Origin of the sequence: Arthrobacter zhaoxinii (assembly GCF_024385505.1) — a bacterium.
Lineage (GTDB): Bacteria > Actinomycetota > Actinomycetes > Actinomycetales > Micrococcaceae > Arthrobacter_B > Arthrobacter_B zhaoxinii.
On the sequence record NZ_JANFLT010000006.1, the window covers coordinates 629718 to 742993 of the forward strand.

At 66.9% G+C, this 113276-nt stretch carries 111 protein-coding genes, 3 tRNA genes and 1 riboswitch (2 of these 115 cut by a window edge); of the genes, 91 read left to right on the forward strand and 23 right to left on the reverse strand.

The genetic code is table 11. The features are described from left to right. Positions 1 to 262 carry the beginning of a type IV toxin-antitoxin system AbiEi family antitoxin domain-containing protein gene (locus tag NNX37_RS14265; RefSeq protein WP_255793380.1) on the reverse strand. Its footprint begins 443 nt before the window's first position, so 262 of the gene's 705 nt are visible here — the first part of the coding sequence; its start codon is at positions 260 to 262; its stop codon lies off the left edge, out of view. Between the two features lie 337 nt (positions 263 to 599). After that, positions 600 to 1250, reverse strand: a complete 651-nt coding sequence (locus NNX37_RS14270; protein WP_255793381.1) for a VOC family protein — start codon at positions 1248 to 1250, stop codon at positions 600 to 602. A gap of 160 nt (positions 1251 to 1410) precedes the next feature. Beyond that, positions 1411 to 1527, forward strand: a riboswitch (SAM riboswitch). Between the two features lie 77 nt (positions 1528 to 1604). On the opposite strand from NNX37_RS14270, the gene NNX37_RS14275 reads away from it, so the two are divergent. Further along, positions 1605 to 2921: a bifunctional o-acetylhomoserine/o-acetylserine sulfhydrylase gene (locus NNX37_RS14275; protein WP_255793382.1), complete on the forward strand. Its 1317-nt coding sequence runs from the start codon at positions 1605 to 1607 to the stop codon at positions 2919 to 2921. A gap of 5 nt (positions 2922 to 2926) precedes the next feature. Continuing rightward, positions 2927 to 4069, forward strand: coding sequence for a homoserine O-acetyltransferase MetX (gene metX, locus NNX37_RS14280; protein WP_407079962.1), 1143 nt, complete (start codon positions 2927 to 2929; stop codon positions 4067 to 4069). A gap of 5 nt (positions 4070 to 4074) precedes the next feature. On the opposite strand, the gene NNX37_RS14285 is transcribed toward metX, so the two are convergent. Further along, positions 4075 to 4854 (reverse strand): VOC family protein, encoded by a 780-nt coding sequence (locus NNX37_RS14285; RefSeq protein ID WP_255793383.1) that lies wholly within the window; start codon positions 4852 to 4854, stop codon positions 4075 to 4077. A gap of 119 nt (positions 4855 to 4973) precedes the next feature. Between NNX37_RS14285 and NNX37_RS14290 the strand changes: the two genes are divergently transcribed. Together NNX37_RS14290 and NNX37_RS14295 are read left to right on the forward strand one after the other, a co-directional pair. Next, on the forward strand, positions 4974 to 5414 hold the full coding sequence (locus NNX37_RS14290) for an SRPBCC domain-containing protein (RefSeq protein WP_255793384.1): 441 nt from the start codon (positions 4974 to 4976) through the stop codon (positions 5412 to 5414). Between the two features lie 32 nt (positions 5415 to 5446). Further along, complete coding sequence (locus NNX37_RS14295) at positions 5447 to 5767, forward strand: hypothetical protein (RefSeq protein ID WP_255793385.1); 321 nt, start codon at positions 5447 to 5449, stop codon at positions 5765 to 5767. An 11-nt stretch (positions 5768 to 5778) separates the two neighbouring features. Here the strand turns inward: NNX37_RS14295 and NNX37_RS14300 are convergent, their stop codons facing one another. Next, positions 5779 to 6636, reverse strand: coding sequence for an SGNH/GDSL hydrolase family protein (locus NNX37_RS14300; protein WP_407079963.1), 858 nt, complete (start codon positions 6634 to 6636; stop codon positions 5779 to 5781). Between the two features lie 66 nt (positions 6637 to 6702). On the opposite strand from NNX37_RS14300, the gene NNX37_RS14305 reads away from it, so the two are divergent. Continuing rightward, positions 6703 to 7365, forward strand: coding sequence for an alpha/beta hydrolase (locus tag NNX37_RS14305; RefSeq protein ID WP_255793386.1), 663 nt, complete (start codon positions 6703 to 6705; stop codon positions 7363 to 7365). Here the strand turns inward: NNX37_RS14305 and NNX37_RS14310 are convergent. Beyond that, positions 7362 to 7592: an RNA-binding S4 domain-containing protein gene (locus NNX37_RS14310; RefSeq protein ID WP_255793387.1), complete on the reverse strand. Its 231-nt coding sequence runs from the start codon at positions 7590 to 7592 to the stop codon at positions 7362 to 7364. The two genes, NNX37_RS14305 and NNX37_RS14310, sit on opposite strands and share 4 nt — an antisense overlap. A gap of 76 nt (positions 7593 to 7668) precedes the next feature. On the opposite strand from NNX37_RS14310, the gene NNX37_RS14315 reads away from it, so the two are divergent. The 3 genes from NNX37_RS14315 to NNX37_RS14325 all read left to right on the forward strand — a co-directional run bounded on the left by NNX37_RS14315 (position 7669) and on the right by NNX37_RS14325 (position 11164). After that, on the forward strand, positions 7669 to 8682 hold the full coding sequence (locus NNX37_RS14315) for a DMT family transporter (protein ID WP_407079964.1): 1014 nt from the start codon (positions 7669 to 7671) through the stop codon (positions 8680 to 8682). A gap of 188 nt (positions 8683 to 8870) precedes the next feature. Continuing rightward, positions 8871 to 10259 (forward strand): glycine--tRNA ligase, encoded by a 1389-nt coding sequence (locus tag NNX37_RS14320; RefSeq protein WP_255793388.1) that lies wholly within the window; start codon positions 8871 to 8873, stop codon positions 10257 to 10259. After that, positions 10259 to 11164 (forward strand): GNAT family N-acetyltransferase, encoded by a 906-nt coding sequence (locus tag NNX37_RS14325; RefSeq protein WP_255793389.1) that lies wholly within the window; start codon positions 10259 to 10261, stop codon positions 11162 to 11164. The genes NNX37_RS14320 and NNX37_RS14325 overlap by 1 nt, the downstream gene beginning before the upstream one ends. A gap of 76 nt (positions 11165 to 11240) precedes the next feature. On the opposite strand, the gene NNX37_RS14330 is transcribed toward NNX37_RS14325, so the two are convergent. Further along, positions 11241 to 11825, reverse strand: coding sequence for a TetR/AcrR family transcriptional regulator (locus NNX37_RS14330; protein WP_255793390.1), 585 nt, complete (start codon positions 11823 to 11825; stop codon positions 11241 to 11243). A gap of 127 nt (positions 11826 to 11952) precedes the next feature. On the opposite strand from NNX37_RS14330, the gene dusB reads away from it, so the two are divergent. From dusB to NNX37_RS14355, 5 genes are all read left to right on the forward strand, one after another. Next, a complete protein-coding gene (gene dusB, locus NNX37_RS14335) occupies positions 11953 to 13125 on the forward strand; it encodes a tRNA dihydrouridine synthase DusB (protein WP_255793391.1) in 1173 nt (390 codons plus the stop codon). A gap of 8 nt (positions 13126 to 13133) precedes the next feature. Then, entirely contained in the window at positions 13134 to 14417 is a 1284-nt protein-coding gene (locus NNX37_RS14340; RefSeq protein ID WP_255793392.1) for a deoxyguanosinetriphosphate triphosphohydrolase, read from the forward strand. A 124-nt stretch (positions 14418 to 14541) separates the two neighbouring features. Continuing rightward, positions 14542 to 17613, forward strand: coding sequence for a thioester domain-containing protein (locus NNX37_RS14345; RefSeq protein ID WP_255793393.1), 3072 nt, complete (start codon positions 14542 to 14544; stop codon positions 17611 to 17613). Positions 17614 to 17730: 117 nt separating this feature from the next. Continuing rightward, complete coding sequence (gene dnaG / locus NNX37_RS14350) at positions 17731 to 19764, forward strand: DNA primase (RefSeq protein ID WP_255793394.1); 2034 nt, start codon at positions 17731 to 17733, stop codon at positions 19762 to 19764. 73 nt (positions 19765 to 19837) lie between these two features. Further along, a tRNA-Asn gene (locus NNX37_RS14355) sits at positions 19838 to 19910 on the forward strand. A 45-nt stretch (positions 19911 to 19955) separates the two neighbouring features. On the opposite strand, the gene NNX37_RS14360 is transcribed toward NNX37_RS14355, so the two are convergent. Then, positions 19956 to 20411 (reverse strand): NUDIX domain-containing protein, encoded by a 456-nt coding sequence (locus tag NNX37_RS14360; RefSeq protein ID WP_255793395.1) that lies wholly within the window; start codon positions 20409 to 20411, stop codon positions 19956 to 19958. A 112-nt stretch (positions 20412 to 20523) separates the two neighbouring features. Between NNX37_RS14360 and NNX37_RS14365 the strand changes: the two genes are divergently transcribed. The 8 genes from NNX37_RS14365 to NNX37_RS14400 all read left to right on the forward strand — a co-directional run bounded on the left by NNX37_RS14365 (position 20524) and on the right by NNX37_RS14400 (position 27777). Continuing rightward, positions 20524 to 20596 (forward strand) — tRNA-Asn (locus NNX37_RS14365). Positions 20597 to 21039: 443 nt separating this feature from the next. After that, the gene (locus NNX37_RS14370; RefSeq protein WP_255793396.1) at positions 21040 to 22476 is read left to right on the forward strand and encodes a sugar porter family MFS transporter; all 1437 of its coding nucleotides are present in this window, start codon (positions 21040 to 21042) and stop codon (positions 22474 to 22476) included. A gap of 101 nt (positions 22477 to 22577) precedes the next feature. Continuing rightward, positions 22578 to 23366: a phage holin family protein gene (locus tag NNX37_RS14375; protein WP_255793397.1), complete on the forward strand. Its 789-nt coding sequence runs from the start codon at positions 22578 to 22580 to the stop codon at positions 23364 to 23366. Positions 23367 to 23402: 36 nt separating this feature from the next. After that, on the forward strand, positions 23403 to 24044 hold the full coding sequence (locus NNX37_RS14380) for a CDP-alcohol phosphatidyltransferase family protein (protein ID WP_255793398.1): 642 nt from the start codon (positions 23403 to 23405) through the stop codon (positions 24042 to 24044). Between the two features lie 48 nt (positions 24045 to 24092). Next, a complete protein-coding gene (locus tag NNX37_RS14385) occupies positions 24093 to 25025 on the forward strand; it encodes a DMT family transporter (protein ID WP_255793556.1) in 933 nt (310 codons plus the stop codon). Then, complete coding sequence (locus NNX37_RS14390) at positions 25022 to 26221, forward strand: glycosyltransferase (protein ID WP_255793399.1); 1200 nt, start codon at positions 25022 to 25024, stop codon at positions 26219 to 26221. Before NNX37_RS14385 ends, NNX37_RS14390 begins: the two co-directional genes overlap by 4 nt. A gap of 71 nt (positions 26222 to 26292) precedes the next feature. Then, positions 26293 to 26366, forward strand: a tRNA-Ile gene (locus NNX37_RS14395). Positions 26367 to 26592: 226 nt separating this feature from the next. Beyond that, on the forward strand, positions 26593 to 27777 hold the full coding sequence (locus NNX37_RS14400) for an acyl-CoA dehydrogenase family protein (RefSeq protein WP_255793400.1): 1185 nt from the start codon (positions 26593 to 26595) through the stop codon (positions 27775 to 27777). 46 nt (positions 27778 to 27823) lie between these two features. On the opposite strand, the gene NNX37_RS14405 is transcribed toward NNX37_RS14400, so the two are convergent. Further along, entirely contained in the window at positions 27824 to 28585 is a 762-nt protein-coding gene (locus tag NNX37_RS14405) for a M23 family metallopeptidase (protein WP_308206331.1), read from the reverse strand. Between the two features lie 284 nt (positions 28586 to 28869). Here NNX37_RS14405 and rpsB point away from each other — a divergent pair, with 284 nt between their 5' ends. The 6 genes from rpsB (at position 28870) to NNX37_RS14435 (ending at position 34311) form a co-directional block, all read left to right on the forward strand. Further along, positions 28870 to 29763: a 30S ribosomal protein S2 gene (rpsB, locus tag NNX37_RS14410; RefSeq protein WP_255793402.1), complete on the forward strand. Its 894-nt coding sequence runs from the start codon at positions 28870 to 28872 to the stop codon at positions 29761 to 29763. Between the two features lie 128 nt (positions 29764 to 29891). Then, positions 29892 to 30731, forward strand: a complete 840-nt coding sequence (gene tsf / locus NNX37_RS14415; RefSeq protein ID WP_255793403.1) for a translation elongation factor Ts — start codon at positions 29892 to 29894, stop codon at positions 30729 to 30731. A 140-nt stretch (positions 30732 to 30871) separates the two neighbouring features. Then, on the forward strand, positions 30872 to 31603 hold the full coding sequence (gene pyrH, locus NNX37_RS14420; RefSeq protein ID WP_255793404.1) for a UMP kinase: 732 nt from the start codon (positions 30872 to 30874) through the stop codon (positions 31601 to 31603). A gap of 415 nt (positions 31604 to 32018) precedes the next feature. After that, positions 32019 to 32576, forward strand: a complete 558-nt coding sequence (gene frr / locus NNX37_RS14425) for a ribosome recycling factor (protein ID WP_255793405.1) — start codon at positions 32019 to 32021, stop codon at positions 32574 to 32576. A gap of 77 nt (positions 32577 to 32653) precedes the next feature. Further along, a complete protein-coding gene (locus NNX37_RS14430; RefSeq protein ID WP_255793406.1) occupies positions 32654 to 33541 on the forward strand; it encodes a phosphatidate cytidylyltransferase in 888 nt (295 codons plus the stop codon). Positions 33542 to 33732: 191 nt separating this feature from the next. Further along, positions 33733 to 34311 (forward strand): DivIVA domain-containing protein, encoded by a 579-nt coding sequence (locus NNX37_RS14435; RefSeq protein ID WP_255793407.1) that lies wholly within the window; start codon positions 33733 to 33735, stop codon positions 34309 to 34311. Here the strand turns inward: NNX37_RS14435 and NNX37_RS14440 are convergent. From NNX37_RS14440 to NNX37_RS14455, 4 genes are read right to left on the reverse strand one after another with little or no spacing between them, the layout of a single operon-like run. Next, positions 34308 to 35825 (reverse strand): sodium/solute symporter, encoded by a 1518-nt coding sequence (locus tag NNX37_RS14440; RefSeq protein ID WP_255793408.1) that lies wholly within the window; start codon positions 35823 to 35825, stop codon positions 34308 to 34310. The two genes, NNX37_RS14435 and NNX37_RS14440, sit on opposite strands and share 4 nt — an antisense overlap. 27 nt (positions 35826 to 35852) lie before the next feature. Continuing rightward, entirely contained in the window at positions 35853 to 36233 is a 381-nt protein-coding gene (locus NNX37_RS14445; protein WP_255793409.1) for a DUF485 domain-containing protein, read from the reverse strand. Then, positions 36230 to 36970 (reverse strand): LytR/AlgR family response regulator transcription factor, encoded by a 741-nt coding sequence (locus NNX37_RS14450; protein WP_255793410.1) that lies wholly within the window; start codon positions 36968 to 36970, stop codon positions 36230 to 36232. Before NNX37_RS14450 ends, NNX37_RS14445 begins: the two co-directional genes overlap by 4 nt. A 9-nt stretch (positions 36971 to 36979) precedes the next feature. Then, on the reverse strand, positions 36980 to 38191 hold the full coding sequence (locus NNX37_RS14455; RefSeq protein WP_255793411.1) for a sensor histidine kinase: 1212 nt from the start codon (positions 38189 to 38191) through the stop codon (positions 36980 to 36982). A 235-nt stretch (positions 38192 to 38426) separates the two neighbouring features. On the opposite strand from NNX37_RS14455, the gene NNX37_RS14460 reads away from it, so the two are divergent. Together NNX37_RS14460 and NNX37_RS14465 are read left to right on the forward strand one after the other, a co-directional pair. Further along, entirely contained in the window at positions 38427 to 38798 is a 372-nt protein-coding gene (locus NNX37_RS14460; protein ID WP_255793412.1) for a DUF485 domain-containing protein, read from the forward strand. Positions 38799 to 38866: 68 nt separating this feature from the next. Then, the gene (locus NNX37_RS14465; protein ID WP_255793557.1) at positions 38867 to 40423 is read left to right on the forward strand and encodes a solute symporter family protein; all 1557 of its coding nucleotides are present in this window, start codon (positions 38867 to 38869) and stop codon (positions 40421 to 40423) included. A gap of 32 nt (positions 40424 to 40455) precedes the next feature. Here NNX37_RS14465 and NNX37_RS14470 read toward each other — a convergent pair whose 3' ends face one another. Beyond that, on the reverse strand, positions 40456 to 40995 hold the full coding sequence (locus NNX37_RS14470) for an Lrp/AsnC family transcriptional regulator (protein WP_255793413.1): 540 nt from the start codon (positions 40993 to 40995) through the stop codon (positions 40456 to 40458). Positions 40996 to 41168: 173 nt separating this feature from the next. Here NNX37_RS14470 and pdhA point away from each other — a divergent pair, with 173 nt between their 5' ends. The 4 genes from pdhA (at position 41169) to NNX37_RS14490 (ending at position 45221) form a co-directional block, all read left to right on the forward strand. Then, positions 41169 to 42299 (forward strand): pyruvate dehydrogenase (acetyl-transferring) E1 component subunit alpha, encoded by a 1131-nt coding sequence (gene pdhA / locus NNX37_RS14475; RefSeq protein ID WP_407079965.1) that lies wholly within the window; start codon positions 41169 to 41171, stop codon positions 42297 to 42299. Further along, complete coding sequence (locus tag NNX37_RS14480; protein WP_255793414.1) at positions 42299 to 43318, forward strand: alpha-ketoacid dehydrogenase subunit beta; 1020 nt, start codon at positions 42299 to 42301, stop codon at positions 43316 to 43318. The genes pdhA and NNX37_RS14480 overlap by 1 nt, the downstream gene beginning before the upstream one ends. Next, complete coding sequence (locus NNX37_RS14485; protein ID WP_255793415.1) at positions 43318 to 44688, forward strand: dihydrolipoamide acetyltransferase family protein; 1371 nt, start codon at positions 43318 to 43320, stop codon at positions 44686 to 44688. The genes NNX37_RS14480 and NNX37_RS14485 overlap by 1 nt, the downstream gene beginning before the upstream one ends. A 137-nt stretch (positions 44689 to 44825) precedes the next feature. Beyond that, on the forward strand, positions 44826 to 45221 hold the full coding sequence (locus NNX37_RS14490; protein WP_255793416.1) for a hypothetical protein: 396 nt from the start codon (positions 44826 to 44828) through the stop codon (positions 45219 to 45221). 76 nt (positions 45222 to 45297) lie between these two features. Here NNX37_RS14490 and NNX37_RS14495 read toward each other — a convergent pair whose 3' ends face one another. Both NNX37_RS14495 and NNX37_RS14500 read right to left on the reverse strand, forming a co-directional pair. Further along, positions 45298 to 45765 (reverse strand): GNAT family N-acetyltransferase, encoded by a 468-nt coding sequence (locus tag NNX37_RS14495; RefSeq protein WP_255793417.1) that lies wholly within the window; start codon positions 45763 to 45765, stop codon positions 45298 to 45300. Between the two features lie 62 nt (positions 45766 to 45827). Further along, complete coding sequence (locus tag NNX37_RS14500; protein WP_255793418.1) at positions 45828 to 46457, reverse strand: TetR/AcrR family transcriptional regulator; 630 nt, start codon at positions 46455 to 46457, stop codon at positions 45828 to 45830. A gap of 144 nt (positions 46458 to 46601) precedes the next feature. On the opposite strand from NNX37_RS14500, the gene NNX37_RS14505 reads away from it, so the two are divergent. From NNX37_RS14505 to NNX37_RS14605, 21 genes are all read left to right on the forward strand, one after another. Beyond that, positions 46602 to 48206 carry a carboxyl transferase domain-containing protein gene (locus NNX37_RS14505; protein WP_255793419.1) on the forward strand — a complete coding sequence of 535 codons (1605 nt, stop codon included), beginning with the start codon at positions 46602 to 46604 and terminating at the stop codon, positions 48204 to 48206. A gap of 6 nt (positions 48207 to 48212) precedes the next feature. Continuing rightward, entirely contained in the window at positions 48213 to 50375 is a 2163-nt protein-coding gene (locus NNX37_RS14510; protein WP_255793420.1) for an acetyl/propionyl/methylcrotonyl-CoA carboxylase subunit alpha, read from the forward strand. Further along, positions 50362 to 51525: an acyl-CoA dehydrogenase family protein gene (locus NNX37_RS14515; RefSeq protein WP_255793421.1), complete on the forward strand. Its 1164-nt coding sequence runs from the start codon at positions 50362 to 50364 to the stop codon at positions 51523 to 51525. The genes NNX37_RS14510 and NNX37_RS14515 overlap by 14 nt, the downstream gene beginning before the upstream one ends. A gap of 44 nt (positions 51526 to 51569) precedes the next feature. Then, positions 51570 to 52355, forward strand: coding sequence for a CoA transferase subunit A (locus NNX37_RS14520; RefSeq protein ID WP_255793422.1), 786 nt, complete (start codon positions 51570 to 51572; stop codon positions 52353 to 52355). A 1-nt stretch (position 52356) separates the two neighbouring features. Continuing rightward, on the forward strand, positions 52357 to 52998 hold the full coding sequence (locus NNX37_RS14525) for a CoA transferase subunit B (RefSeq protein WP_255793423.1): 642 nt from the start codon (positions 52357 to 52359) through the stop codon (positions 52996 to 52998). A 31-nt stretch (positions 52999 to 53029) separates the two neighbouring features. Beyond that, positions 53030 to 53536, forward strand: a complete 507-nt coding sequence (locus NNX37_RS14530; protein ID WP_255793559.1) for a MaoC family dehydratase — start codon at positions 53030 to 53032, stop codon at positions 53534 to 53536. A 43-nt stretch (positions 53537 to 53579) separates the two neighbouring features. Next, the gene (locus NNX37_RS14535; RefSeq protein WP_255793424.1) at positions 53580 to 54389 is read left to right on the forward strand and encodes an HpcH/HpaI aldolase/citrate lyase family protein; all 810 of its coding nucleotides are present in this window, start codon (positions 53580 to 53582) and stop codon (positions 54387 to 54389) included. A 65-nt stretch (positions 54390 to 54454) separates the two neighbouring features. Next, on the forward strand, positions 54455 to 55132 hold the full coding sequence (locus tag NNX37_RS14540) for an NAD(P)H-binding protein (protein ID WP_255793425.1): 678 nt from the start codon (positions 54455 to 54457) through the stop codon (positions 55130 to 55132). A gap of 61 nt (positions 55133 to 55193) precedes the next feature. Continuing rightward, positions 55194 to 56435 carry a 1-deoxy-D-xylulose-5-phosphate reductoisomerase gene (dxr, locus tag NNX37_RS14545; protein ID WP_255793426.1) on the forward strand — a complete coding sequence of 414 codons (1242 nt, stop codon included), beginning with the start codon at positions 55194 to 55196 and terminating at the stop codon, positions 56433 to 56435. A gap of 37 nt (positions 56436 to 56472) precedes the next feature. Further along, complete coding sequence (locus NNX37_RS14550; RefSeq protein WP_255793427.1) at positions 56473 to 57816, forward strand: M50 family metallopeptidase; 1344 nt, start codon at positions 56473 to 56475, stop codon at positions 57814 to 57816. 564 nt (positions 57817 to 58380) lie between these two features. After that, entirely contained in the window at positions 58381 to 58803 is a 423-nt protein-coding gene (locus NNX37_RS14555; RefSeq protein ID WP_255793428.1) for a hypothetical protein, read from the forward strand. Between the two features lie 444 nt (positions 58804 to 59247). Next, complete coding sequence (locus tag NNX37_RS14560; RefSeq protein WP_255793429.1) at positions 59248 to 59874, forward strand: MarR family transcriptional regulator; 627 nt, start codon at positions 59248 to 59250, stop codon at positions 59872 to 59874. Continuing rightward, positions 59875 to 60228: a hypothetical protein gene (locus NNX37_RS14565; RefSeq protein WP_255793430.1), complete on the forward strand. Its 354-nt coding sequence runs from the start codon at positions 59875 to 59877 to the stop codon at positions 60226 to 60228. Between the two features lie 59 nt (positions 60229 to 60287). Beyond that, entirely contained in the window at positions 60288 to 60578 is a 291-nt protein-coding gene (locus tag NNX37_RS14570) for a YciI family protein (protein ID WP_255793431.1), read from the forward strand. Between the two features lie 139 nt (positions 60579 to 60717). Continuing rightward, positions 60718 to 61884, forward strand: coding sequence for a flavodoxin-dependent (E)-4-hydroxy-3-methylbut-2-enyl-diphosphate synthase (gene ispG, locus NNX37_RS14575; RefSeq protein WP_229953274.1), 1167 nt, complete (start codon positions 60718 to 60720; stop codon positions 61882 to 61884). Then, the gene (locus NNX37_RS14580; protein WP_308206332.1) at positions 61859 to 62743 is read left to right on the forward strand and encodes a GNAT family N-acetyltransferase; all 885 of its coding nucleotides are present in this window, start codon (positions 61859 to 61861) and stop codon (positions 62741 to 62743) included. Before ispG ends, NNX37_RS14580 begins: the two co-directional genes overlap by 26 nt. A gap of 218 nt (positions 62744 to 62961) precedes the next feature. After that, positions 62962 to 63849, forward strand: a complete 888-nt coding sequence (locus NNX37_RS14585; RefSeq protein ID WP_255793432.1) for a hypothetical protein — start codon at positions 62962 to 62964, stop codon at positions 63847 to 63849. A 142-nt stretch (positions 63850 to 63991) separates the two neighbouring features. After that, a complete protein-coding gene (locus tag NNX37_RS14590; RefSeq protein ID WP_255793433.1) occupies positions 63992 to 64675 on the forward strand; it encodes a hypothetical protein in 684 nt (227 codons plus the stop codon). 200 nt (positions 64676 to 64875) lie between these two features. Next, entirely contained in the window at positions 64876 to 65595 is a 720-nt protein-coding gene (locus NNX37_RS14595; RefSeq protein WP_255793434.1) for a hypothetical protein, read from the forward strand. Between the two features lie 166 nt (positions 65596 to 65761). Further along, positions 65762 to 67561 (forward strand): proline--tRNA ligase, encoded by a 1800-nt coding sequence (locus NNX37_RS14600; RefSeq protein ID WP_255793561.1) that lies wholly within the window; start codon positions 65762 to 65764, stop codon positions 67559 to 67561. A 5-nt stretch (positions 67562 to 67566) separates the two neighbouring features. After that, positions 67567 to 68364 (forward strand): sulfite exporter TauE/SafE family protein, encoded by a 798-nt coding sequence (locus NNX37_RS14605; protein ID WP_255793435.1) that lies wholly within the window; start codon positions 67567 to 67569, stop codon positions 68362 to 68364. Here NNX37_RS14605 and NNX37_RS14610 read toward each other — a convergent pair. Then, positions 68361 to 69347, reverse strand: coding sequence for an aminoglycoside phosphotransferase family protein (locus NNX37_RS14610; RefSeq protein WP_255793436.1), 987 nt, complete (start codon positions 69345 to 69347; stop codon positions 68361 to 68363). The genes NNX37_RS14605 and NNX37_RS14610 overlap by 4 nt on opposite strands. Before the next feature lie 77 nt (positions 69348 to 69424). Further along, positions 69425 to 70714: a DUF4439 domain-containing protein gene (locus NNX37_RS16575; RefSeq protein ID WP_255793437.1), complete on the reverse strand. Its 1290-nt coding sequence runs from the start codon at positions 70712 to 70714 to the stop codon at positions 69425 to 69427. A gap of 85 nt (positions 70715 to 70799) precedes the next feature. Between NNX37_RS16575 and NNX37_RS14620 the strand changes: the two genes are divergently transcribed. From NNX37_RS14620 to rbfA, 5 genes are all read left to right on the forward strand, one after another. Then, complete coding sequence (locus NNX37_RS14620) at positions 70800 to 71426, forward strand: ribosome maturation factor RimP (protein ID WP_255793438.1); 627 nt, start codon at positions 70800 to 70802, stop codon at positions 71424 to 71426. Further along, on the forward strand, positions 71427 to 72398 hold the full coding sequence (gene nusA / locus NNX37_RS14625) for a transcription termination factor NusA (protein WP_255793439.1): 972 nt from the start codon (positions 71427 to 71429) through the stop codon (positions 72396 to 72398). 49 nt (positions 72399 to 72447) lie between these two features. Continuing rightward, the gene (locus NNX37_RS14630) at positions 72448 to 72837 is read left to right on the forward strand and encodes a YlxR family protein (protein ID WP_255793440.1); all 390 of its coding nucleotides are present in this window, start codon (positions 72448 to 72450) and stop codon (positions 72835 to 72837) included. Positions 72838 to 72969: 132 nt separating this feature from the next. Then, positions 72970 to 75882, forward strand: a complete 2913-nt coding sequence (gene infB / locus NNX37_RS14635; protein ID WP_255793441.1) for a translation initiation factor IF-2 — start codon at positions 72970 to 72972, stop codon at positions 75880 to 75882. 74 nt (positions 75883 to 75956) lie between these two features. Next, positions 75957 to 76430 (forward strand): 30S ribosome-binding factor RbfA, encoded by a 474-nt coding sequence (gene rbfA / locus NNX37_RS14640; protein WP_255793442.1) that lies wholly within the window; start codon positions 75957 to 75959, stop codon positions 76428 to 76430. Positions 76431 to 76498: 68 nt separating this feature from the next. Here rbfA and NNX37_RS14645 read toward each other — a convergent pair whose 3' ends face one another. Next, positions 76499 to 77656 carry a pyridoxal phosphate-dependent aminotransferase gene (locus NNX37_RS14645; protein WP_255793443.1) on the reverse strand — a complete coding sequence of 386 codons (1158 nt, stop codon included), beginning with the start codon at positions 77654 to 77656 and terminating at the stop codon, positions 76499 to 76501. Between the two features lie 75 nt (positions 77657 to 77731). On the opposite strand from NNX37_RS14645, the gene truB reads away from it, so the two are divergent. The 8 genes from truB (at position 77732) to NNX37_RS14685 (ending at position 85677) form a co-directional block, all read left to right on the forward strand. Further along, positions 77732 to 78640 (forward strand): tRNA pseudouridine(55) synthase TruB, encoded by a 909-nt coding sequence (gene truB, locus NNX37_RS14650; RefSeq protein ID WP_255793444.1) that lies wholly within the window; start codon positions 77732 to 77734, stop codon positions 78638 to 78640. Continuing rightward, complete coding sequence (locus tag NNX37_RS14655) at positions 78641 to 79015, forward strand: hypothetical protein (protein ID WP_255793445.1); 375 nt, start codon at positions 78641 to 78643, stop codon at positions 79013 to 79015. It abuts the gene before it with no gap. Continuing rightward, entirely contained in the window at positions 79012 to 79455 is a 444-nt protein-coding gene (locus NNX37_RS14660; protein ID WP_255793446.1) for a hypothetical protein, read from the forward strand. Before NNX37_RS14655 ends, NNX37_RS14660 begins: the two co-directional genes overlap by 4 nt. Positions 79456 to 79538: 83 nt before the next feature. Continuing rightward, complete coding sequence (locus tag NNX37_RS14665) at positions 79539 to 80207, forward strand: DUF4345 domain-containing protein (RefSeq protein WP_255793447.1); 669 nt, start codon at positions 79539 to 79541, stop codon at positions 80205 to 80207. 106 nt (positions 80208 to 80313) lie between these two features. Continuing rightward, positions 80314 to 81297, forward strand: a complete 984-nt coding sequence (locus NNX37_RS14670) for a bifunctional riboflavin kinase/FAD synthetase (RefSeq protein ID WP_255793448.1) — start codon at positions 80314 to 80316, stop codon at positions 81295 to 81297. A gap of 146 nt (positions 81298 to 81443) precedes the next feature. Then, on the forward strand, positions 81444 to 81713 hold the full coding sequence (rpsO, locus tag NNX37_RS14675; RefSeq protein ID WP_227904415.1) for a 30S ribosomal protein S15: 270 nt from the start codon (positions 81444 to 81446) through the stop codon (positions 81711 to 81713). Positions 81714 to 82050: 337 nt separating this feature from the next. Beyond that, the gene (locus NNX37_RS14680) at positions 82051 to 84276 is read left to right on the forward strand and encodes a polyribonucleotide nucleotidyltransferase (RefSeq protein WP_255793449.1); all 2226 of its coding nucleotides are present in this window, start codon (positions 82051 to 82053) and stop codon (positions 84274 to 84276) included. Then, positions 84277 to 85677, forward strand: coding sequence for a M16 family metallopeptidase (locus NNX37_RS14685; RefSeq protein ID WP_407079966.1), 1401 nt, complete (start codon positions 84277 to 84279; stop codon positions 85675 to 85677). It begins immediately after the preceding gene. Between the two features lie 70 nt (positions 85678 to 85747). Here the strand turns inward: NNX37_RS14685 and NNX37_RS14690 are convergent, their stop codons facing one another. Continuing rightward, positions 85748 to 86008, reverse strand: coding sequence for a MoaD/ThiS family protein (locus NNX37_RS14690; protein ID WP_255793450.1), 261 nt, complete (start codon positions 86006 to 86008; stop codon positions 85748 to 85750). Then, positions 86009 to 87172, reverse strand: coding sequence for a GTP 3',8-cyclase MoaA (moaA, locus tag NNX37_RS14695; RefSeq protein WP_407079967.1), 1164 nt, complete (start codon positions 87170 to 87172; stop codon positions 86009 to 86011). A gap of 38 nt (positions 87173 to 87210) precedes the next feature. Here moaA and modA point away from each other — a divergent pair, with 38 nt between their 5' ends. From modA to NNX37_RS14740, 9 genes are all read left to right on the forward strand, one after another. Then, on the forward strand, positions 87211 to 88050 hold the full coding sequence (gene modA / locus NNX37_RS14700) for a molybdate ABC transporter substrate-binding protein (protein WP_255793452.1): 840 nt from the start codon (positions 87211 to 87213) through the stop codon (positions 88048 to 88050). Positions 88051 to 88096: 46 nt separating this feature from the next. Further along, positions 88097 to 88897, forward strand: a complete 801-nt coding sequence (locus NNX37_RS14705) for a molybdate ABC transporter permease subunit (RefSeq protein WP_255793453.1) — start codon at positions 88097 to 88099, stop codon at positions 88895 to 88897. After that, the gene (locus NNX37_RS14710; protein WP_255793454.1) at positions 88894 to 90465 is read left to right on the forward strand and encodes a molybdopterin-dependent oxidoreductase; all 1572 of its coding nucleotides are present in this window, start codon (positions 88894 to 88896) and stop codon (positions 90463 to 90465) included. Before NNX37_RS14705 ends, NNX37_RS14710 begins: the two co-directional genes overlap by 4 nt. A gap of 47 nt (positions 90466 to 90512) precedes the next feature. After that, the gene (locus tag NNX37_RS14715) at positions 90513 to 91838 is read left to right on the forward strand and encodes a molybdopterin molybdotransferase MoeA (protein WP_255793455.1); all 1326 of its coding nucleotides are present in this window, start codon (positions 90513 to 90515) and stop codon (positions 91836 to 91838) included. 115 nt (positions 91839 to 91953) lie between these two features. Continuing rightward, positions 91954 to 92379, forward strand: coding sequence for a cyclic pyranopterin monophosphate synthase MoaC (gene moaC, locus NNX37_RS14720; protein WP_260653740.1), 426 nt, complete (start codon positions 91954 to 91956; stop codon positions 92377 to 92379). Continuing rightward, the gene (locus tag NNX37_RS14725) at positions 92376 to 92867 is read left to right on the forward strand and encodes a MogA/MoaB family molybdenum cofactor biosynthesis protein (RefSeq protein ID WP_255793457.1); all 492 of its coding nucleotides are present in this window, start codon (positions 92376 to 92378) and stop codon (positions 92865 to 92867) included. The genes moaC and NNX37_RS14725 overlap by 4 nt, the downstream gene beginning before the upstream one ends. Further along, positions 92857 to 93294: a molybdenum cofactor biosynthesis protein MoaE gene (locus NNX37_RS14730; protein ID WP_255793458.1), complete on the forward strand. Its 438-nt coding sequence runs from the start codon at positions 92857 to 92859 to the stop codon at positions 93292 to 93294. The genes NNX37_RS14725 and NNX37_RS14730 overlap by 11 nt, the downstream gene beginning before the upstream one ends. Before the next feature lie 17 nt (positions 93295 to 93311). After that, positions 93312 to 94070: a 4-hydroxy-tetrahydrodipicolinate reductase gene (gene dapB, locus NNX37_RS14735; RefSeq protein WP_255793459.1), complete on the forward strand. Its 759-nt coding sequence runs from the start codon at positions 93312 to 93314 to the stop codon at positions 94068 to 94070. A gap of 8 nt (positions 94071 to 94078) precedes the next feature. Further along, entirely contained in the window at positions 94079 to 94573 is a 495-nt protein-coding gene (locus NNX37_RS14740; RefSeq protein ID WP_255793460.1) for a hypothetical protein, read from the forward strand. Here the strand turns inward: NNX37_RS14740 and NNX37_RS14745 are convergent. After that, on the reverse strand, positions 94570 to 95757 hold the full coding sequence (locus tag NNX37_RS14745; protein ID WP_255793461.1) for a heparan-alpha-glucosaminide N-acetyltransferase domain-containing protein: 1188 nt from the start codon (positions 95755 to 95757) through the stop codon (positions 94570 to 94572). The genes NNX37_RS14740 and NNX37_RS14745 overlap by 4 nt on opposite strands. Before the next feature lie 129 nt (positions 95758 to 95886). Between NNX37_RS14745 and dapA the strand changes: the two genes are divergently transcribed. From dapA to NNX37_RS14775, 6 genes are all read left to right on the forward strand, one after another. Further along, positions 95887 to 96804, forward strand: coding sequence for a 4-hydroxy-tetrahydrodipicolinate synthase (gene dapA / locus NNX37_RS14750; RefSeq protein WP_255793462.1), 918 nt, complete (start codon positions 95887 to 95889; stop codon positions 96802 to 96804). 6 nt (positions 96805 to 96810) lie between these two features. Continuing rightward, positions 96811 to 98502 carry a ribonuclease J gene (locus NNX37_RS14755; protein WP_255793463.1) on the forward strand — a complete coding sequence of 564 codons (1692 nt, stop codon included), beginning with the start codon at positions 96811 to 96813 and terminating at the stop codon, positions 98500 to 98502. A gap of 96 nt (positions 98503 to 98598) precedes the next feature. Then, positions 98599 to 101490 carry an FtsK/SpoIIIE family DNA translocase gene (locus NNX37_RS14760; RefSeq protein ID WP_255793464.1) on the forward strand — a complete coding sequence of 964 codons (2892 nt, stop codon included), beginning with the start codon at positions 98599 to 98601 and terminating at the stop codon, positions 101488 to 101490. 20 nt (positions 101491 to 101510) lie between these two features. Then, the gene (gene pgsA / locus NNX37_RS14765) at positions 101511 to 102101 is read left to right on the forward strand and encodes a CDP-diacylglycerol--glycerol-3-phosphate 3-phosphatidyltransferase (RefSeq protein ID WP_255793465.1); all 591 of its coding nucleotides are present in this window, start codon (positions 101511 to 101513) and stop codon (positions 102099 to 102101) included. Next, the gene (locus tag NNX37_RS14770; RefSeq protein WP_255793466.1) at positions 102098 to 102586 is read left to right on the forward strand and encodes a CinA family protein; all 489 of its coding nucleotides are present in this window, start codon (positions 102098 to 102100) and stop codon (positions 102584 to 102586) included. Before pgsA ends, NNX37_RS14770 begins: the two co-directional genes overlap by 4 nt. Positions 102587 to 102739: 153 nt before the next feature. Then, positions 102740 to 103165, forward strand: coding sequence for a helix-turn-helix domain-containing protein (locus NNX37_RS14775; protein WP_304659435.1), 426 nt, complete (start codon positions 102740 to 102742; stop codon positions 103163 to 103165). Positions 103166 to 103335: 170 nt separating this feature from the next. Here the strand turns inward: NNX37_RS14775 and NNX37_RS14780 are convergent, their stop codons facing one another. Then, positions 103336 to 103845: a MarR family winged helix-turn-helix transcriptional regulator gene (locus tag NNX37_RS14780; RefSeq protein WP_255793468.1), complete on the reverse strand. Its 510-nt coding sequence runs from the start codon at positions 103843 to 103845 to the stop codon at positions 103336 to 103338. 240 nt (positions 103846 to 104085) lie between these two features. Between NNX37_RS14780 and NNX37_RS14785 the strand changes: the two genes are divergently transcribed. From NNX37_RS14785 to dapF, 8 genes are all read left to right on the forward strand, one after another. Continuing rightward, a complete protein-coding gene (locus tag NNX37_RS14785; protein ID WP_255793469.1) occupies positions 104086 to 104310 on the forward strand; it encodes a DUF3046 domain-containing protein in 225 nt (74 codons plus the stop codon). Between the two features lie 234 nt (positions 104311 to 104544). After that, positions 104545 to 105597, forward strand: a complete 1053-nt coding sequence (recA, locus tag NNX37_RS14790; RefSeq protein WP_227924507.1) for a recombinase RecA — start codon at positions 104545 to 104547, stop codon at positions 105595 to 105597. 509 nt (positions 105598 to 106106) lie between these two features. Then, positions 106107 to 106616 (forward strand): regulatory protein RecX, encoded by a 510-nt coding sequence (locus NNX37_RS16645; protein ID WP_255793563.1) that lies wholly within the window; start codon positions 106107 to 106109, stop codon positions 106614 to 106616. A gap of 108 nt (positions 106617 to 106724) precedes the next feature. Then, entirely contained in the window at positions 106725 to 108077 is a 1353-nt protein-coding gene (locus NNX37_RS14800; RefSeq protein ID WP_255793470.1) for an aggregation-promoting factor C-terminal-like domain-containing protein, read from the forward strand. An 89-nt stretch (positions 108078 to 108166) separates the two neighbouring features. Further along, positions 108167 to 108940 carry an aggregation-promoting factor C-terminal-like domain-containing protein gene (locus NNX37_RS14805; RefSeq protein WP_255793471.1) on the forward strand — a complete coding sequence of 258 codons (774 nt, stop codon included), beginning with the start codon at positions 108167 to 108169 and terminating at the stop codon, positions 108938 to 108940. A gap of 55 nt (positions 108941 to 108995) precedes the next feature. Next, on the forward strand, positions 108996 to 110516 hold the full coding sequence (gene miaB, locus NNX37_RS14810; protein WP_255793472.1) for a tRNA (N6-isopentenyl adenosine(37)-C2)-methylthiotransferase MiaB: 1521 nt from the start codon (positions 108996 to 108998) through the stop codon (positions 110514 to 110516). 55 nt (positions 110517 to 110571) lie between these two features. Beyond that, on the forward strand, positions 110572 to 111519 hold the full coding sequence (gene miaA, locus NNX37_RS14815) for a tRNA (adenosine(37)-N6)-dimethylallyltransferase MiaA (protein WP_255793473.1): 948 nt from the start codon (positions 110572 to 110574) through the stop codon (positions 111517 to 111519). Then, a complete protein-coding gene (gene dapF, locus NNX37_RS14820; protein WP_255793474.1) occupies positions 111516 to 112475 on the forward strand; it encodes a diaminopimelate epimerase in 960 nt (319 codons plus the stop codon). The genes miaA and dapF overlap by 4 nt, the downstream gene beginning before the upstream one ends. On the opposite strand, the gene NNX37_RS14825 is transcribed toward dapF, so the two are convergent. Beyond that, a complete protein-coding gene (locus tag NNX37_RS14825) occupies positions 112472 to 113083 on the reverse strand; it encodes a class I SAM-dependent methyltransferase (RefSeq protein WP_255793475.1) in 612 nt (203 codons plus the stop codon). The two genes, dapF and NNX37_RS14825, sit on opposite strands and share 4 nt — an antisense overlap. A 167-nt stretch (positions 113084 to 113250) precedes the next feature. Here NNX37_RS14825 and hflX point away from each other — a divergent pair, with 167 nt between their 5' ends. After that, positions 113251 to 113276 carry the 5' end (the start) of a GTPase HflX gene (gene hflX, locus NNX37_RS14830; RefSeq protein ID WP_255793476.1) on the forward strand. Its footprint extends 1546 nt past the window's final position, so the window shows 26 of its 1572 coding nt (coding positions 1-26); it begins with the start codon at positions 113251 to 113253; its stop codon lies beyond the right edge, outside the window.

Sequence of the window (113276 nt, forward strand, 5' to 3'; positions counted from 1 at the left end):
CAGAGTTACCAATGACGGGCAGCCCCCACATGACGGCAGCAGATTGCTGGATAAGGATGCGCTGACCGTGCCCCTGTTCCACGGCTGCCCGGATCCGGAGCCGTTGCTGGTCCCAGGGAGAAAGGCTTTGCCACTCATCCGCCTGCATATAGACGCCGCGGCGGAGGCGGATCAACTGACCGGACCGGCAGCTCGAGGCCAAGGCACGGCGGTCAGTACCGTGGGCCTCAGCATCGGCTGTGAAAATGAGCTCCGGATCCATGGACTCAAAGGTGGATGGGTAACAGCGGACCCGCGAGGGTATGCCTCCCGATTGTGGACAACCCTCCGGTGCCTCGGCTTGGAAAAGCCCTGCGGTTTGTCGCAATCCCCGCAGTTTGTGACAATTCCTGCGCCGCGCGGTGCAGGAATCCGGACATATCGCGGGGGTCCGGACATGGTTTGGGGACATGCCGCGGGGTCCGGACATCGTGTGGGGACATATCGCAGGAATCCGGACATGCCGCGGGGGTCCGGACACACTGCGGGGACATGCCGCAGGAATCCGGACATACCGCAGGAATCCGGGCGAAGCCCCGGCCCCGGCCCCGGCCCCGGAACTAGATCTCGACCGGACCGTTCGCGGTGTCGAAGGTGACGGACATGATGCCCGGAGTGCCGGCGGGCGCAATCCACGTGACATCCACGTTCTCCAGCGGCTTCTCCACCGGATGGCCCAGCCAATCCGTGACCCGCGCTGCGGACCCGGCGATGGTCAGGGACTTGAGCTTGACTGATCCGGGCATGCCGGGAAGCGCGTTGGAAGGGTGCAGTTCCTCCGTGCCGTCGTCCCAGCGCAGCAGGTAGGGCACCTGCGGGTCTGCGATCAGTCCGTTGATGCCGATCTGCCGCCAGGTCAGCTCCTGGCCGTCGGGGAATTTGCGGTTGCCCGGCACGGATGCCCGGCCGAGCCGTTCCTCAAAGGGGGTGAGGTCATCCACGGCAACGCACCAGCCCATCCAGCCGCCGCCGCATTCCGAGCGCTGGCGCACGGCCTGGCCGAACGGCGCCTTGTCCGACGCCGGGTGGTTCAGGACCTCCACCACCTCGACGTACTGGTTGTTGGCCAGGGGCAGGATCATATTGCGGGTACCGAATCGGGGGTGGACTCCACCCTTCACGAAATCGGCGCCGAGAGCAGCAGCAATCCTCTCGGTAGTGGCCAAAAGACCGTCGGATTCACAGGCATAAGAAACATGGTCCAAGCGCATGCGGCCCATTGTGGCACGTTGTGATACCCGTCTCGACCAAGGGCGGCCTAAGTGCGGAAACTTCCGCGGCGCAGCCCCGGTCCGGCGCCACAACACTCCGTATTTTCATGGAGCGTCATAGAGGTTGCGCGACGGCCGCATATCGGTTTCCATAGGTGCAGGTCATGAGTGCCAGCAGATAGCCCCGGCTTGCTGGCCGGCAACCCTCCAACCGCGGTGGGGTGCCCCGGGTGAAGACCTGGCCGTACGCCAAACGGGCGTCCGGCAAGCGCGGGTCCCACGACCCCACCGGACATCCGGCGTACCCGGGTGCACCCCGGCGGCGTTGTGCGGCCCCTGGTTTGAGGGAGCATCATGAGTGCAGATTGGTCATTTGAAACCCGCCAGATCCACGTAGGCCAGGAGCCCGACGCCGTCACCGGTGCACGTGCCCTGCCGATCTACCAGACCACGTCCTTCGTTTTTCCGAGTGCAGAGGCCGCCGCGAACCGGTTTGCCCTGGCCGAACTGGAACCGATCTACACCAGGATCGGCAACCCCACCCAGGAAGCGGTGGAAAACCGGATCGCCTCCCTCGAGGGCGGCGTCGGCGCCCTGCTGCTGGCATCCGGACAGGCGGCCGAAACCTTCGCGCTGCTGAACCTGGCGCAGGCCGGCGACCACGTGGTCGCCAGCCCCAGCCTCTACGGGGGGACCTACAACCTCCTGAAGCACACCCTGAAACGGTTCGGCATTGAGACCACGTTCGTGCAGGACCCGGACAACCTTGACCACTGGCGCGACGCCGTCCGGCCCAACACCAAGGCCTTCTTCGGCGAGGTGGTTTCCAACCCCCGCCAGGATGTCCTGGACCTGGAAGGCATCAGCGCCGTGGCCCATGAGGCAGGTGTACCGCTGATCGTGGACAACACCCTGTCGACGCCGTACCTCATCCGTCCCATCGAATGGGGAGCCGACATCGTGGTCCACTCGGCCACGAAATACCTCGGCGGGCACGGGACGGCCATTGCCGGCGTCATCGTCGACTCGGGCAACTTCGACTTCGCCGCGGATCCGGAGAAGTTCCCCGGGTTCAACACCCCGGACGAAAGCTACAACGGTCTCGTCTACGCGAGGGACCTGGGCGTCAACGGGTCCCTCGGGGCCAACCTGGCGTTCATCCTCAAGGCCCGGGTCCAGCTGCTGCGGGACCTCGGGTCCGCGGTATCGCCGTTCAACGCGTTCCTGATCGCCCAGGGACTGGAAACGCTGAGCCTGCGGCTGGAGCGGCACGTATCCAACGCCGTCGCCGTAGCGAACTGGCTGGAAGGCCACGACGACGTCGTGTCGGTGGCGTACGCGGGCCTGGAGTCCAGTCCGTGGTTTGAGCGCGGCCGCAAATACGGGCCGCGCGGCACCGGCGCCATTGTCTCCTTCGAGATCGAGGGCGGCATCGATGCCGGTAAACGCTTCGTGGACGGCCTGGAACTGCATTCCCATGTGGCGAATGTCGGCGATGTGCGTTCCCTGGTGATCCATCCGGCGTCGACCACCCACAGCCAGCTTGGTGCCGAAGCGCAGCTGGCCGCGGGGGTCAGCCCGGGGCTGGTCCGGCTCTCGGTGGGCATCGAGCACATCGATGACATCCTCGCGGACCTCGACGCAGGGTTCCGGGCTGCCAAGGGAGCATAGCCTCCGTGACCCGGCGCCCGGCATCCCGGCATGAGCCGCTGACGGTGTCCCCGCTGCAGCACCCCGCCGACGGGGTGCTGCAGTACGCCTCCATCGGCGGACTGGAACTGGAAACGGGCGGGTACCTGCCCGACGTCGTCTTGGCCTACGAGACGTGGGGGCAATTGGACCCGGATGCCGGCAACGCGGTGCTGGTCCCGCATGCGCTGACCGGCAGCAGCCATGTGGCCCGGGGCAGCAGCACCGAACCGGGCTGGTGGGAGGAACTGGTGGGCCCGGGCCGGACCGTGGACACTAACCGGTACTTCGTGGTCTCGGCCAACATGCTCGGCGGCTGCTACGGTTCCACCGGACCTGCCTCCGCCGATCCGGACGGACTGGCCTGGGGATCCCGGTTTCCGTTCGTCACCGTCCGGGATTCCGTCCGGGCGGAGGCGCGGCTGGCTGACCAACTGGGCGTTACGCGCTGGCATGCCGTGCTGGGCGGCTCGCTCGGGGGAGCGCGGGCGCTGGAATGGGCGGTCACCGAGCCGGACCGGGTGCTGCACTGCGGGGTGATCGCGGCGACCGCAGCCAGCACGGCGGAACAGATCGCGTTTGCCCAGGCGCAGCTGGCCGCTATCCGGCTGGATCCGGATTTCAGCGGAGGGGACTATTACAACGGCACGCCTCCGCTGGCCGGGCTCGGCCTCGCCCGCCGGATTGCGCACATCACCTACCGGTCCGAGCCGGAACTGGAATACCGGTTCGGGCGCACCCCGCAGGGAGCCGAAGATCCGTTTGGCGCCATGCTGCCGGCCGGGCGGGGCCGGTACTCCGTGGAGAGCTACCTGGACCACCAGGCCCGGAAGCTGGCCGGAAGATTCGACGCCAACAGCTATCTGGTCCTGACCGAGGCGCTGGTCAGCCACGACGTCGCCCGGGGCCGGGGATCCCTGCGTGCGGCGCTCGCAGGCACGGCGGCGGACTTCTTTATTGCCGCGGTGGAATCGGACCGGCTCTACTTTCCCCGTCAGTCGGCGGACCTGGCGGCAGCCCTGCCCCGGGAAACCTCCGTCCACCACATCCGGGCACCCATCGGGCATGACGGGTTCCTGACCAGCGTCCGGGAGATTTCCGGCACTTTGAAGCGGGAGGTGTTCGGGTAGGACGCTCAAGCGTCCGGGGCCTCCATCAGCCAAAAAGCTGCTCCGGTAGGGTCGGCCAGCTGGACCATCCGCCCGTAGTCGGAATCCTCCGGCACGCTCAATACCGATCCACCCAGCTGCTCCGCCTGCTCGGCCGCGGCGTCAATATCCGCATGGCCGAAGTAGATCTCCCAGTGGGAGGGGATGTCCTCCGGCAGTTCCCCGGCGGCATCCATCACCCCGGCCACCGGACGGCCGTTGCTCCGCAGCGTCGAATAGCGGAACTCGCTGGTGTCTGAGAGGACCGCCGTTTCCCAGCCGAACACGTTCCGGTAAAACTCCAGGGCCGCCGGATAGTTATTGGTCATGAGCTCGTACCAGACCGGTGCCCGGGTCTCATTGATCCGCGCGAATCCCCGGAGGGTATCCGGCTGCCAGACACCGATGGCCGCTCCGGTGGGGTCGCCGAGCACCGCCACCGTGCCCTGGTCCAGGGCGCGCGCCGGGTCCAGCAGCACCTGCCCTCCGGCGGCGGCAGCGGAATCGGCTGTGGCACCGGCGTCGTCGGAGGCAAGGTACACGGTCCAGAAATCCGGGAACGTGGTCTCCGGCGGGTTCTGCATCATGCCGGCCACCACGTCCCCGTTGTGCCGGAAATGGAGGTAATGACCGGATTCCCTGCCCAGGTCCACGGTGTCCCAGCCGAGCAGACCGGCATAGAACTCCCGGGCCCGGGCAGGATCGGAGGAGGTCAGATCCGCCCAGCAGGGGGAACCTGCAGGAAAGCGGTCGGGTGCAGCAGGCATGAGGGCCACCTCTTTCGGAGGAACTGCAGCGGGATATCCGCAGTTATACCAAGCCCGTTCGGCGGACGACAGGGGTCTACCCCTTGCCCGCCGCGGCAATTCATGGGAGAACATTCCCCATGGCAGATCGGATCTCCCTCTCCGGCCGGGCGCAGTGCACCCCGGAGGTACTCTGGCACGTACTCGTGGATAACCGGGCGTCCTGGTGGCCGGACATGGACTTCGCCCCGCACCCGGGGGCACCCCTGAAAGAGCGGTGGAGCGAGGACGGGGTGGAGCACACCGCCACCGGCACGGTGCTGGCCGTCGCCCCGGGCAGGTTGCTCTCCTTCCGCTGGACCGCACCCGAATGGGGCGCCCACACAGTGGTCAGTTTCGAACTGACCGATGAGATAGATACCACCGGGATAGCAGTGACCGAGAGCGGCTTTGCGGCGCTCGACGCCGGTGTCGGCGCGGAGCTTTCGGCAGCCCACCGCGAAGGGTGGGCCTTCCATCTGGCGAACCTGATTGAGCAGGCCGAGAAAACCGACCAGGCGCAGCAGGCCGGCGGGTCCTGACCAAGCGCGGCGGAGTACGCTAGCGTGGCGCCATGAGCGAGGAACGAGGTTCCAGCCGGCGGGTACGGCTTCTTGCTGCCGTTGCCGTGCCCGTGATCGCAGCGGCACTGATTGTCACCGGCATCGTGCTGGCAGTAGCTACTCCCGGGCCGAAATCCTTTGGCTGGTTTGCTTACGGCCCGCTGCCGGAAGGCACCGGAGGGCTGGGAAGCCCGATACTGGTCACCGGAACCATGCAGCTCGGCTTCCTCCTTGCCGTCCTCGGACTGCTGACGGCGGCTTTCTGGGCAGGACTTCGGATCGGCAGGAGCCGGGCCGGGCGCCGGAGCCCGCACCGGGCCGGCAGTGCCTGAGAAGCGGTTTCCTAGTCGGCAGATCCCTGCGGCATCCGCCGGCCGAACATCGGGCCGGCCTCGGGGCGCTTGGCGGAGATCCCGTCACCAGAGGACTGGTGCCGCACCCGGCGGACCACCCAGGGGAACAGGAACTCGCGGGCCCAGACCATGTCTTCGGAGCGGGCCGTGCGCCATTTCTTGGCAGGCAGCGGCTTGGTTTCCAGCGGCTGCAGCGAATGCGGCACCTGCAGGGTGTCCAGCACCATGGCGGCAATGGTGTGGTGTCCCAGCGGAGAGAAGTGCAGTCGGTCCGGAGCCCACATCTGCGGATCATTCAGCTCACGCAGCGCCCACATGTCGGCAATGATTGCGCCATGCCGTTGCGCCACGGTCCGCAGGTTTTCGTTGTAGATTGCCGCCCGTCCGCGGACACTGCCCAGCACGGGAGTGCTCCCGAGGTCCGGTCCGGTGAACAGCACAACCCCGGCACCGGTTCCGCGCAGCCGGGCAACGGCACTGTCCATACGTTCGGCAAGGCGGTCCGGGTCGCCGCCGGGGCGGATCACGTCATTGCCGCCGGCGCAGATGGTGACCAGATCCGGTTTCAGGGCCAGGGCCGGTTCCAGCTGCTCGTCGATGATCTGGTTCAGCAGCCGCCCGCGGATGGCCAGGTTAGCGTAGGCAAAATCGGGCTGTCCGGACGCCAGTTCCTCCGCCACCCGGTCCGCCCAGCCCCGGTTGCCGCCTGGACTGTCCGGGTTGGGATCGCCAATGCCTTCGGTGAAGGAATCCCCCATGGCCACGAACCGGGACCAGAGGTGCAGCGGAGGCTGGACCTGCTGGGATACGGGAGAAGGAGCGGCTTCGGGGAGGGAATTTGTACTCACCGGTCAATACTTGCAAACGGGCCCTTGGCTACGCGACCGTAGGTTCCCGCATGCCAGAATAAAACCATGACAAACCCCGCATGGAATCCCGTTGTCCTCTGGTCAAAACCCGAAGCTGAGCGGGCAGGAACGCCGCTGCTGGTGCTCTTTCACGGGTATCTGGCCAATGAGGAGGACCTCATGGGACTGGCGGACCACCTGCCCGAAGACTTCACAATCGCCTCGGTCCGGGCACCGCAGGCCTCCGGCCCGGGCTACACCTGGTTCCCGCTGATGAGCGACGCGGACTACTCGGTGGACGCCGTCGTGGAGTCCGTGGCGGACGTCGCCGCATGGCTCGACACCGTTCGGGACAATCACACCAGTGTGAGCCTGCTGGGCTTTTCGATGGGCATGGCCGTGGCCACCACCCTGCTGCGGCACCGCCCGCGGGACTTTGCCGCCGTCGTCGGGCTCTCCGGTTTCGTGGTCCCGTCGCAGGACAACCCGTTCTTCCACGACGACGAACTCAAGCCGGGCGGCATGCAGTTCTTCTGGGGCCGGGACCAGGCGGACCCGGTCATCGACGCACCGCGGATCGAGTATACGCACGCCTGGCTCAATGCCCACACCGCGCTGACCAAGATCCTCTACTCGAACATGGGCCACGGCATCAATATGCAGGAGCTGGGCCACGTGAAGGAGTTCCTGACGCACACGGTGCTGCGCGCCGGAACCCGGACGAGCTAGCCTTCGCGGGTAATCCGCACGGTCTCGCCGTTGACGGAGACCAGGTCGCCGGCGTGCAGCTGGCGGCCGCGGCGCTCTTCAATGTCGCCGTTGACCTGGACCAGGCCGTCTTCGATCAGCTGTTTGGCCTGGATCCCGTCCTCGGCCAGGTTGGCAAGCTTGAGCAGCTGGCCCAGGCGGATCATGTCGTTGCGGATGGGAAGGTCTTGGGCATCGGAGGAACTCATGCCTCCATTCTGCCCGACTTTCCGGCCCCGTCCCCGCCCTGCCGGTCCCTGCTGCCCGGAGCGGTAGGGTAGTCGGGTGCCAAACGCTGTGCGGATGTCCCCGCTGATCGGTCTGCCCCTGTCCCTGCTTGCCGGAGTTGCCATCCCGTCCCAGGCCCGCGTCAACGGGGCCCTGGGGGAGCGGCTCGATGACGGCCTGGCCGCCGCGCTGGTCAGCTTCCTGGTGGGGCTGGCGGTCATGACCGCCATCAGCCTGGCGCTGCCCCGCGGCCGCGCCGGTGCCGGGCAGCTGATTCCCTCGCTGCGGGAGCGGCGGTTCCCGCGCTACTACGTCCTGGCCGGCATGATCGGCGGCTACTTCGTGCTCTCCCAGACCCTCACCGTGGCAGTCCTGGGCGTGGCGGTGTTTACCGTTGCCGCCGTCGCCGGACAGACCCTCACCGGGCTGGTGGTGGACCGGCTCGGCATTGGCCCGGCCGGCAAGAAGGCGCTGACCGTGATGCGTGTGGTGGGCGCGGTGCTGACCATCGCCGCCGTCGCCTGGGCCGTCAGTCCGAAGCTCGGTGCCGGGGGAGAGCCGTCCGAATGGCTCCTGCCGGTGCTGCTGCCCCTGACCGCCGGCATGCTGATGAGTTTCCAGCAGGCCATGAACGGCACCACGGGCATGCACTACGGCACGCCGATCACCGCCACACTGGTGAACTTCATCTCCGGCACCGTCCTGCTGGCCGTGATGTGGGGGATCAAGGTTGCCGTCTCGGGCCCGGGCAATCCGCTGCCCGGCGAATGGTGGCTGTACCTCGGCGGGCCGCTGGGCTGCATCTTCATCGGCGTCGGCGCCCTGCTGGTCCGCAGCCTGGGCGTCCTGCTGACCAGCCTCGGGCTGATCGGCGGGCAGCTGATCGGCTCGCTGCTGCTGGACATTGTCTTCCCCGCACCGGGCAGCGTTGTAGTGGCGGCAACCGTGCTCGGTACCCTGCTCACCCTGCTCGCCATTGTGCTGGCCACGCTGCCGTGGAACATGCCCGGCGGTGGCCCGTTCCGCCGTCGTCGTCCCGGAAAGCCCCGGACGCAGAGCACCCTGCGCTGACCCGAAACGCCGCAGCCCGGCGGTCCGGTAGGTGAGCGGGGCGTCCCCGCCTTAAGCTGGTAGTTGTAGCTTTGCCCGGCGGCGGACTCCCGCGCACCCAATCGGCGGTGGTGCAGAATGCCCAAGGGACCACAAGAGGACCGCACCCAGCGGCCCTCTAGACACGAAAAGAACGGCGGTACCATTCCATGGCTTCGACCAAATCCAAGCTGGATCCCATCATCTCCCTCGCCAAGCGCAGGGGGTTTGTCTTCCAGTCGGGAGAGATTTACGGCGGGTCCCGGTCCGCATGGGATTACGGCCCCCTGGGTGTCGAACTCAAGGAAAACATCAAGAAGCAGTGGTGGCAGCACATGGTCCGCGGACGCGACGACGTCGTGGGGCTGGATTCCGCCGTCATCCTGCCGCGCCAGGTCTGGGAGGCCTCCGGCCACGTGGAGGTGTTCTCGGATCCGCTGGTGGAATGCCTGAGCTGCCACAAGCGCTACCGTGCCGACCACCTCGAAGAGGCCTACGAGGAAAAGAAGGGCCACGCCCCCGAAAACGGGCTGGCCGACATTGCCTGCGCCAACTGCGGCACCAAGGGCCAGTGGACCGAGCCGCAGGAATTCTCCGGCCTGCTCAAGACCTTCCTCGGCCCGGTGGCCAACGAAGAAGGCATGCACTACCTGCGCCCCGAAACGGCGCAGGGCATCTTCGTGAACTTCAACAACGTGCTGACCACCTCGCGGAAGAAGCCGCCGTTCGGCATCGGCCAGATCGGCAAGAGCTTCCGCAACGAAATCACGCCGGGCAACTTCATTTTCCGTACGCGTGAGTTCGAGCAGATGGAAATGGAATTCTTCGTCGAGCCGGGCACGGATGAGGAATGGCACAAGTACTGGATCGAAAACCGGTTCAACTGGTACACCGAACTGGGCATCAACCCGGAGAACCTGCGCCTGTTCGAGCACCCGCTGGAGAAGCTCAGCCACTACTCCAAGGGCACCACCGACGTCGAATACCGCTTCGGTTTCGCCGGCTCCGAGTGGGGCGAGCTTGAGGGCATCGCCAACCGCACCGATTTCGACCTCGGCACGCACTCCAAGCACTCCGGCACGGACCTGAGCTACTTCAACCAGGCCACGAACGAGCGCTTCACCCCGTACGTGATCGAGCCCGCCGCCGGCCTGACCCGTTCCTTCATGGCGTTCCTGGTGGATTCCTACACCGAGGACGAGGCACCCAATGCGAAGGGCGGCGTCGACAAGCGCACCGTCCTGAAGCTGGATCCGCGCCTGGCCCCGGTCAAGGCCGCCGTGCTGCCGCTGAGCCGCAACGAGGACCTTTCGCCCAAGGCCAAGGACCTCGCCGCGCAGCTGCGCCGCAACTGGAACATCGACTTTGACGACGCCGGCGCCATTGGCCGCCGGTACCGCCGCCAGGACGAAATCGGCACCCCGTTCTGCATCACCGTCGACTTCGACACGCTCGAGGATCAGGCGGTGACCGTGCGCGAGCGCGACACCATGGCGCAGGAGCGCGTGAGCCTGGACAAGGTCCAGGGCTACCTGGCTGAACGGCTGATCGGCGCGTAATGGCACTTTCATTCCGCGAATGGCGTGAAGATGATGACCTCAAGCTGAACCAGCTCTGGGGCGATCCGGAGAGCACGCAGGCCGGACAGTTCCGTGCCGTACTGCGTCCCTCCTCCAACGAGCCGTGGAGCCGCTGCATCGTGGCCGAAGACGACGGCATTCCGGTGGCCGCCGGCGTCGTCTACGAGACGAGCCTGCATCCGGACCGCCTGTGGGCCTACGTTGAGGTGGCCCGGGAAAACCGGCGTACCGGACTCGGCACCACCCTGCTGGACATGCTGCGCAAGGAAGCCGAGTCGGCGCCGTCGGGCGTGACCAAGCTCCGCGCGAAGGTCGAGCCGGGCACCCCGGGCGCCGCGTTCGCCGAAGCCGCCGGGCTCACCCCCATCCAGCGCTCCTGCGTGGTGCTGGTGGAACCGGGCAAGCTGAAGCTGCCCGTGTTCACCGACGACGGACCCCAGCTGGACGAGGCAGCCACCGGCTCGGTGGAGCTCACGCAGGCAGTCACGCAGTTCTACAACGCCGTGCATGAGTGGGACCGCGCCGAGATGACCCTCGGCAAGGCCCAGCAGATGCTGCTGAACGACGCCACCGGAGCCTCCGGTGCCGTCGTCCTGCGGGACAGGCCGAAGAAGGACGGCGGGAAGATCGCCGCCTTCGCCGTGAGCTACACGCAGGAACGCACCGACGAACCCGCTGATGTGCTGGTGGGGTACGACACCACCCTGGATCTCGACGAGGCGCAGGCCGCGGTGGAGTCCCTGGTGGCCATGCTTGCCTACCAGTACCCGGTGCAGTTGGAAGTGGACGAGTCCATGACCGCCGTGGTCCGGGCGCTGGAACCGCTGATCAAGGCGGGCGTGGCCCGGCAGGTCGGCAGCGAAACGCTGATCCTCAGCGACTAGCCTTTCGAACGAAAAGAGGCGGTCCCCGCGCACTGCGGGGGCCGCCTCTTTTGTGCGTGGCGTCAGGAGTTCTGCGTCAGGAGTTCAGCCGGCCGGACAGCGCGTAGAGCACGGATCCCGCGACGTCCTCGACGGAACGCTCCGGATTGAACACGAGCCAGTCCAGCGCCCCCATCAGGGTGGCACCGAAAACGCTGCCGGCAATCAGCGTGAGGCGGTCCGGGCTGCCGTCCGGCAGATCCGACGCTCCGCCTGTCTGCCGGATGGGTTCCACGAACTCGGCCAGTGCTTCCTGGCGAAGTAAGTGGAGGGAGTGCTGCCAGGAGCGGTCCGTGCGGAGGATTTCCGCGGCCATTAGCTTGGCCAGGTCCCGGTTCTCGGACAGCAGCTCCAGCAGGGCGCGGACCATCGACTCGATGGCGTTCCAGCCGGTGAGGCCGCTGCGTGCCGTCCGCAGGCACTCCGTCAGGGTGCCTACGCCCTCCAGCAGCAGCTTCTCGAAAAGCTTGTCCTTGGAGGAGAAGTTGTAGTACAGGCTGCCCTTGGCCACGCCGGCCTGTTCCGCCACGTCATCCATGGTGGTCCCGGAGATGCCGTTGGCGGCGGCAAGTTCCAGGGCGGCGTCGAGGATGGCGCGCTTGGTGCCGGATTCGCGTGGCATGGGGAAATGGATCCTTAGGCGGAAGGGAACTGCTGTCCCTTCGATCTTAGATGCCGAGGGGACGGCGCCGGGCCCGCGGCCGGGGGCACACTGCACAGGATTTGCATCGGCTTGCGAGAATGGTGGGGTGACTGTTTTATCTCCGGAACTCAAGCTAGAGCTTCCCCCGCTGCAATTAGGCCCGATCACCGTGGACACCCCGGTGATCCTGGCACCCATGGCCGGCATCACCAACAAGGCCTTCCGCCGGCTCTGCCGTGAATACGGGGGAGGGCTGTACGTGACTGAAATGGTCACCTCCCGGGCCCTCGTGGAACGCTCGCCGGAATCCATGCGGATCATCAAGCACGACGACGACGAAAAGGTCCGCTCCGTCCAGCTCTACGGCGTCGATCCCAAGACTGTCGGTGCGGCCGTCCGCCTCCTGGTCGAGGAGGACCGCGCCGACCACATTGACCTGAACTTCGGCTGCCCGGTCCCCAAGGTCACCCGCAAGGGTGGAGGTTCGGCCCTGCCGTGGAAGCTGGACCTGTTCACCGCCATCGTCCAGACGGCGGTGAAGGAAGCTTCCCGGGGCAACGTGCCGCTGACCATCAAGATGCGCAAGGGCATCGACGAGGACCACCTGACCTTCCTCGACGCCGGGAAGATCGCCCGTGACTCCGGCGTGGCAGCCGTGACGCTGCACGGACGCACGGCGTCGCAGTTCTACTCGGGCAAGGCCGACTGGTCCGCCATCGCGGAACTGCGCGAAGCCCTGCCGGACATGAACGTCCTGGGCAACGGGGACATCTGGTCCGCCGAGGACGCCATCCGCATGGTGCGCGAGACCGGCGTGGACGGCGTCGTCATCGGACGCGGCTGCCAGGGCCGCCCGTGGCTCTTCGGTGACCTGGAAGCGGCTTTCGAGGGAAGCACCGAGCGGCACCGGCCCGGTTTGAAGCAGGTTTCCGAAAGTGTGTACCGGCATGCCGAACTGCTGGTGGAGACCTTCGGCGACGAAGTGATTGCCCTGCGCGACATCCGCAAGCACATGGCCTGGTACTTCAAGGGCTACGTAGTCGGGGGAGACCTCCGCGCTAAACTGGCGACGGTACCGTCCCTGGCGGTCCTCCGTGAACTGCTGGACCAGCTGGACCCCGACGCACCCTACCCCGGCACAGACGCCGAGGGCCCGCGCGGACGGGCCGGAACACCCAAAAAGACAGCGCTGCCGGAAGGCTGGCTGGACGGGCGGGAACTCAACGCCGCCCAGAAGTCCATCATTTCGGCAGCCGAACTCGACGTATCAGGCGGCTAAAGCACCCCATGACCTTCCCGCAGGCAGTCTCCACCGCAGGCTATACCGAAGTCGATCTGGCCCGATGGGTTACGGAACCGGCGAAAAACACCAACCGAACGCAGTTCGGACGTGACCGCGCGCGGGTGCTCCATTCCTCCGCGCTGCGCCGGCTGGGTGCCAAGACCCAGGTGGTCGCCCCGGACACGGACGACTTTGTCCGCACCCGCCTGACGCACAGCCTCGAAGTGGCCCAGGTGGGCCGGGAGCTGGGCAACGCGCTCGGCTGCGACCCCGACGTCGTCGACGCCGCCTGCCTCTCCCATGACCTGGGGCACCCGCCCTTCGGCCACAACGGCGAGACCGCGCTGAACGACATTGCCCATGCCATCGGCGGCTTCGAGGGCAACGCCCAGACGCTGCGGCTGCTGACCCGCCTCGAGCCGAAGATCATTGCCCCCGACGGCACGCCCGCGGGCCTGAACCTCACCCGCGCCAGCCTGGATGCCGCCACCAAGTACCCGTGGTCCATTGCCAATGCTCCGCTGGTGAACGGGCATCGCACCACCAAGTTCGGTGTGTACGAGGATGACCTGCCCGTCTTCACCTGGCTGCGTGACGGCGCGCCGGAGGGACGCTCCTGCCTGGAAGCGCAGGTGATGGACCTGGCGGACGACATTTCCTACTCCGTGCACGACGTTGAGGACGCGATTGTGGCCGGCCATGTCCAGCTCAAGTGGCTGGACAACCCGGACCAGCGTGCCCGGGTGGTCGGCTACACCCAGCAGTGGTACCTGCCCGGTGCGGAACCTGCCGCCATCGATGCGGCGCTTGCCCGGCTGGAAGCCACCAAGGTGTGGGTCCGCGAATCGGACGGCAGCCGACGCGCCATGGCCGCCCTGAAGGACATGACCAGCCAGCTGATCGGCCGGTTCTGCAACAGTGCACTGGAAGCCACGCGCGGCATTTACGGCACCGATCCGCTGACCCGGTACCACGCCGAAATGGTGGTCCCCGAGGAGACCCAGCTGGAAATTGCCGTCATGAAGGGCCTGGCCACCACGTTCGTCATGACCACCGACCAGCGCCAGCCGCTCTACGAACGCCAGCGCGAAGTGCTCACCGCCCTCGTCGCCCAGCTGGCAGCTACCGGGGACAAGCACCTGGACCCGATGTTCGCCGCCGACTGGCGGGACGCCCCCGACGACGGCGCCCGGCTGCGCGTCGTCGTCGACCAGGTGGCCTCGCTGACGGACGGTTCAGCACTGGCTCTGCACGAGCGGCTGGTAGGCCCGGTTCCGGCGCTCTGGTAGGAGTTGCGGCCGGCTCTCTGGTGAACGGGCGGCTGCACCGTTAGCCTCTGGCGCGGGGTGGTTCAGCGTCTGGCGATTCACCATCGCCGGGCGGTCGGCCCGACACGCGCACCCGAGGACCGCTATGAGCACCCAGCAGACAACCCGTTCCCGCAAGCTACGCCGCGTCAGGGACAGAAGCCGAAGGTTCCGCTCTCGGAGCCTCCTGATTTTCCTGCTGGGCCTGGCGATGCTGCCGCTGGGGCTGCCCGCGCAGGCCGCCCCTGATCCCGGGCCTATTCTGGGTGCGCCTCCTGCCAGCAACGCGAACACGGACATCGTGGTCACGTCGCTCGGCGCCGGGACAAGGGTGTCGGGAGGGTTGCCGCCCCTGGGGCAAACCTGGCCCATTGACGCCTATCCCGCCGGTGTTCCGGCCGGGTACCAGACGGAAAACGTCAGCTTTGCCGGCATCATCAACACCCAGGACGCCAGCGGCACCACCACGGCCGAGATGTACTGCATTGACCTGCGCACCTCCACGAGGGTGAGCATCGGTTACGAAAACGGCAGCTGGGATGAGTCCAACGTCCCGAATATCGGATACGTCAACCGGATCCTGAATACGTACTATCCGAGTACCAACCTGCCGGCGGGCAACGTCAACAACAAAGCCGCCGCTGTGCAGGCTGCCATCTGGTTCTTCACGGACGGGTTTGTCCTCAATCGGCAAAGCAATCTCTATTCGACCGTCGCCGGGATAGTGAACGACACCATCGCAGCCGGTCCCCTGGAGGAGCCGGACCCACCGGCGATCGCCATCACTCCGCCCACTACCGGAGCACCTGTGACGGGAGTCGCTGGACCGCACACGGTGACGTCAGAAGCGGACGAGATTGAAGTGACGATCGATGAAGGATATAGCCTCTACGCCGACGCCGACGGGACCGTTCCGTTGAACAGCCCCGTGGCCAGCGGAACGCAGTTCTGGGTGCGCAGCGATACGGGTGCTACGGGACCGGCAAACATTACGGCCCGGGCCGCGGTCACCGTACCGACGGGCAACGTCTACCTGTACGACGCGGCAACACCGGGTGTGGACAACGCGCAGAAGCTGATCCTGGCGGTTACGCGGGAGCTTAGCTCCAATGCGACGGCGGCCGCCGCCTTTACCGAAGTGGGCTCGCTGACCGTCACCAAGTCCATTGCCGGTCCTGCCGCCGGTAACCAAGGTGCCGTGGTCATCACTATCGACTGCGGCGCAGACAACCAGTTCACCTTCAACGTGGACGCCGGTGCCACCGGAACGCAGTCGCAGACGTTCAACGACATCCCGGCAGGTTCCACCTGCACCGTCGCCGAACCGACGGACGGGTCCAATGAAAGCGTCGCCGTCAGCACCATCCTCCCCGGCGCCGTCACCATTGTTTCCGGCACGACGGCGTCGGCCACGGTCACTGACACTTATACCTTTGCCCCCGGGACGCTGGTGGTGACCAAGACCAACACCGGCGAAGCAGCCGGAGCCCAGGACGAAGTGACGATCTCCGTGGTCTGCACCCTGGGCGGCACCACGGTCCTGGACACCACGGAGACTATTCCGGCAGGGACCACGGACCCGACGTCGTTCGAGTTCCCCAACCTGGAGGCCAACACCAGCTGCACCGTGACTGAAACGGTGACCGGGGAAACCACCAGGGTGAACGTCACGGTCACCGGGGAAGGGGCGGTGACGGTGCCTGTGGGCAGCAGCGTCACCGCGGCACTGACCAACGACTACACCTTTGCTCCGGGAACCCTCGCCGTCCGGAAGGACATCGCCGGGCCCGGAGCCGGCCGGCAGGGTGTCGTTACGCTGCAGGTTACCTGTACCGCCGGAGGAGCGACGGTCCTCAACACGACAGTCACCGTTGCGGCCGGCACCACTGAGCCGACCACGCAGGAGTTTGCGGTAGCGGCAGGGTCCGACTGCACGGTCACCGAGACCGCGAACGGCGCCACCACCGAGGTCAGCGTGGAAACCGTGGTCGAACCGGCAACGGGTACCGTCACCATTCCCGCCGGCGACGGCGTGGAGATCACCGTGACGGATACGTACACGGTGAACCCCGGTGCCCTGACCGTGGACAAGGTGATCGCCGGTCCGGCGGCTCGTGAACAGGGTCCAATCACGGTCGAGGTCATCTGCACCGCAGACGACGGAGAAGAGGTGATCCGCCAGGACCTCATCATTGAAGCAGGCGCCGGAGGCACCATTCCCGGCACGGTCAGCGGAATCCCGGAAGGTGCGAGCTGCAGCGTCACCGAACCCGGAACGGGTGAAACGCCCGCGGTGGGTGTCACCGTGGAGCTGCCCGAAGACGTGACCATAGCCGCCGGTGTAACTGCGGAAGCTGCCGTCATCAACACTTACGAGGTGAATCCCGGCTCCTTGACCGTCACCAAAGCTATTACCGGCCAGGCGGCAGGAAACCAGGATTCCGTGGAGGTCGATGTCCTGTGCACCCTGGACGGGGTGACGGTATTCGAGGAGGTTTCCCAGGTTCCGGCCGGGACCACCGAAGACGTGGGCGCGGTGTTCTCGAATATCCCGGCAGGTGCCTCCTGCTCCATTACGGAACCGGTGACCGGGGCCACCGCCGCAGTCACCGTGACCACCGAATTGCCCGGCGACGTCGAAATTCTGGCCGGCGATACCGTCGACACCATGGTGACGAACACCTACAGCCCGGTTCCGGGGGACCTCGTGGTCACCAAGGTCATCACCGGGGCTGCCGCGGGCGAACAGGGTGAGATCGTCCTCGAGGTCCGCTGCGGTACCGACGGCTCCGCGCTGGATGAAACGGTGACCATCCCGGCCGGCGCCACGGGAGAGCTGACCGCCGAATTCGACGGACTCCCCGCCGGAACCGAATGCACGGTGACGGAAACCAGTACCGGCGCCACCTCTGCCGTGCGGGTGGAATCCGAGCTGCCCGGCCCGGTCACCATCCCGGCCAGCGGTACGGCCACTGCCGTCGTGAACAACACCTACGCCTTCGTGGAGTCGCCGGCTCCGGCTCCGGCGCCTGAACCCCGCCCGGAGCAGCCGGACTGGTCAGGGCTTCCGAGCACCGGCCTGGAGGTATCCGCCAGCACCTATCTGGCCCTCGGAGCCGGTCTGTGCCTGATGGGTGGTCTGGGTATCTATGCCGCCCGGCGCCGGACGGAGGACTGAGCCAACAGGCCCGGACACCGGACGTCTTCAGCGCCCGGGGCTGCGGTCCCGGGCGCTGAGTGCGTCCACCGTCTGGTCCCCGGCGCCGGTTTGGCGGGGAAGAATAGACTGGATGCTATGGCCGGACTGATCAAGCGTGAAGACATCGATGAAGTGCGGCTGCGTACCGACATCAAAGCAGTGATCGACGGATACGTAACCCTGAAATCTGCAGGCATCGGTTCCTTCAAGGGTCTGTGCCCGTTCCACGACGAACGCTCGCCGTCCTTCCACGTCCGTCCGCAGGTGGGCACGTACCACTGCTTCGGCTGCGGCGAGAGCGGCGACGTGATCTCCTTTGTGCAGAAGATGGACCACGGCACCTTCTCCGAAACGGTGGAGAAACTCGCGGCCCGGCTCGGCTACGAACTGCACTACGAAGACGGCGGCACGGGCCCGCGCCGCGAAGACGTCGGCAAGCGGCAGCGCCTGCTGGATGCGCACAAGGTGGCCGCGGAATTCTTCCGCAGCCAGCTCGGCACGCAGGGTGCCGCCGCAGCCCGGAACTTCCTGCAGGAGCGTGGCTTCGACCCGGCTGCGGCGGAGCATTTCGGTGTCGGCTACGCACCGCAGGGCTGGGACTCCTTGCTCAAGCACCTCACGTCCAAGGGCTTCACCCGCGAGGAACTGGCCGAGACCGGGATGTTCTCCACCGGCTCGGACGCCTCTCGGTTCTACGACCGCTTCCGCGGCCGCTTGATCTGGCCCATCCGCGACCTCACCGGTGCCGTGATCGGCTTCGGCGCACGCAAGCTTTACGAGGACGACCAGGGCCCCAAGTACCTGAACACCCCCGAAACCCCGCTCTACAAGAAGTCCCAGGTCCTGTACGGCATCGACCTCGCCAAGCGGGACATCGCCAAGACCCGGCAGCTCGTCGTCGTCGAGGGTTATACCGATGTGATGGCCTGCCATCTGGCGGGCATCACCACCGCCGTGGCCACCTGCGGAACGGCGTTCGGTACCGACCACATCAAGATCGCCCGCCGCCTGCTGTCCGACGACGGCACCGGGGGAGAGGTTATCTTCACCTTTGACGGCGACGCCGCTGGGCAGAAGGCGGCCCTGCGCGCCTTCGAGGAGGACCAGCGGTTCACCGCGCAGACCTACGTGGCCGTGGATCCCAACGGCATGGACCCCTGCGATATCCGCCAGACGCACGGCGACTCCGCCGTGGCTGAGTTGATCTCTTCCCGCCGCCCGCTGTTCGAGTTCGCGATCCGCTCCACGCTGCGCAAGTTCGATCTGAATACCGTGGAGGGCCGCGTCTCGGCACTGCGTGCTGCGGCACCGGTGGTGGCGGACATCCGTGACCCGGCCATGCGCCCGGCGTACGCCAGGGAGCTGGCCGGTTGGCTGGGGACCGACGTCGACGACGTCAGCCGAGCGGTCAACGCCGCAACCAAACGGGGGAAGGCAGCCCCCGGCGCAGACACTGCCGGGCAGACCGTACCAGCCGGACGCAGCCCGGAAGGGCAGCAGGGCCGGCAGCAATACGGTCAGCGCGGGAGTCAGCAGCGCGGGAGCCAGCAGCAGTACGGACGGCGCGATGAGCAGCCGCGGCAGTGGCAGGGCCAGAACCAGACGTACGGCCGGGAGCGGAGCCAGCCGCAGGAACCGGAGCCTTCATCCGCGTTCAGCCGTCCCAACCTGAGTGATCCTGCTGCCCGGATGGAACGCCAGGCGCTGGAAGTCGCACTTCAGCAGCCGGGAATGCTCGACGCGGGGCAGTGGGAACGCTTCAAAGCGGTCCGGTTCACAGTCCCGGCCTATGTTGCCGTCCATGATGCGATCCGTGCCGCGGGCGATGCCGGAACCGCCCCGGCGGCCTGGGTGGAACGGGTCCGCGAGGAACTGCCGGAGCCGCTGCGCGGTTTCGTCAGCGAGCTGGCTGTGACGCCGCTGCCTGCCCGTGACGCCGATGCGCTGGCCATGTACTGCCGGGACATCCTCAACCGGCTCTTTGAGCTGCAGGTGACGCACCTGAAGGCAGAGAAGCTGGGCCAGCTGCAGCGGCTGGACCCCAACGCCGACCAGGAGTTGTTCCACCAGCTCAACCGCGAACTCATGGAGCTGGAAATGCAGCGCCGGGCCCTGCGGGGAGACCAGTAAGGGTCCGGGTTCCTCCGGCGGGGCGCCGATTTCGTTTCGGCGCGGAATCTCTGTAAAGTAAAACCTGCCGCTTTCCCCCGTAGCTCAATTGGCAGAGCATTCGACTGTTAATCGAAGGGTTACTGGTTCGAGTCCAGTCGGGGGAGCAAACAAGATCCCTGACCTGCAGCTATGCAGGTCAGGGATCTTTTTTATGTGCTCGGGAGTACGGGTGGACTCTCCGCCAGATCCCCTAGCCTGGCGCCCAGTCCGCCGGCAAGGACATGTGCCTGGGGGAGCGGCATCCACCAGCAGGTCCACGAGACCGGTGAGCCGCCGCCCTCCGGATCCGGTTCTCCCGCCACCCAGCGGGCGGAGACGCTGCTGGCCGGAACCTCCAGCTGGAAGAAGTGCCGGGTTGCTGTCTCGGGCCGCAGAGGCCGCAGGTCGTAAACGGATTCGCCGAGGTACCTCCGCACCTTTCCGGCCATCCCGGTCTCTTCATACAGTTCGCGGACCGCCGCATCGGCCGGCTCTTCGCCCGGCCGGACCGTTCCCGCCGGGACCTGCACACCCGTGATTTCCATCGATACTGCGTTATGGGTGAAGACAAGCAAGTGATCCTGCTGCACCGCGTAGCAGACGACTTTCCGGACCGGTTTAATCATGGGCAACTGTCTCACAGGCCGGCAACGCGGCGTCGGAACTACCAACGGCGGAGTCCCGGGCGGACTGGTTCGGAAGGACCGGCAATTTACTGTATAGTTGAGGACGCCGCTTTCCCCCGTAGCTCAATTGGCAGAGCATTCGACTGTTAATCGAAGGGTTACTGGTTCGAGTCCAGTCGGGGGAGCAACGCAAAAGGGTCTGTGACCGGGTTTACCCGTGTTGCAGGCCCTTTTTCGTGGGAAATTCACCGATCCTCCCGCGGTCTGTCCGGATCCCTGCACTCTGTCCGGTTTCCTGCGGTGCGTGGAGCAGGGATCTGTACAAAACGTAGGGATCTGAACCCGCAGCGACTTTCCGGTGCCCTGAACCTGTGAGGTAAGCGACATCGGGCAGGTTCTCCTCACCTAGTTCCGATTCCCCGACAGGACGGCCGGCCCCGGCGCCCGGGCCGGAATTCCGGTGCAGCGGCCTTTCAACACCACGGCGGGTTGTCCCGTGTTTCTGCTGTTGGAGCCGCGCTTCGGCTACCGTGCATGAACAAGCATGCTTAGTGTTATGCGTAGGCTTAAGTGTTTTGACACCAGTCACGTGTACGCAGCTAGTTGAGTAGAAAACGAGGAACGGTCGATGGGCGCGACTCAGCCAGGACCTAACAACGGCAAATCCGAACGGGTGGCCCACCCCGGCAGGGTGATTGGTGTCACCGTTGCCGCAGCAGTGGGCGGATTGCTTTTCGGGTTCGATACCGCAGTAATCAACGGCGCGGTCGATGCCATCGGCGAGGAATTCACCCTCAGCCCGGGCATCCTCGGCTTCACCGTGGCCATCACGCTGCTGGGCTGTGCCGCCGGCGCCTGGTTCGCCGGCCAGCTGGCCGACAAGCTTGGACGCAAGCTGGTCATGGTCGGTGCCGCCGTACTCTTTGCAGCCAACTCCGTGGGATCCGCACTGGCATTCAGCGAATGGGACCTGATGCTCTGGCGGCTGGTCGGAGGTTTGGCCATCGGCACCGCATCCGTCATCGCCCCCGGCTACATTGCCGAGGTTGCCCCAGCAAAATGGCGCGGCGCGCTGGGCTCCGTCCAGCAGCTGGCCATCACCATCGGTATTTTTGCCGCACTGCTTTCCGACGCCTTCCTGGCCAATACGGCCGGCAGCGCGCTGGGCGAACTTTGGTGGGGCCTGCCGGCCTGGCGCTGGATGCTGCTGGTCGGGGTCCTGCCCGCCATCGTCTACGGTGTCCTGGCACTCACCATTCCGGAATCCCCGCAGTACCTCGTCCGGAAGAACCGCGACGCGGAAGCCGCCAAGGTCCTCACCACCATCTCCGGCGTGACGGACACGGACCGCAAGATCGCCGACATCCGCGACAGCTTCAAGAGCCCGCAGCCGACCTTCCGGGACCTGCGCGGGCCCAAGTTCGGACTGCAGCCCATTCTCTGGGTCGGCATGGCAATCGCCGCGTTCCAGCAGCTGGTCGGCATCAACGCGATCTTCTACTACTCCACCACCCTGTGGAAGTCCGTAGGCTTCAGTGAGAGCGACTCCTTCACGACGTCGGTGATCACTTCGATCGTGAACGTGCTGATGACACTGGTCGCCATTGTGTTCGTGGACCGCATCGGCCGACGCAAGCTGCTGATGATCGGTTCGGCCGGTATGTTCGTAGGCCTGCTGGCAGCCACCGTTTCGTTCTTCCAGGCCGTGGACGTAGACGGTGAAGTCTCCCTGCCCGGCATCTGGGGCCCGGTTGCCCTGGTGGGCGCGAACCTCTTCGTGGTCTTCTTTGCGGCAACCTGGGGACCGGTCATGTGGGTTACCCTGGGCGAGGTCTTCCCGAACAACATCCGTTCCCTGGCCCTGGGCCTGGGCGCCATGGTCAACTGGATCTTCAATTTCATCGTTACCCTTGCCTTCCCGTGGGTCAGCGATAACTTCGGAGTCTGGATCATGTACGCCATCTTTACCGCGTTCGCGGTGCTGTCCTTCTGGTTCGTGAAGACCAAACTTCCCGAGCTGTCCGGCCGCGAACTCGAGGACCGCGAGGGCCTCGAAACGTCCTGACGTGCCATTGGTGCGGATGGGCAGACTGATAACGCTGAGGAGAATGGTAATTTGGGGTTATGGCAACGGTGAATACTGAACAGGGGACGGAGGCTGGGCGCATGAACCGCTCCGCTAGCACTCGGACACAGCGAACGGCGGGGAGCTCGTCGCTGGTGGGGCTGGCGAAAGTCATGGCCCGCCTGACGCCGCGCCAGCTGAATGACGAGTTCGCCCTCGCCACAGCCGAAATGAAGCAGAAGGGCATCAAAGCCGGCATTGCCGCGGCCTTCATGGTGGTGGCGCTGCTGATGGTTGCGGCTTTGGCCATCTCGCTTCTTGTTGCCGGCATCATGGCGCTGTCACTGATCATGGCGCCCTGGCTGGCTGCGCTGCTGGTCGCCGCCCTGTTCCTGGTGATCGCGGGTATTGCCGGATTCATCGGCTACAGCCGCTTCAAGAAGGCGCTGCCGCTGCTTCCCGAGGAGGCCATCCGCGGCGTGCGTTACGACCTCGGCGTGCTGAAGGAAGGCCGCAGCTTCGACCCGGCTACCCTGGATAAGCCCAAGGAGCCGAAGGAAAAGAAGGACAAGAAGGCTGAGAAGGCGGACAAGCCTGAAGGCCCGAAGCCGCCCACCCCCGAGGAGCTGCGCACCCGTGCACGCCAGCGCCGCGAGCATATTGCCGCAGTCCGGGACGGACTGGGCGAGAAAGTGGACGTCAAAGCCCGCATCCAGGAGCTGAAGTCCCGCCGTGCTGCCGCAGCCCGCACCAACGAAGAAAGCGCTGCCGGTCCTTCGGCGGCCGACGACGTGCTGGCACTGATCAAGGAACGCTGGCAGCCGCTTTCGGTCATGGTCGCCTCGCTGCTGGCGCTGCTCATCATGTCCCGCCGGCTCGCGCGAAAGTAAGCTGTACTCGTACATCTTTGACGAGGGGAACGGACCGTGATCAGATTCGTCGGTGCCGGAGCGCGTCCCGATACGGAACTCACCGTATTGGAACGGTTCTGGACCCTACCGAATCTGGTCACGGTCCTTCGTTTTCTGGGCATCCCCCTGTTTGTGCTGTTCGTCAGCGAGGACCGCTACGGGAGTGCGTTCCTCACGCTGGTAGCGGTGGGCAGCACCGACTGGATCGACGGCTATCTGGCCCGCCGGCTGAACCAGGTCTCAACCACCGGACAGTGGCTGGACCCGGTAGCGGACCGGCTCGCGCTGATCATCGTGGCCGCCACCTTCGTGGTGGATGGCATCGCACCTGTGTGGCTGATCCTCAGCATCGCCGTTCCGGACGCCGTCCTGATCGTCAACTCCCTGCTGCTCTTCCACGGCAATCCGGACCTGCCGGTCAGTCTCGTCGGAAAAATCCGGACAGCACTTCTGCTTCTGGGTGCACCCCTGCTGCTGCTGGGCCGGGTGGACGGGTATGACTACCAGTGGCTCTCCTCCGCCGGTTCCGCCGTGCTGGCACTGGGCTGCATCGGCCATGTGGCGGCAGCCGCCGGGTACCTGGCAGCCGCGTGGCGCAAATACCTGCACCAGCGGGATTCCGTTTCCGCCGGAACCGGAACCGGCTATGCACCCTAGGCCGGCTTCCGGCCGCCCGCGCCGCGGATTCCAGCCCGGGCCGTGCCGATGGTAGGCGTCGCCGTCGCCTGCGCCCTCGCAAGTGCCTTCTTCCTGGCTTTCGGCGCTCAGCGCCAAGGCAGCGCGGTGAAGGCCGACACGGGCGGCCTGGCCCTGAATACCTCCCAGATCAGCCGGCTGCTGCGCAACCCCCGGTGGCTTCTTGGCCTCCTGCTGCTGGGCACCGGCATGGCCCTGAACGTGGCGGCACTGTCGATGGCGCCCCTGACCGTGGTGCAGCCGATCGGTTCCATTGCGCTGGTGATTACCACCGTGGTGAATTCACGGGATCAGGGCCTGCACATGAACCGCATTACCGTCGCGGCCATTACCGCGTGCGTGGCGGGCAGCATGCTGTTCGTGTCCCTGGCCATCATGGTCACCCGCACCGAGCAGGTAGTGGAGCCGCGGCAGGAAGTGACGATTGTCCTCATCCTCGCCGTCGTCGTGGTCTTCTTCGGTGGCCTGAACCTGGTCTTCGGCAAGCGGCTCCGTGCAATCGCGCACATTCTGGGTGCCGGCATCCTGTTCGGGTTCGTGGCCGTCCTGACGAAGGTTATTGCCGGTGACCTGCTCAACCCCAACGGCCGGTTCCTGCTGAACGTGCCCTGGTACACCATCGTGGCGATTGCAGCCGCCGGCGCACTGGGGTCCTGGTTTGTGCAGAACGCCTATTCCAGCGGGCCGCCGGACCTGGTGATCGCAGGACTGACCGTCATTGACCCCATGGTGGGGATAGCCATCGGCATCGGCGTCCTGCACGAACTGCGGCCGGATGTTCCGGCCGTCGCCGCGGTGGCCATGTCCGTGGCGGCCTTGATTGCTATTGTTGGGGTCGTTGCCCTCTCGCGGTATCACCCTGACGTTATCCAGCGTCGGAATGAAGAGCGGAGGCGGCAAAAGCCGGCCTCAAAAAACCCGAAAGCAGGACCACCAACGTGACCGACGCCCCGGTAGACCAACCGCTGACTGTCCTCATTGCCTGTGACACCTATCCTCCCCACCTGAACGGTGCCGCGCAGTTCGGCTACCGGCTGGCCCGGGGGATGCACGGGCGCGGGCACAACGTCCATGTCCTGGCACCGAATGACGTCAACGGCGGGAGCCGCAGCGATCTCGGGGGTGAGTGGCCGGTGCACCGGCTCCGTTCCCACGGGGTTCCCACACACGAGTACTGGCGGATCTGCCTGCCCTGGGAGATTAAAAAAGAAATCGCACTGCTCTTCGACCGGGTGCAGCCCGACGTCGTGCACATCCAGTGCCACTACATGGTGGGGGAGTACACCCTCTACGAGGCCCGCAGGCGCGGGATCCGCGTCATTGCGACCAACCACTTCATGCCGGCCAACCTGGATCCGTTCCTGCCCTTCCCCAAGTGGCTGAAACGGATCGTCGCGACCAACTCCTGGAAGGACATGGGCAAGGTGATGGGCCAGGCGCAGGTGGTCACCACCCCCACACCGCTGGCCGCCGAGGCCATGTACCGCCATGCCTTCCTGCATGACGTGATGGCGTTGTCCAACGGCATTGACGCATCGGTGTATGAACTGCATCCGGGGGAGAAGATTCCCCCGCACGAGGCGCCCACGGTCCTGTTCGTCGGCCGGCTGGCCGAGGAAAAACACGTGGACGTCCTCATCGACGCCGTAGCCAAAACCCCGGCCCATCTCGGTGTGCGGGCGGAGATTGTCGGCGGCGGCGAGGTCCGCACCGCACTCGAAGCCCAGGTGCAGCGGCTGGGACTGCAGGACCGGGTGGTGTTCCGCGGGCTGATCTCAGACGCCGAACTGCGCGAGGCCTATCTGAAGGCCGATCTGTTCTGCATGCCCGGCACCGCCGAGCTGCAGTCCCTGGTGACGCTGGAGGCAATGTCGGCGTCCAAGCCGGTCCTGCTCGCCGATGCCATGGCCCTGCCGCACCTCGTGGAGAAGGGGCGCAACGGCTACCTCTTTACGCCCGGCGACAGCGACGAGTTGTCCGGCCGCATCACGGAGATCCTTGAACTCTCCCCGGAAGACCGGCAGAAGATGGGCAGGACGAGCCGCGACATGGTGGACCGGCACAGCCTGGAAGCCACGCTGTCCACCTTTGAAGATCTCTATCGGGGCGATCCCGGGAGACCGGTGCCTGCGGCCTGATTGGTTGTCCGGTCCCCGGACACACTAGGATGGCATCGTTGCCTTTGGGCACCGATGCCTTTCCGGCACCGGGGGCTGTAGCTCAGCTGGTCAGAGCAGCGGACTCATAATCCGTGGGTCGTGGGTTCAAGCCCCACCAGCCCTACAAGATTCCGGGCCTTCCAAGAGATTGGGAGGCCCGGATTTTTCTTTGGTCAGGTGCCCGGCGATGCGCTTCCGGCCGGCGCCAGCATTGGCCTCAGCATTCCTTGCCGCCCGAATAATTCCCGCGGCACGTTGTGATCGTTGTTACTGGTGGGTAACATAGGCTCAGCCGGTTCCCGGACGGGCACCAGTGGATCACCGATGATCAGCAGCGAAGGACATTTTCCATGGGAATTATCGACGTCGACAACCTTCCGTACCCGGACGGCGACTTCTACGCATTCGAGGACCTGCTCAGCGACAAGGAGCGCGACCGCCTGCACGAGATCCGTGCCTGGCTCACCGCCGAGGTCAAGCCGCATGCAGCCGACTGGTGGAACGCCGGGGAATTCCCGCACCACATGATCCCCAAGATCGCCGAACTGGATGTCATGAGCCCGGTGTACCGCCAGGGTTACTCCAACCTCTTCGCGGGCCTTTGCCACGCCGAGGTGACGCGTGCCGACACGTCCTTCGCCACCTTCCTCGGTGTCCACGACGGGCTCTTCACGGGCTCCATTGAGGCCTTGGCCTCCGAGGAGCAGAAGGCCGCCTGGCTCCCGGACATCTACGCCATGAAGAAGATCGGCGCCTTCGGCCTGACCGAACCGCTGGGCGGATCCGACGTCGCCGGCGGTACCCGCACCACCGCCCGCCGTGAAGGAGATAACTGGATCCTCAACGGCGAAAAGCGCTGGATCGGCAACGCGACCTTCTCCGACTGGGTGGTCATTTACGCCCGCGACCTCGAAGATAACCAGGTCAAGGGTTTCATGGTGGATACCAAGACGCCGGGCTACACGGCCACAAAGATTGAAAACAAGATTGCGCTGCGCACGGTTCAGAACGCCGACATCGTCCTGGACAACGTGGTGATCAGCGACGACTTCCACCTCAAGGGCGCCAACAGCTTCCGCGACACCAACAAGGTCCTGAAGGTTACCCGCCTCGCGGTTGCCTGGCAGGCTGTGGGCCAGCAGATGGCTGCCTTCGACGTCGCCCGGAAGTACGCCGTGGAGCGCAAGCAGTTCGGCAAGCCGCTGGCATCCTTCCAGCTGGTGCAGGAACAGCTGGTGAAAATCCTGGGCAACACCGTCAGCTCTCTGGGCATGATGGTGCGTCTGGCACAGCTCGAGGACCTGGGCCAGGCCAAGGATGAGCAGTCCGCCCTGGCAAAGGCGTTCACCACGGCGCGCATGCGCGAATCGGTGGCCCTGGGCCGCAGCATCCTGGGTGGAAACGGCATCGTCACCGACTACGGGATGGCCAAGATCTTTGCCGATGCGGAGGCCATCTACTCGTATGAAGGCACCTACGAGATCAATACCCTGGTCACCGGACGCGCCATCACCGGAGTTGCCGCGTTCGTCTAAACCTGTGACGTAACCGGGACCAGCAAAGAACCCCGGCCGGATCCTGTCAAAGGGTCCGGCCGGGATGGTTTAACGTCCGGCCGGGCGGGACAACACCGGTAGGGGCCGACGGCGGCGGACGCTGTGCGGGAGGGTAGGCTGCCGGAAGAAGCACTGAAGGCCGGCGGTCAGACACGTAACGAAGCGGATCCTTGTAGTCGCCGTCGAGGCGGACGCCCCAGTGTAGGCATCCCGGACTGCAGTGCGACCCGGATCCCACCGACCCCACCGCTGTTCCCTTTGACACTTCCGTGCCCGCCGGCACGGAAGTCTCCAGGGGCTCGAAACTGCTCTTCAATCCTCCTCCGTGGTCAATAGTGAGGACCCTCCGGTCTACCACCCAGCCGGCAAAGACAACGCGCCCTCCCGCCGGAGCTTTTATCTCCGCACCGGCGGGCGCCGCGAGGTCCACGCCCCGATGCCCCGCCAGCCACCGCTGCGCCGGCGGATCAAAGCTGCGGATGAGGGCAGGCACCGGGTCCAGCGGCCAGGTCCAGGGCGGAGAATAAACCGCAGCCGCTGCGGGTACGGGGTCTGTTGCCGCGGGCGCTGCAGGGGCGCCCGCGGCCAATACCGCCGCCGCAAGCACCGAAAACGCGCGTGTTCTTTTCATGCGGCAACAGTGCACCCGCGCCGGCGACGAACTCCGGTTCACCGGATCGGCTGTGGACCGGAGGGGAAGGCGGGCCGGGTGGGGAGGAGGAGCTCCGGCGGGGACGGCAGGACCCCGGCGCTGTAGTACACTTGACGGAGCAGCTTGCTGTGCCATGGGACCTGCCCGGACGCTCTGTCCGGACCCGGTCCCGGGTCTGGCCTTTCCGGTCACGACCAGCAGGTACGGAAGCTGACTACGCGTGTCCCAATTATCCCCGTCAAGGGGGTGCGTCTCCAGCGGTCCGGCACTGCCGGCAGGGGAAGCACGTCGAAGCTCCTTCAAGGGCAACGGCTGATGGACACCAGGAGCTTCGCCCGACCGGGCGTACAGCTAAAACCGTCAATTGGCAGTAGGACCAGTGCGCCGTGCGCACGGCTGCTGCCGGAAGGAGTGACGACATGCCCGTCGTTACAATGCGCCAGCTGCTCGACAGCGGCGTTCACTTTGGTCACCAGACCCGCCGTTGGAACCCGAAGATGAAGCGTTTCATCTTCACCGAGCGCAACGGCATCTACATCATTGACCTGCAGCAGTCGCTGTCCTACATCGACCGCGCGTTCGAGTTCGTCAAGGCCACTGTGGCCCACGGCGGAACCGTCCTGTTCGTCGGTACCAAGAAGCAGGCGCAGGAAGCCATTGCAGAGCAGGCCACCCGTGTTGGCCAGCCCTACGTCAACCAGCGCTGGCTCGGTGGCATGCTCACCAACTTCCAGACTGTCGCCAAGCGGATCCAGCGCATGAAGGAACTCGAAGAGATCAACTTCGACGACGTTGCTTCCTCCGGCCACACGAAGAAGGAGCTCCTGCTTCTCCGTCGCGAACTGACGAAGCTCGAAACCAACCTCGGCGGCATCCGCAACCTGACCAAGGCTCCGTCCCTGCTCTGGATTGTCGACACGCAGAAGGAACACCTCGCCATTGACGAGGCCAAGAAGCTGAACATCCCCGTTGTTGCCATCCTGGACAGCAACTGCGATCCGGACGACGTCGACTTCCCGATCCCGGGCAACGACGACGCCATCCGCTCCGTCAACCTGCTGACCCGCGTTATTGCCGACGCCGTGGCCGAGGGCCTGATCGTCCGCCACAACAAGTCCGGCAACAACACGGAAGCCCCGGCCGAGCCGCTGGCCGAGTGGGAGCGCGAACTCCTCGAAGGTGCTGCTGAGACCCCGGCCGCTGACGCCGCTGCTGAAGCTCCCGCTGCCGAAGCTGCTCCGGCCGCCGAAGCTCCCGCCGCTGACGTTGACGCCATCGTCGACGCGCCGGCAGCTGAAGTAACCGAGAAGTAAAGAACGTATTTCCTTAGTCCGGGGGATCGATTCCCCCGGACCCGGGCTGTGGTGCGGCTGGCCGGTTATCCGGCCAGCCGTACTGGCAGAACCGCACCAATACTTATTACGGGAGGACTGGAGTCCAAATGGCGAACTACACTGCTGCTGACATCAAGGCACTGCGCGAGCGTACCGGCGCAGGCATGATGGATGTAAAGAAGGCTCTGGACGAGGCCAACGGCGATGCCGACAAGGCCATGGAGCTCATCCGCATCAAGGGCCTCAAGGGCGCGACCAAGCGTGAAGGCCGTTCCACCGCTGAGGGCCTGGTTGCCGCCAAGGTTATCGACGGCACTGTCGGCGTTATGGTCGAGCTCAACTGCGAGACCGACTTCGTTGCCAAGTCCCCGAAGTTCATTGAACTGGCGGACAAGGTCCTGGCCGCTGCTGTTGAGTCCGCTGCTGCCGACGCCGAAACCCTCCTCGCCTACAACGTTGACGGCAAGCCGCTGTCCGAGGTTGTTGTCGAAGAAGGCGCAATCCTGGGCGAGAAGGTCGTTGTCCGCCGCGTGGCACGCATCGAAGGCAAGACCGTTGACGCGTACCTGCACAAGACCTCCAAGGATCTTCCGGCACAGGTCGGCGTGCTGTTCGCCGTTGACGGCGAAGGTGCAGAAGCTGCCACCGCCGCCCACGACGTCGCCGTGCACACCGCTGCATACGCTCCGACCTACCTGACCCGCGACGAAGTTCCGGCAGAGACGGTCGAGAATGAACGCCGCATCGCTGACGAGACGGCACGCGCAGAGGGCAAGCCCGAAGGCGCACTGCCCAAGATCGTAGAAGGCCGCCTGACCGGTTTCTTCAAGGAAATCGTCCTGCTGGACCAGCCGTTCGCCAAGGACGCCAAGAAGACCGTGGGCAAGGTTCTCGAAGAAGCCGGTGTTGCACCGGCAGGCTTCGCCCGCTTCCGTGTAGGCGCCTAATTATTTAGGCAGCAACGGTTTCGACGGAAACGTCATCATGACAGAGGGGGTGGTCACCATGGGTGGCCACCCCTTTTGCCTGTCCAGAACAGCTCACTAGTCTTTAAGAGCAGCACCAGCACCTATGCCCGGGAGGCACCATGGCCCACGTATTGAAAGAAACCGACTCTCCGCGACGACGCGTCCTGCTGAAGCTCTCAGGGGAGGTCTTCGGCGGCGGCAAGCTCGGAGTGGACCCCGAAACCGTGCGGGCAGTTGCCAAGCAGATCGCTGCGACAGTGGGCGAGGTCGAGGTGGCCATCGTCGTCGGCGGCGGGAATTTCTTCCGCGGCGCGGAGCTCTCCCAGAGCGGCATGGACCGCTCCCGCGCGGACTACATGGGAATGCTCGGCACCGTGATGAACTGCCTCGCCCTGCAGGATTTCCTGGAGCAGGCCGGAGTCGAAACCCGGGTGCAGAGCGCCATCACGATGGGACAGGTTGCTGAGGCGTATATCCCGCGGCGCGCCATCCGCCACCTGGAAAAGGGCCGCGTGGTCATCTTCGGTGCCGGTGCAGGCCTGCCCTACTTCTCGACCGACACGGTCGCTGCCCAGCGGGCGCTCGAGGTGCACGCAGACGAGGTGCTGATGGCCAAGAGCGGCGTGGACGGGGTCTACACCTCCGACCCCAACAAGGACTCCACCGCCGTGCGGCTGGAAACCCTGACCTACGACGACGCGCTGCGCCAGGACATCCGCGTTATGGACCAGACGGCCATGACCATGTGCAAGGACAATGACCTGAACATGGTGGTGTTCGGCATGGAGGGTGAAGGCAACGTCACCCGCGCCATCCGCGGCGAGAAGATCGGCACCATCGTTTCTAACTAACCGGTCCGCTGGGCGGTCCCTGCGGGACCTGGAACGGCGGCAACGAAATCCCCTCGGCCGCAGGCGGCCTCCGGGATTTAAAGCCGCCTTCCTCCAGGTCCTTCCGGGACCGGACCGCAGGCTCACGCACGTCGAAACGAATTACCTTGTTCTCCGCAGCGGGACGGTTGCCGTTCAACCTCCAACTCTGAGGTGGGGGCTCGGTGCAGGGAACCCGGACCCTTTTGCGCCGAAAGGGTTTCCCTACACCTCGCAGGCTCGGTGCAGGGAACCCGGACCCTTTTGCGCCGAAAGGGTTTCCCTACACCTCGCAGGCTCGGTGCAGGGAACCCGGACCCTTTTGGCTTAGGATGATATTAGAGTCCGGCCACATAGCGGGTAGCGCTGTGTGGACACTGTTTTATGAGGAGAGACCGTGATCGAAGACACCTTGAAAGAGGCCGCCGAAAAGATGGACAAGGCGGTGGAAGTTGCTAAGGAGGACTTCTCCTCCGTCCGTACGGGCCGCGCCAACCCGGCGCTGTTCAACCGGGTGCTGGTGGATTACTACGGTTCCCCGACACAGCTGCAGCAGCTGGCGTCCTTCGCCACCCCGGATGCCCGCACGCTGCTCATCACCCCTTACGATGTCAGCGCCCTGCGCGCCATCGAGCGGGCCCTGAGCGATTCCGAGGTAGGCGCAAATCCGTCCAACGACGGCAAGGTCATCCGGGTTATTATGCCCGAACTGACGCAGGACCGCCGTAAGGAATACGTCAAGATCGTCCGCGGCAAGGCCGAGGATGCCAAGGTTTCCGTCCGTAACATCCGCCGCAAGGCCAAGGACGGCATTGACCGCCTGGTCAAGGACAGCGAGGTGGGGGAGGACGACGGCGCCCGCGCTGAAAAGGATCTGGACGCCCTGACGAAGGCGCACACGGATTCCATCGACGAGCTCCTCAAGCGCAAGGAAGCCGAGCTTCTCGAGGTCTGATGAGTGACGCCCAGCCTCCAACCCAGGCTGGCGGTTCACCGTCCGTCGAGACTATTCCCGCAGCGAAGGCCAACGAAATGAGCGCAGCTGATTCCGGACAGGTCCGGGGCCGCGGCGCCCGGGAGCGCCGCGGTGCCGGGAAGCCTGCAAAGGTCTCGCGTGCCGGACGCAACCTGCCTGCTGCCATAGCCGTCGGCGTGATCCTGCTGGGGTCGCTGCTGCTCGGCCTGCTCTTTTTCCCGTTCGCCATTGTGATTATCGCGGTGGGTTTCGCCGCTGTCGGCGTGTGGGAAGTCAACCGCGCCCTCGAGGTCCGCGGAATGAAGGTTCCCCAGGTGCCCGTCCTGGTCGGATCCGTGGGGCTGCCGTTCGCGGCGTACTTCGGCGGCACGGAGGCGCTGGCCTTCGCCATGGTTGCGACGGCCGTGGCCATCCTGCTGTGGCGGAGCATCGACACAGCCGCCGAAGCGATCCAAAGCATCTTGGCCGGCATCTTCGTTGTCCTCTGGGTGCCGTTCCTGCTGAGCTTTGCACTGTTGCTGCTGCGCGAGCCGAACGGACAGGTCCAAGTGGCCGTACTGCTCCTGCTCGTGGTCTCCAATGACACCTTCGGCTATCTGGTTGGCGCCTTCTTCGGCAAGCACCCGATGGCCCCCAAGATCAGCCCGAAAAAGTCCTGGGAGGGCTTTGCCGGATCCGCTGCCGGGGCAGCAATCGTGGGTGTCGGAGCGGCGGTCCTGTTCCTGGACCAGCCCTGGTGGTTCGGCGTGGTGCTGGCAGTGGCGACCGTGGCCGCGGCAACCGCCGGCGACTTCTCCGAATCCATGGTGAAGCGGGAACTGGGCGTGAAGGATATGTCCAACCTGCTCCCGGGACACGGCGGAGTGATGGACCGGCTGGACTCGGTGGTCTTCGCGTCCCCTGTGGTGTTCCTGCTTTCGGTGCTGCTTTCCACCGTTTCGTAGCGGCGTCCGGAACCGGAACCGAACCGTAACGGTCCGGCAACGGCCGGTGCGCCGGAACACGAACCTCCGGTGCCGGCATCGTACGATGTTTCAGAGTTTTTCAGACGATGCCGGTAGGAGCCTTGGAAAAACACCGGGGTTCCGGCGGTAGCAGTTCCGCAAGGAAATGACCACAGAGGAACAATTTATTCATGGATGATGCGCGGCAGGCCAGTGCCCCTTTTGAGCGGGTGGGACGACGGGACTACGGCTACAACATCCGCCAGGTTGATGAGTTCCTGACCAGGGCCCGGGACTACTACAACTCGGACTCCACCTCCGCCCATCCGGTAACCAGCGCCGATGTCCGCTCCATGGCCTTCGACCCGGCGAAGGGTGGCTACGAACCGCAGGCGGTGGACGCCGCCCTGGACCGCCTGGAGGATGTTTTTGCCCAGCGGGAACGCGACCGCCTGATCGCGGACCGCGGCGAAGAGGCGTGGCTGCTGCAGATCGGACGGATGTCCGCGGTTCTGCGGGCCCGGCTGCACCGCAAACCGGGGGAGCGGTTCCGCCGCCCCGGAAAGAAGCGTGTCACCAGTTACAACATCGAGGACGTTGACGCCCTGTGCAACGAGCTCCTCGGCTACTTTGAACATGACCGCCCGCTCAGCGTTGACGTGGTGCGCCGAGCCGTCTTCCGTGAGGCCAAGGGCGAGCAGGGTTACGAGGAAAGCCAAGTGGATGCCTTCCTGGACCGCGTCGTCGAACTGATGGCCTCCATCGACTAAACGGGCTTACTGCCCCCGGATCCGGCACCCGCACCCGGTCGTGCCAGGTCCAGCGGCTCCGGCGTGTGTAGCCGGGCCAGGAACTTTGCCGCCCCGCCCGGCGCCGATCCGGCAGTCAGCCGGGACACCAGAACGGTCACCGCGAACGCGGCGGGAACGGTCCAGGCCGCAGGCTGCTCGATCCAGGCCGGGATTCCCGCACCGACCCGCGGCAGGACGGCCGCGGCAATCATCGCTCCGCCGCACAGCAGTGCACCGGTCAGCATTCCGGCTCCCGCCCCGGACGCCGTCAGCCGGCGCCACCAGATGCCCAGGACCAGCAGCGGGCAGAGGGTGGAGGCGGTGAATGCAAACACCGTGCCGATACTCCCGGCCAGCGCCGAGGACTCAGTCAGCAGTGCAATGGCCAGCGGCACGACGGCGGCCAGTACAGCGGAGACCCGGAACCCGGCAACGCTGCCGCGGAAGAATTCCTGGCTGATCACCCCCGCCAGAGACACCGTGAGCCCGCTGCTCGTGGAGAGGAAGGCGGCAAAGGCTCCCGCCGTGACCAGTGCCGCGAGCAGGTCCCCGGAGGCGCCGTCGAACACGCGGCCGGGCAGCAGCAGTACCGTGGCGTCCGAAGCGCCGCCGTCTGCCAGATCGGGGGCATAAATCCTGCCCAGTACGCCGTAGGTGATCGGGAAGATGTAGAAGAGCGAGAGCAGGCCCAGGACAATCAGCGTGGTCCGCCGGGCCGAGGCGCCGTCGGGATTGGTGTAGAAGCGCACCAGCACGTGCGGCAGGCCCAGCGTGCCGCAGAGCAGCGCGATGCTGAGGGAAATGTTGCGGTACAGCGGTGCGTGGGTTTCCGGGTTCAGGGCTTCCGTGAGCAGCTGGCCGCCGTCGGGGCCGGGAGGGCCGTCGCCGGCGAGGCGGAAGAGGATGAACAGCACCGGCACGGCAATCGCCGCCAGTTTCAGCCAGTACTGGAAAGCCTGGACAAAGGTGATGGAACGCATGCCGCCGGTCACCACGCTCAGGCAGACGACGCCGGTCACGACCAGGCAGCCGATCTCTGCGGGCAGCCCGGTGGTGATGCGCATGGTGAGGGCCGCTCCGTGCAGCTGCGGCACAATGTAGAGCCAGCCGATGGCGATCACCAGCAGGCTGGTCAGGCGCCGCACCGGGAGGGACTCCAGCCGGGCGTGCGCGAAATCCGGCACCGTATAGGCTCCGGACCGGCGCAGCGGCGCCGCGACGAAGAGCAGCAGCATCAGGTAGCCGGCCGTATAGCCGATGGGGAACCAGAGTGCGTCCACCCCGGAGGCGACAATCAGGCCGGCCACGCCCAGGAAGCTGGCCGCAGAGAGATACTCGCCGCCGATGGCCGAAGCATTCCACCAGGGTTTCACCGTCCGGGACGCCACGTAGAAGTCGCTGGTGGTCCGCGAAATCCGCAGCCCGTAAAAACCGATCAGCAGCGTGGCCGCGGAAACCAGTGCCAGCGCGGTGTATCCGATGCCGGGGCTCATGCCCGCGACCGCATCCCCGGTCACCGGCTACCGCCCGTCCACCAGGTCGCGGTAGCGGGTTTCGTTCCGCTGGGCACTGTGCACGTACAGCAGTCCGCAGCCGATGACCAGCGGATAGACACCGACGCCGAGCAGAATCCACGGCGCCGGAACGCCGAAGACGGTCAGCTCGGCAATCACCGGCAGGAAGGCAAGCAGCACCGGGACGCTGAGCAGGATCAGCAGGAAGCCGCCGCCCACCACCAGGGCCAGCCGGAGCTGGCTGCGGATCAGCGAACCGATAATCAGCTCGCCCACTTCGGACTGCTCGTCCAGTTCCCGGGAGACGGGGAACGGCGCTGCACCCGTGCCGGGAGCAGTGACCCGAACCCGCGGGGGTACCTGGCTGTGGAGCGGGTCGCCGGTCACGACGTCGGCCGGACCCGGCCGGCGTCAAGCGTTCCGCGGACAGCCGGCAGGTGCCGCCGGCTGACCGGAAGATCCACCTCGCCCAGCTGCACGCTTGCCCGCCCGCCGGTCAGCCGGACCTGGCGGATGTGGTTCCGGGCCACCAGATAGGAACGGTGGATGCGGACAAAACCGGCGCCGGCCCACTGCTCTTCCAGATCCGCCAGGGGAACCCGGATCAGGTAGCTGGCGTCGGCAGTGTGCAGCCGGGCATAGTCGCCCTGCGCCTGGACGTAGCGGATGTCGCCGCGGGGGATGATCCTCGTCGTCGCGCCCTGGACCACGGTCACGACGTCGGCGTCCTGGGGCTCGGCGTCGGCCGTGAGTTCACAGATGCGGCGCACCGATTCGGACAACCGCTCCGGCCGCACCGGCTTGAGCAGGTAGTCCAGGGCTGCCAGGTCAAAGGCCCGGAGCGCCTGGTCCTCATCCGCCGTCACGAAGACGACGGCGGGCGGCCGCTCCCGGCGGTTCAGGGCCTTGGCAATGTCGAGTCCCGAGAGGGCCGGCATGTGGATGTCCAGGAAGACGGCGTCGATGTTGCGGGTCTCGATCTCGTGCAGCGCCTGGGCGCCGTTGGCGGCACGGTGCACGGTGCCGATCCGGGCATCAAGGCCCAGCAGGTAGGCGAGTTCCTCGACAGCAGGAGCTTCGTCGTCGGCAACGACAACAGTGAGCGGCCGGAGAGGTTTACGCATGGAAAAAGATTACGCGCCCGTGGGGCTGTTTTCCGGCTGCGACTTGGGGACACGCATGGTGATCAAGGTGCCGGCGCCGGGAGCAGTGTCGATCACCAGCCCGTGGTTCGGCCCGTAGACCTGGCGCAGCCGCACATCGACGTTGCGCAGGCCCACATGGTCGCCGTCCGCATGCCCGGCCAGGACGGAGCGCAGGTGCTCGGGGTCCATACCCACCCCGTTGTCCTCGATCGTGATCACCGCGTCCGCACCGGCGTCGACGGCGGCAATGCTGATCCGCCCCTGCCCGTCCTTGGTTTCCAGGCCGTGCCGGACGGAATTCTCCACCAGGGGCTGCAGGGACAGGAACGGAATGACGGTGCCCAGGACCTCGGGGGCGATCTGCAGGGCCACCTTCAGCCGCTCCCCGAAGCGTGCCCGTTCCAGCAGGAGGTACCGGTCCACCGATTCCAGTTCCTGGGCGATGGTGGTGAAGTTGCCGTGGCGGCGGAACGAATAGCGGGTGAAGTCGGCGAACTCGACCACCAGCTCCCGGGCGCGTGCCGGGTCGGTGTTGATGTAGGACGCAATCGCGTTCAGGGAGTTGTAGATGAAGTGGGGGCTGATCTGCGCCCGGAGCGCCCGGACTTCGGCCTCCATCAGCTGCGCGCGGGAGGCATCCAATTCCGCCAGCTCCACCTGCGTGGCGAGCCAGGCAGCCACCTCATTGGCCGCACGGACCAGCCCGGCGCGGACCTCGGGGGCGAACACCGCCACCGTGCCGACGGTCTCGCCGTTGACCGGCAGGGGGCAGATCAACAGTTCGCAGCCGCACTCCTGCAGGCCCAATGCCCGCAGTGCGGCGCCGCGGAAGACCCGCGTCCGGCCGGATTCGAGCACCAGCGCTGCTGCGGACAACAGCCGTTCGCGGCGGAACGGCGTGTCATTGACCGTCCCGTCCCATGCCAGCACGGCGGAGGCATCGGTGATCACCAGGGTGTCGCAGTCCAGCAGATCACGCAGGTGGCGGCTGGCCTTGCGGGCGCCGGCCGGCGTCAGGCCGGCCCGCAGATGCGCCGAGGCGAGCGACGCCGTGTGCAGCGTGGCGTAGGTGGCCTGCTCGGCGTCGGACCCCAGGTCCCGCTGCGAGCGGCTGAGCCGGAAGCCGAGCGCACCCACCGCTGCGACGGTCAGGACGGCGACGGCGCAGATCAGGGCGATATCGACGGCGGGACTGAGCATGCACCCACCCTAGCTGCCCGGCCGCCGTCCCCGCCGTTCGACGCCGTTCGACGCCGTTCGGCGCCGTCGGGCACCGTTCACCGCAGAGAACCGACCGTTCACCGACGCCCGGGTGCGCCTGGCACCTCACGGCGGCCGACTGGGGGAAAGTGATAAGCGTCACAGCTTGCACAGCGTCGTGTCCTGACCTCCACAGGTGGATGCCGCGCGGCGGGCCCCACCTAGAGGAGGAACAATGGCTGAAGAGCAGCCGGTTTCACACGCTGCGCACCCGGAACAGGTGGACTTCCGGGACGTCCAGAGCTCGCCTGAGTTCCAGGAACTGCGCAAGCGCCAGCGCAGCTTTATTTTCCCCATGGCAGTGGTTTTCCTGGTCTGGTACTTCGCGTACGTCCTGCTGGCCGACTACGCCCACGAATTTATGTCGACTCCGGTGATCGGGAACATCAACATGGGCCTGATCCTCGGCCTGCTGCAGTTTGTGAGCACGTTCGGCATCACCATGTGGTACGTCAGCTACGCCAACCGCAAGATGGACCCCCTTGCGGCGGATCTCCGCCGTGACCTTGAGGCCCACGGAGTAAGCCGCCCGGAGGAGACGAAGTGAACAGCCTGCACATTTCCGCCGCCACTGATGTTACGGCCGAGTCCATTAAGGATACCGGCCTGCTCAACATGATCATTTTCGGTGTCTTCGTGGCAGTCACCCTCGTGGTGGTGCTCCGCGCGAGCCGCAACAACAAGACGGCGGCCGACTACTACGCCGCCGGCCGGTCCTTCACCGGGCCGCAGAACGGCACCGCCATTGCCGGCGACTACCTCTCCGCGGCGTCCTTCCTCGGCATTGTCGGGGCCATCGCCGTGAACGGCTATGACGGCTTCCTGTACTCCATTGGCTTCCTCGTTGCCTGGCTCGTCGCCCTGCTGCTGGTTGCTGAAATGCTCCGCAACACCGGCAAGTTCACCATGGCCGATGTGCTCTCCTTCCGGCTCAAGCAGCGTCCGGTCCGCATTGCGGCAGCCATCACCACCCTGGCGGTCTGCTTCTTCTACCTCCTGGCGCAGATGGCCGGCGCAGGTGGACTGGTCTCCCTGCTGATGGGTATCGACAGCAAGATCGGGCAGTCCCTGGTGATTACCGTCGTCGGCGCCCTGATGATCATTTATGTATTGATCGGCGGCATGAAGGGCACCACCTGGGTGCAGATCATCAAGGCCTTCCTGCTGATTGCAGGCGCGGCCATCATGACCGTCTGGGTCCTGGCCCTGCACAACTTCAACCTCTCGGACCTGCTGGGGGCAGCCGTCGAGACCACCGGCAATCCCGCCATCCTGGATCCGGGGCTGCAGTACGGCAAGTCGGACACCTCCAAGCTGGACTTCGTCTCCCTCGGACTGGCTTTGGTGCTGGGCACCGCCGCCCTGCCGCACGTGCTGATGCGTTTCTACACGGTTCCCACCGCCAAGGAAGCCCGCCGGTCCGTTGTCTGGGCCATCTGGCTGATCGGCATCTTCTACCTGTTCACCCTGGTCCTGGGCTACGGCGCCGCGGCACTGATCGGTTCCGAAGCCATCGCCAGCGCTCCCGGCGGAGTGAACTCGGCAGCACCGCTGCTCGCCTTCGCACTGGGCGGACCGGTGCTGCTGGGACTGATTTCCGCCGTCGCCTTCGCCACCATCCTCGCGGTGGTCGCAGGCCTGACCATCACGGCAGCGGCGTCCTTCGCCCACGACATCTACGCCAACGTCATCCGTAAGGGTGAGGTGGACGCAGACGGAGAAGTGAAGGTAGCCCGCACCACGGTGGTGGTGATCGGCATCATCTCGATCCTGGGCGGCATCGGCGCACAGGGGCAGAACGTGGCCTTCCTGGTGGCCCTCGCCTTCGCAGTGGCAGCCAGTGCCAACCTGCCCACGATCGTGTACTCGCTCTACTGGAGGAAGTTCTCCACACAGGGTGCACTGTGGAGCATGTACGGCGGCCTCGCGTCGGCAATCCTGCTCATTGCGTTCTCGCCGGTGGTTTCCGGTGCGGAAACCTCGATGATCTCCGGGGTGGACTTCCACTGGTTCCCGCTCAACAACCCGGGCATCGTGTCCATCCCGCTGGCCTTCTTCCTGGGCTGGCTGGGCACCGTGCTGGATAAGAACACCGAATCCGCCATCAAGCAGGCAGAGATGGAAGTCCGGTCCCTGACCGGCGTCGGCGCCGAAAAGGCCGTCGACCACTAAAGGGCAGCAGTCTCAGCCAAGGCAGGTTCCGCTCAGGCGGAGCCTGCCTTTGCTGTTGCCGGGGTCCGGTCCGGGCGCAAAGGGTCCGGCGACGACGGCGGGGGCAGCCCCGCACCCCGGCGCAGCAGGGGAGCGGCACGCAGGGGAATGAGTTCGCCCATGGCCAGGTTGGTGTCACAGCGCTCCACCCCCGCGATGGCGAGGATCTGCTTGTTGATACGGAACAGGTCTTCGGCGTCTGCAGCCACCACACGCAGCAGGATGTCGGCGTCTCCGGTGAGGCCGTGGGCTTCGACAACCTCGGGCAGCCCGGCCAGGTCTTCGGTGATCCGCGCCAGGCTCGGCTGGTGGACATGGACATGCACAAACGCCATCAGGGGGTAGCCCAGGGCGGCAGCGCTGATCCGGCGCTCGAACGGCAGAAAAGCCCCCTTGCGTTCCAGACCGGCCAGCCGCGCCTGAACCGTATTGCGGGAGAGGCCGAGTGCCGCGGCCAGGGCCACCGCCGTACGGGTGGAATCCTCCGCCAGGGCAAGCAGGAGGCGAAGGTCGGTGGCGTCGAGGGGCTGCATAGTGCGCAACGCTAGCACGGCGTTAGAACCGTTTATAGGGCAGGATGCTCGGTCTTTGGAGGAATGGTTGTGCCAAGTGTTAAGTGTGAGTAGGGTCACATGTACCCGGGCAATGGAGCCCGGAGTCGGCCCCGCCACCCCTGGGGCCCAAACACGGAAGGATGCGTATCCAAGTGTCCCTGCATACCCCGGTGCGGCACCCGGAAAACTCCGGCAGTTTCCCCACCGACCCGTACGTACAGCTCGTCACTCCCGACGGCATCCGCACCCCCGACCCCCTGTATGACCGCTGGATCGAGGACATCGACGGAGCCCGGCTGCAGGAGCTCTACATCGACATGGCTGTCATCCGCCGCATCGATACCGAAGCAACGGCCCTGCAGCGCCAGGGCGAGCTGGGGCTGTGGCCTCCGCTGCTCGGCCAGGAAGCCGCACAGATCGGCTCCGTGCGTTCCCTGCGTTCCTCCGACTTCGTTTTTCCCAGCTACCGGGAGAATGGCGTGGCCTACTGCCGCGGAGTGGAGCCCGGGGACCTGATGAAGGTCTGGCGCGGCAACGCCGGCGCCGGCTGGGACCCGTATCAGGTGAACATGGCACCCACCCAGGTCATTATCGGCGCCCAGGCCCTGCATGCCGCCGGGTACGCCATGGGCATCACCCGCGACGGTACCGACGACGCCGTGATCAGCTACTTCGGCGACGGCGCCACCAGCCAGGGCGATGTCAACGAGGCCATGGTGTTTGCCGCGAGCTTCAACTCCCCGGTGGTTTTCTTCTGCACGAACAACCAGTGGGCCATCTCCGAACCGGTGACCCTGCAGGCGCAGGTACCCATCGCCAACCGCGCCCCGGGCTTCGGCATTCCGTCCATCCGCGTGGACGGCAACGACGTACTTGCGGTCATGGCCGCCACCCGGGAGGCCCTGGACCGGGCCCGCTCCGGCAACGGACCGACCTTCATTGAAGCGGTCACCTACCGGATGGGTCCGCACACCACAGCCGATGACCCAACGCGCTACCGGGACTCCGCCGAACTGGAACGGTGGCGGTTAAAGGATCCGCTGACCCGGCTTCAGGCACTGCTGGTCTCCATGGATCTGTTCACCGAGGAGTTCGCCGCCGAAGCCGCCCGCCGCGCCGACGACGTGGCTGCCGAGCTGCGCGCCGCGTGCCTCGGGATGCCGGACCCGCTGCCTGCGGATGTTTTTGCCCATGTCTATTCCGAGCCCCACTCCTGGCTGGACCGCCAGCAGGAGCAGTACTCGCGCTATCTCAGCGGTTTCGCTGGCGAGGAGAACCGTTAATGACCAGCATGACTTTCGGGCGGGCAATCAATGCCGGCCTGCGCCGGGCGATGGAGCAGGATCCCCGCGTCCTCATTATGGGTGAGGACGTCGGCAAGCTCGGCGGCGTTTTCCGGATCACCGACGGACTCCAGAAGGACTTCGGTCCGCTGCGGGTGGTAGACACCCCGCTCGCCGAGTCCGGGATCATGGGCACAGCCGTGGGACTGGCGTTCCGCGGCTACCGCCCCGTAGTGGAAATCCAGTTCGACGGCTTCATCTACCCGGCATTCGACCAGATCGTGTCCCAGGTGGCGAAGATGCACTACCGGTCCCGCGGAACGGTGAAGCTGCCGCTGACCATCAGGGTGCCCTTCGGCGGCGGCATCGGTTCCCCTGAACACCACTCCGAATCGCCCGAGGCATACTTCACCCACACCTCGGGGCTGCGCGTGATCAGCGTGTCCAACCCGCAGGACGCCTACACCATGATCCAGCAGGCCATTGCCTCCGACGATCCGGTGCTCTACTTCGAACCGAAGCGCCGCTACCACGTCAAGGGCGAGGTGGACGAAGCAGCGGCACCGCAGCTTCCCATGGGCTCCGCGCGGGTGGTCAGCGAGGGGACCGACGTGACCCTGGTGGCGTACGGACCGCTGGTTCCCACCGCACGCGACGCCGCCGTGGCTGCCTCGGATGAAGGCGTGTCCGTGGAAGTCATTGACCTGCGCTCCCTGGCACCGATCGACTTCGCCACGGTGGAGGGCTCCGTGCGGAAGACCGGCCGGCTGGTGATCACGCATGAAGCTGCCCAGTCCGGCGGCGTGGGAGCCGAGATCGCCGCGAGCATCACCGAACGCTGCTTCGAGTACCTGGAGCATGCACCGGTCCGGGTGACCGGCTTCGACATCCCGTATCCGCCCGCCCGGCTGGAATCCCATCACCTGCCGGACCTCGACCGCATCCTTGACGGTGTCGACTGCGTGCTGGACCGGCCCAGTTCCCTGGCCGGCGTCGTTTCCGGATCGGCGGCGAGCTGATGCTGCGCGAATTCCGCCTCCCGGACCTGGGGGAGGGGCTCACCGAGTCCGAGATCCTGAACTGGCACGTCAGCGTGGGGGACATCGTTGAGTTGAACCAGGTGATCGCCGATGTGGAGACCGCCAAGGCCGTGGTTGAACTGCCGTCGCCGTACGCCGGCATCGTGGCGCAGCTGCACGAACCGGCGGGGACCGTGGTGGAGGTCGGTTCTCCGATTGTGTCGTTCGAGGTCGCGGTGCCGGCCGGCGCAGACACGGGTGCGCCCGAGGCAGGCGCCGGACCCGTGTCTGCGAAACGGGAGCCGACTCTGGTGGGCTACGGAGCGGTACCCGACTCCGGGGGACGCCCGGCCCGGCGGCGCCGCGGGCAGGCTCCCGCTGCGGATCCCGTCCCTGCCTCGGTCCCTGCTGTCGTGCCTGCAGATTCCGCACCTGCAGCGACGCCTGCACCCACGCCTGCACCGGTGCATGAACGTCCGCGGTCCACTCCGCCGGTCCGCAAGCTGGCCCGGGATATGGGAGTGGATCTCACCCAGGTGCAGGGATCCGGTCCGGGCGGGCTCGTGGTGCGTACCGACGTCGTCCGTGCTGCTTCACCGGCCGCCGAAACGATGCAAACGTCCGCACCTGACGCCGCCGCTGCCGCGCCTGCCCCGCCGCCACCTGCGGGACGGGAGGAGCGGACAGCGATCTCCGGCATGCGGAAGCATACTGCCGCCGCCATGGTGGCCAGCGCGTTCACGGCTCCCCATGCCACGGTGTTCCTTACCGTGGATGTCACTCCCACCATGGAACTCCTGAAACGGCTCCGGCAGCAGCCGGCCTTCGAGGGCCTGAAGCTGTCCCCGCTGACGCTGGCAGCCAAGGCAGTGTGCCTGGGGCTGCGGCGCTTCCCGTCGCTGAATTCGCGGTGGGATGAGTCGGCGCGGGAAATCGTCCGCTACAACTATGTGAACCTCGGCATCGCGGCGGCGACCCCGCGCGGGCTGATGGTTCCCAATATCAAGGACGCCCAGACGCTGAGCCTGCACGGCCTCGCCGCGGCCGTGACGGCGCTGGCACAGACCGCGCGGGACGGGAAAACGCCGCCGGCAGACCTGACCGGCGGAACCATCTCCATCTCCAACGTGGGGGTGTTCGGCGTCGACGCCGGGACGCCCATTCTGAATCCGGGAGAAGCGGGCATCCTGGCGCTGGGAGCGGTTCGGCGGCAGCCCTGGGAGTACGAGGGGGCCATCGCCCTTCGCTCGGTTATGACGCTGAGCCTCTCCTTCGACCACCGGCTGGTGGACGGCGAGCAGGGGGCCGGGTTCCTGAGTGACGTGGGAGCGGTCCTGGCCGATCCCGCGCTGGCGCTGGCCATGGCCTAAACCGCCGTGCTCCTTGGGGAAGGCCGACTTACGCCCGTCTTCCCCGGGAGCAGTCAGGCCGGTCCCCGAAACAACGCTCCGATAACGAAATCCCGGCAGCGGTTCACCGGCCCGGGCGGACTGTTAGCGTCGTGCGCATGAGAAAACGACATTTGCCAACCGTCGCTGCAGCCCTCGTCTCGGGTGTCCTTCTGGCCGGCTGTACGGGTCAGGACCAACAGACCCAGCAGGAGCCGGCAGCATCCGGGGAAGCCAGTGCAACTGCCGCTCCTGTTTCCGGCACCTACACGGGGACGCAGACCTTCGACCTGGGCACTCCGCCGGCGGAAGCAACGGAGATCGCCGTGGAGATCACCTGCCTTGATGCGGGCACCCTTACCCTGCCCAGCGGTGCGGAAGTCACGTGCCGGGATTCCACCGAGCGGATGACGACAGGCATCTGGTCGTTTCCGCTGGTCCCGGGACAGCACACCGTTGAGGTTCAGGCGAGCGAGCCAGCCATCAGCTACGAAGTGAAAATCGCCTACGCATAGTCAGTTGCCGCTGCCGCCCCGGAGAAATCCGGGGCGGCTCTTAGCGTGCTGCGGCCGGGACCGGCAGCACGCAGCCCTAGCGAAGTTCGAGCTCGAGTTCCTTCACCACGGCACCGCGGGCATTGGCAAAGCCCTGCGTTTCGCCGATGACCGTAAAGCCGTACTTTTCCAGGATGCGGATGGAACTGACGTTGTCCGCCACTGCCCGGGCGCGGATCGGCCGTTCGGCGAACTCCTCCAGGAACAAGCCCACCGCCGCGGTGGTAATGCCCTGCCCCCAGCGTGCCTTATCGATCCAGTAGCTGATCTCGGGGATGTCGCCGTCCCGGTACGCCAGAATGCTGCCTGCCACCTCGCCGTCGGCCACAATGGTGCGCACCGTGACGGTCGGATCATTGAGGATGCTCTGCCAGTGATGGTCGAAGACGCCGCGGTCTGCTGGATTCTTGGCGCTGAACGCGGCCATATGGTTGGCGCTCGGGTCCAGCTGGTGGGAGAAGAACTCCTCCAGGTCGGCGGGAACTACGGCACGAAGCTCAATCACGGCAGGTCTTTCTGCTCGGGGGTGGAGTTCGGCCCGCCGGAAGGAACCGGCGGGCAGATAAGTTACTGGGCGTTCAAGGCCGCCCACGCCATTCTATCGAGCAGCGTACGCAGCCTTGCCGTTTCACGGGCGCTGATGCGGCCATGGATGGTATGGGACGTGGAATTGATCAGGCCGAAGACCCCCTGCGCCCGGTGGCGCAGCAACGGAAGGTCGGAAGCGGAATGCAGGGCGGAAAGTGCATCCACCCAGACCTCCACATACTGCCGCTGCAGGGAGCGTACCCGCCGCTCGTCGGTTTCGGGCAGGCTGCCCAGATCCCGGTCCTGGACCCGGATCACGTCCGCCTGCCGAAGTGCGAAGTCAACCTGGAATTCGACCAGGCCGCGGAGGGCTTTTTCCGGTGTCGCGGACTCGGCAACCACGGCCTTTCCGCCCTCCAGCAGGTCCTCGCTGACTCCGATCAACAGGGCGGACAGCACTGCCGGTTTGCCGCTGAAGTGCCGGTAGACCGCCGGTCCGCTGACCCCCGCTGCCGCGCCCAGCTCCTCAATGGAAACCCCGTTGTAGCCGCGCTCGGCAAACAGGGCCGCAGCGGCGTCGAGCATTACGGCCCTACGCGAAGCCTTCGCCTGGCTGCGTCCCGTCATCCGCACCGTTTCCGGAGCTGTTTCGTTTTTTGCTACGTCCATTCCCACCCTCCCGATTGGACTGCGCATATATATTCCCATTGTGGTGGACAGGTGAGTTAATAACCAATAACCTGACTTGGGTTAGGGGTTATTAACCCAGCTTAGTACGGGGTTATCCCTCGCTGCTGCTGCAGAAAGACGTCAATGGAGACACTGAAATCCGGGCTGGACACAGCCTCGGCCGCCTTTGCACAAAATACGGCTGCCCAGCAGGCGCTGGCACAGGAGCTGCGCGGACGGCTCGCGGAGGCCGCCGTGGGCGGACCGCTGCGCTCCCGCGAGCGGCATACCGCCCGCGGAAAGCTGCTGCCCCGGGAACGGGTTGACCGGCTCCTGGACGAGGGCAGCCCGTTCCTCGAGGTGGCGCCGCTGGCCGCAGCGGACATGTACGACGGCGAGTGCCCCGGAGCGGGGCTGATCGCCGGCATCGGCCTGGTGCAGGGCCGGCAGGTGATGATCCTGTCCAATGACGCCACGGTCAAGGGCGGCACCTACTACCCGATGACCGTCAAAAAGCACCTGCGGGCACAGGAAATAGCACTGGAAAACCGGCTGCCGTGCATTTACCTGGTGGACTCCGGCGGAGCTTTCCTGCCCCGGCAGGACGAGGTTTTTCCCGACCGGGAGCATTTCGGCAGGATTTTCTTCAACCAGGCGCAAATGTCCGCGCGGAAAATTCCGCAGATCGCCGCCGTCCTGGGTTCCTGCACCGCCGGCGGCGCCTATGTCCCGGCCATGAGCGATGAAACGGTCATAGTGCGCAACCAGGGCACGATCTTCTTGGGCGGTCCGCCGCTGGTGAAGGCCGCCATCGGAGAGATCGTGACGGCGGAGGAGCTGGGCGGCGGAGACGTGCATTCGCGCACCAGCGGCGTCACCGACCACCTGGCCGAAAACGATGCCCATGCCCTGGAAATAGTGCGCAGCATCGTGGAGACCTTTCCGCAGCAGGAACCGGTATGGGACATTGCGGAGTCCAGGCCGCCCGCCGAGGATCCGGCGGAAATCTACGGCGTGGTCCCCACCGATCTGCAGACGCCCTACGACGTCCGCGAACTCATCGCCCGCCTGGTGGATGCCAGCGAGTTCCATGAGTTCAAGAAGGAGTACGGCGCCACCCTGGTCACCGGCTTTGCGCGGCTGCACGGCCACCGGATCGGCATCGTCGCCAACAACGGCGTGCTGTTCAGCGAATCCGCGCTCAAGGGCGCGCACTTCATTGAACTGTGCGACCAGCGCGGCATCCCGCTGGTCTTCCTGCAGAACATCTCCGGGTTCATGGTGGGCCGGGACTACGAGGCCGGCGGCATTGCGAAGAACGGCGCCAAGATGGTGACCGCGGTGGCCACCTGCCGGGTACCCAAACTCACCGTCGTGGTGGGCGGGTCCTTCGGTGCCGGCAATTACTCCATGTGCGGCCGGGCGTACTCGCCGCGCTTTATGTGGATGTGGCCGGCGGCCCGGATCTCGGTGATGGGCGGCGCCCAGGCATCCTCGGTGCTGGCCACGGTGAAGCGGGACCAGCTCGAGGGCCGCGGCGAGCAGTGGCCTGCCGAGGACGAGGAAGCCTTTAAGACGCCCATCCGGGAAACCTACGAAACCCAGGGCAGCCCCTACTACTCGACGGCCCGGCTCTGGGACGACGGCATCATCGACCCCCTCGATACCCGCACCGTCCTGGGCCTGGCCCTGGACGTCTGCGCCAACGCACCCCTGCCGGAGACCTCCTTCGGCCTGTTCCGGATGTGAGCGACTATGACCCCGCAGCCCTCTAACGCCGCACCGCTTTTCGACACCGTGCTGGTCGCCAACCGCGGCGAAATCGCCTGCCGGGTGATCCGCACCCTGCGCACACTCGGGATCCGCTCGGTGGCGGTCTACAGCGACGACGACGCCGGCGCCCGCCACGTGCGTGAAGCCGACCTGGCAGTCCGGCTGGGCCCAGCGCCCGCCCGGGACAGCTACCTGTCCGTGGACGCCGTGCTCGCGGCCTGCCGCAGCACCGGGGCGCAGGCCGTGCATCCCGGGTACGGCTTCCTGAGTGAAAACGCCGAGTTTGCCTCGGCCCTCGCGGACGCCGGAATCACCTTCATCGGCCCGCCCGTCCGTTCCCTCGATTTGATGGGGGACAAGATCCGGGCCAAGAACCATGTCCAGGCACACGGCGTGCCGGTGGTTCCCGGCATCGCGGAGCCTGGCCTGGACGATGCCCGGCTGCTGGCGGCCGCGGCCGACGTCGGCTATCCGATCCTGATCAAGCCCTCCGCCGGCGGAGGCGGCAAGGGCATGCAGGCCGTAGAGAACCCCGGGGACCTGCCGGCGGCGCTGCAGACCGCGCGGCGGGTGGCTGCCTCGGCCTTCGGGGACGACACCCTGTTCCTGGAACGGCTGGTCTCCTCACCCCGGCACATCGAGGTGCAGATCCTCGCGGATACCCACGGGAACGTGGTCCATCTGGGGGAGCGGGAGTGTTCCCTGCAGCGCCGGCACCAGAAGGTCATCGAGGAAGCACCGTCCGTGCTGCTGGACGCGGCCACCCGGGACCGCATCGGGGAGGCAGCCTGCAACGCCGCCCGGTCCGTGGACTACACCGGTGCCGGAACCGTGGAGTTCCTGGTGTCCGACGCCGCTCCGGACGAGTTCTTCTTTATGGAAATGAACACGCGCCTGCAGGTGGAACATCCGGTGACCGAAATGGTCACCGGAGTAGACCTGGTGGCGGAACAGCTCCGCATCGCCGCCGGCCATCCGCTGTCCCTCAAGCAGGAGGACGTCACCCTGACGGGGCACGCAGTGGAAGCCCGGATCTACGCAGAGGACCCGGAGCGGGACTTCCTGCCGACGTCGGGCTCGGTGCAGTGGCTGCGTGAACCCGACGGCGAGGGCATCCGCGTGGACTCCTCCCTGCTGCCCGGCCTGGCCGTGTCCTCCAGCTACGACCCGATGCTGGCCAAGGTTATCGCCTGGGGACCGGACCGCGCCGCCGCGCTCGCCCGCCTGGACACGGCGCTCGCCGGTACTGCGGTGCTGGGCATCGGCACCAATGTGGAATACCTCCGGCTGCTGCTGGCCGATCCCGATGTCCGTGCCGGACGGCTGGACACCACCCTGATCGAGCGGCGGCTGCCCGGGCTGAAGTTCCGGTCCCCGCAGGCTCCCGAGATCGCGGCCGCCGCCCTGCTCTATCTGCAGGGCCTGGAGGTCCCGGCGTCGGGGTCGCCCTGGCGGCGGGCGGACGGCTGGCGGATCGGCGGCAGCGGAGCGGAGGCAGGCAGCGGCAACGCCGGCGCGCCCCTGCACCTGGTGTTCGCCGCCCCGGCGTCCGACGGCGGCGACGTCGACGTGAGCGTGACGGGAACCGCACGGGACGCAACGGTACGGATCGGCGGGACGGTATACGCTGCCGGACTGACGGCCGGCGCCGACGCCCGGACCGGCGGACGCGTCAGCGTTTCCCTGGACGGGGTGCTGCATACCTTCACGGGGGCCGCCGAACCGGGCACCGGCGCGTTCTGGCTGGCCGGAGGCAGTGCGGGGGAGCTGTTCACGGTGCGCCTGCGCCTGCGGAGCCGCCGCGAGCAGCTGGACCGCCAGCTGGCCGCGGCCGGCCGCGAAGCCGGCGACGTGGACCCCGCGGTCCGCTCGCCGATGCCCGGCACCGTGGTGGCCGTGGCCGTGGCGGACGGCGACCGGGTACTTGCCGGTACGCCGCTGCTCAGCGTGGAGGCCATGAAGATGGAACACCAGCTGCGCGCTCCGATGGCCGGCATCGTCTCCCTCAGCCTCCGCCCCGGGGATCTGGTCAAGGCCGACCAGGTCCTTGCCGTGCTCACACCGGAACCGGTATCCGGTTCCCTCCCTAACCCGCACGATGACCCGCCCGCCCAGAACCAAGGAGAAGACCATGCCCGACTTTGACCTCAGCGAGGAATACCAGGACCTCTCGGACACCGTGCGGGACTTCGCCGACGAAGTCATTGCCCCCGTGTCCGCCCAGCACGACGCGGAGCACAGCTTCCCCTACAAGGTCATCGCCCAGATGGGGGAGATGGGACTGTTCGGCCTGCCCTTCCCGGAGGAGTACGGCGGCATGGGCGGGGACTACTTCGCCCTGGCCCTCGCGCTGGAGCAGATTGCCCGAGTGGACCAGTCCGTGGCCATTACCCTGGAAGCCGGAGTCTCCCTCGGCGCCATGCCCGTGTACCGCTTCGGCAATGAAGAGCAGAAGCAGCAGTGGCTGCCCCTGCTGGCCAGCGGCGAGGCGCTCGCAGGGTTCGGCCTGACCGAACGCGAGGCAGGGTCCGACGCCGGCGGCACCAAGACCACCGCGCGGCTGGAGGACGGGCAGTGGGTCATCAACGGCAGCAAGGAGTTCATCACCAACTCCGGCACCGACATCACCCGCCTGGTGACGGTCACCGCCGTGACGGATACCGTCACGGAGCCGGACGGTTCCGTCCGGAAGCTCATTTCCACCATCCTCGTACCCACCGGAACACCGGGCTTCACGGCGGAAAAACCGTACAACAAGGTGGGCTGGAACGCATCGGACACCCATCCGCTGACGCTGACCGACGTCCGGGTGCCCGAGGCGAACCTGCTGGGTGCCCGCGGCCGGGGCTTTGCGAACTTCCTGCAGATCCTCGACGAGGGGCGCATCGCCATTGCCGCCCTCGCCACCGGTGCCGCCCAGGGGTGCGTGGATGAATCCCTCCGCTACGCGAAGGAACGCGAGGCCTTCGGTGCGGCCATCGGCACCTATCAGTCGATCTCCTTCAAAATCGCCCGCATGCAGGCCCGGGCCCACACCGCCCGGCTGGCCTACTACGACGCGGCGTCCCGGATGCTTGCCGGCCGCCCGTTCAAGACCCAGGCAGCCATCGCCAAGATGGTGGCCGGCGAAGCAGCCATGGACAACGCCCGCGACGCCACCCAGATCTTCGGCGGCTACGGCTTCATCAACGACTTCCCCGTCGCCCGCCACTACCGCGATTCCAAGATCCTCGAAATAGGCGAAGGAACTACTGAGGTGCAGTTGATGCTGATTGCCCGCAGTATGGGCCTGTGACAACCGCCCGTGTCTTTGCCGACCGACTGTGAACGGATAAGCCCATGATCAATAAGGTGTACCCCGGTGCGGCCGAGGCCGTCGCCGACATTCCCGACGGCGCTTCCCTGGCTGTGGGCGGTTTCGGCCTCTGCGGCATACCGGTGGCGCTGATCGACGCGCTGCATGAGCAGGGCACCACGGACCTGGAAACGGTGAGCAACAACTGCGGCGTGGATGACTGGGGCCTCGGCCGCCTCCTGGCGGACCACCGGATCCGGCGCACCACCAGCTCCTACGTGGGCGAAAACAAGGAATTTGCCCGCCAGTTCCTGTCCGGGGAACTCGAAGTAGTGCTGACCCCGCAGGGCACCCTGGCCGAGAAGCTGCGTGCCGGGGGCGCCGGCATCCCGGCCTTCTTCACCCCGGCCGGGGTGGGCACGCAGGTGTCCGAGGGCGGCCTGCCGCAGAAGTACGACGCCGAGGGCGGCGTGGCGCTGGCCTCCGAAGCCAAGGAGATCCGCAGCTTCTCCGGCGCGGACTATGTGCTGGAGGAATCCCTCACCCCCGACTTCGCCCTGGTCCATGCGGCAAAAGGGGACCGGCACGGAAACCTGGTCTTCCACGCCACCGCCATGAACTTCAATCCGCTCTGCGCCATGGCCGGGCGGATCACCATTGCCGAGGTCGAGGAACTGGTGGAACCCGGTGAACTGGACCCCGAACACATCCACGTTCCGGGGATCTTTGTCCAGCGGGTGGTGCTGGCCTCCGACGGGGAGAAGCGGATTGAAAAGCGGACCGTCACGGCCGCCGAAAGCAGAAGCACCAACGGAAGCAAGGAGTCCTGAGATGGCACTGTCCCGCCAGGAACTGGCCGCCCGGGTAGCCCGCGAGCTGCAGGACGGCCAATACGTGAACCTCGGCATCGGCATGCCCACGCTGATCCCCAACTACATCCCCGAGGGCGTGGAAGTGGTGCTCCATTCCGAGAACGGAATCCTCGGCGTCGGGCCGTACCCCACCGAAGACCAGCTGGACCCGGACCTGATCAACGCCGGGAAGGAAACCGTCACCGTGAACAGCGGTGCGTCCTTCTTTGATTCCGGTGCCTCCTTCGGGATGGTGCGCGGCGGGCATGTGGACGTGGCGGTGCTGGGCGCCATGGAAGTGGCGGCCAACGGCGACCTGGCCAACTGGATGGTGCCCGGGAAGATGGTCAAGGGCATGGGCGGGGCCATGGACCTGGTGTTCGGAGCCAAGCGCGTGATTGTCATGATGGAGCATCTGGACCGGGCGGGACGGCCCAAGATCGTGCGGGAATGTTCCCTGCCGCTGACCGGAAAGGGCTGCGTGGACCTGATCGTCACCGATCTGGCCGTGATCGAGGTCGGGCCGGAGGGGCTGGTCCTGCGCGAGACCGCCCCCGGCGTCAGCGTCGAGGACGTACTTGCCGGCACCGATGCCCCGCTGGAGGTTTCCCTTGACGTATGAGGAGCCCGGCGCGGGAACGGACGAGCCGGCGATGGCTCCCCGGATCATTGAGCAGCGCGGCCTCTGGTACGAGGAGTTCCAGCCCGGGGTCGTTTACCGGCACCGGCCGGGCCGTACGGTGACCGAGGCGGACAACGTCCTGTTCACCACCCTGACCATGAACACCCAGGGCCTGCACCTGGATGCCGCCTACAGCGCAGCCTCTGAGTTCGGGCAGCGGCTGGTGAACTCCATGTTCACCCTGGCCACCATGGTCGGCCAGTCGGTGGCGCAGCTGACGCAGGGCACCCTGGTGGCGCAGCTGGGGCTGGGGGAAATCAGCTTTCCGCATCCCCTCTTCCACGGCGACACCCTCTATACCGAGACTGAAGTGGTGGATATGAGGCTCTCCTCCTCCCGGCCCGGGCAGGGAATCGTCACGCTGGCCCATACCGGCAGGAACCAGCGCGGCGACGTCGTGGCCAGGTGCAGCCGGACGGCCCTGATGTGGACTGCCGAGGGATACGCCGCGCAGGAGGCAGGCACCGGGACACGGTAGGTTGGATCGGCAAGCAACGCCGAAGATACCGAGGAGTACAGCCATGACCACCTTCCCCATGGGACCAGCACTGCTTTTCTGCCCGGGGGACCGGCCGGAGCGCTTCGGCAAGGCGGAGCGGGCGGATGCCGTCATCCTCGATCTGGAGGATGCCGTCGCTCCCCGGGACAAGGAAGCGGCCCGGAAGAACCTCATCGCCGCGGAACTGGATCCCGAACGCACCATCGTCCGGGTCAACCCGCTCGGGACCGAGGACTTTGAGCTCGACCTGGCAGCCCTGGCACAGACCCCGTACCGCACGGTGATGCTGGCCAAGACAGAGGACGGACCCGCCGTCGCCCGGGCGCTCGCCGGCTTCACCGTCGTCGCGCTGCTGGAAACCGCGTTGGGCGTGGTGCGGGCTGCCGAGATTGCCTCCACGGAGAACGTGGCGGCCCTGATGTGGGGCGCCGAGGACCTGCTGGCCTCGCTCGGCGGAGAATCCAGCCGCCACCAGGACGGGACCTACCGCAGCGTTGCCGTACAGGCGCGGTCCACGGTCCTGCTGGCCGCGGGCGCCTTCGGCAAGGGAGCCATCGACTCGATCTACGGCAACATCCCGGATACCGAGGGACTCGAGGTCGAAGCGCGCGACGCCGTCGCGTCCGGTTTCGCGGCCAAGGCCTGCATCCATCCCGGCCAGGTCGCTGCCGTGCGCGCTGCCTATGCACCGGACCCGGCCGATGTCACGTACGCCGAGCAGGTGTTGGCCGAGGCCAGGAACCACGGGGGAGTGTTTAACTTCCGCGGACAGATGATCGACGGTCCGCTGCTGAAGCAGGCCGAGCAGACGCTGCGCCGCGCGCAGGGCTGACTTCCCGGGCAGGGATTGTTGCGGGCGGGGAATCATCCGCCCGTGACGGCCGCTACTCTTTCATCATGCGCATAGTCACAGCGGGAGCCCACGGAAGAATCGCACGCGAACTCGGACGTCTGCTCGCGGCCGACGGACACGATGTTGCCGGCCTGATCCGCAACCCGGACCAGGCGGCGGATCTGGAGGCGGACGGCGTTGCACCGGTGGTGCTGGACCTGGAGAACAGCACCCTGGAGGACGTCGTGCAGGTGCTCACCGGGGCGGACGCGGCCGTCTTTGCCGCGGGTGCCGGACCGGGAAGCGGCGCCGCGCGCAAGGACACCGTGGACCGGGCCGCCGCCGTGCTGCTGGCGGATGCCGCCGAACAGGCGGGTGCCGGCCGGTTCCTGCAGGTTTCCTCCGGGGGCCTGGACGCCGTCCGCGGCGGTGCCCGTCCGGAGTCAATGGACGAGGTGATGTACGCCTACCTGGTGGCAAAACTCGCAGCCGAAGAAGACCTGATGGCGCGCAGCCAGCTGGACTGGACGATTGTCCGCCCGGGCATTCTGACCGACGACGCACCCGACGGCAGAGTGGAACTCGCGCCGGAGGTGGAGCGCGCAGCCATCCCGCGCGCCGACGTCGCCGCCGTACTGGCCGAGCTGCTGAAAACCGGCAACGGCGTGCACCAGGCCCTGGGTCTGATCTCCGGGACCACTCCCATCCCCGAGGCCGTGCAGGCACTGCCGGCGGCCGGCTAGTTCCGGACACGCCGCCGGTCCGGCACTGCCCGCCGCTACCCGGCTGCGGGATACTGGAGGCATGCCTTCCGAACCGATCTCCTCTGACCACGACTACGTCCGCGCCCGCCGGCCCGGTGCGGACCACCTGCCCCGGCGCGTGGTTCTGCTCGGCTCCACCGGATCGATCGGCACGCAGGCCATCGACGTCGCCGACGATGCGCCGGAGCGGTTCCGCATCGTGGCGCTGGCCGCAGGAGGCTCCAACCCGGAGCTGCTGGCACGCCAGGCCGTACACACCCGGGCCGAAGCGGTAGGCTGCGCAGCCATCGACCTGCCCACCCTGCACCGGCACATCTCCGACGCAGCCGCTGCGGCGGGGATCACCGGATATGCCCCTGAACTGTTTGTCGGGAAGTCCGCAGCCACCGCTATCGCTGCCTGGACCGAAGCCGACGTGGTCCTCAACGGCATCACCGGATCGATCGGACTCGAACCCACGCTGGCTGCCCTGGCCGCCGGGCACCTGCTGGCCCTGGCGAACAAGGAATCCCTGATCGTCGGCGGGGAGCTGGTGAAGCGTGCGGCGGCTCCCGGGCAGCTCGTTCCCGTGGACTCCGAACACTCGGCGCTGGCACAGGCGCTGCGCTCGGGCACGCATGCCGAAGTGGACCGGCTCGTCGTCACGGCGTCCGGCGGCCCGTTCCGCGGACGAAAGCGCTCCGAGCTGGCGGATGTCACGCCCGAGCAGGCGCTGGCGCACCCCACCTGGAACATGGGCCGCGTGATCACCACCAACTCGGCCAGCATGGTCAACAAGGCCCTCGAAGTCATCGAGGCGCACCTGCTCTTCGACATCCCGCTGGACCGGATCGACGTCGTCGTCCATCCGCAGTCCATGGTGCATTCCATGGTCCAGTTCGTGGACGGCTCCACCCTTGCCCAGGTCTCCCCGCCGGACATGCGGCTCCCGATTGCCCTGGGCATGGGCTGGCCGCACCGCGTCCCCGGTGCCGCACAGCCCTGCGACTGGACCCGGGCCACGGAATGGACCTTCGAACCCCTGGATGAGGAAGCCTTCCCCGCCGTCGCCCTGGCCAAGCAGGCAGCCGCTGCCGGCGGCACGAAGATGGCCGTCTACAACGCCGCCAACGAGGAAGCCGTGGATGCGTTCCACGACGGACTCATCAGATTCACAGACATCGTTGATACGATCGCCGCCGTACTTGACCAGGCCCCGGACTCGGGGCCGCTCACGCTCCAGTCGCTGCTGGCGGCCGAAGAGTGGGCACGTGCCGCCGCGCGGAAGCGCTGCGGACGATGACCTGCCCCGCAGCTGCAGTTGAAATGAAGGAAGCCCGTTGACCATTCTGCTTTTCATCCTTGGTGTGCTGTTTGTGGCGGTCGGCATCGCTGCCTCGATCGCCCTGCACGAGGTAGGCCACCTGCTGCCGGCCAAGGCCTTCAAGGTGCGGGTCACCCAGTACATGATCGGATTCGGACCCACCGTCTTCTCCCGGACCCGGGGCGAAACCGAATATGGGTTCAAGGCACTGCCCCTGGGCGGCTACGTGTCCATGGTCGGGATGTTCCCGCCCAATAAGGAGCACGACGGCGAGGTGCGCCGCTCCAGCACCGGGATGTTCCAGCAGCTCGCCGCCGAAGCGCGGCAGGCCGAGACCGACCGCCTGGTCGAGGGCGACGAGGACCGGGTCTTCTATCGGCTTCCCGTGTACAAACGCATCATCATCATGCTCGGCGGGCCGTTCATGAACCTGCTGATCGGCGTCGTGCTTTTTGCGGTCCTGCTCATGGGCTTCGGCACCGCCCAGACCACCACCACGCTGGCCGAGGTCAACAAGTGCGTGATCACTGCCGAGCAGCAGGCCGCCACGGGCCAGACCGACTGCACGGAGGCCGACCCGGCCGCACCCGCGCATGAGGCCGGCCTGCTTCCCGGGGATACCATCACGAAGTTCGACGGCCGGGACGTGACCTCCTGGGAAGAGCTGACGGGCTGGATCCGTGAGGCGGCGGGCAAGACGGTTCCCCTCACCTACGAGCGGGACGGCGTGGAGGCCTCGACCAGCATCACGCCGCTGCTCACCGAACGCCCGGTGGTGGGCGACGACGGCGCGGCCAAGACCGACGACGACGGAAACTACCTCACGCAGGAAGTGGGCTTCATCGGCGTCGGCGCCGAGCAGGAACTGGTGAACCAGCCGGCCAGCGCCGTGCTGCCGACCGTGGGGGACAATCTGGTCAACATTGCCGGCGTGGTGGTCAACCTTCCCCAGCGGCTGGTCGACGTTGCCCAGGCGGCGTTCTCCTCCGAACCCCGGGACCCGAACGGACCCATGAGCGTGGTGGGCGTAGGCCGCATCGCCGGGGAAATCTCTGCGGAGGAAGCCATTCCGCTGACGGACCGGGTGGCAACGTTGATCGGCCTGGTTGCCAGCGTCAACCTTGCACTGTTCGTCTTCAACCTCATTCCGCTGCTGCCCCTGGACGGCGGCCACGTTGCCGGAGCCCTGTGGGAGGGACTGCGGCGCCGCGTGGCGAAGCTGTTCCACCGCCCGGACCCGGGCCCCTTCGACATGGCGAAACTGCTTCCGCTGACGTACGCGGTGGCGGTGCTGCTCATGGCGATGGGCGCGCTGCTGATCTACGCGGACATCGTGAAGCCGGTCAGCCTGTTCAACTAGGGTTGCCGGTGCTCGGGGCTTGCGGGGCGTGGTTCCGTTCCGGTTCCCGTTACGGTTCCCGTTACGGTTCCCGTTACGGTGCCCGGAACGGCGGCAACGAAATCCCTTGCTCGCAGAGCTCGCCGGGATATTAAAGCCGTCTTATCCGGGCACCTTGCACGGGTGCGTCCCCGGGTACCGCATTGGCCGGGCGCCTGCTCGGCACTGTCACCGCGTACCGAGGCCGGGCGCCTGCGCGGCACTGTCCCGGAGTACCAGCCCTGGGCGGACGCCTGCGCGGCGCTGTCCCGGAGTACCAGCCCTGGGCGGACGCCTGAACGGTCTTGCATCGGGTACCCAGCTACCCCCGTGACCCATCTACTGCGGCATTCCCCTCCGGTTTGCCCAGATCCCTGCGGCTTGTCCGGATCCCTGCGCCGCGCGGCGCAGGGAATGCCACAAACCGCAGGGTTTTTCCTCAAATCGGGCTCGGACATCGGATCCAGGTGGTTCACGACCCGGTGTGGCAGGATGGCAGGCATGATTTCCGGGGGAGAAGCAGAGACAACGACCTTTCGTACGAGGATGCCGGCACGGTACCGGCTGATCGTGGGGGTGCTGGGCTTCGCCGCCGCGGGCGGGACCGTTCTCGCGACTCTGGATGCCGGACCGGTGCCGCTTGTGGTGGGCCTGCTGGTAGCTGTGGCCTTCGCCGCCGTCGTGCTGATGATGGCCCGGATCCGGGTGGGGCCCGAAAGCGTCCAGATCCGCGTCGCCGCGATGTTCGCCACCGAGATTCCGTTTCGGGACATAAGAGGCGCCTCAGCAGGACCGGTGACCGGGCTGGGAGAGGGGATGGGACTCCGGATTCTCCCGGACGCCACAGGTTACCTGGTGGGCGGACCGTCAGTTCGGATCGAATGCGGACAGAGCGCCGTGCTGGTGTCCTGCCGCGAACCCGAACGGCTCCTGTCCTGCCTCGCCCGTCAAGGAGTACCCACTCCGTAGGCTTCCCGGCCAGCACCCGCGGCTCGGCTACTGCAGACAGGGGAAACAGCAGAGGGTCCCACCGGCTGGGACAGGTGATCACTCCTGGGGTCACATCCACCACAGCAGCACCACGTGGTGGGATGCTGTGTCCGGCCCGGATGCTCCAGGCGGGGAAAGGGCACAGGGTCCCACCGAATGGGACAGGTGAGCACTCCTGGGATCACATGCGTCACAGCAGCACCACCTGGTGGGATGCCGTGTCCGCGCCGGATGCGCCAGGCAGGGGAAACAGCACAGGGTCCCACCGACTGGGACAGGTGAGCACCCTGGGGTCCCATGAGCCACAGCAGTACCACGTGGTGGGATGCTGTGCTGTGCGGGGCCCGGCGAGCCAAACGGTTGCATTCCAAATTGAACCCATATCTGGTTGCAATCTGATTTGCATACGCTTACGGTTGCAAGATGTTCGTCCTCACAATCGACCAACGCAACAGCCAGGGCAGCGGAGATAAGGTGCCGCAGCTCCTCGCATCCCTGGCCGACCTGCCGATGCTGCTGCCCTTCGAGCGGTCGGTAGGCGATGAAGTCCAAGGTGTCTGCGACTCGGCCCAGACCGCTACCGACGCCGTACTCCAGGTTCTGCGGGACGGGAACTGGTACGTGGGGGTGGGTGTCGGGCCCGTCCATGAACCGCTGCCGCTCAGTCCCCGGGAAGCAGGAGGACCCGCTTTCGTCGCGGCACGGCAGGCAGTGGACCGGGCCAAGAAAAGCGGCGACCGGCCGCCCATCGCGGTGGAGGGATCGCCGGGCGCTCCCGACGCTGAAGCGGTCCTGGTCCTGCTTGGACGTCTGATTGCCGAACGGACGGACGCCGAATGGCGGATCCTGCAACACGTCGACCCCGGTAAATGGGGCTCCCAGACGGCAGCCGCCCGTAAGCTCGGCATCAGCTCACAGGCGGTGAGCAAGGCGGCCCGGCGGGCCGGCTGGCAGGAGGAATGGGCCGCACGACCGGCTGCGGCAGTACTGCTGGCGCGTGCGGATGACCTCGCACGCGGACAGGGAAACAGCTCAACGAAGGACGGATAAATGACGATTGTGTGGGTCGTGATCGGACTCCTGGCCGCCGCGCTGCTCGGCTGGCCGGTGACCGCCGGCGTGCTGCGCCTGGCCAGCGCCGTCCAGAATCCGCCGCCCCCGCCACCGACTGCCGTTCTCCGCGGCGGTCTGGCCATCGGCATGCTGGAGCGCCTCGCCGTCGCCGCCGCCGTCCTGGCCGATGAACCGGTGGCCATTGCGTACGTCGTCGCCGTGAAAGGCCTGGGCCGGTACGCCGAACTCAAGGAAACCCCCGCTGCGGCAGAGCGCTTCATCATCGGCACCCTGGCCTCCATGCTGTGGGCGGTGGCGGTAGCCGTTCCCGTCCGGCTGCTCCTGTTGTAATCAACGGCGCCCGGGCCAGGCTTACGGCAGCAGTCCGGGCATCCCGTAGGCTTGAAGGCATGAGTATTTTCGCAGTTGAGTATGTCTACGACGCCGATTCAGCCGAACTCCGCGACCAGCACCGTCCCGCGCACCGCCAGTGGCTGCAACAGCTCGTGGACGAGGGGCATGTCCTGTCGGCGGGAGCCTTCGTGGACGGCGCGGGTGCGCTGCTCCTGTTCGTCGCAGAGGATGAAGCCGGCCTGCTCGCTCTGCTGAAGCAGGATCCCTTCGCCGTCGTCGGTGCCATCTCCGGCATGAAGACCACCGCCTGGAAGCCGGCCCTCGGAGCGTTCTCCGCCCTCGCGTAACCGTACGTTCTAAGCCCACAGTGATATTCACCCGCCTCCAGCAGTCTCTGCCCGGGCCGGGGTGATAATAGGAAGGGCGCGTTTCATTAGCGCGCGCTTCACAGCCTAATACCTGCCGTTTCGGCACATGGAGGACGTTTTGACCTCGGTCAACCTTGGAATGCCAGCTGCACCGCCGCCCACGCTTGCGCCCCGGCGCAAGACCCGCCAGATCAAAGTGGGATCCGTTGGAGTTGGCTCGGACTCGCCGATCAGCGTTCAGTCCATGACCACCACCCCCACCACGGACATCAACGCCACACTGCAGCAGATCGCCGAACTGACGGCGTCCGGCTGCGACATTGTGCGCGTAGCCTGCCCCAGTGCCGACGATGCCGCCGCGCTGCCGATCATCGCGAAGAAGTCCCAGATCCCCGTGATCGCGGACATCCACTTCCAGCCGAAGTATGTCTTCGCGGCCATCGACGCCGGCTGTGCAGCCGTGCGGGTGAACCCCGGAAACATCCGCAAGTTCGATGACCAGGTCAAGCAGATCGCCAATGAGGCGAAGGCCGCCGGTGTCTCCATCCGCATCGGTGTCAATGCCGGCTCCCTGGACCCGCGGCTGCTGGCCAAATACGGCAAGGCAACGCCGGAGGCGCTGGTTGAATCCGCCGTCTGGGAAGCATCCCTCTTCGAGGAACACGACTTCCACGACTTCAAGATCTCCGTGAAGCACAATGACCCGGTAGTCATGGTGCGCGCGTACGAGCTGCTGGCCGAACGCGGCGACTGGCCGCTGCACCTGGGCGTGACCGAAGCCGGTCCGGCCTTCCAGGGCACCATCAAGTCCGCCACGGCCTTCGGCGCACTGCTGTCCAAGGGCATCGGCGACACCATCCGGGTTTCCCTCTCCGCCCCTCCCGTGGAGGAAATCAAGGTGGGAAACCAGATCCTGCAGTCGCTGAACCTGCGGCCCCGCAAGCTGGAAATCGTCTCCTGCCCGTCCTGCGGCCGCGCCCAGGTGGACGTGTACACGCTCGCCGAGCAGGTCACTGCAGGTCTCGAAGGCATGACCATCCCGCTGCGCGTTGCCGTGATGGGCTGCGTAGTAAACGGACCCGGTGAAGCACGCGAAGCGGACCTGGGTGTAGCCTCCGGTAACGGCAAGGGCCAAATCTTTGTCAAGGGCGAAGTTATCAAGACTGTCCCCGAAGACCAGATTGTGGAGACCCTCATCGAAGAAGCGATGAGGATCGCAGAAGACATGGGAGAACCCGATGGCGAGGATGCTGGGACGGGTGGCCCCATGGTTACCGTCAGCTAAGTCGAGTATCCGCAGCGCCGCCTCGAGCGCGGCGCTGCGGATCCTGGGCGACGACGACACCGTCGCGCTCTGGGACCTGGCCGCCGCTGATCCGGTGGCCAACATTTTTATGCTCTCCCATCTGGAGGCCACCCGGACGGCGGCGCCCACCTCGGCGGGCGGACGGATTGTCGGAGTGTTCGACGGCGGCATCCTCACCGGTGCCTGCTGGTCCGGAGTGAATGTGGTGCCGGTTAACCTCGACGCAGGCAGCGGCCCGGAGGTTGGACGGTACCTGGCCCGGTCGCGGACCCGGTTCTCCTCCATCTTCGGTCCCGCGGAGGCAGTGCTCTCACTCTGGTCCGAGCTTCGGGATGTTTCACCTCAGCCCTTCGATATCCGCCCCGAGCAGCCGTTGATGCAGATGGCGGGCCCCTCCGCTGTTCCGCCGGCGCCGGGGCTGCGTCCTGCCCGCGTCGACGAACTGGATGTGCTGCTGCCGGCCTGCACCGCCATGTTCGAGGAGGAAGTGGGGTACTCGCCGGTGTCCAACGGCGACCGGCACTACCGGCAGCGGGTGAAGGGCCTGATTGAGCGCCGTCAGTCGCTGGTGGACTTCGACGCCGCCGGGCGGGTGGTGTTCAAAGCCGAACTCGGCACGGTCTCCGCGCAGGCTGCACAGATCCAAGGGGTGTGGATGAACCCTGAATACCGCGGACAGGGACTGAGTCGGTCCTACATGTCCGCCGTTGTTGCCGCCGCCCTGGAGGTGGCCCCGCTCGTCAGCCTGTACGTGAACTCCTATAACGCACCCGCCCGCGCCACCTACGAGGCCGTCGGCTTCGAGCGGGTGGGCACCTTCGCGACCATCCTGTTCTAGCCCTCCGCAGCGTCCGGTCCTGCCGGACCTTGGGTGACGTCCCCGGCGTCGGGCGGACCTGTTCGTCGCCGGGCACGCAATGCCGTAGGCTCTGGGGCACGCACTGGGCACGGGGGAGCAAAGTGTAATGCCGGCCGGCAGTGCACCGGCCGCCCCTGTACCGCTGCGAAGGAGCGGGCAGGACCCCTGTCCGCCAACGTCGATGTTGGGGGATCACCATGGCTACTTTCACCACCGGGACAGGCTCTGCACAGCGGAGCACCGGAAACCGGCAGCGGGCAGGAGTTGCGGGCCTTGGCCTGGCACTGGCCCTGGTCCTCACCGGGTGCGGGGGAGAGGGCGAGCCGGCCGCTCAGGACAAGGCGGGCTCGAAGCCGTCTCCGTCGGCGTCCGAGCCGGACACCACGTCCGCCAAGCCGTCGCCGTCGGCCTCCAAGTCCGCCAAGCCGTCGCCGTCGGCCTCCAAGTCCGCCAAGTCGTCGCCGTCGTCAGCGGCATCCAGAGGCAGCGGCGCAGCCGGGGGAGGGGTAGTCAGCGGCACCGAGCTGGCAGCCGCCCTGACCGAGATGAACATTGACCTGGACATGGGCGGCACGGTGCTGGAAGAGGCACAGCTGAAGCAGAACACGGCCCAGAGCGTGGAGGCCATGAAGGGTGTCGAGTACAGCCCCTGCAACCCCACCGAGGGTACAGATCCAACGAGGGCCGTGCGCGAGGCCAGCATGGGTGCCATGGTGATTGACGGCAATCTCCCCGGTACGCCGGACACCATTTCCGTCCTGAGCTGGCCCGATGAAGGACCCGTTACCGAGGAAATCGAGGTGAGCAAACGGCAGCTGGCTTCCTGCCCCGAGTACAACCTGACCGCCAACGGGCGGACGGTTTCCGTGGCCGGTGAAGCGCTGGACATGCCTACCGTCGGCGACGCGTCGCAGGCATACGTCACCCGCCAGAGCATCGACGGCGTCACGCAGACCTCGGTGGTACTGACCGCATGGTCCGGTACTAATTCCGTGCAGATCACCCTTTACGAGGCCGACCCCCAGGAAAGCGTCCGCTACGTCACGCCGATCCTCGAAGATGTCCTGGACCGGATAGGGAACTAATGCCGTTTTAGGGTGAGCTGGGCCACGCCGCTAGGATGCTCAGTGAACTTCCTACCCGGAAGTCGTGGCACTCGCCCGCCGGCCTAGTACTTGTCGCTGCGGAGGGCGAGGCCCGCGGAAAACATGCACATTTGGGGGACCAGTGAAGAAAACCATCAAGACGAGCGCCCTGCTAATAGCCGGCGTCTTTGTCCTTTCGGGCTGCGGCGGCGGGAATCCGGAATCCGGCGAGTCTTCCGCACTGGCAGTCGGGCAGGACCAGTATTCGGCAGACGAGCTCGAAGCGGCGCTGGAAGCGGTCAAGGAGGACGGGATCCTGACGGGTGCCGTCGAAAACGATGCGATGCTGCGCCCGCAGTTCGAGAAACCGTCCTACACTGATATCACCATCTCGCCGGAACAGTGTGCGGCGCTTCTCTCGTCCACCTTCGACCGCAAGCTCCAGGACGGCAACCTGGCCTTCGGGGGACTCAACGACTCGGATGTGCTGACGCTGGTCAGCTATGAAGATGCCTCCGTTCTGGAAGAGCAGGTCGAGGGCAGCGGGCAGGCGCTGACGGACTGTGCGGAACTCCAGATGAACAACGGCACAGGGCAGATCACCGCTGCCCTGGAGAAGATTGACGCCTCTTCGGAGGCGCCGACCACGCAGGCCTACCTGACGACGATCGGCCAGCCCTCGAGCGGAGAGGCTGTCCACGTCATCGGAATCTCGGGCACCGTCCAGGTCAGTGCCACCCTGTTCGACCCGGCGGACGTGGAGGCGGCCGTCGCCGACGGCGAGGAAGCCGTCAACGCCGTGCTCACCGAGCTGGAACAGCAGTAACCTGCCCGGTTTTCGCGCGGGCAAAAGGGCCGGACCTGCAGGTGCAGGCCCGGCCCCGTTTTCGTGTGAAGCCAGTCACAGCGGTAGGATCCACAGTGAACTTCCTATCCGGAAGCCACGGCACCATTTCGGCGGTCATACATCACCGTGTTCGAGTGGACTGCAATACATCCAACATTGGGGGAAAAATGAAGAACACCATGAAAGCCAGTGCACTCCTCGTGGCAGGCGTCTTTGTCCTTTCGGGCTGCGGCAGCTCCGAAGGGAAGTCGGAATCCGCATCGGCTGCTGAAACCAAGCCCGCATCAGCAACACCCACCCCCACGCTGGCCGTCGGCCAGGAGCAGTACACGGCGGACGAGCTCGAAGACGCGCTCACAGCCGTGAAGGAGGCCGAAGGCCTCGCCGGCCAGATTGCCAACGATGCGATGGTGCGTCCCGAACTCGGAGCTGCGGAGGATGCCTTGGCAGGAATCGCTGTCACCCCGGAGGAGTGCGGCGAACTCCTAACAAACGGGCTGGGTGAAAAGCTGAACGACGGTGTCTTCGGCATCATGCAGCTCAGCGCCACCGACACGGTGACGATCATCAGCTACACGGATGAATCGTTCATCGAGGAACAGATCAAATCGAATAACCAGCAGCTGGAAGACTGCAGCACGTTCACGATGGAAGCGAACGGGCAGTCCCTGGCTGCCTCCGGCAAGGAGGTCGAGGCCACCACTGACGCCCCGACCACGCAGGCGGTCGAAGTAATGACCAGCATGGGCGGCGAGCAGACAACGGCGCTCCAGATCGCCGCGCTTTCCGGCACCACCAACATCACGGTCGCCGTCCAGGATCCGGCGGACACGGCAGCGGCCGTGGCCGATGCCGAGGAGATCATCAACGCGGTACTTGCCGAGCTGGAAAAGAAGTAACCGGTTCCCTCCCGCTGTACCCTCGACCGGGGCCGGACCTGCAGGTGCAGGTCCGGCCCCGCCGTCGTCGTACGCCTGTGCGGCAACGACAGCGGAGCGCGTTAGATTAGTAGGGCATACATTCTTGAGAGATGCAGCCGAATGGCTGCAGAAACGGATTCCCAGCGTGGTCCTTCGACTTTCCACCCTTTTCCTGCGCACCCTGCGCGAAGACCCGGCCGACGCCGACGTCGCCAGCCACCGGCTCCTGGTCCGGGCCGGCTACATCCGCCGGGCCGCACCGGGCATCTACTCCTGGCTTCCGCTGGGCCTGCGGGTGCTGGGCAAGGTCGAGAACATCATCCGCGAGGAAATGGCCGCCATCGGCGCCCAGGAAGTGCACTTCCCGGCGCTGCTGCCGCGCGAGCCGTACGAGACCTCCAACCGCTGGACCGAATACGGCGAGAACCTCTTCCGCCTGCAGGACCGCAAGGGCGCGGACTACCTGCTGGCACCGACCCACGAGGAAATGTTCACCCTCCTGGTCAAGGACCTGTACAACTCCTACAAGGACCTCCCGGTGTCCCTGTTCCAGATCCAGACCAAGTACCGCGACGAGGCACGGCCGCGCGCCGGACTGCTCCGCGGCCGCGAATTCATCATGAAGGACTCCTACTCCTTCGACATGGATGACGAAGGCCTGGACGCCAGCTACCAGGCGCACCGCGGGGCCTACCTGCGCATCTTCGAGCGCCTGGGTCTGGAGATCGTCGTCGTTTCGGCAGTCTCGGGCGCCATGGGCGGGTCCAAGAGCGAGGAATTCCTGCACCCGATGGCGGTCGGGGAAGACACCTACGTACGTTCCGCCGGCGGTTACGCGGCCAACGTTGAAGCTGTCACCACCGTGGTTCCGGCCGAGATTGACTACACCGGTGCCCCCGAGGCCCGCGTAGTGGACACTCCCGACACCCCCACCATTGAAACGCTCGTGAACGACGTCAACGCCCGCTTCCCGCGCGAATCGGGGAAATGGTCTGCTGCCGACACCCTGAAGAACGTGGTCCTCGCCGTCACCCTGCCCACCGGGGAACGGCGCATCGTGGTGGTCGGCGTTCCGGGAGACCGCGCCGTCGACCTCAAGCGCATTGAAGCCAACATCAGCTCCCACGTAGGAATGGGCGGCGAACTCGCCGTCGACGCAGCCACGGACGAAGACCTCAAGAAGCACCCCGGCCTGGTCAAGGGATACATCGGTCCGGGCCTCAGCCCGGCCGAGCCCGTCCTGGGCACCGAATCCGCCACCGGCCTGCTGTACCTCGTGGATCCCCGCGTGGTCTCCGGCACCAGCTGGATCACCGGCGCCAACGAATCCGGCAAGCACGTCATCGGCCTCGTCGCCGGCCGTGACTTCACCTGGGACGGCACCATCGAGGCCGTCGAGGTCCGCGAAGGTGATGAAGCGCCGGATGGCTCCGGACCGCTTGAAGCCGCCCGCGGCATCGAAATGGGCCACATCTTCCAGCTCGGCCGCAAGTACGCCGATGCCCTGGGGCTGAAGGTCCTGGACCGCAACGGCAAGCTGGCTACCGTGACCATGGGGTCCTACGGCGTCGGCGTCACCCGCGCGGTTGCAGCCCTCGCCGAATCCCACCACGACGACAAGGGGATCATCTGGCCCCGCGCCGTGGCCCCGGCCGACGTCCACGTGGTCGCCACCGGCCGCGGCACCGAGATTTTCGACGCCGCTGCCCAGCTGTCCGAGGAACTCGAAGCCGCGGGACTGGAAGTTATCTATGACGACCGCCCCAAGGTATCCCCGGGCGTGAAGTTCGGCGACGCCGAACTGATCGGTGTCCCCACCATCCTCGTGGTGGGCCGCGGACTCGCGGACGGCGTCGTGGAAATCAAGGACCGCGCCACCGGTAACGCCGAGAACGTTCCCCTCGCCGAAGCGGTGGAGTACGTGCGCCGCGCAGCCGCGCTCTAACCTCAGTGGTCTCCGGTCTCGAGGAGGTCACGCTTGCCACCATCGCGCTTGTGGTGGTGGCAGGCCTGGCTGCCGGCTGGGTGGATGCCGTGGTGGGCGGCGGCGGGCTGATCCAGCTGCCGGCCCTGCTCCTCGTCCCGGGGATCAGTCCGGTCCAGGCCCTGGCGACCAATAAGATGGGCTCCATTTTCGGCACCACCACCAGTGCCGTGACGTATTACCGGCGAGCCCATCCGGACCTGCGGACGGCGCTGCCGATGGCCGGCATCGCCCTGGCCGGGAGCTTCGGCGGTGCAGTCCTTGCGACGTTGCTGCCGTCCTCGGTCTTCAAGCCCATCATCGTGGTGGCCCTCGTGGCCGTGTCCGTGTTCACCGCCACCAGGCCCACCGTGGGAGAGCTGACGAAGCTGCGCCACACCGGCAGCCGGCACTACGGCACCGCGGGCGGCATCGGCCTGGTAATCGGGTTCTATGACGGACTGATCGGCCCCGGAACCGGCTCGTTCCTGATCATCGCCATGGTGACCCTGCTCGGCTACAACTTCCTCGCAGCCAGCGCCAAGGCCAAGATCGTCAACATGGCCACCAACCTTGGAGCCCTGGCCTTTTTCCTGCCGAACGGCTCCCTGCTCTGGGGGCTGGGGCTGGTGCTCGGGTTCGCCAATATGATCGGCGGCTATCTCGGTGCCCGGATGGCAGTGAAGCAGGGCAGCAAATTCATCCGGATGGTTTTCCTAGTGGTCGTTGCCGCACTGATCGTCAAGCTCGGCCACGATGTCTGGGTGGAGAACATCCGCGGCTAGGCTGCAGGCAGTTCCTCCAGGGGAGGGATGCCCGGATGCCGCCGGCCGGTCAGCGCCGATGCGACCCAGACCGAGCGCTGCGCATCCCCGTGCCGGCCGTCGCGCACGTAGTCCAGCGCATTCGTGACCTCCCGCAGGATGCTCCAGTCCAAAGCTGCGCTCCGGTCCAGTCCGGCAGCGGTGCACAGGCCGTCCAGCCGTGCCAGCAGGGCTTCCTCAGGCGCCGACGGATCCAGGTCCTGCAGTCGGTTCCACAGCATCGGCGCCACGGCGTACTCGGCCTCGCCGAAGACCGCCTGCGGATCGATCGCCGCGTAGTCGCCGGGGGTTCCGGGACGGGCCAGGATGTTGGCATAGTGCAGGTCCGCGTGCACCAGGACGTCCCGGGCGGACCGCCGTCCCACCGCGCCGCGGGTCTGGCAGACCTGGAGCGCCGCTTCCAGCAGCCAGCGCTCAAAAGGGCGTCCGAGCGCGTCCCACTCCGCGGGCAGTTCATCCGAGAGCTGTTCGGCGTGCGCGGCCAGGGACGGGATGGCCGCCCAGTGCGGGGAATCGGACTCCGGCAGGCTGAGGCGGCGGACCAGTGAACCCCAGATCCGCACGGCATCCGCCATCTCTACTGTCAGCAGCGTGCGGTCGGGATCGAGGCGTTCCAGAACCAGGCAGGTTCCCGCCGGGTCCCGGTCCAGCAGCCGCACGGCAGCCTTTCCGTTCCACAGGGCGAGGGCCGCCGTCTCCGTGGCGGCTTCGGGGTGGGGGAACGGGCATTTGAGGACGGCAGGGGTTCCGTCCGGGAAGCGCACGGGGAGCACGAGGGCTCCGTGTCCGTGCCAGGGCGCCGCGCCGGGCGGGTCGGCGACCAGCCCGAAAGCCGCCAGACTGGCGTCGACCAGCTCCGGCAGCTCCGCCAGCCAGCTCCGGCCGCCGCGCGTGCCGAGATAGCGGCGGCGCAGGGCCTCGGGTACGACGACGGCGGGTGCCATGCATTTCTCCTAGGCGGTTGCAGTTACGGTTGCGGCGACGGTGCACACCGGGCGGGTCCGGCCGGCGCCCCGGCGGATCAGTTCCACGGCAGGTCGTCCGGGACGGCATCCAGCCCGGGGGCCGCGGGAACGGTGTCCGCCTGCAGATACAGTTCCCCGGTGACGGCGGCAAGCCGGTCGATGGCCCAGCTGCGGAGGCTGCCCTCGGACAGCGCCACCAGGTCAGCGTAGACCGCCGGCAACCGCTGTTCCAGTGCGGGAAGGCCTGCAGCGGGATCGCGCAGGAAACCTGCATCCAGGCGGTAGGCCGCAACGGGAGCCACGGCCGGCAGGCACAGATCGGACAGGTAGCCCACCGCATCCGTGCCCCGGGACTGGTGCTCGGTGATGCGCTGCCGCCATTGTTCACGCAGCGCTGCCTCGGGGGGATCCTGCGCCAGGGCGACCTGGTAGGCGTAGGCGGCGCCGAACTCCGCGTCGATCGCGGCCTTCAGGGCCGCGGCTGCGTCAGGCGCGGCTTCGTCGGCTACTGCAGCACCAGCGCCGACAGCCGCCGTTCCGTTTTCGGACGGTCCCGGCACGGGCGTTTCCGTTGTTTCAACGGGGCGGGCCCCGAACGATGCTTCGGACTGGGCTCCGGCCGAGGCGCCGGTGTCCGGGCACTTAGGCGCTTTACGACCGGCGGCGGGCCCGGCGTCGTCGTTGCCGGAATCGGCCGGAACCGGACTGTTGCCGCCCGGACCCGCCACTCCGGCCGCACCGGGCGCGGCCGGATCGGCCTGAGCGCCGGCACGTGCTGCCCATACCTGCTGCGCAGCACCGGCCGCGGCAAGCAGACGGGCGGTGCCGGGATCGGCCCGCCATGCGGCCCGGAGGTTGGCGTCCGCCGAAGCGGTCAAGGCCTGCACATACTTCTCCGGGGTCCGGGGATCCGCCGCAGCCGGGGTCGAGAGGGTGCCGGGCCCGCCCGTCCCGGTGCGGTTCCCGGGGCTGCCCGAGGGTTCATTGGAGCGCTGTCCGTGCCCGGTATCCGTCAGGAGCGCCGCCTGGGTACGCAGTCCCTCTGCCTGTTCCCTGAACTCCACCGCAAGGGGATTCTCCGCCCCGCCTGCCAGGGCAAGTGCCTCTGCAGCCAGGTTCCGGGCGTTGTCCCGGGCTTCGGCCAGGGCGGTCTCGGAGAAGGTCCGGCCGCGGTCCGCTGCATCCCCGGTCCCGGCCACCAATCCGAGGCTGAGGACTACGGCACCGAGTGCGAGGAACAACACAAGACGCCGCGCGCCGGCGCCCAGGCGCCGCCACCGGCGGGCACTTCCGGGCTCGGGTCCGGGGTTTTCGAAAGGCGCGTCCACAACAGTCGATGATGTCACGAACGTGCTCCCATCTGCATCGATGCCTCAAGGGCCCGGGAATGTCGGTAGTCTAGGAAGACAACAACATCTAGTGGGAGGCAGCATGGCGGTTCGGCCCAACCCCAAAAAAGACACGTCGTCGGATTACCGCAGGAACGCGATGCGTGCGGAAGTAGCCGCGGAAACGCAGCGGCTGAAGAATTACCTGGCCCCCACGGTAGAGATGCAGGACCTGTTCCTGGAAGACATCGAGATCAAGCTGGCCGGTGCCCACCGCACCGTCCACGTCATTGTCGACCTTCCCGAGGACCAGCCCGGAGGGGTCAGCCTGGATAGGATTTCGGCCGCGGCCCAGGTGATTTCCGAGGCGATGGACAACGACCCGGGCGACGACGGACGTCCCTACAACCTCGAGGTTTCATCCCCCGGGGTTTCCCGTCCCCTTACCGAGCCGCGCCACTGGCGCCGCAATACGGGCCGCATGGTGTCCGTTTCCGTGGAGCACGGGGACGACGTGATGGGGCGGCTCGTCTCCGTCGAAGATGACGGCATTACGTTAATACCGGAACTCCCGGTCAAGAAAGGGATGAAAGCCAAGCAGGGGGACCCGGTCCGCCTGCCATTCGGCAACATCCGCAAGGGGCGCGTGGAAGTTGAATTCGCCCACCTTGAAGACGACCCGGCAGGCGAGGACGCCCCGGATGATGAAACCACAGCTGAGGAGGCCTAGATGGAAATAGATATGAGTGCGCTGAGGCTGCTGGAACGCGAACGGGAGATCCCCCTGGATCTGCTCGTTCCGACCATTGAGCAGGCCCTGCTGGTTGCCTACCACAAGACCAATGGCGCGCAGGATCAGGCCAGGGCGGAACTGGACCGGAAAACCGGCCACGTCACCATCTGGGCCGCAGAGCTCGACGACGACGGCGCCACGGTGGGGGAGTTCGACGACACTCCCGCAGGCTTCGGCCGGATCGCCGCCAGCACCGCCCGGCAGATCATCCTGCAGCGCCTGCGCGACGTCGAGGATGACAACATCCTCGGCGAATTCAAGGGCCGCGAAGGCGAACTGGTCTCCGGCCAGATCCAGCAGGGCAACAACCCGCACATGATCCAGGTGAACCTGGGTTCGGTGGAGGCACTGCTGCCCCCGCCCGAGCAGGTCCCGGGGGAGAAATACCTCCACGGTTCCCGTCTGCGCGCCTTCGTCGTGGACGTGCGCCGCGGCTTCAAGGGCCCGTCCATCACGCTCTCGCGCTCCCACCCGGGCCTCGTGCGCAAGCTCTTCGAACTGGAAGTTCCGGAAATTGCGGACGGCAGCGTGGAAATCGTTGCCCTGGCCCGCGAAGCCGGCCACCGGTCCAAGATTGCGGTCAAAGCCAACATCCCGGGCATTAACGCCAAGGGTGCCTGCATCGGCGAGATGGGTTCCCGTGTACGGGCGGTCATGAACGAACTGCATGACGAGAAGATCGACATTGTCGACTTCAGCGAGGACCCGGCGACCTTCATCGCCAACTCCCTCTCGCCGTCGCGCGTGAACTCGGTGACCATCACGGACGAGGATCTGCGGTCCGCCCGCGTTGTGGTCCCGGACTACCAGCTCTCGCTGGCCATCGGCAAGGAAGGGCAGAACGCCCGTCTGGCTGCCAAGCTCACCGGCTGGCGGATCGACATCGTTTCCGACGCGAAGGCCTCTTAGGCCGGCGGTGCCGGGAACGGATGCGGCGCCGGACAAGAAAGGCGCTAGAATGTATAAGGCCGGGTCACCCTCCGCCTCCCGTTCAGCCGCTTCCGGCGCTGCCCTGGGATACCGGGTATCCAGGCACGTTCCCCAGAGGACGTGCGTCGGATGCAGGAAAAGGGATGATCAAGCTGTTCTGCTGCGGTTGGTCCGTGTCAGCATGGAAGGCGGCAACGCCGTCCGTGTCGACGAGGACCGCCGAATGCCTGGAAGGGGTGCCTGGTTGCACCCCGACACGGCATGCCTGAGATTGGCAGTGAAACGTTCGGGTTTTCCGAGGGCCTTTCGGGGTTCCGTGGAAATATCGGACGTCGAGCGTTGGTTCAAGGCCCTTGGGGACGTTCCGACCGGGAACGGACCCAAAACCGTCCAACCTGAAAGCGGGTCAGAAATCTGATGGAAACCCGATGAGTACCCAGCGATGAGTACTTTGTTGTGCTCTGTGATGGGCCCCGCTGCAACTGCAGTGGAAGCCCGCAGCAAATAGACGGTTCGTACCTGGCTCGGTGCGGACCGAGACAGGAGAAATGTGGCCAAGGTCCGCGTACACGAGCTTGCTAAAGAGCTCGGCATTACCTCGAAGGATGCAGTTGCAAAACTGCAGGAACTGGGCGAATTCGTCCGTTCCGCCTCATCAACTATTGAGGCCCCGGTAGTCAAGAAGCTTCGAGGCGCCTTCCCGGCGTCTGAAAACAAGGCTGCCGCCCCGGCAGCCCCTGCCAAGGCCGACGCTCCGGCGTCCCGCCCGGCAGCACCGTCCCCCAAGCCCGGTTCCGCGAAGCCTGCCCCGGCAGCTCCCGCGCAGCCTGCCGCTCCGGCGCCTTCCGGTCCCGCTGAAGCCGCTCCGGCGCCTTCCGCTCCCGCTGAAGCCGCTCCGGAAGCACCGGCAACCCCCGCTCCGGAAGCACCGGCAACGCCGGCTCCGGCCGCGGAGCCGGCAGCAGCCGAGGCGGACACCGCCAAGGCACCTGCTTCTTCGGCTCCCCGTCCCGGTGCTCCGCGCCCCGGTGCCGGCGGCCCCCGTCCGGGCAATAATCCTTTCGCAACTTCCCAGGGCATGCCGCGTCCCCGCGGCCGCGGGGAAGGCGAGCGGGGCTCAGGCGCACCGCGTCCGGGCAACAACCCGTTCGCTACCTCGCAGGGCATGCCGCGTCCGGGTGGACGCCGCGATGAGGCCGAACGCTCCGGTACGCCGGGTGCAGCAGGCCCCCGTCCCGCAGCCGGTGCCGGTGGACCCCGTCCCGGCGCACCGCGTCCGGGTGCACCGCGTCCCGGTGCTCCCCGTCCGGGTGCACCGCGTCCGGGCGCTCCCCGTCCGGCAGGAGCAGGCGCCGGCGGCGCACGCCCCACACCGGGCATGATGCCCAACCGCACCGAGCGTCCGGCAGCTCCGGGACGCCCGGGTGCAGCAGGACCGCGCCGCGGACCGGGCGGAGCCCCGGGTACCGGCGGCGGCGGCGCACCTGTCGGCGGCGGCTTCGGCAAGGGCGGCCGCGGACGCGGCGGCACTGCCGGTGCCTTCGGCAAGGGCGGCGCAGGCCGCGGCAAGCAGCGTAAGTCGAAGCGGGCAAAGCGGCAGGAACTGGAGCAGATGTCAGCTCCGTCGCTGGGCGGCGTTTCGGTACCCCGCGGCGACGGCAACACTGTTGTCCGTCTGCGCCGCGGCGCGTCCATCACGGACTTCGCTGACAAGATTGAGGCAAACCCGGCAGCACTGGTGACCGTACTGTTCCACCTCGGTGAAATGGCAACGGCCACGCAGTCCCTGGATGAAGGCACCTTCGACATCCTGGGCGCTGAACTGGGTTACAAGATCCAGGTTGTCTCGCCGGAAGACGAAGAGCGCGAACTGCTGAGCACGTTCGACATCGACTTCGAGGCAGAACTTGAAGCCGAAGGCGACGACGACCTCGAGGCACGTCCTCCGGTAGTCACCGTCATGGGTCACGTTGACCACGGTAAGACCCGCCTGCTGGATGCCATCCGTAACTCGAACGTTGTCGAGGGCGAGCACGGCGGCATCACCCAGCACATCGGTGCCTACCAGATCGACTTCGATCACGAGGGCATCGAGCGGGCCGTAACCTTCATCGATACTCCGGGCCACGAGGCGTTCACCGCCATGCGTGCCCGTGGTGCGAAGGTCACCGATATTGCAGTCCTGGTTGTTGCAGCCGACGACGGCGTTATGCCGCAGACGGTGGAAGCACTCAACCACGCACAGGCAGCCAATGTGCCGATCGTGGTGGCAGTGAACAAGATCGATAAGGAAGGCGCCAACCCGGAGAAGGTCCGCGGCCAGCTGACCGAATACGGACTGGTTCCCGAGGAATACGGTGGCGACACCATGTTCGTTGAGGTCTCTGCCCGCCAGAACCTCAACATTGACGCCCTGCTCGAGGCCGTGCTGCTCACCGCAGACGCTGCCCTGGACATGCGCGCCAACCCGAACAAGGACGCCCGCGGTATCGCGATCGAAGCCAACCTGGACAAGGGCCGCGGTGCAGTTGCCACCGTGCTGGTCCAGTCCGGCACGCTGAAGGTCGGCGACACGATCGTGGCGGGAACGGCCCACGGCCGGGTCCGTGCCATGTTCGACGAGAACGGCGACAACGTCACCGAAGCCGGACCGTCGCGTCCGGTCCAGGTGCTCGGCCTGTCCAACGTTCCCCGCGCCGGCGACACGTTCTTCGTCACCGACGACGAGCGCACCGCCCGCCAGATCGCTGAAAAGCGTGAAGCTGCGGACCGCAACGCGGCCCTGGCCAAGCGCCGCAAGCGCATCAGCCTCGAGGACTTCGACCAGGCCGTTGCCGACGGCAAGGTTGACACCCTTAACCTCATCCTCAAGGGTGACGTTTCCGGTGCCGTTGAAGCTCTGGAAGACTCGCTGCTCAAGATCGACGTCGGCGAAGGCGTGCAGCTGCGCGTCATCCACCGCGGCGTCGGTGCCATCACGCAGAACGACGTCAATCTGGCGACGGTGGACAACGCCGTCATCATCGGCTTCAACGTCAAGCCGGCTGAGCGCGTTGCCGACCTGGCAGAGCGCGAAGGCGTCGACATGCGCTTCTACTCCGTCATCTACGCAGCAATTGATGACATTGAGCTTGCACTGAAGGGCATGCTCAAGCCCGAGTACGAAGAGGTCCAGCTCGGCACCGCCGAGGTCCGCGAAGTCTTCCGTTCCTCCAAGTTCGGAAACATCGCCGGCTCGATCGTCCGCTCCGGTGTCATCCGGCGCAACGCCAAGGCGCGGGTCACCCGCGACGGCAAGGTCATCGGTGACAACCTCACCGTTGAGTCGCTCAAGCGGTTCAAGGACGACGCCACCGAGGTCCGCACGGACTTCGAGTGTGGTATCGGCCTGGGCTCGTTCAACGACGTCAACCAGGGCGACATCATCGAGACCTTCGAGATGCGCGAGAAGCCGCGCGTCTAATCCGTGGCCGCAGGCCGCCGGGAGATCCGGCGGCCTGCGGGTACTTTGTTTTCCAGTCTTAGTAAGGAGAGGTAATGGCAGATCCAGCACGCGCTGCGAAACTCGCTGACCGTATCAAGGTAGTAGTTGCCCAGGCGCTTGAGCGGCGGATCAAGGATCCCCGGCTGGGATTCGTGACCATCACCGATGCGCGGGTCACCAACGATCTGCAGCACGCCACTTTGTACTACACGGTGTTCGGCGACGAGGAACAGCAGGCAGATACCAAGGCCGCCCTGGAGTCCGCACGCGGAATCCTGCGCGCCGAGGTGGGCAAGAACATCACCGTCCGCCTGACGCCCACGCTCGAATTCGTTGCCGACGAGATCCCGGTCAACGCCGGACACCTCGAGGAACTGATCCGGGCAGCCAAACAGCGCGACGCCGAACTGGCTGCGCTGAAGGAAGGCGCCACCTACGCCGGCGACGCCGATCCGTACCGCAAGGATGAAGAGGACTTCGACGAAGACCTTGACTCCGAGGCGCCGGTCAACTCCGACGCCAAGTAGTTTCCAGACGCTTTCCCAAAAGGAGCGGCTCCCCGCGGAGCCGCTCCTTTTTTGCTGCCCCGGTCCGCTTAGGCGGGATGCCCGGGGAACGGCAGCCGGCGCACGCCCTCCAGCAGCTCCGCCCGGTCCCCGCAGAGCGCAATCCGGATCCAGCCCTCACCGATGGAGCCGAACGCCGTCCCCGGGGCCACGGCCACCGATTCCTCCTTGAGGAGCCTGTTGGTCCAGTCGCGGACGTTTCCTCCGGTGACGGAAGACATGTCCGCCCAAAGGTAGAAGGCGCCCCGGGCCTGAAGGTAGGGGATTCCCTTCCCGTCGAGGACGGCGCAGGCAGCGTCCCGGTTCGCCCGGTAATGGGCGGAAGCGTTGGCCACGTAGTCCTGCGGACCGGTCAGGGCAGCCAGCGCCGCATACTGCGACGGCGACGCCACGCAGGACACGATGGACTCCATCACAGTGCTCGCCACCGGTTCCAGTCCTGCCGGCATCACCAGTGCACCGATGCGCAGACCGGTCAGCCCGTAGGTCTTGGACAGTGTGAGGGAGGTGATGACGCGTTCGCCGGCGTCGCCGTCGAACGTCAGGGGGCTGACGTGGGGCACATCGAAGGTGAAGGCCTCGTAGCATTCGTCCGACACGATCCACAGGTCCTGCCGCCGTGCCAGCTCCACCAGCGAACGGGTGAGTTCGCGGCTGAACACGGCACCCAGCGGGTTGGAGGGGGAATTGAGCAGCAGTACCCGGGTGCGCGGCGTCAGCAGCGCCTCGATGTCTTCGATCCGCGGCTGGAATTCGTTGTCCGGGTAGAGCGGGTATTCCACCGGCACTGCGTGCAGCAGCTTCGCGGTCATCGCGAACGTCGGATAGCCCGGATTGGGCACCAGGACCTCGTCGCCGGCATCCAGGAGCAGGCTCAGGGCCAGATGCAGACCCTGCTGCGCCCCGGACGTGACGAACACCCGCTCGGGAGAAATGTCCATTCCGGACGCTGCCCCGGCATGCCGTGCAAACGCAGCGCGCAGGGGAGCGATGCCGGCGTTGGGGGTGTAGCCGGTTTCATCCCGGTCCAGGGTGGCCCGCGCCGCCTCAAGAATATGGGGCGGGGTGGGGAACCCCGGTTCGCCGATGCTCAGGACCACGGCATCCGGCGTGGCCCACGCCGCCTGGGTGATTTCACGGATCTGGTTGGCCGGGACGTTCCGGACGTGGGGTGAGAGCTGTGCCATATCCGAATGCTATGCCACCACCGGACACCCGGGGTGCGGCTCCGGTGCCTCGCCCCGCAACATATACTGAAAGGCGTGAATTCAGGGCAGGTCCGTTCAGGACTGATTATTGTGGACAAGCCGCAGGGATGGACGAGCCACGATGTGGTCGGACGCATGCGGAGGCTGGCGGGCACCCGGAAGGTCGGACATGCAGGCACCCTGGATCCGATGGCTACCGGAGTGCTGGTGGTGGGCATCAACAAGGCAACCCGCCTGCTGACCTACATTGTCGGCACCACCAAGACCTACGAGGCCACCATCCGGCTCGGCCAGTCGACCGTCACGGACGACGCCGAGGGCGAAGTCACATCCGAGACCATTGCGGCCGCCGTGACGGACGAGGAAATCCGCGCCGCGGTGGCGGACCTGACCGGCGACATCCAGCAGGTTCCCAGCAGCGTCAGCGCGATCAAGGTCAACGGCGAACGTTCCTACGCCAAGGTCCGGGCCGGGGGAGAAGTGAACCTGCCCGCCCGGCCGGTTACCGTCTCCCGCTTCGAGGTCCACGACATCCGGCGGGAAAACGGCGGCAAGGTCCGCGACGTCGACGTCACCGTCGACTGCTCCTCCGGCACCTACATCCGGGCCCTCGCCCGTGACCTCGGGGCCGCGCTGGGCGTCGGCGGGCACCTGACCGCCCTGCGCCGCACCTGCGTGGGACCGTTCAGCCTGGAGCAGGCCTCGACGCTGGACGAGCTGGCCGAGGATCTGCGGGTGCTGGACCTCGACGACGCCGCGGCTGACCTTTTCCCGGTCCGCAGCCTCTCCGCCGCCGAGGCCGAAGATCTTTCGCACGGCCGCCGGATCACTGCCGCCGGCGACGGACAGCCCGGACCGGTGGCGGCCGTTGACCCGGACGGCCGGGTGGTGGGCCTGCTGGAGGAGAAGGGCGGGCAGGCCAAGGCGCTGCTGGTCTTTACTCCCGGAAACGAGAAAGCCTAAATGGCTGTGGACCCGCTGTTCCTCGTCGGTTCCCTGGTCTGCCTGGTCTCCGTGGTGCTGTGCATCGGCGCCGCGGTACTTAAGCAGGGACCCAACGACCTCACCATCCTGTCCGCGGCCGCCGTCGAACTGTTCCTGCTGGTCTACGGGGCAGCGTCCCTGCTCCGCCTCGCCGGCGGCCAGGGCATCGCCGGAGCAGCATGGGAGTTCTGGGGCTATCTGCTGACGGCGCTGATCATTCCGGTCGGCGCTGTCTGGTGGTCCCTCATGGACCGGAGCCGATGGAGCAACATTGTGCTTTCCGCCGTGGGAATCACCGTATTTGTCATGCTGTTCCGGATGGAACAGATCTGGGACGGAGCAACTCTTCTATGAACCGCAGCAGCAACTCCAACGACCCCGGAGCCGCGTCCCCGCCGTCCGGACGCAATGCAGGTCCGGGCCGGCTGCTGGTAGCGGTCTACGCCATCTTCGCGCTGGCGGCGACGGCACGGGCGGCCTTCCAGATCCTCACCAAGTTCGAGCATGCTCCGGTGGCCTACCTGCTTTCCGCCTTCGCAGCCGTCGTCTACATCGTGGCCACCGTCGGCCTGGCCCGGTCCGGCGCCACCGCTTACCGGGTTTCGGTGGCGGCAGTGGGCGTGGAAATGGCCGGCGTGCTGGCTGTCGGAATCTTCGGCCTGATCGACCCCGCCGCACTGCCCGACGACACGGTCTGGTCCGGCTTCGGCAGCGGCTACGGCTATGTCCCGCTGGTCCTGCCGATCATCGGGCTGTGGTGGCTTTACCGGCACCGCGCAGACGCGCGCCGCTGAAATAAGCATGCTTACCTGTTTCGCGGAACTGCGTGAGACGATGGCAGGAACAACTACCGTTCCCACTCCGTCAAGGGAGAACCATGAGCAACGCAGAGCCAACACCGGGAGACCGGAACAGCCCTTCCGGCGACGTGCCGGGAACCTCCGCCCCGCGAACCGGGGGAACGCCGTCGCCGGCCGCTTCGACGCCTGACGCCCGGTCGTCCCGGACGACGCCGGGACGGCAGTCCGGGCGCAAGCAGGCAAAGCCCGGCAGGCAGCCCAAGGCCGCCAAGCCTTTCAAGAGCAGCGACGACTGGGGTGTCTTCCGCGCCGTCGTCATCGGCGTGGGCATCCTGGTGGCAGGCTTCGGCCTCTACAACCTCATCACCGGAACGGCCGGCCTGCCGGAAGTTTCCGGGGGAGAGGTGAATCCCACGCTGGAAAGCCAGTACCGGTTCTTCGCCGCCATGATGGTGGGCGTGGGTGCCGCGTTCGTGGCGATCGCCGTGAAGTTCCAGTGGGCAAACATGCTGTGGCTTGTCTGCCTGATGGTGTTCCTGGGCGGGATCGGCAGGGTGCTCTCCTGGGCGTTCTCCGGAACCCCGCACTTCACCTTCATTGTGCTGATGATCGTTGAACTCGCCTTCCCGCCGGCGCTGCTGGTCTGGCACCGGTTCATCGCCAAGACTTCGGACATGCGCCGCGAGTTCAGCCAGCAGGCAGGCGGCGGTGCCGGTGATCCCGGGATTGCGGGCGGTTCCCGGTAAGCGCCGCTGATCGGACATAATGGATAGGTCCCGGCGCGGCGGAAGCCGCCCGGGAGCCTGGATCAGCCGATCGACCCGGCACTGAAAATGCTGCTAAGGAGCCTGTGTGTACTACTGGAATGACCTGGCGGAGATTCCTGCCGATATCGGTCCGACAGTAATCACCATCGGCAACTTCGACGGAGTGCACCTGGGACACCAGCATGTGCTCAACAGGTTGGTGAAAGTGGCGCGGGCCCAGGACGCGGCCGCCGTTGCCATCTCCTTCGACCCCCACCCCGCACAGGTGCACCGGCCCGAAAGCGCACCCGAACTGATCATGGGCACCAAGGACCGCGTGCAGGCCCTGGCGGACACCGGGCTCGACGGCCTGCTCATGATGCATTACTCCCTGGACCTGGCCTCCCTCACCGCAGAGGAATTTGTGCGGCGGGTCCTGGTGGAGGCACTGCATGCCCGGACCGTCGTCATCGGCCACGACGTCCGCTTCGGCAAGGGCAACGCAGGGGACCTGGACACCATGCGCGAGCTCGGCCGGGAACTGGGCTTCGCCGTCGAGGCCGTGGATGACTTCGGTGCCCTTCCCGACGGCCCGGCCTCCGGACGCCGGTGTTCGTCCACCTGGATCCGCGAGGCCCTCCGCGAGGGCGATGTCCGCACCGCCGCCCGCCTGCTGGGACGCACCCACCGGATGCGCGGTGAAGTGGTGCACGGCGCCGCACGCGGACGGCAGCTGGGGTTCCCCACCGCCAACCTTGCCCCCGAGTCCTCCGGCCTCATTCCCGCCGACGGCATCTACGCCGGCTGGCTGGTGGACGAAACCGGGACCAGGTGGCCGGCCGCCGTGTCGGTGGGTTCCAACCCGACCTTCGAGGGAGTGAGCCGGCAGGTGGAGGCGCACGTGATCGACCGTCCCGACGAGGAAATCGGGGACTTCAATCTCTACGGCCAGCACGTGATCGTGGAGTTCGTGGACCGGCTGCGCGGCATGATCGCCTACACCGGTCCGGAAGCCCTGGTTGAGCAGATGCGGCTCGACGTCGAACGCACCCGCGAGGTCCTTTCGACAGAAAGCGGCACGGGCAGGTAAACTGGATTCAAATTCGGCTGCGGTCCGTGGCGGCTGAATTTCTTTATGTTCCGGGGCCTGTGCCCCAGGGGTTCGCCCCAGGAGCAGAAAGATTCCCGGCAGCGAAGTGCTGACTCGGGCCTCACGGCACAACTCTAGGAGTTACATTGGCACTCGATCCCGCCGTCAAGCAGGAGATCATTCGGGAATTCGCTCGGGCTGAAGGGGACACCGGTTCCCCCGAGGTTCAGGTTGCTGTGCTTTCACGGCGCATCCTCGACCTGACCGAGCACCTGAAGACCCACAAGCACGACCACCACACCCGCCGCGGCCTGATGGCCATGGTTGGTCGCCGTCGTCGCATGCTGACCTACCTGCGCGAGACCGACATCGCCCGCTACCGTGCGCTCATCGAGCGCCTCGGCCTGCGTCGATAGTCTTTGTGGAAGGCGGCACCTGTGCACTGCACGGGGAGCCGCCTTTTGCGCAGGCAGGCATGGACACCGGGAAAGCCGGAAGCGCACCTGTCTGATTCGGGTCTCCGCTCCAGGGGACCTGCGAAGGTAGTAAAGAAGTAATGCAGTAAAGAAGCACACATCACAGGAGTCAGCCAGCATCGCAGCATTCGCGGTCCTCGGTAGTGGTCTCCGGGAGATTCTGCCCGAGGACCTCGATCGAAGACCGGGTGTTGAACGTGCGGCCCATGCCGCACGGCAAGAAGTTCGAACGGTGCTGGGTGCCTCCGCCCACAGAAGAAACGGAGGTGACTCTCATATGGAGGGTCCCGAAATTCAGTTCTCAGAAGCCGTTATTGACAACGGCAAATACGGCAAGCGCGTCATCCGGTTCGAAACCGGCCGCCTCGCCCAGCAGGCAGCCGGCTCCGCGATGGTCTACATTGACGAAGACACCGCACTGCTCTCGGCCACCTCGGCCGGCAAGTCCCCGCGCGAAGGCTTCGACTTCTTCCCGCTGACCGTGGACGTCGAGGAGCGTATGTACGCTGCCGGCCGCATCCCGGGCTCGTTCTTCCGCCGCGAAGGCCGCCCGTCCACCGAAGCCATCCTGGCCTGCCGCCTGATGGACCGCCCGCTGCGCCCCGCCTTCGTGAAGGGCCTGCGCAACGAGGTCCAGATCGTGGTCACCATCCTGGCGATCAACCCCGACGTCCTTTACGACGTCGTCGCGATCAACGCTTCCTCCATGTCCACCCAGCTGAGCGGCCTGCCGTTCTCCGGCCCGATCGGCGGCGTCCGCGTTGCCCTGGTCGACGGCCAGTGGGTTGCCTTCCCGAAGCACTCCGAGCTCGAGCGCGCCGTGTTCTCCATGGTGGTAGCCGGCCGCATTGCCGGTGACGACGTCGCCATCATGATGGTGGAAGCCGAAGCCACGGACAACGCCTGGACCCTCATCAAGGAAGAGGGCGCCACCGCCCCGACCGAAGAGGTTGTTGCAGAAGGCCTGGAAGCGGCGAAGCCGTTCATCAAGGTCCTGTGCGACGCCCAGTCGGACCTGGCTGCCCGCGCCGCCAAGCCCACCGTCGAGTTCCCGATCTTCCTGGACTACCAGGACGACGTGTACGAGGCCGTTGAAGCCGCAGCCGGCGAGAAGCTGGCCAAGGTCTTCTCGATCGCCGACAAGCAGGAGCGCGACGCTGCTGCCGACGAGCTGAAGAACGAAGTCAAGGCCGCACTGGCCGAGAAGTTCGAAGGCCGCGAAGGCGAAGTCTCCGCTGCCTTCCGTTCCGTCACCAAGCAGGTTGTGCGCCAGCGCATCCTCAAGGAGCAGGTCCGCATCGACGGCCGCGGCCTGACGGACATCCGCCAGCTCACCGCCGAGGTAGAGGTTCTGCCCCGCGTGCACGGTTCGGCCATCTTCGAGCGCGGCGAAACCCAGATCATGGGTGTCACCACGCTGAACATGCTGAAGATGGAACAGCAGATCGACTCGCTGTCGCCGGTAACGCGCAAGCGCTACATGCACAACTACAACTTCCCGCCGTACTCCACCGGTGAGACCGGCCGCGTGGGTTCGCCCAAGCGCCGCGAAATCGGCCACGGTGCCCTTGCCGAGCGCGCACTGATGCCGGTGCTGCCCACGCGTGAAGAATTCCCGTACGCCATCCGCCAGGTCTCCGAAGCCCTGAGCTCCAACGGCTCCACCTCCATGGGTTCGGTCTGCGCCTCGACGCTGTCCATGCTCAATGCCGGTGTGCCGCTGCGCGCTCCGGTGGCAGGCATCGCCATGGGCCTGGTCTCCGACCAGGTTGACGGCGAAACCCGCTACGCAGCCCTGACCGATATCCTCGGCGCCGAAGATGCCTTCGGCGACATGGACTTCAAGGTTGCCGGTACCTCCGAGTTCGTCACGGCCATCCAGCTGGACACCAAGCTCGACGGTATCCCCGCCTCCGTGCTGGCAGCAGCACTGAAGCAGGCCCGCGAAGCCCGCCTCCACATCCTCGACGTGATGCAGGCCGCGATCGACGCACCGGACGAGCTCTCCGAGTTCGCGCCGCGCATCATCTCGGTCAAGATCCCCGTGGACAAGATCGGCGAGGTCATCGGCCCGAAGGGCAAGATGATCAACCAGATCCAGGAGGACACCGGCGCTGACATCTCCATCGAAGATGACGGCACCGTCCTCATCGGCGCAACCGACGGCGGCTCCGCCGAGGCTGCCCGCTCGGCGATCAACGCGATCGCCAACCCGCAGGTCCCCGAGATCGGCGAGCGTTACCTCGGTACGGTAGTCAAGACCACCACCTTCGGTGCCTTTGTCTCCCTGACCCCGGGCAAGGACGGCCTGCTGCACATCTCCGAGCTGCGTAAGCTCGCCGGCGGCAAGCGCGTAGACAACGTCGACGACGTCGTCTCCGTAGGCCAGAAGGTCCAGGTCGAAATCACCAAGATCGATGACCGTGGAAAGCTTTCGCTCTCCCCGGTGGTTGCTGAAGACGCCGAAGGCGAAGAAGCAGCAGAAACCGAGTCTGCAGAGTAAATGCCGGACAACTCCGATGGAAACCGTCCCGTGTCCCCTTCCTCACCGAAGGGGCACGGGACGGTTGTCCAGCTTCCGCTGACCACCTTGTCCTCCGACCCGACCCTCGTTGTCGGCACTCCGGGAGGCGCCGTCGTGCGCCGTTCGGTATTGCCCGGCGGCGTCCGGGTCCTGACGGAGGAAATGCCCGGCCAGCGCAGCACGGCCATCGGATTCTGGGTTGGTGTCGGCTCGCGGGATGAAGCCGCGGGCCGGCACGGCTCCACACACTTCCTTGAGCACCTGCTGTTCAAGGGCACCAGCCGCCGCTCGGCGCTGGATATAGCCTCGGCGTTTGACGAGGTGGGCGGTGAGTCCAACGCGGCCACCGCCAAGGAAAGCACCTGCTACTACGCACGGGTGCTGGACACCGATCTCCCGATGGCCATCGACGTCATCACCGACATGGTGACGTCCGCCGTCCTGGACCCGGAGGAACTGGAACAGGAACGCGACGTCATCCTGGAAGAGATCGCCATGGACAATGACGATCCGGCCGATCTCTGCCACGAAAAGTTTTCCGAGGCGGTCCTCGGGGACCATGCCCTCGGCCGCCCCATCGGCGGCACCCCCGACGCCATCCGCAGCGTGTCCCGCGAAGCGGTCCTCGACCACTACCGGCGCTACTACCGGCCGGAAGAGCTGGTGGTCACCGCCGCCGGGGGACTGGACCACGAGGAAGTCTGCGCACTGGTGCTGCAGGCACTCGAGACCGCCGGCTGGACGCTGGACCCGGAAGCAACGCCCGCACCGCGGCGCGAGACCGCCCCGGCCGTGATTTCCGGTACCGCCGGCGTGCAGGTCATCAACCGTCCCGTGGAGCAGGCCAACATCGTGATGGGCTGCCCCTCGCTGACCGCCACGGATGACCGCCGCTTCGCGATGAGCGTGCTGAACACCATCCTCGGCGGCGGCATGTCCTCCCGCCTGTTCCAGGAGATCCGCGAGAAGCGCGGCCTGGTCTATTCCACCTACTCGTTCTCGGCGTCGTACGCGGACGCCGGCTACTTCGGTATGTACGCGGGCTGCTCGCCGACCAAGACCCGCCAGGTCATCGACCTGCTCGGCAGCGAACTCGAGCGCCTGGCCGCGGACGGCGTGGAGCCGGCCGAGCTGGCCAAGGCCCTGGGCCAGATCTCCGGCGGCATGGTGCTCGGGCTGGAGGACTCCGGTTCGCGGATGTCCCGCCTGGGCCGGGCCGAACTGGTCAGCGGCGAGTTCATCGACATCGACGAGTCCCTGCGGCGGATCCATTCCGTCACCGCCGAACAGGTGCAGGAACTGGCTGCGGAACTTGCTGCGGCGCCCCGCACCATTACCGTGGTGGGCCCGTTCGAGTCGGCTGCCGAACTGGGCTTCTAACCCTTAACCGCAAAGGCACACCCGGGACGGATCTCGTCCCCGGTGTGCCTTTGTTGTTACTGCGGGCTTTTTACCCGCCGGCGAACGGCGGCAGGATATCCACGACGTCCTCCGGCTGCAGCAGCAGGTCCGGATTCCGGGCAGCGGTTTCGTTGACCAGGAACGTGCTGCGCGCAATCACCGTGGCCAGGGCCGGGGCCCCCGTGCCGGGGGAGGGGTACCGCGCGGACAGTTTCTCCGTCAGTTCAGCCAGCGTCAGCGGCCCCTCGTCCAGGTGTTCTTCTTCTGTGCCGGCTGCTGCCTTTGCAGCGCCGAAGTATCTGATCAGCACTTAGCCGCCTATCGCGCTCATGGTTCGGTCGGGCTGGACATAGTCGGAGTCGCCGAGACCGGTGTGGCCCATTCCGTGGGCCTTGGGCTTGCCCCACATGGCTTCCTGCCAGCGGCGGACGACGGCGTCGTCATCCACCCCGCTGCGCAGCAGGTCCCGCAGATCGGTTTCCTCGTGGGAGAAGAGGCAGCTGCGCACCTTTCCTTCCGCCGTGATCCGGGTGCGGACGCATTCGGCGCAGAACGGCTCGGTGACGGAGGCAATGATGCCCACCGTTCCGACCACCGTTGCCGGATCCGCGTTCCGGCGTACCTCCCACCGCTGGGCCGGGGCGCCGCCGCGCTCCCGGGGATCCGGCGTCAGCACGAAGTCCCGTTCCAGCAGTGTCCGCATTTCCAGGGCAGTGATCATCCCGTCCCGGGTCCAGCCATGGTCGGCGTCCAGCGGCATCTGCTCGATGAACCGCAGTTCGAAGCCGCGGCTGACCGCCCACTCCAGCAGGTCAGGGGCCTCGGCGTCGTTGATGCCGCGCATCAGCACGGCGTTGATCTTTACCAGGCCCAGGCCCACGCGGGCGGCTTCCTCGATGCCGCGCAGCACCCGGTCCAGGAACGGGCGGCGGGTGAGCTGCGCGAAGGTGTCCGGGTGCAGGGAATCCATAGACACGTTGATCCGGGTCAGCCCCGCGTCCTTCAGGGCCTGGGCCTTCTTGTCCAGGCCGAGGCCGTTGGTGGTCAGCGAAATGGGCAGGTCCGGGTGATTCGCACGGATGCCCGCCACGATCTCCACCAGGTCCGCACGCACCAGCGGCTCACCGCCGGTCAGCCGCAGTTCGCGCACGCCCAACCTGTCCACGCCAAGGCGGACCAGGCGGACGATTTCGTCCCGGGCGAGCACCTTGTCCCGCGCCAGCCAGTCGAGGCCTTCCGCGGGCATGCAGTAGGTGCAGCGCAGATTGCATTTGTCCGTGAGGGAAAGCCGCATGTCGGTGGCCTTCCGGCCGTACCGGTCCAGCAGGCCGTCCGCCGGCGTGAGCGCAAGCGCAGACGCGGGAGGGGGCAGAGGAGCGGTTGAAGTGCTGCTTCCCACCGGCGCTTGGTGGGCGCTGATGTCTGATGTACTGGGGGAAGGGCTGATTACAGGCATTCCCAGCTGAGTTCCCATCCCTCGAGGTTACGCCCTTTCACAGTTAGGCTCTATAAATGCGCTTTGTCCACCGGGCTCCCCGGGCCCTGGCAGCGTGTGCAGTGATGATTCTCACTGCTTCCACGGCCGCCTGCACGTCCCCCGGGCCCGCCGGTACCGCGAATGGAAGCGGGGCACGGATTACGGTCTTTGCAGCTTCCTCACTCACGGATGTGGTGGAGAACCTCGATGCGGCGTACGACGGCGGCGGGCGGCTGCGCGTCAACGTGGGCTCCAGCAGCCAGCTCGTAGCGCAGTTGGAGTCCGGGGCGGAAGCCGACGTGGTGATTACCGCCGACCTCGAGGCGCTGGAACCCCTGCGGAACGGGCTGGACCGTGAGACGGTGCTGGCCAGCAACCCCCTCGTGCTGGCACTGGCCGCGGGCAACCCGGCCGGGATCACAGTGTTACGCAATGTTGCGGCCGACGGCGTCCGGGCCGCCCTGTGCGCGCCCTCTGTCCCGTGCGGCCGGGCGACGGAACGGGTGCTGAAGGCGGCGAGCCTGTCCGTTCCGGCACCGAGCCTGGAGGACAGCGCCCGATCGGTGCTGACCAAGGTTTCCAGCGGCCAGGCTGACGCGGGGTTTGTCTACCGGACCGACGCTCTGGCCGCCGCACAGGCCGGCGTAACCTACCTGCCGCTGGAGGATCCCGAACCGAACCGGTACCCGGCAGCACTGACCCAGCAGGGAGCCGGCCGCGCGGAGGCAGCAGCATTCTATGAGTGGCTCACGGGTCCCGAAGCGGCAGCCATCCTCGCGGAGGCCGGATTCGGACCGGCGGATCCCGGCAGCACCCCGGAAGCCACGGACCCCGCCCCGGCAGACAGCACCCCGGGGAGCACCGATGCCCCGTAGGACGTCCGAAACCCTCCGGGCCGCAGCCCCCGGAAGCCCGTCCGCCATGAGCCGGGAAGCACGTGCCACCACCCCCGGCTGGCTGTGGATACCGGCCGGACTTGCCCTGCTCCTGTGCGCCGGGCCGGTGGCCGCCCTGCTGCTCAACGTCCCCTGGACCTCGCTGCCGGAACTGCTGGGAACGGACAGCGCCCGAACGGCGCTGGGACTCTCCCTCGCCACCTCCGCCGGGTCTACGCTGCTCTGTGTCCTGCTGGGGCTGCCGCTGGCCGTGCTGCTCAGCAAGCTTGAGGGTCCCTGGATCCAGCTGATGCGCGGCATCCTGCTGATCCCGCTGGTGCTCTCGCCGGTGGTCTCCGGCATCGCCCTGCTGTACTTCTGGGGCCGCGAGGGGATTGCCGGGAAGCTGCTGGGTGCCGTGGGCGTGGACGTGGGGTACTCACCCGCCGCCGTCGTTATTGTCCAGGTGTTTGTCTCCCTGCCGTTCTTCGTGGTCGCGTCCCTGAACAGCCTGTCCGCGGTGGACCGTGACCTGGAAATGGCCGCGGCCACCTCCGGCGCCGGTCCCACCGCGATCCTGCGCCACATCACCCTGCCGCTGGCGCTTCCCGGCATTGTCGCCGGGACCCTGCTGGCCTTCGCCCGTTCGCTGGGCGAGTACGGAGCCACCATCACGTTTGCCGGCAGCATCGAGGGAAGCACCAGGACCCTGCCGCTGCAGATCGAGCTGAGCCTGAACTCCAACCAGCCCCAGGCGGCCCTCGGCATCTGCCTGCTGCTTATTGCCCTGTACCTGATGGTCCTGCTGCTGGCCCGGATCGCCACCGGACGGCTGCTGCCGCGATGAGCAGCCAGGACCCGACCCGCCGCCGGTCCGCCGGCGGACCCCCGCGCCCGAACCGGCGGTGGGCCGCTGCCGCAGGGCTGGTCGCCGCCGGACTGGGCGTGGCTGCCGGCGAGCTGCTTGCCGCCATCGTCAGCCCGTCGCTTTCCCCGGTGTCCGGAGTCGGCTCGGTAGTCATCGACGCGGTCCCGGGTCCGGTCAAGGATGCCGCCATCGCCCTCTTCGGCACGGCCGACAAAGCCGCGCTGCTGGTCGGCATGGGGCTGGTCATTGCCCTGGCCGCGGTGGCTGCCGGGGTTCTGGAACTGCGCCGCCCGCCGGCAGGAGCCGCTGTCCTGGAACTCTTCGGGGCAGCCGGCCTGGCAGCGGTCCTCTCCCGGCAGCAGTTCTCGGTGCTGGCCGTCCTGCCGCCGGTGGCCGCCGCCGTCGTCGCCGTCCTGGTCCTCCGTGCGCTCACCGCACGGGTCCGGAACCTGGCTGCGGCGCAGACGGACGACGACGCCGCAGTGCGCCGGCGCACGGTACTAACCTCCGTGGGCGGGGGAGCGGCGGTGGCCCTGCTCGGTGCCGCCCTCGCCGGCATAGCCCGCGGCGGGCAGGTTGGCGTCACTGCCCTGCGCGAAACGGTGCGCCTTCCCGTGCCGGCCCGCCCGGCTGCGGCACTGCCGGCCGGTGCCGGGCTCGCTGTCGACGGGCTGGCGCCGCTGGTGACCCCCGCCGCGGATTTTTACCGGATTGACACCGCCCTCAGCGTGCCGCTGATCGATCCGGCGGACTGGCGGCTACGGGTCACCGGCATGGTGGACCGTGAGGTGGAGCTGAGCTACGCCGAGCTGCTCGCAGCGCCGCTGCAGGAAAGCTACGTCACGCTCACCTGCGTTTCCAATGAGGTGGGCGGGGACCTGATCGGCAACGCCCGCTGGCTGGGCCTGCCCGTGCGGGAACTGCTGGCCCGGGCCGGCGTCCGGCCCGGCGCGGACATGGTGCTTTCCACGAGCCGGGACGGCTGGAGCGCCTCCACACCCCTGGAGGCGCTCACCGATGACCGCGATTCGCTGCTGGCCGTGGGGATGAACGGGGAACCACTGCCCCTGGAACACGGATTCCCCGTCCGGCTGGTTGTGCCCGGACTGTACGGCTACGTTTCCGCGACCAAGTGGGTCACCGAGCTGCGGGTCACCCGGTTCGCGGACGAGACCGCTTACTGGACGGACCGGGGGTGGGGCGAGCGCGGCCCGATCAAGCTCTCCTCACGCATCGACGTGCCCGGACGGTCACCGGTGACGGCAGGAACCGTCACGGTGGCCGGGACGGCGTGGGCGCAGCACACCGGCGTCAGCGCCGTGCAGGTGCGCGTGGACGACGGCGGCTGGCAGGACGCGGAACTGGCTCCCGGCATCTCAGCGGACACCTGGCGGCAGTACCGGATTTCGGTGGACCTGGCACCGGGGGAGCACACCATCGCCGTCCGGGCGGTGGACGCCAACGGTGTCCGGCAGGCGGAAGAAAAACGGCCGGTGCTTCCCGACGGAGCCACCGGACTGCATACAATTCGGGTGACGGCGCGCTGAGGTCCTTCTTCCGCCTGCCCCCGCCCGTCCACGTCCCAAGGAGGAACATGTCCGCATCTCCGGCACCGCAGGGTGTCCCGGCATCGGCAGCTGCGCCCGGTCCTGCCGCCGGACGGCGGGAGGTGGCGGCGCACCGTGAAGCCGTCGAAGACCTCCTGCGGACCTGGTTCCTGGCGCATCCGCCCGCCCACGAGAGCATTGCGCTGGGCGAGGCTGCCGGACGGCTCCTCGCGGCCGACGTCCGGGCGCCGGGGAACCTGCCGCCCTTCACCAACTCGCAGATGGACGGCTACGCGGTGCGCACCGCCGACCTCGCTGCCGGGAGCCGGCCGGACGGCATCCCCGGTACGGTCCGGCTGGCCGCCGCCGCGCCGATTCCCGCCGGTTCGGCACCGCCGCCGCTGCTGCCCGGAACCGCCGCGCCCGTGATGACGGGGGCCATGCTGCCCGAGGGGGCCGACGCCGTCGTACCGATCGAAGCCTGCACCCCGGACTACTTCGTTCCCGCCGGCTTCCTTCCCGCCGACGGCACCGGAAGCACCGTGGAGGTCCCTGCGGAAACCCCGGCGGGGCAGTTTGTCCGCAGGGCGGGCAGCGACATTTCCGCCGGCGCCCCCGCCCTCCCCGCAGGCTCCGTGCTGGGTCCGCTGCAGCTGGGCCTGCTGGCCGCCCTCGGCCTGGACCGCGTCACCGTCCGGGCCCGGCCGCGGGTGCTGCTGCTGACCACCGGAGACGAGGTTGTGGAACCGGGCCGGCCGCTGGGACCGGGCCAGATCCACGATGCGAACACCACTCTGCTCCGCAGTTCGCTGGAGGAAGCGGGGGCGCAGGTGCTCCGGTCCCGGATCCTGGCCGACTCGCCGCAGGAATTCACCGCCCGGCTCCGCGCCGACGTCGCCGCGGACGCCCCGGACCTGGTTTTGAGCTCCGGCGGCATCAGCAAGGGCGCCTACGAGGTGGTGCGCCAGGGTCTCGCCGCCGCCGATGTCGCGTTCCTGTCCGTAGCCATGCAGCCGGGCGGTCCGCAGGGCATCGGCACGGTGGAGGGCGTCCCGTTCCTCGGGTTCCCCGGCAATCCGGTCAGCTCGCTGGTGTCCTTCGAGATGTTCCTCCGCCCGGCACTGACTGCGGTCACCGGGGCGCCGCGGCCCCGGACCGAGGTGCAGGCCCGCCTCACCGCGCCGCTGGGCAGTCCCGCCGGCAAACACCAGGTACGCCGGGGGCGGTACACCGCCGGAACGGTGGAACCCGTGGGCGGACCGGGGTCCCACCTGCTCCACGCGCTGGCCGCCTCCAATGCCCTGATTCCTGTGCCCGTGGGCACCGAGCGCCTCGAGGCAGGCGCAGAAGTGACAGTATTACTACTGGAATAACCCAACAGCGTCCTGCCCGGACGCCGTGCCCCGAAAGGACCCTCCCGTGAGCGCCGAACCCGAAGACCTCCACCCCACCGGACTGACCCACGTCCGCGAGGACGGCTCCGCGCACATGGTGGATGTATCCGCCAAGACCGAAACCACGCGGCAGGCCACCGCCTCCGCCGTGCTGCGCAGCACCGCCGAGGTGGTCCGCCTGATCGCCGACGGCGGCCTGCCGAAGGGGGATGCGCTGGCCGTGGCCCGGGTCGCCGGAATCATGGCCGCGAAGCAGACCTCCAACCTCATCCCGCTGTGCCATCCGTTGCCGATCACGAAGGTCACCGTGGACTTCACCCCCCGCGAGGGCGACGTCCTGATTGAGGCCACGGTGAAAACCAAGGCACTCACCGGCGTCGAAATGGAAGCGCTGACCGCCGCCTCCGTCGCCGCATTGACCCTCTACGACATGATCAAGGCCGTGGACAAGCACGCCCGCATCACGGACATCATGGTGCTCGCCAAGTCCGGCGGCAAGAGCGGAGACTGGACGCTGTGAGCGCTCCGACGCCCCGCCGGACGGCCGGGGTCCTGATCGCCTCCACCCGTGCCGCTGCCGGCACCTACCAGGACGAATGCGGGCCGCTCATTGCGGACTGGCTGTATGCCCTCGGCTACGACATTGTGCTGGCCGAAGTGGTGCCCGACGGCGTGGAAGTCGCCGCGTCGCTGCAGCGCATCCTCGCCCTGGAACCGTCGGTGCTGCTGACCAGCGGAGGCACCGGGCTGAGCCCGGACGACGTCACGCCGGAGTCCACCGAACCCCTCCTGGACCGCCAGGTGCCCGGAGTCATGGAAGCCCTGCGTGCCAAGGGAATGGCATCCACGCCCATGGCCGCCATCAGCCGCGGGTTCGCCGGCACCGCGGGCCGGACGTTCGTGGTCAACCTGCCCGGTTCCCCGGGCGCCGTCGCGGACGGACTTGCCGTGCTGGAACCGATCATCGGCCACATCTGCGGCCAACTGGAAGGAAAACGTGAACACTAGCGAAGTCATCCTTGCCGCTGTCTCGGCAGAACCGCTGAGCAGCACCGAGGCCGAACGCGCCGCCTGGTCGCCGGACTGCGGCGCCGTGGTGCTGTTCAGCGGCATTGTGCGCAACCACGACGACGGCAAGTCCGTCACCGCCCTCGGCTACAGCGCGCACCCCACGGCCGCGGCCGTGCTCAGCGAAGTGGCCGCCGGGATTGCCGCCAAATACGACGGCGTCCGGATCTGGGTTGCCCACCGCACCGGAGACCTTCAGATCGGTGACGCCGCCCTTGTTGCCGCAGTGGCCTCGGCGCACCGGGGGACCGCGTTCGCAGCCTGCACCGACCTGGTGGACACCGTCAAGGCGAACGTACCGATCTGGAAAGAGCAGGGCTTTAAGGACGGCAGCACCGAATGGGTGGGCGTCAGCGACCGGCCCTGACCGGTAATCTGGAGCATATGAGCGAAAAACTTGCCGTAGCGGTCCTCGGTGCCGCAGGCCGGATGGGATCCGAGGCCGTTGCCGCCGTCGAGGCCGCCGAGGACATGGAACTGGTGGCCGCACTGGGCCGGACCGATCCGCTGGAAACCCTGGTCTCCGCCGGAGCCCGGTACGTGGTGGACCTGACCGTGCCGGACAGCACCGAGGCGAACGTACGCTTCGCCGTCGAACACGGAATGCACGCCGTCGTGGGGACCACCGGCTGGGACGCCGAACGGCTGGGCCGGCTCGCGGAGCTGCTGGAAACCTCCCCGGCCACCGGTGTGCTCATTGCCCCGAACTTCGCGCTCGGCTCCGTGCTGGCCTCGGCTTTCGCTGCGAAGGCCGCCCGCTACTTTGAATCGGTGGAACTGATCGAACTCCACCACCCGGACAAGGTGGACGCCCCCTCCGGGACCGCCGTTCGGACCGCACAGCTGATTGCGGCCGCCCGTGCGGAGGCCGGCGTCGCAGCGTCGCCGGATGCCACCGCCATGGCGCTGGACGGCGCCCGGGGCGCGGAGGTGGACGGAGTGCACGTGCATTCGGTCCGCCTGCGCGGCCTGGTGGCCCACCAGGAAGTGCTCCTGGGCGGACCCGGCGAGCAGCTGACCATCCGGCATGATTCCTTCGACCGCGCCTCCTTTATGCCCGGCGTCCTGCTGGGCCTGCGGCAGGTCGCCGGCCACCCCGGACTGACCGTCGGACTCGACGGCTACCTCAACCTGAACGACTAAGGAACACGTTGTCTTTCTTCACGGGCCTATTCGCCAACCGCGCCAAGCTCGGCGTAGCCCTGGTGACGCTGCTGCTGTTCTTCTATCTTGCGGTCTCCGCCCAGCGCGGCTGGGTGCTGCTGACCTCCCCCGAGCTGTCGGCGAAACTGATGGGCGCGGCCTATCTCGTGCTCCCCGTGGTGGGAGCCTGGGCGCTCATCCGCGAACTGATGTTCGGCGCCCGGACCGAGCAGATGGCCCGCATCCTGGCCACGGAAGGCCGGCTGCCGGTTGATGACCTGCCGCGGACCCCCGCCGGACGGATTGTGCGCGAAGCCGCGGACGCCCAGTTCCCCCGGTACAAGGCGGAAACCGAGGCCGAGCCTCAGGACTGGCGCAGCTGGTTCCGGCTGTCCTGCGCCTACGACGCCGCGGGGGACCGTACCCGGGCGCGGCGGACCATGCGGCAGGCCGGCAGGCTCTTTGCCGGGAGCAGCCGTCCGGGGAGCCGGCCCGACGCCTAGCGTTTCTGCCCTGCGGGGGCCACGCCGCGTCCGGCTTTGCCGCGGGCCAGCCGCGAGGCGCCGGAGGTGACCAATTCCAGCGGACCCCGGGCCTCGATGCGCTGGAACAGGATGGCCAGCACCACGAAAAACGTCACCTGGATCCAGTACACCGGCAGCGGTTCCAGCGGCGGGCTCTGCAGGTCCACCATCGTCATGACCCACACATGCAGGCTGTAGAGGGTCAGCGTCATGGCACCGGCCGCGGACAGCGGCAGCAGCAGGAGCGGCCGGGCGCGCGTCAGCAGCAGGCACACCCCGAGGACGGCGGCAGCAGTGCCTGCCGTGTGCAGCATGTCCAGGCTGGTGTTGGAATGCGGCCCGGCCAATGCCAGCCACCACCAGGACCCGGTCTGCTCCACCGAGCTGAGGTTGACCTCCATCATCCGCGCCAGCGGCCACCGCTGCCCGGATTCGGTGGCGGTGAGGGCGTCCAGCCCGCCCAACTCGCCGAGCAGATAGGAAGAGATGAACTTGGCGGACGCCGCGGCAAAAACTCCGGCGACAAGCAGCCCCGCCTGGACCGGCAGGCTCGTCAGCGCCAGCCGCCCGATCACCAGGCCCAGCAGGATGTAGCTCAGCCACTGCAGCACAGGGTAGAACCCGGTGACGAAGAGGTCCGCCGCCAGGACAGCCGGTGTGCCGAACGCTTCCCAGGTGATGTTTCCGCTGATTTCCGACGGCGCCAGGGTTTCGACCAGCCAGCCGCGCAGCAGGTAGGCAAGCACGGGGGAAAGCAGCAGCCAGCTCCCCGCCCAGACGGCCAGACGGCGCAGCGGCATACCCAGGAACGGCAGTGCCAGCAGGAACAGTACGGCGTAATGGAACAGGATGACGGCGATGTTGGTTTCCAGGCCGCCCAGCACCAGGCCCACCAGGGCAATGATGAGCGCCCGGACGGCAATTCCCCGCCGGTCCCCGCCCAGGGCCCGGGCTTCGCGGGGTTCGCTGCCGCCGGTCAGCAGCGCCAGTCCAGCGCCGGCGACCACCGCGAACAACGCCGAGGAGCGGCCGGAGAACACCAGTCCGGTGAGGGTGGGTTCGCCGGTTTCCTGGTGGTAGAGCGGCAGCGCATGCGTGGCGATCATGCCCAGAAGGGCAATCCCGCGGGCAGCGTCGATGCCGGTCAGGCGGCGTTGGATCATGCACAGCATCGTCTCACAGCCTGCCGGGGCCGAACCTCCCCGTCCGGGACCGCGGACGTACCCCGCCCAGCGCACCGTTCCCCGCAGCAGGTTGTCCCATTGCCTCCCGTAACGGGTAACGTTTTACCCATGGAATCAGACAACCGCACGCTTCCCTTCGGCACCCTCGTCACCGCCATGGTGACCCCGTTCCGCGAGGACGGTGAAGTGGACTTCGACGCCACTGCCTACCTCGCGAACAAGCTCGTCGAAGACGGCTGTGACGGCCTGGTGGTCTCCGGCACCACGGGTGAGACCTCCACCCTTGAGGACAGCGAGAAGGAAGACCTGTTCCGGGTAGTGGCCGAGACGGTGGGAGGCCGGGCTCGGGTGATCGCCGGAACCGGCACCAACCACACCTCCCACTCCGTAGAGATGGCCCGCCGCGCCGAGCGTGCCGGTGCCGACGGCCAGCTGGTGGTTACCCCGTATTACAACAAGCCCACGCAGGCGGGCGTGCTCGCGCACTTTGACGCCGTCACCGCCGCCACGGACCTGCCGGTGATGGTCTACGACATTCCCGGCCGCGCCGGCATTGCCCTGAGCACCTCCACCATCTTCCGCCTGGCCGAGAACCCGCGGATCCTGGCCCTGAAGGACGCGAAGGCGGACTTCGCCGGCATCACGAGGGTCCTGGCCAACACCACCCTGGACGTCTACGCGGGCGACGACGGACTGACCCTGCCCTGGATGGCCGCCGGCGCCGTCGGCGTCGTCAGCGTGTCCGCCCACGTTGCCACCGCACAGTTCCGTGCCCTGGTCGACGCCGCCGCGGCCGGGGACTTCGCCACCGCCCGCCGCATCCACTTCGAACTGGACCCGGTGATCCGCGCAGTGATGACCCACATCCCCGGCGCCGTGTCGGCCAAGCAGATCCTGGCCATGCAGAAGGTGCTTCCCTCCGCCGCCGTCCGCCTGCCGCTGGTGGCTCCGGACGCCGTCGAGATGGAAACCATCCTGACCGACCTGGCCGAAGCCGGCATGGACTTCTCCCGGACCGAGGCCTAGGCAACCATGAGCGAAACCGCCGGAACCGGCCTGTTGACCCCTCCGCCGCTGGAAGAAGGAACGCTCCGCATCGTCGCCCTCGGCGGGCTGGGGGAAATCGGCCGCAACATGGCCGTCTTCGAGATCGACGGCAAGCTGCTGGTCGTGGACTGCGGCGTCCTCTTCCCCGAGGAGACCCAGCCCGGCGTCGACCTCATCCTGCCGGACTTCTCCTACATCGAGGACCGCCTGGACGACGTCGTCGGCGTGGTCCTCACCCATGGCCACGAGGACCACATCGGTGCCGTGCCCTACCTGCTGCGGCTCAAGAACGACATCCCGCTGATCGGCTCGCAGCTGACGCTGGCACTGGTGGAGGCGAAGCTCCAGGAACACCGCATCAAGCCGTTCTCCCTGACCGTCACCGAGGGGCAGATCGAACAGCTCGGCCCGTTCGAATGCGAATTCGTGGCGGTCAACCACTCCATCCCCGACGCGCTGGCCGTTTTCATCCGGACCGCCGCCGGCACGGTGCTGCACACCGGCGACTTCAAGATGGACCAGCTGCCCCTGGACGGCCGGATCACGGACCTGCGCGCCTTCGCCCGGCTGGGCGAAGAAGGCGTTGACCTGTTTATGGCCGACTCCACCAACGCCGACGTCCCGGGCTTCACCACCGCGGAACGCGAAATCGGCCCGGTGCTGCAGGAACTGTTCGGCAAGGTGGACAAGCGCATCATTGTCGCTTCGTTCTCCTCCCACATCCACCGGGTGCAGCAGGTCCTCGACGCCGCCGCCGCGCACAACCGCTTCGTCTGCTTTGTCGGCCGGTCCATGGTGCGCAACATGGCCATCGCCGAGAAGCTCGGCTACCTGCACGTGCCCGAAGGCATCCTCGTGGACCTGAAGAACGTCGATGAGCTGCCGGACAACAAGGTGGTGCTGATGTCCACCGGATCGCAGGGCGAGCCCATGGCAGCCCTGTCCCGGATGGCCAACGGCGACCACCGCATCCGGGTCGGCAAGGGAGACACGGTCATCCTCGCCTCGTCCCTGATCCCGGGCAACGAAAACGCCGTGTTCCGCGTGATCAACGGGCTGCTGCGCCTGGGCGCCGACGTCGTCCACAAGGGCAACGCGAAAATCCACGTCTCCGGCCACGCGGCGGCCGGGGAACTGCTGTACTGCTACAACATCCTGCGGCCGAAAAACGCCATGCCGGTGCACGGCGAGACCCGGCACCTCATCGCCAACGGCCGCCTGGCGGCCGCCACCGGCGTCCCGGAGCAGAACATCATCCTGGCCGACGACGGCACGGTGGTGGACCTGCGCGACGGCAAGGCCCGCATAGTCGGGGAAGTGGAGTGCGGATTCGTCTACGTGGACGGCTCCAGCGTCGGCGCGATTACCGACACCGACCTGAAGGACCGGCGGATCCTCAGCGAAGAAGGCTTCATTTCCATCATTTCCGTGGTGAACCGCAGCACCGGCACCATTGTCTCCGGTCCCGAGATCCATGCGCGCGGCTTCGCCGAAGGGGATGCGGTGTTTGACGAGATCATCCCCAAGATCAGTGCGGCACTGGAGGAAGCGGTCCGCTCCAACTCCGACCACACCACGTACCAGCTGCAGCAGGTGGTCCGCCGGGTGGTGGGCACCTGGGTCAACCGGCGGCTGAGGCGCCGCCCCATGATCGTTCCGGTGGTGGTCGAGGCCTAGGTCCGGCCGTGGTAGGGGCCGGAAAAGTAGTCCCCGGGGCGGTCCCCGCCGCGTAAATCCGGGGGATCGGGGGACGCATCGGGTAGCGTGGCTCGTATGGCGACTCGTACTTCCCCTGCCGCACGCAGCGGTGCCTCCGGCCGGACCCCCGCCCGGAACTCCGGCGGCAGCTCCAGCAAGACATCAGGCAAGTCCGGCGCGCGCGGCGGATCCGGAGGCCGGGGAACCTCCGTGTCGCAGCAGGCACCCCCGGACCAGCTGCCCCTGCCGCTGCGCGCGGTGGAGAGCGCCTGGATGGGTATTTCCCGCCTCGCGGGAGCCGGCGTCCGCAAGCTCGGCACCGATGTCTCCCCGGGGCGGGAAGTCCGCCGTGACGGCACCGGTTTCTTCCTGATCCTCCTCGCCCTCGCGGTTGCCACCGTGGAGTGGTGGGCCCTGCGCGGTCCCGTTGCCGACGTTATCCATGCCGGCGCGGCCGGCACCTTCGGCTGGATGGCCGTGGTCCTGCCCTTTATGCTCACCACCGGCGCCGTCCGCCTGTTCCGCTACCCGGAGCGCCACCGGGCCAGCAGCAGGATCAGCATCGGCCTGGTGATCATGCTGCTTGCCGGCGCCGGGATCACCCACATTGCCGGCGGTTCACCGGCGTTGTCGGACGGCTTCGACCGGCTCTGGGCCTCCGGCGGCATTGTCGGCTTCCTGGTTGCCGGTCCGCTGTCCGCAGCACTCACCCCCTGGCCGGTCCTGGCTCTCCTGTCCTTCCTGGTGTTCGTGAGTGTCCTGATCACCACCGCCACGCCGTTCCGCCACATCCCGCTGCGCCTTCGCGCGATGTACGAACACCTGATGGGCCAGGACCTCGCCCCCGACGATCCCGAAGCGCACGACCAGAGCTACCTCTACGGCGCACCGAAGCCGGAAAAGGTCCGGAAGCCGCGCAAGAGCCGCCGCGAGAAGGAAGCCGAGGCAGCCGCCGCGCAGGAGGGCTTTGCCGGCGACGAAGCCTTCGAACGCGCCCTGCTGCAGGACGAGGAAGATGAGGCAGCCGCCGCTGCCGCGGCTGCGCCGGCCGTACCTCCGGGAGTCCGGCGCCCCACGCAGTCCGAACTGGCCACGCAGAAGATCCGCCGCAACCAAGGCCTGCCGGTCGACGGCGGCACGGACACCGCCGAACCGCCCACCGAGGCCATCAGCACCGTCCCCGGCGCCACCGAGGTCCTGAACCTGGCCGCGGTGCCGCCGGTTGCCCCTGTGCCGTCCCGGCCGGTCCAGCCGGTACCCCCGGCCACTCCCATCCCGCAGCGCACCGAGCAGCTGCAGCTCTCGGGCGACATCACCTATACGCTGCCGCCGTCGGACTTCCTGCCGCCGGGACCGCCGGCAAAGGAGCGCTCCGAAGCCAATGACGCCGTCGTCGCCGCCCTGACGCATACGCTCGAGCAGTTCAACGTGGACGCCAAGGTCACCGGGTTCTCCCGCGGACCGACGGTCACCCGTTACGAGATCGAACTCGGCGAAGGCACCAAGGTGGAACGCGTCACGGCGCTGTCCAAGAACATCGCCTACGCCGTGGCCAGCTCCGACGTCCGCATCCTGTCGCCCATTCCGGGCAAGTCCGCCATCGGCATTGAGATCCCGAACGCGGACAAGGAAGTTGTTGCCCTGGGCGACGTCCTGCGGTCCAACTCCGCACGGAAGACCGAGCACCCCATGGTGATGGGCGTCGGCAAGGACGTCGAGGGCGGCTTCGTGGTCGCCAACCTGGCCAAGATGCCCCACCTGCTTGTGGCCGGAGCCACCGGCGCGGGCAAGTCCTCGTTCGTGAACTCGATGATCACCTCCATCCTGATGCGCTCCACGCCGGACGAGGTGCGCATGGTGATGGTGGACCCCAAGCGCGTGGAACTGACCGCGTATGAAGGCGTTCCACACCTGATCACTCCGATCATCACCAACCCGAAGAAGGCCGCGGAGGCACTGCAGTGGGTGGTCCGCGAAATGGACACCCGCTACGACGACCTCGCCAACTTCGGCTTCAAGCACATCGACGACTTCAACAAGGCGGTCCGCAACGGCAAGGTGGTGCCCCCGGCAGGCTCCAAGCGGGTCATTCGGGCCTACCCGTACCTGCTGGTAATCGTGGATGAGCTCGCCGACCTGATGATGGTCGCCCCGCGGGACGTCGAAGACTCCATCGTGCGCATCACCCAGCTGGCCCGCGCCGCCGGCATCCACCTGGTGCTGGCCACCCAGCGGCCCTCCGTGGACGTGGTCACCGGCCTGATCAAAGCCAACGTTCCCTCCCGCATGGCCTTCGCCACCTCCTCGGTCACCGACTCCCGCGTGGTCCTGGACCAGCCCGGTGCCGAGAAGCTCCTGGGCCAGGGCGATGCCCTGTTCCTGCCGATGGGGTCCAACAAACCCATCCGTGTGCAGGGGGCCTGGGTTACCGAGTCCGAGATCCACCGGGTCGTGGAGCACGTGAAGGGCCAGCTGCAGGCCGTCTACCGCGAAGACGTTGCGGTCACAGCGCCGAAGAAGCAGATCGACGACGACATCGGAGACGACCTCGATGTCCTGCTCCAGGCAACCGAACTGGTGGTGACCACGCAGTTCGGGTCCACCTCCATGCTCCAGCGCAAGCTGCGCGTGGGCTTCGCGAAGGCCGGCCGGCTCATGGACCTGCTGGAATCCCGCGGCGTGGTGGGACCTTCCGAAGGGTCCAAGGCCCGCGACGTGCTCGTGAAGCCGGATGACCTGGCTGCCACCCTCGCTGCCATCAGCGGGGGTGACGCCCCGGCTCCGTCCGGAGGCGCCGGGGCCGCCGCGCTGGCGGACAACGCGAATGCCAACCACGGCTTCGACCCCACCGGACCGGTGGACCTGGTGGCAGCGGATCTGGACAGCCGTCCCCAGGTGGAGGATTACCACGATGACGCGGAGGATCCCGACGGATCCGAAGACGCGTGGAATCTCACGGGCCGGTGAATCTTCGCTACGCTGAAGGCGTGAGCAATTCTCCTACCGAGCGGGTTCCTACCCTCAATATCGCCAATGCCCTGACCGTGGCGCGGATCCTGATGGTTCCGCTCTTTGTCTGGTTCCTTGCGTCCGACGACGGCCGTGACGGTTTGTTCCGCTGGCTCGCCGTGGCCACATTCGCCGTCGCCATCTATACCGACAAGCTCGACGGCGATATTGCCCGCAGCCGGGGGCTGATTACCGACTTCGGCAAGATCGCCGACCCGATCGCGGACAAGCTGCTCATCGGGTCTGCCCTGGTGATGCTGTCGCTGCTCGGCGAGCTGTGGTGGTGGGTCACCATCGTGATCCTCGTCCGTGAACTCGGCATCACCCTGATGCGCTTCGTGGTGATCCGGTACGGCGTGATGGCCGCCTCGCGCGGCGGCAAGCTCAAGACCGTGGTCCAGACCTTTGCCATCTTCGTGTTCCTCCTTCCGCTGACCGCCTGGCTGGGTGCCTGGGCCTGGTGGATCGGCGCCGTCTTTATGGCCGCTGCGCTCGTGATCACCGTCGTCACCGGCGTCGACTACGTCCTGCAGGCCGTGAAGCTGCGCCGCGTCGGCAAGCGTGCATGAGCTCTGCGCCGGCTGCCGTCCTCGCTGAAGAGGTCCTTGCCGCTGCCCGCCGGGCGGGGCAGACCGTGGCCACCGCCGAGTCGCTCACCGCCGGCATGCTCTGCGCCGAACTCGGGTCCATCCCGGGCGCGTCGTCGGTTTTGCAGGGGGGAGTGGTTGCGTACCAAAATGGAGTCAAGCTTTCCGTCCTCGGGGTTCCGGCGGAGCTCCTGGCCGAAGCCGGATCCGTCGACGGGAGGGTTGCCGAGCAGATGGCAGCCGGCGCGCGGCGTGTGCTTGGCGCCGACGTCGGGGTGTCCACAACCGGCGCCGCCGGGCCGCAGGCCCACGACGGCAAACCGGTGGGGACTGTGTTCGTGGGGATCGCTACTGCCGAAGGGACCTCCTCCCGGGAGTTCCGGTTTACGGGTGACCGCACGGCCATCCGGTCGGCGGCGTGCAGTGAAGCACTCTCCATGCTGGCGGCCGCGTTGAAGGTCCGTTAGCGCAGCAGCCGAACAGGATAGCCGCGCGGCGGGAACAAAACCTGCAGGGCGTCAGTTGTTATCATCAGGAACCGCCAAGGTTCCTTTATTACGATCTTTGGACAGTCTGCGGCGCCGCCGCAGTCCGTACTCACAGGGAGCAGGACGATACACATGGTTAAGCAACCCGTATCCGTGAACGGCGTGATCCGCTGGCGGGATGTAGGGTTGGCGGAAGACGCACACCGGGAGCCTAAGGAGCGCAAGATGGTAGTTCTTCGTCACGAGATTGGTGATGTTCTCCGCGACGTGCGCCAGCGCCAGGGCCGGACCCTGCGCGAGGTGTCGCACAGCGCCCGTGTTTCTCTCGGCTACCTCAGCGAGGTTGAGCGCGGACAGAAGGAAGCCTCTTCGGAACTTCTGTCGTCAATCTGCACGGCCCTCGATGTGCCCCTGTCCCTGATGCTTCGAGAGGTCAGCGACCGGGTGGCAAACGCTGAAGGCGTTGCCATTCCAGATACCGTACCGACGGAGTTTTCCCGGGAGTTCGCCCGCGAATTCCCCGAAGACCTGGCACGGGACCTGGCCCGCACATCCTAGAACCGCACATAGCAGCGCGGTCGCGGTGCCGAACGGAATCGGCCAGTGACAGCGTTGCCCCATAGACATACCCCTGATCCTGCAATATCAGGGTGAACAGAGGAAACCCCCGCAGGCGCGGTGCCTGCGGGGGTTTGTTCTGTCTGCAGCTCAGTCCCGGCAGGTCGCCCTCAGTCCGGCCGGGTTTCCTCGGAACCGGGTAGCTCTTCCACTTCCCCGGCCGGCCGGACGGAGGCATTGAGTTTGTGCAGCAGTCCGACCAGTGTCTGCAGCTCTTCCGGTTCCCAGCCTGCCCAGGTCTGCCGGGAGCGTTCCTTGCGTGCGGAGGCGGTGCCCTCCAGGCGGGCGGTGCCTACAGCCGTGAGATTGATCGGCTGTGCACGTCCGTCCACCGGGTCCGTGTGCTTTTCCACCAGCCCCAGTGCCTGCAGCATCCCGATCTGCCGGCTCAGCGAGGGCTTGCCCACGCCTACCGCTGCAGCGAGGTCCGTCAGGCGCATTGCACCCTGCTGATGGAGCAGGACCATCAGGCCGTATGCGGAGGGTTCCATCTCGGGGTGGACCTCCCGGGCGATCCGGTGGGAGCTGGCCCGGGCCCGGCGCCACAGCACGCTGAGTTCCTGTTCCAGGTCTTCGATGGCCGTGTCCTTATCCGGGGGCGGCGCCGTCGGGGTCGGCATCGGGGGAACGGCGTGTCCGGGCGCGGTGTGTCCGGGTGCGGTGTGTCCGGGGGCGGCCCCGTCTGGGGCGGCGGACGGAGCAGGGTCTGGGGAAGTGCCGCCCGCGGGGACGCCAGCGGGACCGGGTGTCTCGGCCATTCTCCATTGTAGGTTCGCGGTGCTGCCCAGGCATCGGGGGACGCCGGTTTTTCGCCTGCCGCCCGGTTCGCCGCCCGGTTGCTTGCGTGAGAGGATTATTTGGTGCGTATCAGTGATTTCTGGCGGCTTATGGATGATGAGTTCGGTGCGGCCTATTCGCGGGTCCTGGCTGCGGATCTGGTCCTTGGCCAGCTCGGCGGCGTCACCGCTTCGCAGGCCCTGGACAAGGGCGTGGAGCCAAAATCCGTCTGGCTGGCGGTGTGCGACATCCAGGATGTTCCCGCGGAACGCCGGCTGGGCCGGGACATCAAGCCCAAGGCGGACTAGGGCCGGGAGGGCCCGGACGAACGGACACGCCGGAGTCCGCTGTTCGAATATTTGTTCGGATAAAGATATGCTCCTACACAGGGGCCGGTCCTAGCCGATGCGGCCCGGGGATATCCACAAGACAACTAGTTATGCGTTCCGGTCAGCCGTTTTGTCAGTGCCGCCGGATAGGGTCGTAGATAAGAAATGACGACCGGCCTACGGGCCGCCCACAACCACAACACGAGGTGAAGAATGGCTGCTCCAGCCGACCGCGCAAAAGCCCTAGAGGCAGCGCTGGCCCAGATTGACAAGCAATACGGCAAGGGCTCGATCATGCGCCTGGGCGATGAAGTACGCGCCCCCGCCGAGACCATTTCCACCAGCTCGGTCGCGTTGGATGTGGCGCTGGGCATCGGCGGCCTGCCGCGCGGACGCGTGGTGGAGATCTACGGACCGGAATCCTCCGGTAAGACCACCCTGGCGCTCCACGTCGTCGCCAATGCGCAGAAGAACGGCGGCATCGCTGCGTTCATCGACGCCGAGCACGCCCTGGATCCCATCTACGCTGCCAAGCTCGGCGTGGATACGGACTCCCTGCTGGTTTCACAGCCGGACACCGGTGAGCAGGCCCTGGAAATCATGGACATGCTGATCGGATCCGGGTCGGTCGACGTCGTCGTCATTGACTCCGTTGCCGCACTTGTTCCGCGTGCCGAAATCGAAGGCGACATGGGCGACAGCCACGTCGGCCTGCAGGCCCGCCTGATGAGCCAGGCGCTGCGAAAGATCGCCGGACGCCTGAGCCACACGAACACCACCGCCATCTTCATCAACCAGCTGCGTGAAAAGATCGGCGTCTTCTTCGGCAGCCCGGAGACCACCACCGGCGGCAAGGCACTGAAGTTCTACGCTTCAGTCCGCATCGATGTCCGCCGCATTGAGACGCTGAAGGAAGGCACCAACCCGGTTGGTAACCGCACGCGTGCCAAGATCGTCAAGAACAAGATGGCTCCGCCCTTCAAGCAGGCCGAGTTCGACATCATGTACGGCGTCGGCATTTCCCGCGAGGGCGGATTGATTGACATGGGCGTAGAACACGGCCTGGTCAAGAAGTCCGGTGCCTGGTTCACCTATGACGGTGACCAGCTGGGCCAAGGCAAGGAGAACTCCCGTAACTTCCTCAAGGACAACCCTGATCTGGCGGACGAGCTGGAACGCCGTATCCGCGAAAAGCTCGGAATCGGTGTTCCTGCCGCTGAAGAGCCGGCAGCACCCAAGCTGAAGGCAGTCGGAAAGGACTCCTAGGCACTCCGCCTCCCGGGCAGCTGACCGCCGCCGCCCGGGAGGCGTTTCCGTGACAGCCCTCCCGGCACACCGGTGCGGGGACAGGCATCCCGGAACACAATGCCCTGGAGCGGAGACGTATGGATACCTCCCAGCAAGAGACCCTCGCCGAGCTGAAACGCCGGCTCGCCGATATCGCCGCGGGAACGGTGGACGCTGAAGCCGCCGCCCCCGGGGCGGATGCGGGCAGCACCCGCACGGGACGCGCCGCCGCAGGAAAGGCAGAGGCCGGCGCCGGCGCCCCCAGGCCGTCCCGCCGCAGGAGGACGCCCGCCAAAACACCCGACGCCTTCAAAGAGGACGGGTTCGGCGAGGAAGCCCCCGCCGACGAGCCGTGGGCGGAAGCGGCCGTAGGCGAGGAGGCGTCCGGCCGGAAACGGGGCGGAAAAAAACCCGGCCGGCAGTGGGGCCGGCAGGGTTCGGACCGGGAAGAGCCGGACCCGCAGAACCCGGACCAGGAGCCTGAGCCGCTGTCGCCCGAGGAGGCCTATGCGGAGGCGAAGGCCATTGTTCTGCGTCAGCTCACAGCGTCTCCCAAGAGCCGCCGTCAGCTCGAAACCAAGCTTGCGGAGCGGGAGATTCCGCCCGACGCCGCGGCTGCGGTCCTTGACCGTTTCGAGGAAGTGCAGCTCGTGGATGATGCCGAGTTTGCCCGGCTGTGGGTCCGCAGCCGGTCGCAGAGCAAGTCGCTGGCCCGCGGAGCCCTTCGCCGGGAGCTGACGGAAAAGGGTATTGCGCCTGACCTCGCCGCCGAGGCGCTGGAGCAGCTGAGCGCCGACGACGAGCTGGAGGCCGCCCGCTCCCTGGCCCGGAAAAAGCTCCAGGTATCTGCCGACCTATCCGACCGCAGCATCCGGGACAAACAAACCCGCAGGCTGGTGGGGATGCTGGCCCGGAAGGGCTATTCGCCGTCACTGGGCTTTCGGGTGGCGGCCGAAGTGATCAGCGAAGTGCGGGACACCCGGAGCGATTCGGTCTAGCCAGCTGCCGTAACCGGCGGCATGGGCTGCCCATTTGCCATGGTGTCAATTCGACGCGCCCTATCGTATGCTGTGCCAACTATGTTAAAGATGAGGTTGGCGGGGCCCATGATGCATTCAGCAGGTCGATTCTCTCCACTGCGGCTCCGATCGGCTTCGCTGACTGCTCTCGTCCTCACCGGCGTATTCGCCTCAGCCGTACTCACGGCGGCGCCGGGCACGGCGGCCGATCCCTACCCTTCCTGGGAAGACATCCAGCAGGCCAAGTCCTCTGAAACGGCCAAGGCGGCTGAAGCAGACAAGCTGGAGGGCCTGATCTCGGATCTGCGCGAGGAAGCCGGAACCTTGGGAGACGCCGCAGTGGAAGCCACGAACCGCTACAACGCGGCCAGGGATGCTCTTGCCGCCAGCGACAAAGAGCTTGCATCACTTGCCGCCCAGCGGGAAGAGGCTGCGGAGCACTCGACGGAGCTGAAGCGCCAGGTCGCCGGGCTCGCAGCCCAGACGTACAAGTCCGGCGGTGCAGCCATGACGCTGGTGCTCCTGGATACGGAGGCCTCGGCGGATGCGCTCCACGGCGCGGACCTCATGGACAGGGTCTCGTCTCGGGCCGGCACCCTGTATGCCGAGGCCGTGGCTTCGGAAAAAGTGGCTGCGGGATTTGGTGAACAGGAACAGGAAGCCAGGGACGCGCGTGCCGAACTGGCGGCCGAGGCGGAGGAGGCCCTGCAGGAGGGCAGAGCCTCAGCTGCTGCGGCAGACAAGGCCATACAGGACGAAGAGGCTCGGAAATCCATCCTGCTTGCACAACTGGCGGATCTGCACGGCAGCACCGCCGCGGCGGAGGAAGCCCGGCTGCGTGGAATAGCCGCCGAGAAGGCGTTCAAGGACCAGCAGGCCGCAGCGGAACGGGCGGCTGCGGAAGAGTCCGCGCCGGCACGTCAACAGCCGGCGGGTTCGCCTGCCGGAAACGCACCGCCGGCCGGAACCGAACCGCCGCAAGCGGCACCCCCGGCTCCGGCACCTGTTCCGGCACCGCCAGCGGCACCGGCCCCCGCACCTGCTCCCGCTCCGGCCCCCGCACCTGCTCCCGCTCCGGCCCCCGCACCTGCTCCGGTTCCGCCGAGCTCGCCGGCACCGGCCCGGCCGGTCGACGATCCCGCCGGCGCACAGAACTACGCCTCGGGGCGCATGGGGGCCTACGGCTGGGATGCCAACGAGTTCCGCTGCCTGGTGGTCCTCTGGAACCACGAATCCGGCTGGCTGACCAGCGCAGACAATCCCTACAGCGACGCGTACGGCATTCCGCAGTCCCTTCCGGGAAGCAACATGTCCAGCCACGGTTCCGACTGGCAGACCAATTACCGGACCCAGATCAACTGGGGGCTGGACTATGTCAGATCCCGCTACGGGACGCCCTGTGACGCCTACGGCTTCTGGCAGCGGAACAACTGGTACTAGAACGCACGGCAATTCCGCGATCGGGACGGTGTCAGTAGAACCGTTACCGTTTTGAGACTTTTCCCGAACTCGGATATCGTTCTGCGCTTGTGAGCTCACCTAACTTCTCCCGACGCGACCTAACCCGCATCCGACGAGCCCGGCGACGCAGCCGGCGGCTTCGCCTGGGCGCCGCAACAGCTCTCGGTTCGCTTGCCGTGGCGGGAGTATGCGGCGCGTCGCTGGGCACTGCCGGAGCCAACCTGCGGGCCACTGCCGGCATCCAGTTGGTGAACCTTGCCGATCCACTCCTTGCCGGATATGACTCCGCTGCAGACCCGGCAGCTTCATCGGAGGACGGGCCGGATCCCGACGCGGCGGCCGAGCCGCTGGCAGAGCCCGGGGAGCAGGCAGCGGCGAAGGATGCCGATACAGCCGCCGCAGCCGCCGCCGCAGCCGCCGACGCAGCCGCCGACGCAGCCGCCGACGCAGCCGCCGCAGCCGCCCGGAAGCAGGCTGAGGCTGCCGCGCAGCAGGCCGCGGAGGAAGCAGCAGCCCGGGCAGCAGTTCCCGTGGACGACCCGGCTGCGGCCAAGGCCTACGCCGCTGCGGCCCTGCCCGCCCGCGGTTGGGAAGCAGCCCAGCTCACCTGTCTGGACAAGCTCTGGACCAAGGAGTCGGAATGGCTGACCAGCGCCGTCAATCCCGACAGCGGCGCGTACGGAATTGCCCAGTCGCTGCCGGCCGAGAAGATGGCGGTTGCCGGGGACGACTGGAAGGTCAGCTATTCCACGCAGATCAACTGGGGCCTGGACTACATCGCCTCCCGCTACGGCAGCCCCTGCACAGCACTCAATTTCCACTACGCCAATAACTGGTACTAAAAAGACCGCCGCGGGGCATACCGGCAGGCCCGGCGGATGGACGTACCCTAGGAGTGTGAGTTTGACTGCTTCCTCTCCTGCCCCCTCCGCCGCTGCCGCCCAGCCCCGCACCTACGAGGTCCGCACCTTCGGCTGCCAGATGAACGTGCATGATTCCGAGCGTATTTCCGGGCTGTTGGAAGGCGCCGGCTACACGCCGTCGGACGGCGGGCAGCCGGACCTGGTGGTGTTCAATACGTGCGCGGTCCGGGAAAACGCCGATAACAAGCTCTACGGCAACCTCGGACTGCTGGCCCCGGTGAAGGAAAAACGCCCCGGCATGCAGATCGCCGTGGGCGGCTGTCTGGCGCAGAAGGACCGTGACACCATCCTCCGCAAGGCGCCCTGGGTGGACGCGGTCTTCGGCACCCACAACATCGGCTCCCTACCGGCCCTGCTGGAACGGGCACGGCACAATGCGAAGGCCGAGCTGGAGATCCTCGAATCCCTGGACGTCTTCCCCTCGACCCTGCCCACCAAACGAGACTCGGTGTACTCCGGCTGGGTTTCCATCTCCGTGGGCTGCAACAACACCTGCACCTTCTGCATCGTCCCCTCGCTGCGCGGCAAGGAACGCGACCGGCGCCCGGGGGAGATCCTGGCGGAAATCCGGGCACTGGTGGATGACGGCGCCATCGAAGTAACCCTGCTGGGCCAGAACGTGAACTCCTACGGCGTGGAATTCGGCGACCGCGGCGCGTTCGCGAAGCTACTGCGTGCCTGCGGCGACATCGAGGGCCTGGAACGGGTCCGGTTCACCAGCCCGCACCCCGCAGCCTTCACCGACGACGTCATCGAAGCCATGGCCGAAACGCCCAACGTGATGCCCCAGCTGCACATGCCGCTGCAGTCCGGTTCGGACAAGGTCCTCAAGGACATGCGCCGCTCCTACCGCTCGAAGAAGTTCCTGGGCATCCTGGACCGGGTGAGGGAACGGATGCCGCACGCAGCCATCTCCACCGACATCATCGTCGGCTTCCCGGGGGAGACCGAGGAAGACTTCGCCGCCACCCTCGACGTCGTCGAGCGGGCCCGTTTCGCGACCGCCTTCACGTTCCAGTACTCCAAACGGCCCGGCACTCCGGCGGCGGAGCTCGCGGACCAGCTGCCCAAGGCCGTGGTGCAGGAACGCTACGAACGCCTCACCGCGCTGCAGGACCGCATCGCCGCGGAAGAAAACGCCAAGCAGGTCGGCACCACCGTCGAAGTGATGGTCACCGCGGCCTCGGGCCGGAAATCCGGGGAAACCGGGCGTCTCTCCGGGCGTGCACGGGACCAACGGCTGGTGCACTTCTCGGTGCCCGACGGCGCTCCCGTACCCCGCCCGGGCGACCTCGTGACCGTGCCGGTCACGGCCGCCGCCGCCTTCCACCTGATCTCAGATCCGGCCGGTCCGGCAGATTACTCCCTGCGCCGTTCCCGCGCCGGCGAGGCCTGGGACCGGTCGCAGGCCGAATCCTGCGGTGTGCCCGCCGGACCCGCGGGTGCCCGTACGGGCGTGTCCCTGGGTATGCCCGCACTGCCGCCGCGTTCCTGACCGCTGCCCGGTGAAGCCAACCCAAACCGTCGACGGAAACCTTTCAATGCCTGACATGACTACTCCTGCGCCGTCCGCCGCTGAACCCCCGGTAATCGCCGTCGTCGGACCCACCGGTTCCGGCAAGTCCGACCTCGGCGTCGCCCTGGCGCTGGAACTGGGCGGCGAGGTGATCAACGCCGACTCCATGCAGTTCTACCGCGGCATGGACATCGGCACCGCGAAAATCACCGTCGCTGAACGCCGCGGCGTGCCGCACCACCTGCTGGACATTCTGGACGTCACCGACGAAGCCAGCGTCTCCGCGTTCCAAAGCTCCGCGCGGACGCTTGTTGACGAGATCCGCGGACGGGGCAGGTTCCCCATCCTCGTGGGCGGCTCCGGCCTGTACGTCCGCGCCGCACTGGACGTCCTGGAATTCCCCGGCACCGATCCCGCCATCCGTGCCCGCCTCGAAGCCGAACTCGCGGCACGGGGCCTGCCCGCCCTGCAAGCCCTGCTGCAGGATGCAGACCCGGTCTCCGCCGGACGGATCTCGGACGCCCGACGCGTGGTGCGGGCACTGGAAGTCATTGAACTGACGGGACGCCGCTTCAGTTCCTTTATGCCCGAGCGCCAGTACGTCACACCTGCCGTGCAGATCGGGCTGAGCGTGGAGCGGCCGGTCCTGCACGAGCGGCTGGCCCGCCGCGTGGATGCCATGGTAGAGCAGGGGCTGCTGGAAGAGGTCCGGCGGCTGGAGCCCGCGGGGCTGCGGACCGGACGGACCGCCTCCCGTGCCCTCGGCTACGCCCAGTTCCTGGCCGTCCTGGACGGAAAGTCCTCCGTGGCGGAAGCAGCCGAGGCGACGGTGGTGGCCACCCGCCAGTTTGCCCGCCGCCAGCTGACCTGGTTCCGGGCCGATCCGCGGATCACCTGGCTGGAGCACAACGACCCGGATCTTCCCGCCCGGGCCGCGGCGGCCGTCCGCCAGGCATTCCCGGCCAGTATCCTTGATAGGTGACCAACACTTCTGCTGCTTCCGCCGCGTCCCTGTCCGCCTCCGGCCTGCCCGTTTCCCTTGCCGGACTGCCCTTCGCGAAGGGGCACGGCACCGGCAACGACTTTGTGCTGGTGGCCGATCCCAACGGCGCCCATGAGCTGGCCGCAGCAGACGTGGCCGCGCTCTGCGACCGGCACCGCGGCGTGGGCGGAGACGGCTTTATCCGCGCCGTCCGGTCGGAGCACGTTCCCGAAGGCCGGGTGCTGCTGGAAGGTGCTCCCGAAGCACAGTGGTTCATGGACTACCGGAACTCGGATGGCAGCGTCTCGGAAATGTGCGGCAACGGCGTGCGCGTTTTCGTGCACTTCCTGCTGGAAGAAGGCCTGGCGGAGCTGGCGGAGGGCGGGAGCCTGACGATCGGCACCCGGGCCGGACTCAAGACCGTGACCCGCACTGCGGGCGGCTATGCAGTGGACATGGGTCCCTGGGAGTTCATTTACCCCGACCACGCGGCTGCCAAGTCCATGGACACCGTGGTCAACGCGGACGGCCTGGAAGTGCCCCGCCCCGGCCTGTCGGTCAGCATGGGCAACCCGCACACCGTCGTTGCCCTCGCCGAACTGTCCGAACTCGCCGTGACCAACCTGACGCAGGCCCCGTCCGTGCAGCCCGAGCCGGAAAACGGAACCAACGTGGAGTTCGTGGTTCCGGCTGAGCCGCTCGTGGAGGACGGCGTGGGGCTGGTGACCATGCGCGTACACGAGCGCGGAGTGGGGGAGACCCTTTCCTGCGGCACCGGCGCCTGCGCTGCCGCCGTCGCCATCCGGTTCTGGGCCGGAGCCGGAGCGCCGGATGACTGGGCCGTGACGGTCCCGGGCGGCGTCGTCGGCGTCCGTTTCCTCACCGGACCGGACGGCCGCGAACATGTTGAGCTGAGCGGCCCGGCCGTGCTGGTGGCACGCGGAACCCTGCTTTAGGCGCTGCGTTCCACTTTCAGGACCCGGAAGGACTTGGCCGTGCTGTGGCGGGAAACCGCGAACCCGGCGGGCAGGGTCTCGGTGAGCCAGCGCTGCAGCGAGTCCGAACCCAGGTTCTTCTGCACCACCAGCCAGGCGGTTCCGCCCGGCGCCAGGCGGGGCAGCCAGAGCAGCAGCAGGGCATGCAGTTCGTCCTTCCCGATCCGGATGGGCGGGTTGGACCAGATGGCGTCGAAGCGCACTTCAGGATCTACATCCGCGGGCAGGGCGGCGATGACATTCTCACAGCCCAGTGCAGCTGCGTTGTCCCTGGTCAGCCCGAGGCTGCGCTCATTGACGTCGACGGCGTAGACCTGCGCGGCAGGGGATTTCAATGCCAGGGTCAGCGCGATGGGACCCCAGCCGCAGCCGATGTCCAGAAGGTTGCCCGTTGCCGGCGGCGCCGGGACCTCCTCTAGAAGGACGGCCGTGCCCTTGTCGATCCCGTCCGGGCTGAAGATCCCGCCGGCGCTCTGGAGTGTCCGTTCGGCCCCGTTGAGGCTCACGCGCAGGGGCCTGCGGACCTCGGGTCCGGACGGTGTGGAGGAGAAGTAGTGGTCTGAACCCATAACAGTCCAGATTAGTCGGTCGAGGGGCAGGACAAGGAATTTACGGGCAGCCGGACGGGTTGTATAACACGGTGGGCAGAGCAGGCATCCATTGCGCAGAAGGTTGCGTACCTAATAGTTTGTCGGTGCACTGGCCTACCATAGAAGCAAGTCCCACTAAGGAGATTATGACCATCAACAACTCCCGCGCCAT

Bases quoted from the DNA above. Each gene is read 5' to 3' on its own strand.
- NNX37_RS14770 (WP_255793466.1), top strand. From the start codon at position 102,098: ATGAGCTCTGCGCCGGCTGCCGTCCTCGCTGAAGAGGTCCTTGCCGCT.
- NNX37_RS14430 (WP_255793406.1), top strand. From the start codon at position 32,654: ATGAGCGCAGCTGATTCCGGACAGGTCCGGGGCCGCGGCGCCCGGGAG.
- NNX37_RS14610 (WP_255793436.1), bottom strand. From the start codon at position 69,347: ATGGCACCCGCCGTCGTCGTACCCGAGGCCCTGCGCCGCCGCTATCTC.
- NNX37_RS14385 (WP_255793556.1), top strand. From the start codon at position 24,093: ATGGTAGGCGTCGCCGTCGCCTGCGCCCTCGCAAGTGCCTTCTTCCTG.
- NNX37_RS14490 (WP_255793416.1), top strand. From the start codon at position 44,826: ATGAGAAAACGACATTTGCCAACCGTCGCTGCAGCCCTCGTCTCGGGT.
- recA (WP_227924507.1), top strand. From the start codon at position 104,545: ATGGCTGCTCCAGCCGACCGCGCAAAAGCCCTAGAGGCAGCGCTGGCC.
- modA (WP_255793452.1), top strand. From the start codon at position 87,211: ATGCGCTTTGTCCACCGGGCTCCCCGGGCCCTGGCAGCGTGTGCAGTG.
- NNX37_RS14520 (WP_255793422.1), top strand. From the start codon at position 51,570: ATGATCAATAAGGTGTACCCCGGTGCGGCCGAGGCCGTCGCCGACATT.
- NNX37_RS14435 (WP_255793407.1), top strand. From the start codon at position 33,733: ATGGATGATGCGCGGCAGGCCAGTGCCCCTTTTGAGCGGGTGGGACGA.
- NNX37_RS14680 (WP_255793449.1), top strand. From the start codon at position 82,051: ATGGAGGGTCCCGAAATTCAGTTCTCAGAAGCCGTTATTGACAACGGC.
- NNX37_RS14370 (WP_255793396.1), top strand. From the start codon at position 21,040: ATGGGCGCGACTCAGCCAGGACCTAACAACGGCAAATCCGAACGGGTG.
- NNX37_RS14760 (WP_255793464.1), top strand. From the start codon at position 98,599: ATGGCGACTCGTACTTCCCCTGCCGCACGCAGCGGTGCCTCCGGCCGG.
- NNX37_RS14685 (WP_407079966.1), top strand. From the start codon at position 84,277: ATGCCGGACAACTCCGATGGAAACCGTCCCGTGTCCCCTTCCTCACCG.
- NNX37_RS14375 (WP_255793397.1), top strand. From the start codon at position 22,578: ATGAACCGCTCCGCTAGCACTCGGACACAGCGAACGGCGGGGAGCTCG.
- pyrH (WP_255793404.1), top strand. From the start codon at position 30,872: ATGGCCCACGTATTGAAAGAAACCGACTCTCCGCGACGACGCGTCCTG.
- dapA (WP_255793462.1), top strand. From the start codon at position 95,887: ATGGAATCAGACAACCGCACGCTTCCCTTCGGCACCCTCGTCACCGCC.
- NNX37_RS14780 (WP_255793468.1), bottom strand. From the start codon at position 103,845: ATGCCGACCCCGACGGCGCCGCCCCCGGATAAGGACACGGCCATCGAA.
- NNX37_RS14620 (WP_255793438.1), top strand. From the start codon at position 70,800: ATGGCGGTTCGGCCCAACCCCAAAAAAGACACGTCGTCGGATTACCGC.
- NNX37_RS14560 (WP_255793429.1), top strand. From the start codon at position 59,248: ATGTTCGTCCTCACAATCGACCAACGCAACAGCCAGGGCAGCGGAGAT.
- rpsB (WP_255793402.1), top strand. From the start codon at position 28,870: ATGCCCGTCGTTACAATGCGCCAGCTGCTCGACAGCGGCGTTCACTTT.
- NNX37_RS14360 (WP_255793395.1), bottom strand. From the start codon at position 20,411: ATGATTAAACCGGTCCGGAAAGTCGTCTGCTACGCGGTGCAGCAGGAT.
- NNX37_RS14555 (WP_255793428.1), top strand. From the start codon at position 58,381: ATGCCGGCACGGTACCGGCTGATCGTGGGGGTGCTGGGCTTCGCCGCC.
- NNX37_RS14310 (WP_255793387.1), bottom strand. From the start codon at position 7,592: ATGAGTTCCTCCGATGCCCAAGACCTTCCCATCCGCAACGACATGATC.
- NNX37_RS14450 (WP_255793410.1), bottom strand. From the start codon at position 36,970: ATGCGTAAACCTCTCCGGCCGCTCACTGTTGTCGTTGCCGACGACGAA.
- NNX37_RS14340 (WP_255793392.1), top strand. From the start codon at position 13,134: ATGACCTTCCCGCAGGCAGTCTCCACCGCAGGCTATACCGAAGTCGAT.
- NNX37_RS14530 (WP_255793559.1), top strand. From the start codon at position 53,030: ATGGCTCCCCGGATCATTGAGCAGCGCGGCCTCTGGTACGAGGAGTTC.
- NNX37_RS14470 (WP_255793413.1), bottom strand. From the start codon at position 40,995: ATGCAGCCCCTCGACGCCACCGACCTTCGCCTCCTGCTTGCCCTGGCG.
- NNX37_RS14715 (WP_255793455.1), top strand. From the start codon at position 90,513: ATGTCCGCATCTCCGGCACCGCAGGGTGTCCCGGCATCGGCAGCTGCG.
- NNX37_RS14540 (WP_255793425.1), top strand. From the start codon at position 54,455: ATGCGCATAGTCACAGCGGGAGCCCACGGAAGAATCGCACGCGAACTC.
- NNX37_RS14345 (WP_255793393.1), top strand. From the start codon at position 14,542: ATGAGCACCCAGCAGACAACCCGTTCCCGCAAGCTACGCCGCGTCAGG.
- NNX37_RS14325 (WP_255793389.1), top strand. From the start codon at position 10,259: ATGGCACTTTCATTCCGCGAATGGCGTGAAGATGATGACCTCAAGCTG.
- NNX37_RS14565 (WP_255793430.1), top strand. From the start codon at position 59,875: ATGACGATTGTGTGGGTCGTGATCGGACTCCTGGCCGCCGCGCTGCTC.
- NNX37_RS14570 (WP_255793431.1), top strand. From the start codon at position 60,288: ATGAGTATTTTCGCAGTTGAGTATGTCTACGACGCCGATTCAGCCGAA.
- NNX37_RS14405 (WP_308206331.1), bottom strand. From the start codon at position 28,585: ATGGCACAGCAAGCTGCTCCGTCAAGTGTACTACAGCGCCGGGGTCCT.
- NNX37_RS14500 (WP_255793418.1), bottom strand. From the start codon at position 46,457: ATGGACGTAGCAAAAAACGAAACAGCTCCGGAAACGGTGCGGATGACG.
- NNX37_RS14655 (WP_255793445.1), top strand. From the start codon at position 78,641: ATGGCTGTGGACCCGCTGTTCCTCGTCGGTTCCCTGGTCTGCCTGGTC.
- NNX37_RS14800 (WP_255793470.1), top strand. From the start codon at position 106,725: ATGATGCATTCAGCAGGTCGATTCTCTCCACTGCGGCTCCGATCGGCT.
- NNX37_RS14460 (WP_255793412.1), top strand. From the start codon at position 38,427: ATGGCTGAAGAGCAGCCGGTTTCACACGCTGCGCACCCGGAACAGGTG.
- NNX37_RS14270 (WP_255793381.1), bottom strand. From the start codon at position 1,250: ATGCGCTTGGACCATGTTTCTTATGCCTGTGAATCCGACGGTCTTTTG.
- NNX37_RS14665 (WP_255793447.1), top strand. From the start codon at position 79,539: ATGAGCAACGCAGAGCCAACACCGGGAGACCGGAACAGCCCTTCCGGC.
- rbfA (WP_255793442.1), top strand. From the start codon at position 75,957: ATGGCAGATCCAGCACGCGCTGCGAAACTCGCTGACCGTATCAAGGTA.
- NNX37_RS14320 (WP_255793388.1), top strand. From the start codon at position 8,871: ATGGCTTCGACCAAATCCAAGCTGGATCCCATCATCTCCCTCGCCAAG.
- NNX37_RS14480 (WP_255793414.1), top strand. From the start codon at position 42,299: ATGACCAGCATGACTTTCGGGCGGGCAATCAATGCCGGCCTGCGCCGG.
- NNX37_RS14400 (WP_255793400.1), top strand. From the start codon at position 26,593: ATGGGAATTATCGACGTCGACAACCTTCCGTACCCGGACGGCGACTTC.
- NNX37_RS14510 (WP_255793420.1), top strand. From the start codon at position 48,213: ATGACCCCGCAGCCCTCTAACGCCGCACCGCTTTTCGACACCGTGCTG.
- NNX37_RS14290 (WP_255793384.1), top strand. From the start codon at position 4,974: ATGGCAGATCGGATCTCCCTCTCCGGCCGGGCGCAGTGCACCCCGGAG.
- dnaG (WP_255793394.1), top strand. From the start codon at position 17,731: ATGGCCGGACTGATCAAGCGTGAAGACATCGATGAAGTGCGGCTGCGT.
- NNX37_RS14630 (WP_255793440.1), top strand. From the start codon at position 72,448: ATGTATAAGGCCGGGTCACCCTCCGCCTCCCGTTCAGCCGCTTCCGGC.
- NNX37_RS14585 (WP_255793432.1), top strand. From the start codon at position 62,962: ATGGCTACTTTCACCACCGGGACAGGCTCTGCACAGCGGAGCACCGGA.
- NNX37_RS14505 (WP_255793419.1), top strand. From the start codon at position 46,602: ATGGAGACACTGAAATCCGGGCTGGACACAGCCTCGGCCGCCTTTGCA.
- NNX37_RS14295 (WP_255793385.1), top strand. From the start codon at position 5,447: ATGAGCGAGGAACGAGGTTCCAGCCGGCGGGTACGGCTTCTTGCTGCC.
- NNX37_RS14825 (WP_255793475.1), bottom strand. From the start codon at position 113,083: ATGGGTTCAGACCACTACTTCTCCTCCACACCGTCCGGACCCGAGGTC.
- nusA (WP_255793439.1), top strand. From the start codon at position 71,427: ATGGAAATAGATATGAGTGCGCTGAGGCTGCTGGAACGCGAACGGGAG.
- miaA (WP_255793473.1), top strand. From the start codon at position 110,572: ATGACTACTCCTGCGCCGTCCGCCGCTGAACCCCCGGTAATCGCCGTC.
- dxr (WP_255793426.1), top strand. From the start codon at position 55,194: ATGCCTTCCGAACCGATCTCCTCTGACCACGACTACGTCCGCGCCCGC.
- NNX37_RS14705 (WP_255793453.1), top strand. From the start codon at position 88,097: ATGAGCCGGGAAGCACGTGCCACCACCCCCGGCTGGCTGTGGATACCG.
- NNX37_RS14660 (WP_255793446.1), top strand. From the start codon at position 79,012: ATGAACCGCAGCAGCAACTCCAACGACCCCGGAGCCGCGTCCCCGCCG.
- NNX37_RS14515 (WP_255793421.1), top strand. From the start codon at position 50,362: ATGCCCGACTTTGACCTCAGCGAGGAATACCAGGACCTCTCGGACACC.
- moaC (WP_260653740.1), top strand. From the start codon at position 91,954: ATGGTGGATGTATCCGCCAAGACCGAAACCACGCGGCAGGCCACCGCC.
- NNX37_RS14745 (WP_255793461.1), bottom strand. From the start codon at position 95,757: ATGATCCAACGCCGCCTGACCGGCATCGACGCTGCCCGCGGGATTGCC.
- NNX37_RS14485 (WP_255793415.1), top strand. From the start codon at position 43,318: ATGCTGCGCGAATTCCGCCTCCCGGACCTGGGGGAGGGGCTCACCGAG.
- NNX37_RS14465 (WP_255793557.1), top strand. From the start codon at position 38,867: ATGATCATTTTCGGTGTCTTCGTGGCAGTCACCCTCGTGGTGGTGCTC.
- NNX37_RS14285 (WP_255793383.1), bottom strand. From the start codon at position 4,854: ATGCCTGCTGCACCCGACCGCTTTCCTGCAGGTTCCCCCTGCTGGGCG.
- NNX37_RS14455 (WP_255793411.1), bottom strand. From the start codon at position 38,191: ATGCTCAGTCCCGCCGTCGATATCGCCCTGATCTGCGCCGTCGCCGTC.
- NNX37_RS14595 (WP_255793434.1), top strand. From the start codon at position 64,876: ATGAAAGCCAGTGCACTCCTCGTGGCAGGCGTCTTTGTCCTTTCGGGC.
- NNX37_RS14755 (WP_255793463.1), top strand. From the start codon at position 96,811: ATGAGCGAAACCGCCGGAACCGGCCTGTTGACCCCTCCGCCGCTGGAA.
- NNX37_RS14330 (WP_255793390.1), bottom strand. From the start codon at position 11,825: ATGCCACGCGAATCCGGCACCAAGCGCGCCATCCTCGACGCCGCCCTG.
- NNX37_RS14710 (WP_255793454.1), top strand. From the start codon at position 88,894: ATGAGCAGCCAGGACCCGACCCGCCGCCGGTCCGCCGGCGGACCCCCG.
- NNX37_RS14305 (WP_255793386.1), top strand. From the start codon at position 6,703: ATGACAAACCCCGCATGGAATCCCGTTGTCCTCTGGTCAAAACCCGAA.
- NNX37_RS14775 (WP_304659435.1), top strand. From the start codon at position 102,740: ATGGTTAAGCAACCCGTATCCGTGAACGGCGTGATCCGCTGGCGGGAT.
- dapB (WP_255793459.1), top strand. From the start codon at position 93,312: ATGAGCGAAAAACTTGCCGTAGCGGTCCTCGGTGCCGCAGGCCGGATG.
- NNX37_RS14525 (WP_255793423.1), top strand. From the start codon at position 52,357: ATGGCACTGTCCCGCCAGGAACTGGCCGCCCGGGTAGCCCGCGAGCTG.
- NNX37_RS14275 (WP_255793382.1), top strand. From the start codon at position 1,605: ATGAGTGCAGATTGGTCATTTGAAACCCGCCAGATCCACGTAGGCCAG.
- moaA (WP_407079967.1), bottom strand. From the start codon at position 87,172: ATGGGAACTCAGCTGGGAATGCCTGTAATCAGCCCTTCCCCCAGTACA.
- NNX37_RS14645 (WP_255793443.1), bottom strand. From the start codon at position 77,656: ATGGCACAGCTCTCACCCCACGTCCGGAACGTCCCGGCCAACCAGATC.
- NNX37_RS14535 (WP_255793424.1), top strand. From the start codon at position 53,580: ATGACCACCTTCCCCATGGGACCAGCACTGCTTTTCTGCCCGGGGGAC.
- tsf (WP_255793403.1), top strand. From the start codon at position 29,892: ATGGCGAACTACACTGCTGCTGACATCAAGGCACTGCGCGAGCGTACC.
- NNX37_RS14440 (WP_255793408.1), bottom strand. From the start codon at position 35,825: ATGAGCCCCGGCATCGGATACACCGCGCTGGCACTGGTTTCCGCGGCC.